This window comes from Actinomyces qiguomingii (assembly GCF_004102025.1).
Lineage (GTDB): Bacteria > Actinomycetota > Actinomycetes > Actinomycetales > Actinomycetaceae > Actinomyces > Actinomyces qiguomingii.
Genome location: NZ_CP025228.1, coordinates 1,843,849 through 1,959,191, shown reverse-complemented (window position 1 = coordinate 1,959,191; position 115,343 = coordinate 1,843,849). Strand labels below are relative to the sequence as shown.

Here is a 115,343-nt window from a genome sequence, read left to right as displayed (position 1 = left end):
AACGCGGAACCGCCATGCTGCTGATCACCCACGATCTGGGGTTGGCTGCCGAACGGGCCGAACACCTGGTGGTGATGCATCGGGGCCGCGTCGTCGAATCCGGTCCCAGCCTGGAGATCCTCAAGGACCCCCAGCACCCCTACACCAAGCGACTGGTGCAGGCGGCTCCCTCACTGGCTTCTCACCGCATTGAGCAGGCTCACGCCCAGGGGGTGGAGACCACGGAGGAGGAGCTGCTGGGTGCGGGCCTGGGCGCCGTGTCCACCGAGGACGTGCTGCGGGTTGAACATCTGACCAAGATCTTCCCGGTGCGTGGCGCCAAGGGGAAGGCCAAGACCTTCAAGGCCGTAAACGACGTCAGCTTCGGGCTGCGCAAAGGCACCACGCTGGCTCTGGTCGGCGAGTCCGGGTCGGGCAAATCTACGGTCGCCAACATCATCCTGAACCTGACCGACCCGACCAGCGGGAAGGTGTTCCACCACGGCACTGACCTGTCGACACTGAACCGGCAAGAGCTATTCGGGCTGCGGCGAGTCATGCAACCGGTGTTCCAGAACCCCTACGGGTCCCTGGACCCCATGTACTCGGTGTTCTCCTCGGTTGAGGAGCCGCTGCGAGTGCACCGCGTGGGCACCCGCAAAGAAAGGGAACAGCGGGTCGCTGAACTGCTGGATATGGTGGCGTTGCCTCGCTCCGCCATGCGCCGCTACCCCGGAGAACTGTCCGGGGGACAGCGCCAGCGCGTGGCCATCGCCAGGGCACTGGCGCTGCGACCCGAGATCGTCGTGCTGGACGAGGCGGTCTCCGCCCTAGATGTGCTGGTGCAGGCGCAGATCCTTAAGCTGCTGTCGGATCTGCAGGCCGAACTGGAGTTGAGTTACCTGTTCATCACCCATGACCTGGCTGTGGTGCGTCTGCTTGCCGACGACGTCGTCGTCATGGAGCAGGGGCGGGTCGTTGAGACCGGGCCCAGTGACGAAATATTCGCAAGTCCTCGTGAGGAATACACCAAGCGCCTGATCGAGGCGGTGCCGGGGTCGGGAATCGACCTGTACCGTGCCGTGACCGACTGAATGCCAGGGACTAGATTGTGTGAGGTCTAGCATGTTTACAATGAGCCGAGTAATGGGTGCGCGCGTCATGGCCGCGGTGACTGTGCTGATCATGGTGGGCTCTGTCCTGGGCTGCGCAACTGCCGGTCGGGACGCAGGCTCCAGTACCAACGCGGAGTCACCGATTGCGGCCCCTACGACCGCCGTGGCTTCACCCAGCGACGAGGGTTCCGCTTCCAGCGACGCCGCCGCCACGCAAGAGTCGTTGACCCAGGAGGCAGTCAATACGTCAACGCCGCAGCCGCTGGCTGAGCAGACCTCGGTTCCGGATGAAACCGCCTTCTTCAACGGTGAGGTCATCCTGCCCGACGAATGCGCCTGGCTGGAGAACGATGAGGGGCGGGTGAACCTCGTTGATGGCTTCGCCAGCATGGAGGACGGCATCATCAGGATGAGTGTCACGGTCAAGCAGACCGCCGTGGTGACGCTTGACGGCAAGGCCTACCGGGCGGTGATCTTCGCCTGTTGGGGCGGCGGGAACCTGGTATATGACCACATGGGCTTCTACGACGACGCCTCCGCACCGCCCGCCATCCAGACCGGGATCCAGATCGCCGCCGGCCCCTACCAGAGCAATGCGATTTTCGCGGTCGAGGGTACCCTCAAGCCCATCGATAACGGCTTTCACCTGGAGTGGGTCGGTGAGTTCCTGCCCACCGACGAGGCCTGCTCCGCCTGCGCCACCGGCGCGGCCGAAGCGGATTTCGTGTGGAACGGCAGCTTCTTCGACGTCAGGAACAAGACGACCTGGCAGCGACAGGATTAGTTCTTCACTCCAGTCGGCGGCCGGTCAGAAGACCCCAGGCGACGACGACGGCACTGGCCGCCAGCTGGGGGAGCAGCAGACGCTCCGGTGTGGACACCCCCGCAAGCAGCAGCGCGGTCGGCGCTGCGGCCAGGGCGGCGGCGTCGGGTCCGCCCACCAGCATCTCGACCGCGCCCGGCGGCAGCGACCCGAACGGCGAGGCGACCAGGCCCAGGGAGAAGTCGGGCGTGGGTCGCAGCCCCGAGCGCAACGCCGCTCCGGCCCAGCCGCAGCCGAGCGCCACCACCAGGACCAGCACCGTCCACGCCCCACCGGCGGTCGCGGGAAGCCGCCCCGAGGTGGACAGGCACGCCAACACCACCAGGGCCGCCCAGGGGATCAATACCGCCGCGGGCACCAGCAGGTGCCCGCACCTGACCGACATCGGGCTGGCCGGCCAGGAGGCGTCCGGCCCGCCGTTGAACCAGGCACGCCGCGCGGGCTCAGCAACGGTCAGCACCGCCACCCAGCCACCGACCAGATGGAAGACCGGGGCTCCCACGTTGCCGATCCCGCTGGAGACCACCGGGAAGAGAGCAATGACCAGGCCCGCCAGCAGCTGCAGAGCCCGTCGCGGCTGGCGCCACAGCAGGAGCCAGTCGGCCTGAGCCACACCCAGCAGCGGACGCAGCCCCGGCGGCAGCTGGAGGGCGATGCGGGCCAGCGGCAGATGGGAGGAGGCGGATGGACGTCGCGTCGGAGAAGACAGCAGGCGCCCCAGCGCGCGAGTGTCCAGTGACAGCAGGGATACCTGCGCCCCCAGATTACGGGCGGCCACCTCCAGTAGGCGCGCGTCCGGCACGTCAACCAGCCGGTCCCGCAACCGCCACCACCACGCAACGGTCGCCGTCCCCGCGAGCATTCCCGACACTATGAACATACCTCCATCCGCATGACGCGGGAAGGGGACGCCACCAATGCCTGCGGCAAACACGGCTGTCGCCGCAACCAGCACGCCCGCGCCCGCCCCGGGCGCGCCCGTGTCCTCCACCTGCGCGCGCACCAACTCCAGGAACAGCAGCGCCGCGACGCCTCCGCCAAGCAGTATCATCCCGGCCGCCGCCGTCGGTCCGCAGCCGGCCACCCCCGCCAGCAGCAGCCCGACCGTGCCACCGGCCGCCGCCGTCAACGCGATCTCCGCCCGCGCCACCGGGTCCAGCAGGCCACGCCGATCACCGGGCATCGCCAGCCACCAGGCCGCCTCGTAGGGACGCAGGAACAGCGGCCCCAGCTGCCGCAGCGGATCCAGGAGCAGCCGTGTCAGGACCAGTCCCAGCAGCAGCGCAGCCCAGGCCGGGTCCACGGCAGTGGGCCCATGGCCCGACGCCGGCGACCCGGCTCCCAATCGCCGCAGGTATGGCGCCGCCATGGCGCCCAGCACGGCCGCGGCAAATACGGTGTCGTAAACATCCCCGAGCAGTGCCCAGCGGCTGCGTGTGCGGACGGTATGAGCGCGTACCCATCCGCGCAACTCCCGCCCCGAGGGCGGTGCGGGGCAGGAGCGTGCGGAGGCTTTCACGGCGCGCCCTCATTCATTGCACGCACCCCGTCGGCAACGCCGAGCCTCCGGGTGTCGGCGCCCACCAGGAGCACATCCGTGGCCGCGGTGCTTACGAACTCGGCGTCGTGACAGGCGAGCAGTACCCCGATTCCCGCCTCCCGCTCAGCGACCAACCGGCGGGCGAGAGCGCGGCGGGTGACGTGGTCCAGGCGTTGTTCCGGCTCGTCGAGCACCAGCAGGCGGCGGGGCCGGGCCAGCACCGCGGCCAGCGCCAGGCGGCGCCGCTGTCCCGACGACAGCGCATCGGGTAGCACGTCCGCCAGACCCGCAAGGTTGAACTCATCCAGGAGATCGGCGGTGGTCCGCGCTGGCGCGGGGGTTGAGTGGCCGTAGCCGACCAGGGCCAGATGTTCGGCCACGGTCAGGGTGGGGAAGAAGGATTCCTCGCCCAGGTCGCGCGCCACCGCTCGCCGCTGGCGGCCCGAGCGCGGGTCGGGTGCCCGACCCAGCAGCGTGACTTCGCCGTCGACGGGTGGGAGCAGGCCGAGGCAGGTGCGCAGCAGGGTGGACTTGCCAGCGCCATTGACACCGACCAGCGCCAGGACCTGACCGGGCCTGAGGGTGAAGGTCGCCGGGGCGCACACCGCATGTTCGCCGTAGCCGACGCTCAGATTACGGGCGGCGACCAACGCCAAGCCGCTCACGGCGGGTGCGCGTGCCCTGGGCATCGTGGTACTCCTCGATCCTAGCGGTTGCGTTTGATGCTACCGGCCTTACGCCGCGTCGTAGAAGGGAGGGTTGACCACCTTGCCGGTGCAAGACACGACCTTGGGTGCGTTTCACGATCACCCCGGGGTCGGGAAACGCACCCCAAGGTCGTAAAGCGCGCGGCTTCCGGGGTGTAGTCGACCAGCGCCGGTCAAGCGGCGTGCTCGGCCTCAAGACGCTCCAGTATCCATGCCCGTACCAGGGTCGAGGCGGGCAGGTGTTTTGCCTCAGCGACCGCCTCGATCGCCTCGCGTTCCTGCGGGGTTAACCGCACCGAGTACACCTGAGACCGGTTTGGGCGTACAGGAACGGTGTTCACTGGGTACTCCGCTTCGCGGGTCGCCTCGGATTCCTCGCGCATTTTGGCGATCATTTCGGTGTCAACCGTCTTGGCCATCGAAGTCCTCCTTGTCCTCCTTGAGGCTGTACAGGCGCAGGTCTGCGCCGGTCGCACGCCAGGCATTCACCAGATGCAGATCGCCGTCGCGATCCCGCCAGGCAATTATGGTCAGTACTCGTTTCGCATCCGGTGAATAGCCGATGAAGCGACTGGCGCCGATATGAGACTTTGGATCAGGCTCGAGCGCAACCAGGTCGATGTCATCCAGCACTTCACGTGCCTGCTCCGGCGTGACGCCGATTGCCCCGGGGTACCTCTTGGCGCGGTTCCGGATATACCGCTCCGTGGCAGCGTCCCAGTACAACCGCATCATGTATAAATTGTAGTACATCGTCTTACGTCTCTGAAGAGGGTTGACCACCTTGCCGGTGCAAGACACGACCTTGGGGTGCGTTTCCCGACCCCGGGGTGGTCGTGAAACGCACCCCAAGGTAGTAAAGCGCGCGATTGGTGGCGGTGCGGCTACTCATGCTCCCACGGGGAGATCAGGCGAGATGGCCTTCGGGGATCGTCAGGTCCTGGGCGGTGCCCCAATCCTTGTACCTGGGGTCGGGATCCTTCATGACCGTCTGGCGGCCGAGTGCGGTCGTCGCCGCCAGGTGGGTGCCGGTGGGGCGAGTCTGGTCGTTGTCCCACCGCAGGGTGGCTTCGGCCGAGCGGCATTCCAAATGTGCCAGTAGCTCAGCTGCGCGCAGGTCAAAAAAGTACCAGTGCCCGGCATCGGCGCCGGAAGACCAGCGTGCGCGCCCGGAGCGATGCTTCATCCAGCAACCGCGGAATGAGCCGCGGCACCGAGACGACGGAGTGGAACATATGCGCCTTGCACCCCCGAAGATCCTGATCCCCGGGCTGATCGCCATTGCCATCTTCATGACCGGCGACGGCTTCGAGCTGACCTTCCTATCTAAGTACCTAGTCTCCCTCGGCTTCGCCGCAACCCAGGCGTCAACGGTCATCACCGCCTACGGCCTGATGGCCGCCCTGGCAGGCTGGGCATCCGGCGTCCTGGCCGAGACCTTCGGGGTCCGCCGGATCATGCTCATTGGAGCCGGGCTGTGGATCTGCCTGCACCTGCTGTTCATCGGCGTAGCCATCCCCTCGGGCCTCTACCCGCTGATCCTGGTGGTCTACGCCGGCCGCGGACTGGCCTACCCGCTGTTCATCTACTCCTTCGTCGTGTACATCACCCAGAAGGTTGAGCCGGCATCCCGCGCCTCCGCCATGGGCTGGTTCTGGACCGCCTACTCCATCGGCATCGGCTGCCTAGGCTCCTGGATCCCCGCCCGCACCATCAACTTCATCGGTGAGCAGGGCACGCTCTGGTTCTCCCTCGCCTGGACCATCACCGGCGGCCTGCTCTGCCTACTGTTCGTCGGTCGTGGCGAACCGCAGCCAAAACGCGGTGACCTGCGTGACACGCTGCGACAACTGTCGGTAGGGGTGACGATCCTCGGCACCAATCGCGAAGTTGCCCTCACTGCGATTGTCCGCGTCATCTGCAACCTCAGTCTCTACGGCTTCCCGGTCATCATGCCCCTGTACCTGACCACGGCCGGTTACGGCGAGGAGTGGTTCACCATGCCGCAGTGGATGACCATCTGGGGCATCCAGTTCGCCGTCACCGTCTTCGGCAACCTCTTCTGGGGCTGGATTGGCGACCGCTACGGCTGGATGCGGCAGATGCGTTGGTACGGGTGCTGGTTCTGCGCCGCCGCCACCCTCGGCTTCTACTACGTGCCGCAGTTCCTGGGCGGCAACATGATTGCCCTCGGCGCCGCCGCCGTACTCCTGGGCATGGGCGTGACTGCCTTCGTCCCCATGGCCGCCGTATTCCCTGCCCTGGCGCCCAAGCACCGCGGGGCCGCCATCTCCGCTAACAACCTCGCCTCCGGCCTGACCACCTTCGTCGGCCCCGGGCTGGTCACCCTGCTGCTGCCGCACATCGGCGTTGCCGGAGTGTGCTGGACCTACACCGCCCTGTACCTGCTGGGCTCCTTCATCACCGTCTTTATCCACCCCGACCAGCCCGGTTTCGACCGCAACGGTCGGCGCCTGCCGGAAACCGCCAACCGACCTGTCGCGGAGGTGGACGCCTGAACCCATCGACTCGCTGACCATCCTTAAAGTCACAAATCACCTCCAACCAACCGCAACCAACCTACGAGGAGTAGAAACCATGAAGGCTGTAGTCCTTGAGAAGCGCAACATGATCAACGTCCGTGAGGTCCCCGGTGACCTCGTCTGCGGCCCCGGCCAGCTGCGCATCGCCCCGCACACGGTCGGCATCTGCGGCTCGGACGTCCACTACTACACGCACGGCCGCATCGGCCGGTACGTCGTCGAGAAGCCGATGATCCTGGGCCATGAGGCCTCCGGCACCGTGCTGGAGGTCGGCGAGGGCGTCACCGACTTTGCCGTCGGCGACCGCGTGGCCATGGAACCGGGCGTGCCCGACATGAGCTCGCGGGCCTCCCGCATGGGCATGTACAACGTCGACCCCGCGGTCTCATTCTGGGCCACTCCGCCGGTGGACGGCTGCCTGGTTGAGGAGGTCATCCACCCGGCCGCCTTCACCTACCACTTGCCCGACAACGTCTCCTACGGGGAGGGCGCCCTACTCGAGCCGCTGGCCGTCGGCATGCACGCGGCCACGAAGGCCGCCATTCACCCGGGCGACGTCGCCGTCGTCTCCGGCTGCGGCACGGTCGGCATGCTCACCGCCGCCGCAGCTCTCGCCGGCGGCGCCTCCACCGCCATCGTCTCCGACGTCTCCCCGGTCAAGCTCGAGATCGCCTCCCAGATCCCCGGCGTGGTCACCGTGGACCTGCGCGAGCAGCGCCTGCTCGACGTCGTGAACGAGCGCACCGCCGGCTGGGGCGCGGACGTCGTCTTCGAGGCCTCCGGCCACCCGTCGGCCTATGAGGACCTGTGGAAGCTGGGCGCCCCCGGCAACCGCACCGTGCTGGTCGGCATCCCCGTGGACCCGGTCGCCGTGGATATCACCGAGGTGCAGGCCCGCGAGACCCGCATCGAGACCGTCTTCCGCTACGCCAACGTCTACCAGCGGGGAATCGACCTGGTGGCGGCCGGCAAGATCAACCTCAAGCCCTTCATCACCGAGACCTTCCCGATGGATCGGGCCAGGGAGGTCTTCGACCGGGTGGTCGAGGGCCGCCCCGGGGACGTCAAGCTGCAGATCACGGTGGGCTGAGCCGAGGCCACAGCCGTGCAAAGGGCCAACCAGCGCGACCGGCCACGGGCCGGTGGGCAGGGCGCGCACAATGAGCGCGTGTCCTCCCCACCGGCCCGCCCCGGCATCCCCACACGCCCCTCGGCCCCGGGCGCCGAATCCGTGCCGGGGGCGAAGGCCGACGTCGGCGACCTGGAGGTCATCGTTCCCGACGTCGGCACCTCGGTGCGCTGGTGGACGCACGGATATCCCGACCCGCTGGCGCGCTGGCACCACCACCCCGAGATCGAGTTCCACCTGATCCGCTCCGGCTCCGGGCAGATGCTCGCGGGTGACCGCACCATCGACTTCGACGCCGGCCAGGTCACCTTGATGGGGCCGCACCTGCCGCACAACTGGCTGTCGGACCTGGCCCCCGGGGAACTGCTGCCCGACCGTGACGTGCTGTGCCAGGTGCTGCCCGAGCGATTCACGGCGGCTTCCGCGCAGCTGCCAGAACTAGCCGGCCTGCGGGCGCTGGTCGACCGCGCACGTCGGGGCATCCTGCTATCCGGGGCGAGCCGTGCGCGGGCAGCCACACTGCTGGAGAGGATGGGACAGCGCGACCCCCTCGGGCGGCTAGCCGCCCTGCTGGAGCTGGTAGACGTCTTCCTGTCCGCACCCGACGACGAGGCGCACCCCATCGCCACCGCCGGCTACATGCCCAGCCTCGACGACGCCACCGCCGCCCGGGTCAACACGGTGCTCGACTACGTCGAGGCCAACCTGGCGGGGGAGATCTCCATGACTCGGGCAGCGGAGCTGGTTGCGCTCAGCCCGTCGGCGTTCTCCCGGTTGTTCCATGTCACCGCCGGGATCACCTTCTCCGAACTGGTGCGGCGACGTCGCATCGCACGGGCCTGCCACCTGCTGCGCACCACCGACCTGCCGGTGGCCCGGGTATGCGCGCTGAGCGGGTACACCAACCTGGCCAACTTCAACCGGCGCTTCAAAGACGAGACCGGCACCACCCCGAGTGCCTACCGCCGCGGCGACGGTTGACCCCGCCGGTCCGCTCGACCGGCACAGTGTGGCGCGCGACAAGGTGGGGTGATCGGTGGAACAATGACCCCATGTCCCGCTACATTGAGTTGCACCCCGTCAACCCGCAGGCACGACTGGTCACCAAGATCGTCGACAGGCTACGGGACGGTGAGCTCATCGCCTATCCCACAGACTCCGGTTATGCGCTTGCCTGCGCGCCGGGCAATAAGGAGGGGCTGGAACGCATCCGCACCATCCGCCAGTTGGATTCCAAGCACAACTTCACCTTTGTATGTGCCGACTTCGCGCAGGCAGGACCACTGGCCATAGTCGGTAACAACGCCTTCCGGCTGATCAAGCGGCTCACGCCGGGTCCGTGGACCTTCATCCTCAAGGGCACCAAGGAGGTGCCGCGGATGACACTCAATCCCAAGAAGCACACCCTGGGTGTGCGCATCCCCGACCATGCCATCACTCAGGCACTGGTCAAGGAGTTCGGCGCCCCCGTACTGTCGTCCACCCTCATCCGGCCCGGACAGAGCACCCCGGAGTCCAACGGCTGGGAGATTGAGGACGAGCTCGGACACCTGATCGACGTCGTCATTGAGGGACCGGTGACCTCCACCGAGCCGACCACCGTCATCGACCTAACCGAGGATGTCCCCGAGGTCGCCCGCGAAGGGGCCGGCGACATCACCATCTTGTAGACCGGGCCGGCGCTGACGGGCACCAGCATGTCTGTCAGCGCCCGGCCCCACCGAAATGCTCCTACAGGCCTGCAGACCTCCAGGTCCTACAGGGGCTCAGGCCGGGGGACTAGGGCAGGGGCGTCATCGAACCCGTAGCGCTCGTAGACCCGCTTGAACGGTTCGGGAGCCCACCAGTTCCACCGGCCCAACAGAGTCATGAAGGCCGGCACTAGCAACATGCGCACCAGGGTGGCGTCCAGCGCAACCACGATCGCCAATGCCAAACCGATCTCCTTGACTATCAGCTGTTCGCCGCTGATGAAGCCCAGGAAGACCACCACCATGATCAGTGCGGCGAAGGTGATGATGCGGCCCGAACGCTGCAATCCCTTCGCCACAGCGGTGTCATTATCAGCTCCCGCGTCCCAGTACTCCTTGATGCGTCCCAGCAGGAACACCTCATAGTCCATGGCTACTCCAAAGCCCACGGCCAGCGCCGTCACCACCACATAGGCCTCCACCCCGCCGACGGGAGCGAAGCCGAGAAGCCCGGTCAGGTGGCCCTCCTGGAACACCCAGGTCAGCACTCCCAAGGAGGCCGCCAGCGACAACAGGGTGATCGTCAGAGCCTTCATGGGCAATAGCACGGAGCCGGTCATGAGGAACAGCAGAATGAAGGTCGCCAAGGCGATGAATCCGCCAAACCAAGGCGAGGCTGCCAACAGCGCCTGCCGGAAGTCGAGCTGACTGGCCGCCTGCCCAGTGACCCACATGTCGGCGGGCGCGGCGAGTGCCCGGATGGAGGCAACGGCGTTCTCGGCCTGGCGGGAGGCTGTGTCTGCGGCCAGATCCAGGTAGATAACCGTGTAGTCACCTGCAGTTGCCACCCGCAACACCTCCGCCACGCCGTCGACGCCGGCCACCTCACTGTTGATGAAGTCGGTCACTGTCTCGCCGGTGGACGCTATGACCACGGTTGCGTCCTGCCTGGTGACCGCCGAGTAGCTCTCCTCCAGGACCGACAAATAAGTGCGCTGGTCGGAATCCGCGGGCAACAGCTCGGTGGTGGACACGAGCATGTGCAGGTTCCGAGCCGGGGAGGCCAGCACCACCAGCGCCACCACACAGGCCACCAACACCACCCAGGCCATGCGCTGCACCTGCCGCGCGACCCACCGGAACATCCCACGTTCCCTGTCGACGTCACCCAGGCGCCTTTGAAGGGGACCCACCAGCGGGATGCGTTGCAATAGTGGTGGTCGCAGCATGCGTCGCCCGAGCAACACCAGTATCGCCGGTACCAGGGTGATTGCGGCGGCCGCCGCAATCAGACATGAGGCCAGGCAGGCGATGCCGATCGAATGCAGGACGGCCGGCCCCAGTAACACCAGTCCGAGCATGCATGCCGCAACCGTCAGTGCCGAGAACACTACGGTACGTCCGGCTGTCGTCAATGTGGTGGTCATGCAGTCGGTGATGAGCGTGTCACGTCGTCCGGTGCGGCGACGGCGCGGCTGCCGACCCTGCCCGGCGCTTTCAGCGTCCCGAGATTTAGCCAATTCCTCCCGGTACCGAGAGGTGATCAGCAGTCCGTAGTCAATCGAAAGTCCAAGTGTGATGACCGCCACGACGTTGATGACGAAGGACTGCAGATTCATGAAGAAGCTCAGGGCGTAAAGCATCCCCATGGTTCCGCCAATAGACACCAGTGCCCCAAACAGCGGCATGCCGGCGGCCAGGAAACCGCCGAAAACGAGCACCATGATTAGCAAAGCCAACGGCAGGGCGATCAACTCGCCCCGGATCAGATCGGTATGCACCTGCTCGGTCACCGCCTTGGCCATCAGGGCGTCGTCGGAGACAATGCCGCGCGCCTCGGGCTCGATCGCTCTGAGCTCATCGGGCACCCGCGCCATACGCGTCTCGACCCGGCTCACCAGTCGGGCGACCTCAGCCGCATAAGTCTCATCCGCAGGATCGGCCACCGCATCCCCGTTGGGGTCCACCGTCACGACCATCAGGAAACCGTCCAGTTGCTTGGACGCCAGCATTTGAGCCGCTGGTTCGTTCAACATCCCGGGGACGACGAATGGGTCGATGACGTTCTGCTGGCCCACCAGCGCGCGCAGGTCCTCATGCGCGTCCTCAAGCATGTCGGCGACCGCCTGTTGAGCGTCGGCGTCGGAGATATCGATATCGGTGACCATCAACGTGACCGTTTCGGCATCTCCGGACAGAGTGTCCAGGATCTGCTCACCTTCCGCGCTGTTGGTGCCGGCTATTGATGTGCCGCCGGCGTCTGCTCGGGCGAACAGGTTCGCACCGCCCAGCCCCGTCACAGACACGGTGAAGAGCACACCGGCCAGGAGCGTCCACGTGCCGACAATGATCCAAGCGTCCTTGACGACGCGACGGGAGAGCCAGGCAAGCATGCGCCCTAGTCTGGCAGACCGGCCGCACCTTAGAGACCTCGGCGCTCTGGCCAATGGCGGATCGGGTGTTGAATCGTATACATGAATCAGGGGACAGACCTGTTTGAGAGCGCCGGCACCGATGACATCGGCCTGCCCGTCGACGCTCATGCTCCGTTAGCTGTGCGGATGCGACCACGCACACTGGATGAGGTGCTCGGCCAGGATCATCTGCTAGCGCCCGGCTCACCACTGCGGCGCCTCGTTGAGCCCCCATCAGGGAGCACCCACGGGGCGGGCGTGGCGAGCGTCATCCTGTGGGGACCGCCCGGCACCGGCAAGACCACACTCGCCTATCTGGTTGCGCGCGGCTCCGGACGGCGTTTCGTGGAGCTATCCGCCGTAACCGCCGGTGTTAAGGACATCCGTCAGGTTGTAACCGACGCCCGCCGGCTTCTGGCTGCGGGCGAGGAGACCGTGCTGTTCGTCGACGAGGTGCACCGCTTCTCGCGCTCCCAGCAGGACGCGCTGCTGCCCAGCGTCGAGAACCGCTGGGTCACGCTGATGGCCGCAACCACCGAGAATCCTAGCTTCTCAGTGGTATCCCCGCTGCTGTCCCGCTCTTTACTGCTCACCCTGCACCCGCTGGAGGCCGACGCCGTCGGCGCCCTGGTGGATCGGGCACTGACCGACGCAGCCGGTCTGGCCGGCGCCGTCGCCCTGGATGAACCTGCCCGCGAGCAGATCGTGCGGCTGGCCGGTTCCGACGCCCGTAAAGCGCTGACAATTTTGGAGGCGGCCGCCGGCGCCGTTTTGGCCGCCACTCCCGCAGCCACGCGCACCGATAAGGCGACGACGAGTACTACCGGCGGGGCTGATCGGAATGAGGAAGTGGACGCCGCCACGCCGACGATAACGCTCACCGATGTTGAACGGGCCGCGGACGTGGCCGCGGTGCGCTACGACCGGCAGGGTGACCAGCATTACGACGTGATCAGTGCGTTCATCAAGTCGATGCGCGGATCCGACCCTGACGCGACCCTGCACTACCTGGCGCGCATGCTCGCCGCGGGGGAGGACCCCCGCTATATCGCCCGGCGCATCACCATTCACGCAGCCGAGGACGTAGGTCTGGCCGACCCCACTGTGTTGTCAACCGCTGTGGCCGCGCAGCAGGCAGTCGCCCTGATCGGCATGCCGGAGGCGCAGTTGGTGCTCGCACAGGCGGCTCTGGCAGTCGCCACGGCACCGAAGTCCAATGCGGTGACGGTCGGCATCAGTCGGGCCACAGCGGATGTTCACGCGGGGCGGGGCGGGCAGGTGCCTGCCCACCTGCGCGACGCCCATTATGCGGGTGCGCAGCGCCTCGGACACGGCGCCGGTTACCGCTACCCACACGACTTCCCGCACGGCGTGGTCTCCCAGCAGTACCTGCCCGACGAATTGGTTGGGGCTGAGTACTACCAGCCCACCACCAACGGTTTCGAGGAGCAACTCACGCGGCGTCTGGTGGCCATCCGGCGAATCACCCACGGGCCTAATGATGCTGGAAGTAGCAGCGGCTGATCGGCGTCGCGATAGGGTCAACCGGGTGAGCAAGATCCCCGACGGCGAAGAACCTGGGTTCAACGACTCCAGGTCGGGTTCTGCGGCGCAGCCGTCCGCACGACGCTGGCCGGCGATCATCGCCATAGGGCTTGGCGCTGGCTTCCTGGCCGGCCTGTTCGGCGTCGGTGGCGGGCTGGTACTCGTGCCGGCCCTGGTTGCCTTCGCCGGCATGGACCAACGCCGTGCCTCCGCTACCTCACTGATCGCCATTGTGCCCACCTCGATTGTCGGTGCCGTCTCGTACGCAGTCCAGGGGCAGGTGTCGCCGGTCGCTGCCGTACTCCTGATGACCGGCTCGCTGACCGGTGCTCAGATCGGAGTCCGGCTGCTACACACCCTGCCGGGACGTGTACTGCCCTGGTTCTTCGTGGGGTTCGTCCTGCTCGTGATCGTCTCGCAGCAAATCATGACGCCCGTGCGTGATGCTGAGCTGACACTTACCCTCATCAGCGGTGCCGCGCTGGTCGGCGTCGGTATGGCTGCCGGAGTAATGTCGGGGCTGGTGGGCGTGGGCGGCGGAGCCGTCATCGTGCCAGGCACCCAGCTGGCCCTCGGCATCGGCGACCTATTGGCCCGTGGCACCTCCCTGGTGGTGATCCTACCCACGGCTCTGTCCGGCTCGATCACCAACCTGCGCCACGGCGTCGCCGATATCCGGGTGGGAGTGGCGGTGGGCATCGCCTCGGCTACCGCGTCCCCGCTGGGCAGCGTGACAGCGGGTGCCGTGAGCCCTCGCACCGGTTCCGTACTGTTTAACTTGTTTCTGGTCTATGTGATCATCTCCACGCTGCTGCGTACCCGCCGACATGCTCCAGACCCGTGATCCTGCGCCATAACGACCGAACTCGGCAGTAATAACGACCGAACTCGGCGGGTGAGGACCGGCTCACACCGGCGGAATCAGCGTGCGCCACCCAAGGTCTGCGCGCTAGTGTTTGCGAGTTGCCCGCGGCAGCGCCCTCCCGGCGCCTGCGGGCGCTCCTGGGGCCTCAGCCTCCAAGGCCGGCCCCGCGCCGGGGCATCCGCTCACGGCGTGCGAACCGATCCGACAGGAAGAAGTCAATGAGCTCTTCACGTTCCCGCCGCCAGGTGCGTCTCTCACGCGCCCTCGGCATCCCGCTGACCCCCAAGGCCGTGCGCTACTTCGAGAAGCGCCCCTATGGTCCGGGCGAACACGGCCGCGCCCGCCGTCGCACCGAGTCCGACTACGCGGTCCGGCTCAAGGAGAAGCAGCGCCTGCGTGCCCAGTACGGCATCCGTGAAGCCCAGCTGCAGAAGGTCTTCGAGGAGGCCCGTCGCGAGAAGGGCAGGACCGGCGAGTCCCTGGTGGAGCTGCTGGAGATGCGTCTGGACGCCCTGGTGCTGCGAGCCGGCTTCGCCCGTACCATCGCTCAGGCCCGTCAGAGCGTCGTCCACCGGCACATCATGGTTGACGGAGAGGTCGTCGACCGCCCCTCCTTCCGCGTCAAGCCTGGCCAGACCATCCAGGTGCGGCCCCGTTCTCAGGTGATGGTGCCCTTCCAGGTGGCTGCGGCCGGCACCCATCGCGACGTGCTGCCGCCGGTACCCGATTATCTGAGCGTGGAGCTTGAGAAGCTGCAGGCCCAGCTGGTGCGTCGGCCCCAGCGCGACGAGGTACCGGTCACCTGCGACGTGCAGATGGTCGTCGAGTACTACTCGCGCTGATCCCACCCCTTGATGATGCCGGGACGCTCCGGACCGCATAACGGTTCGGGGCGTCCGCGGTATTCGGGGTAATCTCGCCCCGATCCTCCAACCGCCGCGTGCCTACTGCACGCCCTACCCCGATACGAGAACAGGACGAGGCTCTCATGCGCACCTCACAGATCCGCTCCCGCTGGCTGGACTACTTCGCGGCGAACGATCACGAGATCCGCCCCTCCGTGTCCTTAGTGTCACCGGAACCCTCCATCCTGTTCACTGTGGCCGGCATGGTCCCCTTCATCCCCTACATCCTGGGCACCGAGAAGGCGCCCTGGCCGCGTGCCGCCTCGGTGCAGAAGTGCATCCGCACCAATGACATCGACAACGTCGGACGCACCACCCGCCACGGCACCTTCTTCCAGATGAACGGCAACTTCTCCTTCGGCGACTACTTCAAGGAGGGGGCTATCGACTATGCCTGGGATCTGCTGACCGGCAGCCGGGAGGAGGGCAAGTACGGCCTGGACGGCGACCGGCTGTGGATGACCATCTGGGAGGAAGATAAGGTCTCCTTCGACCACTGGACCCGGGTGATCGGCGTTCCCGCGGAACGTGTCCAGCTGCTGCCCTTTGCGGAGATCTCCTGGTCCACCGGGCAGCCCGGCCCGGCCGGCTCCTGTTGCGAGATCCACTACGACCGCGGCCCCGACTACGGCCCGGACGGCGGCCCGCTGGCGGACACGGCCGGCGACCGCTTCCTGGAGATCTGGAACCTGGTGTTCGACGAGTTCATCCGCGGTGAGGGCGAGGGCCACGACTTCGAGCTTGTCGGCAGACTCGACCACACCGCCATAGATACCGGCCTGGGCCTTGAACGTCTGGCATTCATCATGCAGGACAAGCCCAACATGTATGAGATTGACGAGGTCTACCCCGTCATCGCCGCCGCCGAAGCCATGAGCGGCAAGACCTACGGCCGCGGCGCCGTTGGGCCCCAGGCCGGCGACGCCTACCTGGACGATGTACGCCTGCGCGTGGTTGCCGACCACGTCCGCTCCGCCCTGATGCTAATCGGTGACGGCGTACGCCCCGGCAACGACGGCCGCGGCTACGTGCTGCGGCGCCTGATCCGCCGCGCGGTGCGCTCCATGCGCCTGCTCGGCGTCGGCGAGGCCACGCTGCCCACTCTGCTAACCACCTCCAAAGACGCCATGAAGGCCTCATATCCGGAGCTCGAAACTGGCTGGGAAACCATCTCCCAGGTCGCCTACGCCGAAGAGGAGGCCTTCCGCCGCACCCTGGCCGCCGGCACCACGATTCTGGATACCACCGTCGCCTCGGCTAAGCAGGAGGCCGCGGCATCGGGCCGCGGCGCCCGCCCGATCGTGCCCGGCAAAGCGGCCTTTGAGCTGCATGACACCTACGGCTTCCCGATCGACCTGACCCTGGAGATGGCCGCCGAGCAGGGTGTGGACGTTGATGAGTCCACCTTCCGCACCCTCATGGAGGAGCAGAAGGAGCGCGCCCGCGCCGACGCCCGCGCCAAAAAGGCCGGGCACACCGACGTGCGCGTTTTCCAGGACATAGAGAAGCAGATGGGCGGCGGCTCGGAGTTCCTCGGCTACACCGAGTCGGCGGCGGACGCTAGCGTCACCGGTCTGCTGGTCGACGGCGTGCCCGTCCCGGCGGCCACCGCCCCAGCGGAGGTGGAGGTCATCCTTGACCGCACCCCCTTCTACGCCGAGATGGGCGGGCAGCTGGCCGACCACGGCACCATCCGGCTGGCCGACGGCGGAGTCATTGAGGTGCACGACGTCCAGGCACCCATTGCCGGCCTGTCCGTGCACCGTGGCACACTCACCGAGGGCACAGCCGCCCTGGGTGAACGCGCCTACGCCGAGATCGACACGGTGCGGCGTCTGGCCATCGCCCGCGCGCACACCTCCACCCACATGGTTTACGCGGGTCTGCGCCAAATCGTGTCTTCCGACGCCGCCCAAGCCGGTAGTGAGAACTCTCCGGCCCGGCTGCGTTTCGACTTCCGTCACGGCTCGGCGCTAACTGGCGGGCAGATGGATGACATTGAGGCCCTGGTCAACGAGCGCGTCGCCGAGAATCTCCCGGTCACCACCGAGGTCATGGACCTGGAGGAGGCGCGGGCCTCCGGAGCAATCGCCCTGTTCGGGGAGAAGTACGGCAAGCAGGTGCGGGTGGTGACAATCGGCGACGGATTCGACCGGGAGCTGTGTGGTGGCACCCACGTGCCATCCACCGGCCACATCGGCCGCATCGCCCTGTTGGGGGAGGGGTCCATCGGTTCCGGAGTGCGCCGCATCGACGCGCTCGTAGCCGACTCGGCCTACGGCTTCCAACACAAGGAACACGCCCTTGTGTCACAGTTGGCCGCCATGGTGGGCGGGCGGCCCGAGGAGCTTCCCGGACGCGTCGAGAGTCTTTTGACTAGATTGAAGGATGCAGAGAAGAAGTTGGCCGCCGCCGAGCAGGCCGCCTTGGCCGCCCGCGCCGGGCAGATCGCGGCGGCCGCCGGCCGCACCGGCGACTACCTGCTGGCCAGCGCCGCGCTGGGTGAGGTGGGCTCAGCCGACGCCCTGCGGTCCGTGGCGCTGGACGTGCGTGGACGCCTACCCGAGTCCGAGGCGGTAGTAGTCGCTTTGGCCGCTGAGGCCAACGGTCGTCCGTTCGTCGTCGTCGCCACCAATTCAGCGGCTCGTGCCCGCGGCGCCCGAGCGGGGACACTGGTGCGCGCCGCCGCTCAGGCACTGGGTGGTGGTGGCGGCGGCAAGGACGACCTCGCCCAGGGCGGCGGTCAGGACCCCACCGCCATCCCCGCGGCCTTGGCTGCCGTCAGCGCAGCACTGACAGCCTGAAGAACACGCGACATTGAAGTGGGGTTGCTGTGAGGTCCGGGGTTCGGCTCGCCTTCGACGTGGGCAAGGTGCGCGTGGGCGTGGCCCGCTGCGACGCCGACGCCATCCTTGCTGTTCCCGTGACTACTTTGCACCGTGACCGTTATGGCGGCGACCTCGAGGAGGCCGCCGACCTCGTGGCCGACCATAACGCGCTTGAAGTGATCGTTGGCCTGCCTCGGAATATGAGCGGAGGTTCTTCCAGTTCTACCCACGACGCCCGCGGTTGGGCGCGCCGCCTCGCGGGGATGATCGCTCCCGTGCCGGTGCGCCTGGTGGACGAGCGAATGACCACCATCACCGCCCACAGGGAGTTGCACGAGTCGGGCAGGCGGGAGAAGAGTTTCCGAAGCGTTGTTGATCAGGCGGCCGCCGTGGTCATACTTGAACAGGCCCTCGCAACCGAGCGCTCCACCCATGCCCCGGCGGGCGAGCAGGCCGATCCCATCCAGAGAGGCAGACAGTGACCGAGGACGACTTCTTCTCTGCCGTCGGCATTGAGGCCCCCGACGCGGAGCAACCACAGTCGGACAGCCGTAAGAGCCGGCGCCATGGCCGACAAGCCGAGCGCAACCGTCGCCGCCGCAAGCGCCGCCGGCACGTGCTCACCGCATTGGTGCTGGTGCTGGCACTGGCCGGAGTGGGCTTCGGCGGCTACAAGGCCATCAGCGTGATCAGGAGCGCCCAACCGGCTCAGACCGCTATCTCCGACTACACGGGCGCCGGCGGGGATGACGTCGTGGTCACCATTCCGGACGGTGCCACCGGAGCCGACATCGGCCAGATACTCGCCGATGCCGACGTGGTGGCCACCGCTGGGGCGTTCAGGGACGCCTACGCGGCCAACTCGAAGTCCGGCAACATACAGGCCGGCACCTACACCCTCAAGAAGCACATGTCCGCGGCCAACGCCGTTGCCCTGCTGCTGGACCCCTCCTCCCGTTCCGGCCACACCCTGACCGTGCCGGAAGGGGCCACCAGGGCACAGGTGAAGGAAAGGCTAATGAGCGTAGGCGGTTACACCGACGCCGAGGTTGAGCAGGCCTTCGCCGACACCGCCGGAATCGGGCTGCCAGAGGCCGCCGGCGGCGACGTGGAAGGGTGGCTCGCCCCCTCCACCTACGACATCGCCGAAGACGCGAGCGCAACCGACGTGGTGGCTTCCATGGTCTCCACCACGATCACACGTCTGAACAACGCCGGTGTGGAGGAGAAGAGCTACGGACAGGTGCTGACCAAGGCCTCGATTATTGAGCGGGAGGTCTTCCACGCCGAGTACTACGGGAAGGTGGCGCGGGTGATCGAGAATCGCCTGGCCGACACCAACGGGGAGACCGGGGGCAGGTTGGAGATGGACTCCACCGTCCTGTACGGGCTGGGCCGCAGTGGCGGCATTCCCACCACGGATGAGATCGCCGATTCCGCTAACGCGTACAACACCTATCTGCACGCCGGACTGCCACCGACCCCTATCGGCAGTCCCAGCGAGGCCGCCATCCAGGCGGTTGTCGATCCCCCCGAGGGCGACTGGCTGTACTTCGTCACCGTGAATCTGCAGACCGGCGACACCCTCTTCGCCGCCACCCATGAGGAGCAGAAGAAGAACACGGAGAAGCTAACCGCCTACTGCAAGGACCATCCCGAGGTCTGCTCCGGCGCTTCGGCCGCCCCCACCACCCAGCCGACCGCCACGGCGGACGCCGAGTAGCTGTCATGCCCACCACCTCCGGTGCCGCCCGCCACCGGGCGGCCGTCATCGGATCACCGGTTGCGCACTCACTTTCACCGGTGCTGCATCTGGCCGCCTACGCCACCCTCGGTTTGGACGACTGGGTCTATGAACGCCGTGAGATCACGCCAGCAGGCCTGCCCGACCTGCTGGATGAGGTGGCGGCGCCGGCCTTGGCCGATCCGATCTGGGAGGGGCTCAGCGTCACCATGCCGCACAAGCAGACCCTGGTGCCGCGACTGGACGTGATCGATCCGCTGGCCGCCACGATCGGGGCCGTCAACACCGTTGTCGCCCAACGTCCCGGACGGGGCCGGGCCCTGCTGGCGGGCTTCAACACCGATGTCGCCGGCATAGTTGGCGCCTTACGGGAGACCCGCGGTCGCCCCGGACCCGATCCCTGTGCCGCAGTGCCGGTACGCGGCGTCGTGCTCGGCTCCGGGGCGACCGCCTGCTCCGCGCTGGCCGCCCTGGCCGAGCTCGGCGCCACCGATATCACCATCGCCGCCCGTCGCCACGCCGGACCCGGCCGGGCCCTGGCCGCGGCCCACCGCATGGGACTGGAGGTCACCGCCTTGAACTGGCGGCCCGGTCGCTCCGATTCCGATCTCGAGGTCGCTACGACGGCGGCCGGAGCGGACATCGTCATCTCAACCCTGCCCGCGGGCGCCGCGAATACGCTGGCAGCCCCGATAAGCACCGCCATGGCCGGAAGAAGGAAGGTGACGGCGGCCATCCTGCTCGACGTCGTCTATGCGCCCTGGCCCACCCCGTTGGCGGACGCGTGGCGTAACGGTGGCGGGTCTGTGGCCCCCGGCTGGCTCATGCTGCTGCACCAGGCGGTGCCGCAGGTCAGGCTCATCACTGGCCGTACCCCCGAATTATCCGCCATGCGACACGCGCTGATGCGCGCACTGGCCGACCGCATCGGGTTGAACGACGATGACGCGGCCGCCCCGAGCATGGGATGATCGGCCTATGCTGCGATGGATGACCGCCGGTGAATCCCACGGCGAGGCGCTAACCGCCGTCCTGGAAGGTGTGCCTGCGGGCGTAGAAATCACAAGCGCGCAAATCCGGGCCGCCCTGGCGCGCCGCCGCAGGGGTCACGGGCGCGGCGCCCGCCAAAACTTCGAGGCCGACGAGCTGACGATCCTCGGCGGTATACGCCACGGCCGCACCCTGGGCAGCCCCATTGCCTTGCGTATCGGCAACTCGGAGTGGCCCAAGTGGTCCACCGTCATGAGCGCCGACCCGGTCCCCGAATCCGCCCTGCGCAAGCACGCGGGCACCGGTGACGAACGCGAGATCGCCCGCAACCTGCCGCTGACCCGGCCACGTCCGGGCCATGCCGACTTAGCCGGCATGCTCAAATATGACCTCCCCGACGCCCGGCCCGTCCTGGAGCGCGCCTCCGCCCGTGAGACCGCCGCCCGGGTGGCTCTGGGCGCCGTCGCCGAGGCACTGCTGGAGCAAGTAGCCGGTATTCGTCTGGTCAGCCATGTGGTGCGCATCGGCGCCGTCGAACTGCCGCAGGCCGTGCCGGCGCCCACCGCCGAGGACGAGCAGCGGCTAACCGACGATCCGGTGCGCTGCACCGACCCCGCCACCAGCGCCGCAATGATCGCCGAGATCGACGCCGCCCGGAAGGCCGGGGACACGCTCGGTGGCGTCGTTGAGGTGATCGCCACCGGCGTGCCCATAGGCCTGGGCACCCACGTGCAGGCCGACCGTCGCCTCGATGCTCGTTTGGCCGGGGCACTGATGGGCATTCAGGCGGTCAAGGGAGTGGAGATCGGTGACGGCTTCGCCGAGGCTTCACGTCGGGGCTCGAGCGCACATGATGAGATTCTCGGATTGGATTCCGGACGGGTGGTGCGCGCCACCAACCGGGCCGGCGGCATTGAGGGAGGCATCAGCAACGGCGCCGACGTAAGGGTGCGGGCCGCCTACAAGCCCATATCCACCGTTCCCCGTGCTCTGCGCACCGTAGACCTGGCCGATGGTGAACCCGCTACCGGGCTGCATCAGCGCTCCGACACCACCGCAGTGGTCCCTGGCGCCGTGATCGCCGAGGCGATGGTGGCGTTGGTACTGGCACAGGCCCTGCTGGACAAGACCGGTGGGGACTCGCTGGCGGAGGTGCGTCGCAACCTGGCCGGCTATCTCGCTCACGTGTCCGAACGCACCCGTTGGTAACCGGTTCCACGATCACCCATACGCCGAAGGAGTCGTTACCCATGAATCCCATGGTTTCCACCACTCACTCCCGCCCTTCGGGCGGCATGGTACGAACCGACACCGTCGTCAACGCCGACCAGTTGCCGCTCATACTGGTCGGGCTGCCCGGATCCGGCAAGACCACGGTGGCCCGCCTACTGGCAACCGCCTTGGGAGTGCAGGTCACCGACACGGATGCGGAGATCCGTCGTCGCGCCCGCATGACTATTCCCGAGATCTTCGCGACCGAGGGGGAGGACGGTTTCCGGGAACGGGAGTCCCGCGCCCTGCGGGCGGTGCTCAGCGGCGAGGCCGCCGCCCAGGGGGTGGTGGCGCTCGGAGGCGGAGCCGTGCTGCGGGAGGAGAACCGCCGTCTGCTGCGCGGCCGCATAGTCGTGCATCTGGTGGCCACCCCCGCCACCGCGGCCGCCCATGTGGGTGACGGCGCAGGCCGCCCGCTGATCGGTCGTGCCTGCACCACCGCCGACTCCGATGCCACCGCGGCCGCCCGAGACGACGTAGCCATCGATGTGCTTGCCCGCATGGAGACCCTGCACGCCGAGCGCGCCGAGTTATATCGGCAGGTTGCCACCATCTCCGTTCCCACCGACGGACTCACCCCGGAGCAGGTGGCCGCGCTGGTGCTGGTCTCCCTGGGTGCGGCTCCGTCTCAGGCCGCAGCCGCACTGGCACCCGTTTGCGCCACCGACCGTGCCCCTCGGCAGGCCGCAACCCGGCCGCGGCACGAGGACGGCATCACCCGGATCACCGTTCCGGCCAGCACCGCGGCGCGCCCCTATGACGTGGTTATCGGATCGGGCCTGACCGAAGCCGTCACCCGCGCCGTCCTGGAGGCGCCCGGTGCGGGGGGCGGCGGGGTGGCACTGGTGCATGCCCAGGCCCTGGCCGGGGTCGCCGCCGACTATGCGACCGCCCTGAATAGGGCAGGTCTACGGGTGAGCCGTATTGAGGTACCGGATGGGGAGAGCGCCAAGAAGGCCACCGTACTGAACGAGATCTGGGAGCAGTTGGGTGCCTTACGCATGGGACGGGACGGCTGCCTGGTCGGCGTCGGAGGCGGGGCTGCCACCGACCTGGCGGGATTCGCCGCGGCCACCTGGCTGCGTGGCGTGCCGGTCGTGCAGGTGCCCACCAGCCTGCTGGCGATGGTGGATGCCGCCGTTGGGGGCAAGACCGGCATAGACACCGACTCCGGCAAGAACCTGGTTGGCGCCTTTCACCCTCCTGCCGCCGTGATCGCCGACCTGGGCCACCTGGTGACGCTGCCCGCACCGGAGCTGCGTGCCGGTATGGGGGAGGTCGTCAAATGCGGATTCATCGCCGACCCGGTGATCCTGGACCGGGTGCTGGCCGAGCCGATCCCGCCGACCGCTCACTCACCGGGGATCTGCGAGTTGGTGACCCGTTCAGTGGCGGTCAAGGCCTGCGTGGTAGGGGAGGATCTAGCCGAATCCGGTCTGCGGGAGATCCTCAACTACGGGCACACCTATGCGCACGCCATCGAGAAGGTCACCGGTTACACCTGGCGGCACGGCGAGGCGGTCGCCGTTGGCTGCGTCTTTGCCGCCGAGGTCTCGCACCGGCTGGGATATCTGGATGCCGAGGCGCTGGCGCTGCACCGGCGCGCCTTTAGCGCCGCCGGCCTGCCGGTGGCATTCCCCGAAGGCGCGGATGCCTTTCAGGCACTGCACGCGGCTATGACCGCGGATAAGAAGGCGCGTGCCGGCAGGCTGCGCATGGTGCTATTGGAGGACATCACCAAACCCGTGCGCGGTGTCAGGCCCTCCCTGGAGGTGCTGCGCGCCGCCCATGAGGCGGTCACGGCAGCCCCTAAGGGGGACTCGGTCCCCGGAGGCCCGGAGTGAAATCCTCCGGGGTGGTGCTGATCGGTGTTCCCGGTGCGGGCTGTTCCAGTGTTGGCCGGGCCCTGGCGCAGGCCACCGGGGCGATGCTGGTGGACGTCGGACAGGAGACGGCCAGAGTGCTGGGAACCTCTGCGGACATTGCCCTGGTAGCTGTTGGGGAGGAGCGCTACCGGCGCGCCGAGACGGCCACCGCCCTGGCGGCCATAGACCGGGCCCTCGGGGAAGGTGCCGTTGTGGCCCTCGGATCCGGTTGCCTGGGCGACTCGGAGATACGCAGTGCCCTGAAGCGGGCCGAGACCGACGGCGCGCGCCTGGTCCATCTGACGGCCGCCGCGCGACGCCTGGCCACCCGCAATGGCCTGGACGCCCCCCGGTCGGTGGCCCTGGGCAATGTCCACCAGGCCTTCATACACATGCTGCGCCAGCGCGAGGAGGCGTGCGCGGACGTGAGCGCCGTCGTCGTCGACACCACCGAGACCACCCCCGCCCAGGCCGCCGCCGCGATACTAGACCGGAACGACCTCGACCGGGTGACCGGTCACGCCATAAAGTGACCTCATGTACGTGCCCGGGCATTTCGAGCTCCCCGATGATTACGCCACCGCGATGCTTGCCCGCCCCCGCGTGGGCAATCTCATCACCGTGCACGACGACGCGCCGCAGGCCACGCTCGTGCCCTTCTACCGGGATACCGAGCGCGGCACGCTGGTCACCCATCTGGTGCGCAACAACCCGCAGGTGCGCGAGCCGATCACCGGCGGCGCCATGGTAATCTTCGACGACGTAGACGCCTACGTTTCACCGAGCTGGTACGCCACTAATGCGATTCAGGCGAACGTGCCCACTTGGGACTACATCACCTTGCACGTGTGGGGGCCGGTGCATATCGACCCCGACCCCCAGGCGGCCCTACGAGCTGCGCGTCGACTTACCGAGCTGTATGAGTCCGATGACGTGCTCGGTGCGGTAGGGGAGGAGAAGCTCGAGCGGATGGCGCGAGCGATCGTGGCGGTCGAGGTCGGCATCGAGCGGGTCCGGGGCAAGGCCAAGATGAGCCAGAACCGGCACCCCGATGATATCCGCTCCCTCGCCGCGCAGCTGGCCCGCCAAGGGCAGGACCGTATGGCCGAGTTCCTGTTGGAGGTCTCCCTGCCCTATGCCGAACAGCGTTACGCCACCTTGGCCCGCCTGGGAGATCTGCATGCCCTCCACCCACCCAGGTCGGCTGAAATAACCTGAAGTGGTTGCGGCATCCCGCTCGTGACGGGCATGACAGGCATCTGCCCGAGCACTGCCGGATCAGGGCGGTAAGCTTGTGCGGTCTAAGACTTCGACATCCCCTAGCGAGTAAGGAACCGCACGTGGCAACGACGAACGACCTGAAGAACGGCATGGTGCTCAACCTGGAGGGGCAGCTGTGGCAGGTGGTCGAGTTCCAGCACGTCAAGCCGGGCAAGGGCCCCGCCTTCGTGCGCACCAAGATCAAGAACGTTCTGTCCGGCAAGACGGTCGACCGGACCTTCAACGCCGGTCTCAAGGTTGAGACCGCCACAGTCGACCGGCGTGACATGCAGTTCTCCTACAAGGACGGCGACGACTTCGTCTTCATGGACGTCAAGACCTATGAGCAGACCTATGTTTCGGCCGATGTGGTCGGGCAGTCGGCCGATCTCATGCTGGAGGGCCAGGACGTGATTGTCGCCTTCCATGAGGAGACAGTGCTGTTCGTGGAACTGCCGGCTGCCGTGGTGCTGACCATCTCCCACACCGAGCCTGGACTGCAGGGCGACCGCTCCTCTGCGGGCACCAAGCCCGCCACACTGGAGACCGGTGCCGAGATCCAGGTCCCGCTGTTCCTCAACATCGGCGACAAGGTCAAGGTCGACACCCGCTCCCGCTCCTACATCTCGCGCGTCACCGACTGACCGCCGATGACCGAATCTATGCCGGTATCGGAGCCCGACGCCGCCGCGGAGCCACTGGATGATGACGGTGCTCCCGCCAAGGGCGAGCGCCCCAAATACCCGGTCACCGCACGCACCAAGGCGCGGCGGCGTGCCGTGGAGGTACTCTTCGAGGCCGACCAGCGCGGCCTACTGGCCGGACCATCCGGGGTGCAGAACCTCCGGGAATTAGCCGCCGAGCGGGCCTTCCACTCCGCCAATCACACCGAGGCGCCCGCCTACACCCGCCAGGCGCTGGCCGGCGTCGCCGACCATCTGGCCGAGATTGACGAGACCATAGAAACCTACTCCCACGGGTGGGTGCTCAGCCGCATGCCGGCCACGGACCGGGCCATAGCGCGCCTGGCCACCTGGGAAATCGTCTGGAATGACGATGTCGATGGGCCGGTAGCCGTCGACGAGGCGATCACCCTTGCTCGCATGCTGTCGACCGACGACTCCCCCCGCTTCCTCAACGGGCTGCTGGGCCGCATCGGCGACCTGGCCGACACGCTACGCTGAATTCGACTCGTCCATAGACCCCGTTTTTGCCTACTGCGGCTACCGCGGGGTCTGGTCTGTTCCGGGTCGTTTACTCGTGAGCTGCGGAATGTGGCTCTTCCGGTTTGAGGGTGTTGGCGGTTGGCAACGTGATGCGCTGTCGTGGCCGCGGTCGGCGGACCGCGGCCACGACACGACGCTAGATGTCCTCCAGGGAGGCACCCTTGGTCTCGCGCGCGAATAGATAGGTCACTCCGCCCAGGAACAGCAGCATCGCAAAGATAATGAAGGGCACGAACACCACTTCATGGCTGAGCTCGGCCGAGCCCACCAGGGCGCCCACAAAGTAGGGGCCGACCACCTTCGCTATCGCGCCGATGCCGTACCCGAGCCCTAGCCCGGTGGAGCGCGCCTCAGTGGGGAACTGCTCCCCGCCGAAAGCGTTGAGGATGCCGAATGCGCCGTCGCCGAACATCATCACAATGAAGATGCCGGCGAAGAACACGTACCCGGCGTTACCGATCTCATCGCCGGTGACCATCCGCGTTGAGAAGGCAGCGATTAGAGCGCCGATCGCGCCAATCATGCCGCAGCCGAACATGGTCCAGCGCCGTCCGATCTTGTCCGAGATCCAGGCCGATCCCAGGCGCCCCAGCAGGTCGCCGAGAGACACGAACATGAACAGGGTTGCCACGGTTCCCGCGTTGAACTTGAAGGACTGCCCTAGCAGCGTCTGTCCCCAAGACTGGACCGTGAATGAGCCCATTATGAAGCAGAAGGATCCTGTTGCCACCACCAGCAGCTGCTTCGGATACCTGGAGAAGATGACCGCATAGGACGCTGAGGACTTTTGCGGCAGCTCCGGCAGATCGGCCACCTGTTCAACAGGGATCTCCATGGCCCAGGCGTAGGCCTCCCGGGCCTCGCGCTCCCGCCCCCTTGACTGCAAGAAGCGCGGTGATTCCGGAATGATCCGGGTCCAAGCCAACAGGACAATGGGGATGCAGCCAATGGCGATCAAGCCACGCCACCCAACGGGGCCACCGAGGTACTTGGTGACCAGCCCGCCCAGGAAGATCCCCGCAGGGATGAACACACTCGTGAGCCCGGCCAGCAGTCCCCGTTGCTTGGCCGGCACGAACTCCTGCACGTAGGGCACGGAGGTAATGTTCAGGCCTCCGACACCGAATCCGACTCCCGTGCGCAAGATGGTCAGCAGGATCCAGCCGTTAACGGGGGTGATTGCCGAGGCCGCAGTGAAGACCACCAGCACCACGATGCACCAGATGAAGGCGTGTTTGCGGCCGAAAACGTCTGCCAGGCGCCCCCAGGTGATCGATCCCAGTACCGTGCCCAGGCCCGCGCCTGCCAGGATTACTCCCGACTGAAATCCGGTCAGGTTCCAGCCGGGCGTCTCGATGAGTAGATTTATGATGAAACCGATGAGAAACATGTCGAAGAACTCCGACACGTTGCCCACAATAGCCATGCTGATAAGCGACTTCTGGTGTCCGGTCAGGCGATGATTGTCGATCTGCTCAGGGGCGGTTCTGCCCTGCGGCGCCGCCGACTGCGCTGTCTGTGTGCTCATTTCATTCCGATCTCGTTGAAGGAGGATGAACGCTGGTGCGGGGCCTTGTCACCGGAGGATGTCCGAGCCCTGGAGGGTCTGGAGCTCGCCGGCCCGCACATGTGTGAGGTCGCCGTGGTGCGTCAGCGCTATCTGAGCGACCTTGGTGCCCATCTGGATGCCCTTCTCCACGTCGCCGTCCAGCCAGCCGTGTAGGGTGCCGGCAACGAAGGAGTCACCCGCACCGGGCCGGTCGATCACCGGCACCGAGTGGATCTCGAAGGTCCGGTCTTTCTCCGCCGTCGACAGGTAGGTGCCGGCGCGGCCGTCGGTTGAGACAACCGTGGGCACGCCCATTTCCTCGCGCAGGGCGTGGCAGGCCTGCACGTCGGCCTTGTCGATGCCGAACACGATGCGCGCGTCGGTGCGCGAGCAGAACAGGATCGAGGATTGGCGCGCAATCGGCTCCAGGGTGGCGCGGGCCTGCTCGCCGCTCCACAGCAGTGAGCGGAAGTTGACGTCCAGGGCGAGGTCCACGCCCCTTTCGACGGCGGCGTCGGCGAAGTACCGCACCACCCGGGCGGTCTCGGGGGTGAGCGCGGCGGTGATGCCGGTAAGGAAGACGACGCGGGTGTCCAGCAGGGCGTCCCAGTTGAACTCCTCCGGCGTGATGGTGCGAAATGGCGTGTGCAGCCGGTCGTAGGTGACTTTGCCCGGCAGCGGAAACTCGCCCGGCTCGAGGAAGTACAGGGCCACGCGGCCTTCCTCAGTCATCACCGTGTGGCGGATGTCCACGCCGACGGCGGAGTACTCCAGGGCGATGCGGTCGGCCAACTCGCCCCTGGGCAGCTTCGAGGCCCAGGCGGTGGAGCGGCCCAGTTGGCTGAGCAGGCCGGCGACGTTGGCCTCGGAGCCGGCGGCGGTCATGCGCAGTGAACGGGCCGTCGCCAGCCGGTCGCCGCGTTCGCAGGTGAGGCGGATCTGTCCCTCACCGATGGTGGTCAGGTCGTACGTCATTGTTCGGTCCTTCTGGTTGGCTGTGTATGGCCGCGAGTTCGCGGCGGTGCGGCTGCCTGTCTGGCTGTGGCCGCGGGTGTGTTCGAAGACGGTCGGGGGGACGGCGTATGCCGGGTGCGGCTCGCGGTGCGAGTCGTTAAGTGGCGCTCAGGGCTTGTCGATGGCGATGCCGGCGCCAGCGGCCTTGCCCTCAATGAATTCGCGGGCGCCGATGCAGCGCGCCACTGAGTCGGGGGCGTCGTCGTTCCACATCTCGATCATGAGTCGACCGGTCCAGTGCTGCTCGGCGAGCAGCTTGAAGGACAGGTCCCAGTCGACGATGCCCGTGCCCATGTCCACCCTGCGGGGCTCGCCGCGCCGCACGTCCTTGGCGTGCATGGCCACCATGTGCCCACGGCCGGCCTCGAGTTCGACGATGGGATCGAGCCCCTGCTCGGCGATGTTGCCCAGGTCCGGGTAGACCTGCAGATAGGGGGAGCCGACGGCGTCAACGAACTCCATGGCCTTGCCGATGGAGGTCACGTCCGTGCCGTCAACGTTCTCAATCCCCATCACCACTCCCAGGCGGGAGGCCAGGGGAACGGCGTCGGCCAGCAGCTGGCAGTACCAGCGCTCGGCGTCAGGGTGCGGGTCCTCGTAGTAGGCGTAGTAGCCCGCGACCTGGATCACGGGCGCGCCTAGCTCGTGGCACAGTTCGAGGCCCCGGGCCATGACCTCCCGGGCCCGTCGCCTGACTTCGGGGTCGGCCGAGCCCGGGCCGATGCGCCGGTGCACCGACAGGCACACCCCGCCGATGCCGGTGCCGACCGATTCGGCGGCCTGTCGAACCATGCGGCACTGGCGCGGCCCCCACTCCAGGCGGGCCTCCCGCTCGGGGGACTCGTCGACCGACAGGTCCAGGAAGGAGTAGCCGGCCTGCGGCACCTGCGCCAGGAAGCTCGCCCAGTCGTCCGGGCTGGCCAGCGGGTTGGAGACCAGGGCCTTCTCATAGATGCCCAGACGGATGCCGTCATCAAGGAAGGTCATGCTCATGGCCACACCTTGTCGATGGCATCGCGCAGGGCGGCTGCGGAGCCGGCCGGGTCGGCGGCGGCCACAATTGACCGGCCGGCGATGACGATGCCTACCCGCCTGCCGATGAAGGCGGGCAGATCCCCCACATTGATGCCCCCGGTGACGGTGACCGTGAAGCCCATGTCCGCCAGTTCGTCGACGCGGTCCATGTCCTCGGCCTTCCAGGACAGGTCGCCGGCCGCCTCGCGGTCGCGGGAGCGCTTGACGATGACGTGCTGGACGCCGGCGGCGCGCCAGGCGCGGGCACGCTCGGGGTCGTACCACTCGTCGGCCAGCTCCACCTGCACCTCGCCGTCGAAATCCGCGGCTACCTTGCAGACCTGCTCGATAGTGGTCATGGAGGCGCCCGCCACGCAGGAGACCAGGTCCGCGCCGGCCTCGAAGGCAAGGCGAGCGATTTTGGCACCGGCCTCCGCGATGCGCACGTCGGCCAGGATCTGCTTGTTGGGGAACAGGGCGCGGATGTTGCGCACCGCATGGTAGCCCTCGCAAAGGATCAGGATGGTGCCGCACTCGATGATGTCGACGTACGGCGCCGCCTGCTGCAGCGGGCCCAGCGCACTGGGCTGGTCCAGGGTGTCCAGGGCGATCTGGAGCCTGGGCGTGTTGCGGGGTTCGCTCATTTCGATTCGCCTCGTTCAGTCGGCCAAGGGCTCGAAGGCGAAGAACGTCGCGGCATTGTTCACCAGCAGGTCCTGGACATAGTCGGGGTCGAAGCCCTCGTCGTCGATCAGGCGCGGGCAGAACACGGCCGGGTCGTAGTCGATCCCGGAGACCGAGCCGTAGGCCTTCTGGTAGGAGGCCTTGCCAGAGTCGGTGCCGAGCAGTATCTGCTTGCCGTAGCCCTTCTCACCTAGCACTTTGAGCAAGTTGACGCGGGCGTTGTCCGGCACGTATTTGATGCGGTTGGTGCCGTCCAGTTCCACGTAGGCGCCTAGCTTCGTGATCTGCTCCTGGACCCACGGGTCCCAGTTGCGCTGGATGTGGCCGATGGCGATCTTCTCCGGGGCCACGCCCTGGTCGATCAGGAAGCGGGCCTGCTCGGGGCCACAGGTGCCGGCGGTGACATGGGTGTTGACCGGCGCGCCGGTCTCCTTGGAAGCAATGGCGACGGCCTTACCGGTCTTGACCTCCCAGTCAGTGATCTTCCCGTAGGCGGTGGCCCACTTGATCACGCCGGCACGCACGTCGGTGCGTCTGACCAGCGGGCCCATGTAGTCGCCCGCGTCAACGCCTTCGACGATGTCGGCGATCAGCAAGTCGGCGATCTCGTTGACGGTGTACTGGTTGACCCAGGACTGGCGCCACTCCAGGTACACCTTCTGCTGGTGGAAGCCGGTGGCCTGGATGACCTGCAGGTCGGGGACCCGTTCGACCACCCGCTTGAGCTTGACCACGCCGCGGCCACAGGAGGCCGGACACATGTCCACGATGGTGGCGGTCGGGGCGAAGCGCTTGGAGGCGGCGACGAAGTATCCGGCTTCCTGGGCCGCCTTATCCTCGTCATCCAGAAGATGGTCGGGGTCGATGTAAACCTCGCCCGCGCCGACGCGGATGAGGTGGTCGTGGGCGTTAACGACGCCGAGTGTGGACGGATCGACGTCGCCGTTGATGGTGCGGACAACTGCCATATGGTTCTCCTTCGAACGGGTGAGCGAGGGAGCCGCCGGGTGGGAGCCGGTCCCAAGTTCCCAGTTCCCACCGTTGCGACGCCTTAACGCTAGGCATGGCCCGACCCGTCTACAAAAGGCGGTCATGCACGTTCGTGCATCTTTCCATCAGCGAAGGTGGTGTTCACAACCGATACGCCTGCAATATTTACAGTGAAATACGAAGTTGCTGATCGTAAGATGCAACTATGTGCGCCAACCTGGACCGTGAGCAGGCGCGGCTGCTGCTCAATATCGCTCACCTTTACTGGGACCGGGATCTGAGTCAGGAGGAGATCGCCGAACGCCTGGGCTACTCGCGTTCCACGGTCTCACGCAAACTGACCGAGGCCCGCAGGGTTGGGATCGTGCGGGTAACCGTTGCCCACCCCATCGAGCGCCTAATGGCGCTGGAGGAGCAGCTCAGTTCGGCCTACAGCCTTAAGGAGGCGCGCGTCACCGAGGTCTCCCACCCGGTGCTCCCTGGTGTGACGCCCGACGTGGCCAGGGCCGCGGCAGAGCTGCTGGTCGACTACTGCGGGCCGCGTTCGGTGATAGCTGTGTCCAATGGACGGGCAGTGGCCGCCGTCGTACAGCAGACGCCTGAGCGCACCTGGCCGAGTTCTACCGTCGTGTCCATGATCGGCTCGGCGGGCGAGTCCTTCGACCTGGGCGACGGCGGCGACGTGTGCCGCAATCTCGCCATGCGGCTGGGAGGCCGGTATCGCTCCCTTACCGTGCCTTTAGTGTTCGACTCTCTGAATCTGGCGCGCGCCGTACGCCAAGAGGATCAGGTAGCCACCACCCTGGAACTGGCCGCGCGCAGCGACGTTGCCCTTACGGGTATCGGTGCGGTGGGCGAGTCCGCCAGCCCGCTGCTGCGCAAGTGGATGACACCGCAGGTGGTGCGCGAGTGCCGCCGTCGTGGCGCAGTTGCACACCTGTGCGGACATCATCTGGACGCCGAGGGAAGACACGTGCCCACGGCGCTGTGTGAGCGCACCCTGTGCATGGAGCCCGAACGGCTTAAGGCGATTCCAGTGGTGGTCGGCGTGGCTGCCGGCGAGGACAAGATCACGGCTATCCGGGCTGCGCTGCGTGGCGGCTTCCTCTCCGCGCTCGTGACCGATGAGGTCACCGCCCGCGCGGTGCTCGAGGGGAGCTGAGCGTGCTGCTGACGGGCGAGGGGCTGGCGTGGGCGTTCCGCCGTCATATACGAATGCGGCTAAGGCACCCAACCCGGCACCGTGGGCGGGCGCGACTCCCCATGCCATATCGACCGAACTCGGCGGTAATATCGGCCGAACTCGGCGGTAACGTCGACCGAACTCGGCGTGGGGGGTGTGAGGCTCACCGGGCGGACACCGGACGCGTCGGCCCAGTCCCTGCGCTAACATCGGCCCGACCGACATCCTTGAAGCCCGTCCAGTGAGGCGGAGAAGGAGGTCCACATACCGTGGCCGCAGCCCAGCCCAGCGGGAAGCAGATCCTCGGCGCTGCCGAGATTCAGCGCTCCCTCGTCCGCATAGCCCACGAGATCCTCGAACGCAATCGGGGCAGCAGTGACCTGATGATTCTCGGCATCCCAACCGGCGGAGTCCCATTGGCCCAGCGTCTGGCCGCCGCCCTGGAGATGGCAGCCAAAGGGGAGGAAGGTGCCGGCGCCCCGCCGGTAGGCACCCTCGACATCACCATGTACCGCGACGATCTCGGCCGTCATCCCATCCGCGTGCCCCGGCCCACGCGGATTCCGGGTGAGACTCTGGAGGGACGCACCGTCATCCTGGTTGACGACGTCCTATTCTCCGGCCGCACCATCCGGGCCGCCCTGGACGCCCTAGGCGCAATCGGCCGCGCCGACGCGGTTCAGCTGGCCGTCCTGGTGGACCGGGGTCACCGCCAGCTACCCATCCGGGCCGACTATGTGGGTAAGAATCTGCCCACTTCGCGCTCGGAGAAGGTGGTAGTCGCCCTGACCGAGCTCGGCGCCGACGCGGACGCCGTGACCATCGTCGACGCCCAGACCCAGGAGGCCACCCGATGAAGCACCTGCTGTCCGCCAAGGACCTGTCCCATGACGAGGCGGTGATGGTGCTCGACACCGCCGAGGCAATGGCCGCTACCCAGCGCCACGCCGTCAAGAAGCTGCCCACCCTGCGCGGCAAGACCGTGGTGAACCTCTTCTTCGAGGACTCCACCCGCACTCGGCTGTCCTTCGAGGCCGCCGCCAAGCGCCTGAGCGCCGACGTCATCAACTTCTCCGCCAAAGGCTCCTCGGTCTCCAAGGGGGAGACCCTGAAGGACACCGCACAGACCATCATGGCCATGGGCGCCGACGCAGTGGTGGTGCGCCACTCCGCCTGCGGCGCCGCCCACCTGCTGGCGCACGCTGGCTGGATTGACGTGCCCGTCCTCAATGCTGGCGACGGCACCCACCAGCACCCCACCCAGGCGCTGCTGGACGCCATGACCCTGCGCCGCTGGTACGCCCCCGGCGGACCAGCCTCCGGTTCGGCCCGCGCCGCCGACGGCGCCCCGGCCCCCCAGGGCCGTGACCTGGAAGGGGCCCGAGTGATCATCGTCGGCGACGTATTGCACTCACGGGTGGCCCGCTCAAATGTCGACCTGCTCACAACGCTGGGCGCGCGGGTCACCCTGGTCGCCCCACCCACCCTGCTGCCGGTGGGCATGGATGACTGGCCCTGCGAGGTCTCCTACGATTTCGATGCCGCCATCGCCGCCGTCGAGCCCGATGCCGTGATGATGCTGCGCGTGCAGCGCGAGCGCATGAGCGCCGCGGGCGGTGGCTTCTTCCCCAGCCCGGAGGAGTACTCACGCGGCTACGGGCTCGGCGCGGTGCGCCGAACCGCCATGCCCGAACACGCCATCGTCATGCACCCCGGCCCTATGAATCGTGGCCTGGAGATCACCGCCGACGCCGCTGACGACCCCCGCTCGCGCGTGGTCGAACAGGTGGGTAACGGCGTCTCTGTGCGTATGGCCGCTCTCTACCTGCTCCTCGCCGACGAAGGGAACCAGCTGTGACCGCTCACCTCCTGCCCGGTGTCCGCCCCTATGGCGAGGACGCCACCGATGTCCTGATCAGCGAAGGCCGCCTGGCCGCCATCGGCTCCGACGCCGCCGCCCAGGCCCCCGCCGACGCCCACCGCCACGACGACCTGGCCGGCCGGGTGCTACTGCCCGGTCTGGTGGACATTCACACCCACCTGCGTCAACCCGGCGGTGAGAGCGCCGAAACCGTCTACACCGGCACCCGTGCCGCCGCCGTCGGCGGTTACACCGCCGTGTTCGCCATGGCCAACACCACCCCTGCGCAGGACAACGCCGGTGTGGTCGAGCAGGTGCTGCGCCTGGGCAACCAGGCCGGCTGGGTGGATGTGCACCCTGTCGGTGCCGTCTCCGAGGGGCTTAAGGGTGAGCACCTGTCCCAGATGGGTGCTATGGCGCACTCTGCCGCCCGGGTGCGTGTCTTTTCCGATGACGGCAACTGCGTATCCGACCCGGTGCTCATGCGCCGCGCCTTGGAATACGTCAAGTCCTTCGACGGCGTGATTGCCCAGCACTCCCAGGACCCGCGCCTGACCGAGGGCTCCCAGATGCATGAGGGCCGTGTCTCGGCCGAGCTCGGCCTGGCCGGCTGGCCCGCCGTCGCCGAGGAGTCGATCATCGCCCGTGACGTCTTATTGGCGGGGCACGTCGGTTCCCGCCTGCATGTGTGCCACCTGTCCACCGCCGGCAGCGTGGAGATCATCCGCTGGGCCAAGGCCCGCGGAATCAATGTCACCGCCGAAGTCACCCCTCATCATCTGCTGCTGACCGACGAACTGGCCCGCACCTACTCGCCCCGGTACAAGGTCAACCCGCCGCTGCGCACCGCCGCCGACGTGGAGGCGGTGCGAGAAGCACTGGCCGACGGGACCATCGACGTGGTCGGCACGGATCACGCCCCCCATCCGCGCGAGTCCAAAGACTGCGAGTGGCAGGCCGGCGCCTTCGGCATGACCGGTCTGGAGACAGCCCTGCCAATCATCATCGCCACCATGGTCGAGCCCGGACTCATGACCTGGCGGGACGTGGCGCGCGTGCTGTCCGAAACGCCGGCCCGCATCGGTCGACTAGCCGATCAGGGCCGCCCGCTGGCCGTGGGAGAGCCCGCCAATGTCACGGTGGTGGACCCCGGCGTGCGGCAGGTAGTTGACCCCGAGTCCCAGTGGACTCGTTCCACCAACACCCCCTACGTCGGCATGGAGCTGCCCGGGCAGGTACTGGCCACCTTCCTACACGGCCGCCCCACCGTGCTGGCCGGTCGTCCCGTGGAGCGTGCAAGCCAGGAGACCGAACCGAAGGAGCAGGCATGAACGACTCCAGTCCCACGCCGGCTGCCTACGGCGGTTTCACCAGCCCCGCCCTGCCCGCCGGAGAGCGTATCGTGCGCACCCCGGCACTGCTGGTCCTGGAAGACGGCTACACACTGGTGGGTAGCTCCTACGGCGCCACCGGCTCCACTGTCGCCGAGATCGTCTTCAACACCGGCATGACCGGTTACCAGGAGACTCTCACCGACCCCTCCTACCACCGGCAGATCGTGGTGATGACCGCGCCGCACATCGGTAATACCGGCATCAACGACGAGGACGGGGAGTCCGACCGCATCTGGGTGGCAGGTTTCGTGGTGCGCGACCCGGCTCGGCGCGCCTCCTCCTGGCGATCCCGCCGCGAACTGGAGACCGAGCTGGTGACCCACGGCGTGGTCGGCATTTGCGACATCGACACCCGCGCCCTGACCCGCCACCTGCGTGAGCGGGGAGCCATGCGCGCCGGTATCTTCTCCGGGACCGCCCTGCCCGATGGCGTGGCCTCACCGGAGCAGTCACAGCCGACCCCGCGGGTTATCGAGTCCTGTTTGGACGCGGTACGCTCCGCACCGGCCATGACCGGACAGGCGCTGGCGGCGGAGGTGACCACCACCGAGCCTTACACCGTAGAACCCGGGGGCGACTTCGCCGGCCAGGAGCCGATCGCCGTTGTGGCCGCCATCGACCTGGGTATCAAGGCACGCACCCCCTGGCAGCTGGCCGAACGGGGCGTACGCGTACACGTGCTGCCGCAGTCCACCACCTTGGTCGAGGTACTCGCCCTGCACCCTGATGGAGTCTTTTTCTCCAATGGCCCCGGCGATCCGGGGACGGCCGACGCTGAGGTGGAGCTGCTGCGTGGCGTTCTAGACGCCCGTATTCCCTTCTTCGGTATCTGCCTGGGCAACCAGATCTTTGGCAGGGCGCTGGGCTTCGGCACCTACAAACTTGACTACGGGCACCGAGGCGTCAACCAGCCGGTGTTGGACCGGGCCACCGGCCGGGTAGAGATCACCTCCCACAACCACGGCTTCGCCGTCAACGCACCCACCCAGGGGGCCACAACGGCGCCCTTCGACTCCGGCCGCTACGGGCGGGTGGAGGTCAGCTACCTGGGACTGAATGACGGGGTAGTCGAGGGTCTGCGCGCACTGGACCTGCCCGCCTTCTCAGTGCAGTTCCACCCCGAGGCGGCCGCCGGCCCGCATGATGGCGAGCATCTGTTCGACCGCTTCATCCGCATGATGCACGAGCACCGCGTAGCCGGTGCTTCTACCAAGACCGACTTCGCCACTGCCGTCCCCCAGACCGTTAACGAGGAAAACGCCTGATGCCCCGCCGTACTGACATCTCCTCCGTCCTGGTAATCGGCTCCGGTCCGATCGTGATCGGCCAGGCCTGCGAATTCGACTACTCCGGCACCCAGGCCTGCCGCGTACTGCGCGCCGAGGGCATCCGCGTCATCCTGGTCAACTCCAACCCGGCAACCATCATGACCGACCCGGACATGGCCGACGCCACCTATGTTGAGCCCATTACCCCGGAGGTGGTGGAGGCGATTATCGCCAAGGAGCGTCCTGATGCCCTGCTGCCCACCCTTGGCGGCCAGACCGCACTGAACACCGCCATGAGCCTGGTGGAGGCCGGGGTCCTGGATAAGTACGGGGTGGAGCTTATCGGCGCTCGCGCCGAGGCCATCAACGCCGGCGAGGACCGCGAGGAGTTCAAGCGCGTGGTCGAGCGCTGCGGCGCCGAGGTGGCCCGCAGTGTCATCGCCCACACCATGGCCGAATGTCACGCCGGCGTGGAGGCGCTCGGCGGCTACCCGGTAGTTGTGCGCCCCTCCTTCACCATGGGCGGGCTCGGTTCCGGCTTTGCCTACAACGCCGAGGATCTCGAGCGCATCGCTGGCCAGGGCCTGGCCGACTCGCGCACCAGCGAGGTGCTGCTGGAGGAGTCCATCCTGGGCTGGAAGGAGATCGAACTGGAGGTCATGCGCGACCGGGTCGACAACTGCGTGATGGTGTGCTCCATTGAGAACGTCGACCCTGTGGGCGTGCACACCGGTGACTCCATCACCATCGCCCCGGCCCTAACCCTGACCGATCGGGAGCTGCAGCAGCTGCGCGACATCGCCATTGCGGTCATCCGCGAGGTGGGCGTGGACACCGGCGGCTGCAACATTCAATTCGCCGTGCACCCCAATACCGGCCGCGTGATCGTCATTGAGATGAATCCGCGCGTGTCCCGCTCCTCCGCCCTGGCCTCTAAGGCCACCGGCTTTCCCATCGCCAAGATCGCCGCCCGCCTGGCCGTGGGCTACACCTTGGACGAGATCCCCAACGACATCACCGGATCCACCCCGGCCTCCTTCGAACCGGCAGTCGACTACGTGGTGGTCAAGGTGCCGCGCTTCGCCTTCGAGAAGTTCCGCGGCGCCGACCCGACACTTACCACCACCATGAAGTCGGTGGGGGAGGCCATGGCGCTGGGCCGTTGCTACACCGAGGCCCTGCAAAAGGCCATGCGCTCCATCGACAAGCCCGGCAGCGTCTTCCACTGGAACGGACCGGCTCCCACCGCCGAGCAGCTGCCTGCGCTTATTGAGTCGCTGCGTACCCCTACCGAGCACCGCCTGGTGGACCTGCAGCAGGCCATCCGCGGCGGCGCGACCTTGGAGCAGCTCTTCGACGCCACCGCAATCGATCCGTGGTTCCTGGACCAGATGTTCCTGTTGCAGGAAGTGGCAGAGGCGGTTCGGAGCGCCTCGGCGCTGACGCCCGAGCTGCTCGGGCGTGCCAAGAGGCACGGCTTCTCCGACAGCCAGATCGCCTCTTTGCGCGGCATCGGCGAAGACACGGTGCGGCAGATGCGCCACGCCTTCGGCGTGCGGCCCGTGTACAAGACGGTGGACACCTGCGCCGCCGAGTTCGCCGCCAACACCCCCTACCTGTACTCGACCTACGAGCAGGAAACCGAGGTCGCCCCCCGGGAGCGGGAGGCGGTCATCATCCTGGGTGCGGGACCCAACCGGATCGGTCAGGGCATCGAGTTCGACTACTCCTGCGTGCACGCCACCATGGCCCTGTCCGAGCGCTACGACACCGTCATGGTCAACTGCAACCCGGAGACCGTGTCCACCGACTACGACATCTCCGACCGTCTGTACTTCGAGCCGCTGACCTTCGAGGATGTCATGGAGGTCTATCAGGCGGAGCTGGCCGCCGGTCCGGTCGCCGGCATGATCGTCCAGCTCGGAGGACAGACCCCGCTTTCTCTGGCAGCGCGCCTGAAGGCAGCCGGGGTCCCCATTGTGGGCACCACCCCGGAGGCCATCGATGCCGCCGAGGACCGAGAAGTGTTCGGCGTGGTGCTGGAGCGCGCCGGACTACCCGCCCCCGCCCACGGCACCGCCTTGAGCGACGAGCAGACCCTGGCGGTGGCCGCCGAGATCGGCTTCCCGGTGCTGGTGCGCCCCAGCTATGTGTTGGGCGGACGCGGCATGGAGATCGTCTACAACCGCGATGGCCTAGCCGACTATCTGGCACGCGCCTCCGCTGAGGCCGGTGGCGCCTATGCCAACGGTCCGCTGTTGATAGACCGTTTCCTTGACGACGCCATTGAGATCGATGTTGACGCCCTCTACGACGGTGCCGAGCTTTTCCTAGGCGGCGTGATGGAGCACATTGAGGAGGCCGGTATCCACTCCGGTGACTCTGCCTGTGTGTTGCCGCCCATGACCCTTTCGGATACGGAGATCTCCCGGATCCGCCGCTGCACCGCCGCGATCGCCGCCGGCGTGGGGGTGCGTGGCCTGATCAATATCCAGTACGCGCTGGTATCGGACACGCTGTACGTGATCGAGGCCAATCCGCGCGCCTCACGCACCGTGCCCTTCGTATCCAAGGCGACCGGAGTGCAGCTGGCCAAGGCGGCCGCCCTGATCATGGCCGGCCAGACCATCGCCGACCTCAAGGCCACCGGTCACCTGCCCGCCCACGACGCCTCCGTCACCGACGCTTATGACCCGATCGCGGTCAAGGAGGCGGTGCTGCCCTTCAAGCGCTTCCGCACCCCCTCCGGGCGGGTGGTGGACACGGTGCTCGGCCCGGAGATGCGATCCACCGGCGAGGTCATGGGCTATGACATCAACTTCCCGCGAGCCTTCGCCAAGTCTCAGGCCGGTGCCTACGGCGGGTTGCCGGGCGAGGGCGTTTTGTTCGTGTCGGTCGCGGACCGGGACAAGCGCGCCATCGTCCTGCCTGTGGCCCGCCTGGCCGAACTGGGATTCACCATCTACGCCACCACCGGCACCGCCCAGGTGCTGCGTCGCAACGGCATCGCGGCCACCGCGGTGCGTAAGGTCAGCGAGGGCCGGGGCGCTCATGGCGAGCAGACCATCGTCGGACTGATCGAATCCGGTGCCATAGACATGGTCATCAACACCCCCAAGGGGCAGGGGGCCCGCGCCGACGGCTACTCGATCCGCGCTGCCACCACCAGCGCGGATAAGCCGATCATCACCACCGTCCAGGAGTTGCAGGCGGCGGTGCAGGCGTTGGAGTCGCAGCTGGCCGGCCCCTTCCGGGTGCGCAGCCTGCAGCAGCACGACGCCGATCGGCGCACCCGCCGTACCGAGGCCGCAATGCAGGAGGCGCGCCGATGACTTCCATCCCGGTCGGACACGACGGCACCCGCCGGGCCGGTCTTCCATTCGGCGAGCGCCTGGCCGCCGCTATGGACACCCACGGCCCGCTGTGTGTGGGCATCGACCCGCACCCGGCGTTGTTGGACGCCTGGGGCCTACCAGATACGCCCGCCGGGCTACAGGAGTTCTCCCTGCGCGTGGTTGATGCGCTGGGCGGGCGGGTGGCGGCCGTAAAACCGCAGTCGGCCTTCTTTGAACGGCATGGTTCCGCCGGCATCGCCGTATTGGAGGAGACCTTGGCGGCCCTGCGGCAGGCGGGCACCGCGGCCATCCTGGACGTCAAGCGCGGCGATATCGGCTCCACCATGGACGGTTACGCCCAGGCCTATTTGGCCGATGGCGCCCCCTTGGCCGCGGACGCCATCACGGTTAGTCCGTATTTGGGCTACGGTTCGCTGGCGCCGGCGCTTGACTTGGCGGCACGCACCGGGCGCGGAGTATTCGTGTTGGCGCTGACCTCTAATCCGGAGGGCGCCGCCGTGCAGCACGCCCGCACCGCGGCGGGCCGGGCAGTGGCCGCCGAGGTGGTCGCCGGGGTGGCCGACGCCAACGCCGCCGCCCGGGCTGCCGGCACCCTGGGTTCCATCGGTTTGGTGGTCGGAGCCACCATTGGCGATGCCGTTGGCGCACTCGACATTGATCTACTGGCTGCGAACGCGCCCCTGCTGGCACCCGGTGTGGGGGCTCAGGGCGCCGGGGCGGCACAGCTGCGGGCGGTCTTCGGGGCGGCGCGCCGTAATGTGCTGGCATCCTGCTCCCGCAGCGTGCTCAATTCCGGACCGACCGCCACCGATCTGCGAGCAGCGGCCGCCCGGGCCGCAGCTGAGGCCGCCGCCGCCCTGGCCCCTTGACCGCGCCACGCAGGGCGTGCGTGTCGATCCAGCTTGGCATAACCTGACATAGGCATATATCCCGCCTGCCTATGGAGGAAACCATGGCTATCCCTGAACTCAGTCCCGGTCAACGGGCGGCTGCATTGCACAAGGCCGTCGCCGCCCGAGATCGACGCGCCTGGGCCAAGGCTGAGCTCAAGCGCGGCGCCCTGACCGTATCCGCCCTGCTGGAGGCCGCCCGAAGCGATGAGGCGCTGGCCAAAATGCGTGCTCTGGACCTGCTGCGATCTTTGCCGCGTGTGGGAAAGGTGGGTGCGCGCGCACTGGCGCAGGAGGTCGGCATCGCGGCCAGTCGGCGTGTGCGGGGGCTGGGTCCCCGGCAGCGCGCCGAACTCGTGCGCCGCTTCGGCTGACCGGTGCCCGAGGGGGCATGATGGGTCCATGACCGTAGCCCAGGTGCCGCCCGCCCGACTCACCGTGATCGCCGGTCCTACCGCCGTGGGGAAGGGCACTGTCGTAACCGAGTTGCGTCGCCGCCATCCCGACCTGTTCGTGTCGGTGTCAGCCACTACTCGGCCCCCTCGCCCCGGGGAGCGGGACGGTGTTCATTACCACTTCGTTTCCGATGCGGAGTTTGACCACCTGGTCGCGTCCGGTCAGATGCTGGAATGGGCGCTGGTGCACGGTACCCACCGCTACGGCACCCCCCGCCGCCCGGTGCAGGAACGGCTCGACGCCGGTGAACCGGCCGTACTGGAGATCGACCTGGACGGTGCACGGCAGGTTCGTGCCGCCATGCCCCAGGCGCGGCTGGTCTTCATCGCCCCGCCGAGCTGGGAGGAGCTGGTCGCCCGGCTCATCGGGCGCGGAACCGAGGCACCCGCTGAACGTGCTCGGCGTCTAGACACTGCCAGAGTGGAGTTGGCCGCCGCCGATGAATTCGACCACATCATTGTCAACGACTCCGTGGCACGTGCCACGGACCAGCTTGAGGAAGTACTCGGCTTGAGCCGCTAGACTGGGGTGCTCGCGGCGCTACGGCACCGGGTGCCTGCGCACCCCGCAGTGGCCGCTCCTGAACCGGCACTAAACACATTGGGAGACAAGCACATGCTCGGAACCTCCGCTGATCCCGAGGGAATCACCAACCCTCCCATTGACGATCTTCTGGAGAAGGTCGACTCCAAGTACGGGCTGGTGGTGGAGGCCGCCAAGCGCGCTCGGCAGATCAACAGCTACAACCAGCAGCTGGAGGACAACCAGTTCGAGTACTTCGGCCCCCTGGTAGAGGCCGACAATGAGGACAAGGCCCTGAGCATCGCTCTGCGTGAGGTCGCCGAGGACAAGCTCCAGGTGATCTCCGGTGATGAGGCCCGTGCGCGTCGCGCCGAGGCCGAGGAGGCCCGCCGCGCCGCCGAGGCGGACATGTTCTCAGACATCCAGCTGGACGGCCCTATTGACTTGGGCGGTTCCGAAGAGTCCGTGGGCGGCACCGGCCTGGATGACATCCAGTTCTGACAACCGCGCCCGCAGGGCCCACCCCACCCGGGCGCGCCGCGTGGTCGTAGGGGTCTCCGGTTCCATCGCCGCCTACAAGGCGCCGTCGGTGATCCGATCGCTGCGGGCGGCCGGGCATGAGGTACGCACCGTTCCCACGCCGGCTGCGCTGCGTTTCATCGGCGCCCCGGCGCTGGCCGCCGTCACCGGCGCTCCTGTGCAGTCCGGTGTTTTTGAGGACCCCGCCGCCGTCGCCCATGTGGAGACGGGGGAGTGGGCTGAACTGGTCCTGGTGGCCCCGGCCTCTGCCGACCTGCTGGCCCGCGCCGCCGCCGGCCGCGCCGACGACCTGCTGACCGCCACCCTGCTGACAACCACCGCCCCGGTGGTGATGGCTCCGGCGATGCACACCCAGATGTGGAACCACCCGGCCACACGTGAGAACGTGGCCACCCTGCGGCGCCGCGGCGTGACCATCATCGACCCCGATTCGGGGCCGCTGACCGGCACTGGATACGGGGCCGGGCGTCTGCCCGAGCCCGAACAGATCATTGCCCGCGCCCTGTCCGTGTTGGCCGACGGCTCCTCCAACGGCGATCTGGCTGGCCGCCACATCGTGGTGTCCGCCGGCGGCACCCGTGAACCGCTGGACCCGGTGCGCTACCTGGGGAATCGATCCTCCGGTCGTCAGGGTGGCGCCGTCGCCGCGGCCGCCGCCGCCCGCGGCGCCCGTGTAACCCTGGTGTCCGCACACGTGGAGTCGAATGTGTTGGACGAACTGCCGCCCCAGGTACAGGTGGTTGCCGTCTCCACCGCCCTCCAGTTGCGCGATGCGGTGCGTGCAGCGGCCGCCGATGCCGATGCCGTGGTGATGGCGGCGGCGGTCGCGGATTATCGCCCCGCCGATGTCGCCGGATTCAAACTCAAGAAGCGTCTCCTGGATACCTCCGTGCGGCCCGATGAGGGCGCGGCCGGCCCCACGATCACCCTGGTGGAGAATCCCGATATCCTGGCCGAACTGGTCACCGACCCTCCGCGCAGGGATGACCGGACCGTCCTAGTGGTTGGCTTCGCCGCCGAAACCGGGGATGCGCACGGCGACGTGCTGGCCCACGGCGTCGTCAAGGCCCGCCGCAAGGGAGCCGATCTGCTGGCCGTAAACGCCGTCGGAGCCGATCGCGGCTTCGGCGATGTGCCCAATGCGGTGGTGGTGCTGGACGCCTCCGGGCAGGAGGTCGCTCGCGCACAGGGCACCAAGCGGGAGGTCGCCGATGCGCTGGTCGCATTGATCAGTGACCGACTGCGCAGCAGCATGGACCGGCAGTAAGGCTTGCCACATGTGCGCACCGTCGGCCTGTGCGCTCAGTGCGGGCGCGCGCCGGTACCCTTGGGGGGTGAGATCCCGCCTACGCCCTTTCACCTCCGAGTCGGTCACTGAGGGCCACCCGGACAAGATTTGCGACCGCATCTCCGACGCCATCCTGGATGCGATTCTCACCCAGGATCCTGCAGCTCATGTCGCAGTCGAAACCATGGTCACAACCGGACTCGTACACGTGGCCGGAGAGGTGAGTACCAGCGCCTATGTGGAGATCCCGGACATTGTCCGCAATGAGATCGTCTCCATCGGCTACACCTCCTCCCAGGTCTGCTTCGATGGCGCCTCCTGCGGCGTGTCGGTCTCAATCGGCCAGCAGTCACCCGATATCGCTGCCGGCGTGGACAAGGCCCTTGAGGTGCGTGACGACACCGCCGACCTCGACCCGCTCGACTTCCAGGGCGCCGGCGATCAGGGACTCATGTTCGGTTATGCCTGCACTGACACCGCCGAACTCATGCCGCTGCCGATTCACCTGGCCCACCGCCTGGCCGAACGCCTGGCATATGTGCGTAAACAGGGCATAGTCGACGGGCTGCGGCCCGACGGTAAGACCCAGGTAACCATCGGCTACGACGGCGACACGCCGGTCCGTCTGGTCGGTGTGGTCCTATCCACCCAGCACGATCCCGGTCGCAGCCGCGCCTTTTTAACCGACGCCATGACCACCGAGGTCATCCGTCCGGTGCTGGAGGCGGAGGAGGCGAAGGGATTGAGACTGGCCACCGCCGACGCCCAGATCCTGGTAAATCCGTCCGGTCAGTTCGTCATTGGCGGCCCGGCCGGCGACGCCGGCCTTACCGGCCGCAAGATCATCGTCGACACCTACGGCGGCGTGGCCCGTCACGGCGGCGGCGCCTTCTCGGGCAAGGACCCCTCCAAGGTGGACCGTTCTGGGGCCTACGCCATGCGTTGGGTCGCCAAGAATGTGGTCGCCGCTGGTCTGGCCGACCGCTGCGAGGTTCAGGTGGCCTACGCCATCGGCTCGGCCCGGCCCGTGGGCCTGTATGTGGAGACCTTCGGTACGGAGAAGGCGCCCGTGGAACGGATCACCGCCGCCATCCGAGAGGTCTTCGACCTGCGTCCGGCCGCGATCACACGTGACCTGGACCTTTTGCGTCCGGTCTATCGCAGCACTAGCGCCTACGGGCACTTCGGGCGGCCCGGATTCACCTGGGAGTCCACCGATCGGGCCGCCGCCCTGCGCGCCGCCTGCTGACGCAGCGAATCGGGGTGGAGGCCATGGGCGAAGCACCCGGCGCCGCCCCGGCCGGCGCACCGGAGCAGGGCGTGCTCCTGGACGCCCCCGCAACCGCCGCACGCCGGGTCGCAGGCGCCGGTGTGTCGCATCCGGTCGCCCGCGTCCTGCTGGACAGCGCCGTGCCGCACCTGGACCGCCTCTTCGACTATCTGGTCACCCCGGAGCTGGACGTCGCGGCCGCCGTGGGCACCAGGGTCGTAGTCCGCTTCGGCGGCCAGGACCTGCATGGCTGGATCTGGGAACGTGGAGAAAGCACCACCCATCCCGGCAGGCTGGCGCCCCTGCGCCGGGTCGTCTCCGATCTGCCGGTGCTTACCGCCCAGACCATGCGTCTGGTTGAGGCTGTGGCCGCACGCACCGCCGGGGTGCGTGCAGACGTCATTCGGCTGGCAGTGCCCGCCCGTCATGCCACCACCGAGCGTGAAGAGCGCGACCGGCAGGCTCCCACCACGCCCTCCTGGACTGCGCCGTCGGCCCAGGCCTGGCGGACCTATGCCGGCGGCCCCGCTTTTCTGCAGGGTCTGGCGGCCGGTGAGGCGCCCCGAGTGGTATGGACCGCGCTGCCCGGCAGACCGGGTCTGGTGGCGGGCTGGCTCGACCTGGTAGGCGATGCCGCCCGCGCCGCCCTGGCTGGTGGCAGGGGCGTGTTGGTGGTGGTGGCCACCACTGAACGCGCCGAGGCGGTCGCCGCCGCCATGACGCAGATCCTGGAGGGCGAGAGCGTGGTGACGCTATCGGCCGAACACGGCCCCGCCCGCCGCTACCGGGCATTTCTGAAGGCGTTGACGGGCCGTGCCCGGGTGGTGGTCGGGACTCGCGGCGCCGCTTTCGCCCCGGTGAAGGATCTTGGGCTGGCCGTCATCTGGGACGATGGCGACGACCGCTTGGACGAGCCGCATGCGCCGTATATGCACGCCCGCACGGTTCTCGCCCTGCGCTCGGGACTGGAAGGCGCCGGCCTGTTGATCGGCGGATACACCCGGTCGGTTGAGGCCCAGGCCTATGTGGAGCAGGGTTGGGCCACCGATCTGCAAGCCCACCGGGAGACCAGGCGGGCAGCAGTTGCCCATGTGCAGGTACCAGGTGCACCCGAGCTCGAGGCGGAGGGACCATCCGGGGCCGCCCGGATCCCGTCCCTGGCGCATCGCGCTGTACGCGAGGCGCTGGTGCACGGGCCCGTTCTCGTCCAGGTCCCCCGTGGCGGCTATGCACCCATGGTCGCCTGTGTGCGCTGCCGCGCCGTGGCCCGCTGCCCAACCTGCTCCGGTCCTCTGTCCCTGGGGCGTAACGGTGCAGTCACCTGCCGCTGGTGCGCCCGCAGCGCCGTGAACTGGGCCTGCCCGCAATGCGGGGGTTCCGGACTGCGGCTGGTGCAGGTGGGCACCACCCGCACCGCCGAGGAACTGGGCCGGGCCTTCCCGGGCATACCCGTGGTTGCTTCCGGTGCCAGGGAGGACCACGGCGTGATCACCGCCGTGGATGCCCGCCCGCGCCTGGTGATCGCCACGCCCGGGGCGGAGCCGACCGCCGACGGCGGTTACCGGGCGGTTCTGCTGCTGGATGCGGCCGCGCTGTCATCTCGTGCCGATCTGGGAGCATCCAGTCAGGCCCTGCGCCACTGGACCAACGCGACGGTGCTGGCGGCTGCGGACGCGCGGGTCTTTCTTCTTGGGGGTGCGCATCCGGTGGCCGCACAGGCGCTGGTGCGCTGGGACCATGCCGGATTTGCCCGTCGCGAGCTGGAAGAACGCGCGGAGCTGCACCTGCCGCCGGCCTGGCGGGCGGCGCGCGTGGACGGGCCGCGCCCGCGCCTGGAACTGCTGTTGGACCGGGCCAGGGCCGCCGGTTTCGAGGTTCTCGGCCCGGTAGTCGCACCCCGCCACGGCGCCCCCCCTGCGCCGTCTCCATACGCACCGGCGCCGGAGGCCGCCGGCATGCGGGGGCTGATCCGCGCCCCCCTGAGTCGGGGGCGTGACTTGGCCGACTTCCTGCGCCTGCAGGCACGAGAGGCCTCGGTTCGCCGAGAGGAGCCGGTGCGGGCGGAACTCGACCCGACTGTTTTGTGGTAGGTAAGTGCCCATGAGCGCCGCACCGCCGTCTGCCACCCCCGGTGGCATTGAGGCCGTGGTCTTCGACTACGGCAATGTCATCTATGCGTGGGAGGCCGTCGGCGCCGTCGCCGGACGCATCCCCCTCAAGGACTGGCAGGAGTTCGTGGAGGTCGGCGAGTTCCACCGCTGGAACACCATGGCGGATGCCGGCGTGCCCCTGGAGCAGATCCTGGACTCGCTGTCAGCCGCACATCCGGGCCGCCCGGACTGGAACCGCATTCTGCGCACTTATTGGGACCACTTCATCGACTCCAAAACTGGTCCCATCCCGGGGACCGCTGCCGTCATTGAAGCGCTGGCGGACCGCGGGGTGCCCCTGTACGCCCTGACCAACTTCAACGACGTACTGTTCGAAGCCACCCGCCATCTGACCCCGCTGCTGGATCGCTTCAACGGCATCGTGGTCTCCGGACGCGAACACCTGGTCAAGCCCGATCCGGCCATCTTCCGCCTGCTGCTGGACCGCTACCGTCTGGATCCCGAGCGCACCCTGTTCGTTGACGACTCCCAAGTCAACGTCGAGGCGGCCCGTGCCGCTGGCATGCGTGTCCACCGCTTCACCGGCGCGGCACTGCTGCGCACCGTGCTGATCGAGGCGGACCTGCTGCCCGCACCTCTAGACTGAGACCATGCGTGTGCTATTCGCCGGAACCCCCGACACGGCTCTGCCGGTGCTCAATGCGCTGATATCGTCGCGCGAGCACGAGGTGGTCGGGGTGCTCACTCGTGCCGATGCCCGTCGGGGCCGGGGCCGTGGTCTCAGTCCCTCGCCGGTCGCCGCCGCCGCCCGCGCTGCCGGCCTGGAGGTTCGTACCCCCGCCAACCTACGGGAACCCGATATTCAGACGTGGGTGCATCAGCTGCGGGCCGATGTCGCCGTCGTCGTCGCCTACGGCCGGCTGGTCCCGGCCGCTCTGTTGGACGTTCCCACACACGGCTGGATAAATCTGCACTTCTCTCTCCTACCCGCCTGGCGCGGCGCCGCCCCTGTACAACGCGCTGTCATCGCCGGAGATGCGGTCACCGGTGCCAGCGTGTTCCGGCTGGAGGAGGGGCTGGACACCGGTCCCGTCTACGCCCGCATCACCGAGGCCATCCGCCCGGCGGACACCGCCGGTGACCTGCTCGCCCGACTCGCCGAGGCCGGTGCGCCCCTGGTCCTCAAGGTCCTGGCCGGCCTGGAGACCGGCGCGGTCGCCCCCGAGCCGCAGGACGACGCCGCCGCGACCCACGCACCCGTCCTGACCAGTGCGGACGGCCGCGTAGACTTCAGCGAGAGCGCCGCCGCGGTGGACCGGCGCATCCGCGCCGTCACGCCGGCGCCCGGCGCACACACCACCTACCTGGGCGACCGGCTGCGTCTGGGTCCCATAACCCCCTTGCCGGAGGTGACCGATCTGGCTCCCGGAGCCCTGCATGTGACCAAGCATGAGGTGCGTGTCGGAACCGGCGCCGGCGCCGTGCGCCTGGGGCGCGTGGCACCCGCCGGCAGGAACTGGATGGACGCCGACGCCTGGGCGCGCGGCGCCCGGCCCGCCACCGATACCGTGCTGGGCCGGCCCCAGCCGCAGGAGGATCGCACCGCATGAAGCACGACGCCACCCCCGACCCCGCCCGGTTAGCCTGCCTGCACGCCCTGACCAAGGTACGTGAGGACGACGCCTACGCCAATCTGGTTCTACCTAAGCTGCTCGACCAGGCCCGCCTGGACCGGCGCGACGCCGCCTTCGCCACCGCCCTGACTTACGGTGCCCTGCGTCTGCAGGGCCGCTACGACGCCGTGATAGCCGCCTGTGTGGACCGCCCCCTGGAGCGGATCGACGCGGTGGTCCTGGACGTGCTGCGGCTGGGAGCGCATCAGTTACTGGGCATGCGGGTGCCCACGCATGCGGCGGTGTCAACCAGCGTGGACCTGGCCGCCTACAGCGCCGGCCGCGGCGCCGCCGGATTCGTCAACGCGGTGATGCGGCGCATTGACCAACGGGACCTGGACGGTTGGCTGGATGAGTTGCGTCGCAACGCTCCCGATGAGGTAACGGCGCTGGCCCGCACCCATTCCCACCCCCAGTGGATGGTCAAGGCCCTGCGACAGGCGCTTAAGGTCAATGATCGCCCGGCGGCTGAGCTGGAGGCGCTGCTGGCGGCCGACAACACCGAGCCACAGGTGGCCCTGTGTGCCCGTCCGGGGCTGATCGATCCCGATGAGCTTGCGGAACAGGTCCGCGCCGCCACTGGCGCCGATACCCGCCCCGGCGATCTGAGCCCGCAGGCGATCGTCCTGTCCGGCGGCGACCCCAGCCGGATCCAGGCCGTGCGCGACTCGCGTGCCGGGGTGGAAGATGAGGCCAGTCAGCTCGTGGCTCTTATGCTCGCCGCCGCGCCACTGGAGGGCGCCGATAAGCGCTGGCTGGACCTGTGCGCCGGCCCCGGCGGCAAGGCGGCCCTGTTGGGGGCGTTGGCGGCCACCCGCGGCGCAACCCTGGTGGCCAACGAGATCGCCGACCACCGCACTGGACTGGTTCAAGGCGCCGTGCGGGCCCTGCCCGACGGTGTGGTACAGCTGCGCACCGGCGACGGGCGGGACCTCGGTCGGCAGGAGTCGGGCGCCTACGACCGCATCCTGGTAGATGCCCCCTGCTCCGGGCTCGGCTCGCTGCGGCGACGTCCCGAGGCCCGCTGGCGGCGTACCCCGCAGGACGTCGCTGCACTGGCCGAGCTCCAGCGTGAACTGCTGCTGAGCGCGGCCGTCGCGGTACGCCCGGGCGGTGTGGTCGCCTACGTGACCTGCACGCCGCATGTGCTGGAGACGAGCCTGGTGGTCCGTGATGTCACCAGGCAGGCCGCACGGGCCGGTGTCAGGCTTGAACCACTGCACGCCGGGCACCTGGCCGCCGAGTTGGCGCCCCGGCCGCCGGCCGGCGCCGATAGGGAGATGCTCCAGACCTGGCCGCATCTCGATGACTCGGATGCCATGTTCTGCGCGCTGCTGCGGCGTGCCGCATGACCCTTAGTGCCAGCGAAGGAGCCCTTATGACCCCGGCGATACACCCCTCGATTCTCAACGCCGATCAGGCGCACCTGGCTGCCGAGCTGGATCGGGTCAGCACTGCCGATGGGCTGCATGTGGACATCATGGACAACCACTTCGTGCCCAACCAGTTCGGCGGCCCCGGGCTGGTGGAATCCGTGCTGGCCCACACCTCGCTGCCGGTTGATGCGCACCTGATGGTCACCGACGCCGACCGCTGGGCACCGGTTTATGCCGAGACCGGCTGCGCCATCGTCACCTGCCACATCGAGGCGACCGCGGCGCCCTTCCGCCTGGCCGGGCAACTGCACCGGCTCGGCGCGGGCGTGGGCCTGGCTCTGCGGCCGGCCACACCACTGGCGGCCGTGGAGCCGCTGTTGGCCGAGCTCGACCTGCTGCTGCTGATGACTGTGGAGCCGGGCTTCGGCGGGCAGTCCTTCCTGGAACCCATGCTGGACAAGATCACCGCCGCCCGTCGCCTGGTGGGTCGGCGCGGCCAACAGTTGCGCATCCAGATCGACGGGGGCGTAACCGAACAGACGATTGCGCGTGCGGCCGAGGCCGGGGCGGACGTGTTCGTCGCCGGCTCCGCCGTCTACCGGAGCGATGACGCCGCTGCGGCCATCGCCGCCCTGCGCGCAAGCGCCGCGGCGCACAGCCACTAAGACGCGGTCGCCGTTTTCAAGGCAACGGACCGGATTTGTGGTGATTCCACAATAGGCCCACCGCGGTGCGTGGCCGTATCGTTGCGCCGAGGCGGGAATTGCATGCCCAGCTCCTTCAGGCAACCGGGTTGCCTTTGTAGGCAAACGCGATTCTGTGCCTGCTCGTCACCGAGTCGGGGACGGGCGTCCCGGATCACCACCCACCCAGGAGCCGCTCAGTGAGCGTTGATACGAGCCACGACCGCATCCCCAACCGTATCCTCATCGCCAACCGCGGCGAGATCGCCCTGCGCGTGGCTCGCACCGTACGGGACCTCGGCGGCACCTCAATCCTGCCGTACACCCCGGAGGATCTGATGAGCCCGGCGGCCGAGTTGGTTGATGAGGCCTACGCACTACCAGAAGGCTCCGGCTACACCGATGCCGCCGCCATCCTGGAGCTTGCCCGCACTACCGGAGCCGATGCGGTCCACCCCGGCTACGGCTTCCTGTCCGAAAACGCTGACTTCGCCCAGGCGGTGGCCGACGCCGGGCTGACCTGGGTGGGACCGTCGCCGCAGGCAATGCGCACGCTGGGAGATAAGCTCAGCGCCCGTGCCACTGCGCAGGACGCCGGCGTGGCCCCTGTGCCGGGCATCACCGATGCGGTCACCGATGCCGACAGGGTCATTGCCTTCGCCGACGCCCATGGCTACCCGGTGGCGCTCAAGCGCACCGACGGCGGGGGCGGCCGCGGCATCACCGTGCTTGCCTCCGACTCCGAGGTGCGCAACACACCGGCCTTCGAGTCGGCCGCCGGAACCGGCACCCTGATTCTGGAGAAGTTCGTCACCGCCGCCCGCCACGTCGAGACCCAGTGCGCGCGCGACCGCCATGGCGACTTCGCCGTGGTCTCCACCCGCGACTGCACGCTGCAACGCCGCAACCAGAAGCTATTGGAGGAGGCCCCCGCCCCCTTCCTGCCCGATGCCGTGCACGAGCGCCTGGTTGAGGCGTCCCGGCGGCTGCTCGACGCCGTCGACTACGTGGGTGTGGCAACCTGTGAGTTCCTGCTCACCCCCGCCGATGACTTGTGGTTCCTTGAAGTCAATCCGCGGCTGCAGGTGGAACACTGCGTGTCCGAGGAGGTCACCGGCGTGGACCTGGTGGAGGTGCAGTTGCGCATCGCCGCCGGCGGTCACCTCGGTACCATCCCCACTCCGCGTGGGCACTCCCTGGAACTGCGCATCACCTGCGAGGACCCTTCCCAGGGGCTGACCCCCTCAACCGGCACCATCACTCGGCTGCGCTGGCCCGCCGGCCCCGGCATTCGCATCGAGTCCGGTGTGGTCGCCGGAGACACCGTCACGCCGACCTTCGACCCCATGCTCGCCAAGATCGTCGTCACCGGCGCCGACCGTGACCAGGCCATCCGCAGGGCCCGGCGCGCCCTGAAGGAGACGGTTGTGGAGGGCGTGACCGTATGCACGTCCCTGCATGCACATGTGCTGGGGCGGGAGGATTTCGCCCGCCCCGGTGCCGACGGTCGTATGAAGGTGACCACCCGCTGGATCGAGGACGCCGTGCTGCCAGAGCTGGCGGCGCCCGGCCAGCCCGACGCCGATGCGCCCCCGGCCGACTCCCACCGCACCCGCTCCACTTACGTCGTCGAGGTAAACGGCCAACGTCTGCAGATCACCGTCCCCGACGGGATCCTCGGCGCGCCCGCCCGGCGGTTGGGTGCGGGTTATCCAGGCGGCGGTCAGCGCGCCCAGCAGCCCTTGCGCGGACGGGGGATGGGACGTGGCCGTGCCTCCTCGGGGTCTAGTGCCCGCGGCGGCGATCCGGGCGCGATCGCCGCGCCCATGCAGGCCATTGTCACCCGCATCTGCGTCTCCCCGGGCCAGCGTGTGCGTGAAGGCGACCTACTAGTGGTCCTGGAGTCCATGAAGATGGAGAACTACGTGCACGCCCCCGCAGACGCCACCGTCGCGGACATCCCCGTGAGCGCCGGCCGCACCGTAACCGCCGGCGAGATCCTGGTGCGCATGCGTGACACCGAGCTCGCCGCCAACCCCCGGCAGGAGGCCTGACCATGACCGACACCACCACTGTGAGCGCCGCCGGGCTCGACGCCACCATGGCCGACTCCACGGCGACCAGGGCATTTCGTGAGCGCATCGCCCGAGTCGACGCCGAGGCCGAGGAACGCGCCGCCGCCCGTCAGCACCCCAAGGGCAAGCACACCGCCCGCGAGCGCATCGACATGCTGCTGGACGCCGACAGCTTCCTGGAGGTTGGCCGCTACTCCGGCTCCGGCGCCGGGGAGCGGGCGCGCCCCTCCGGCGTGGTCACCGGCTTCGGCCAGATCGGCGGCCGCCAGGTGGCGGTCTACTCCCAGGACTTCTCTGTGTCCGGAGGCGCCCTGGGCAGCGTCGAGGGCGACAAGATCGTGGGTCTACTGGACGACGCCCTGCGCCTGTCAATTCCGGTGATCGGCCTGATCGACTCCGGTGGCGCCAAAATCCAGGAGGGCGTGGGAGCTTTGCGCCAGTACGGGCGGATCTTCAACCGCACCTGCGCCGCCTCCGGGCTGGTGCCGCAGATCAGCGTAATCATGGGACCATGCGCCGGCGGCGCCGTGTACAGCCCGGCCCTGACGGACTTCGTGATCGCCACCCGCGAGGCCTCCCACATGTTCGTCACCGGTCCGGACGTGGTGCGTGCGGTAACCGGCGAGCGGATTAGCGCGGAGGAGCTCGGTGGCGCGGACATTCACGGCTCGGTCACCGGTGTGGTGCACTATGTGGCCGAGGATGAGGACGACGCCCTGGACCAGGTGCGTACCCTGCTGGCCTACCTGCCGTCCTCCTCCGAGCAGGAGGCCCCCCGCTATGCCTATGAGGACGCCGACCGCGCCGCCGACCGCGATGCCGCCGCCGAGGTCGGTTCTCTAGTGCCGGCCTCCCCCCGCCAGCCCTACGACGTCACCGCCGTGGTGTCCGCCGTAGTCGACCACGGGGAGTTGGTGCAGGTGCAGGAGGATTTTGCAGCCAATGTGGTGGTCGGCTTCGCCTGTTTCGAGGGCCGTCCCGTGGGCGTGGTAGCCAACCAGCCGCTGGTCGATGCCGGCACCCTAGATGTGGACGCCTCCGAGAAGCTGGCCCGTTTCGTGCGTTTCTGCGACGCCTTCGGCCTGCCGGTGGTCACCTTTGTGGACGTGCCCGGTTACCGGCCCGGCGCCGAGCAGGAGCACGCCGGCATCATCCGTCGCGGCGCCAAGGTGATCAACGCCTACGCCTCCGCCACCGTACCCCTGGTGACAGTGGTACTGCGCAAGGCCTACGGCGGCGCCTACATCGTTATGGGTTCCAAGGCCATCGGCGCGGACCTCAACTTCTGCTGGCCCGGGGCGGAGATCGCCGTCCTGGGAGCCCAGGGTGCCGTTGGGATCATTCACCGCCGCGAGCTGCAGCACGTGCGCGAGACCTCTGGGGAGCAGGCCGCGGCCGCGGAGCAGCAGCGTCTGATTGAGGAGTACACCCAGACGGTCATCAACCCGGATAAGGCCGTCGCCATCGGGGAGATTGACGCCGTGATCGCCCCCGAGGACACGCGCACCGTGATCGTGGACTCTCTGGCCGCGCTGGCCGACAAGCGCGACGGGAGGCACGGCCCCTCCAAGAAGCACGACAACGGACCCCTATGACCAGTAGGCATACCGGTGTTCACCGGCAGTTCAACCCACCGCTAAACCCCAAGACCACTACAACCGAACCGATAACCGAGGACCGCATGACCACCCAGCCCAACACCCCCGACACCGTCGCCGAGCGACTCAAGGCGGGCGAGCCCTACGTGCTCGCCTTCGGCGGCCAGGCCACCCCCTGGCGCTCCACATTGGAGGAACTGGTAGGCCTGGACCGCGAGCTGGCCGCCGAACTGGTCGCCGTTGACGCCGCCGTGGCGGACCGGCTCGCGCCGGTCGCCACCGACCTGCTCACTGTGACGCCGCGGGGGGCGCGTTTCTTCACCGGGTCCGGCGCCCCGGTTGCGCCCGTCCCGCAGGGGGCCCCGGGCACCGCCGACACCGCCGATGTTTCCGTGCCGGGCATCCTATTCGCCCAGCACGCCGTGCTGTCCAGTCTCCCCGGTGCGGGCGTCGACCCTGCCGGCGAGCACGCCCCGGGCGCCGTGATCGGCCATTCCCAGGGTGTACTCGGTGTCAGCCTGCTTCAGGCGCAGCGCCGCGCGCGCCAGCAGGCGGAACAGGTCGCCGTGCCCGACGCGGTCGTACAGGTTCACGCCATCGCCCGCCTGATCGGCGCCGCGGCCGCCCGTACTACCGGTCGCCTCAACCTCGGCACCGTGGGGGAGTCCACCCCCATGCTGTCCGTGCGCGGGGTGACTCGCGAGATCCTCGACGGCGTGCTGGCGCGGGTGCCCGACTCCGAGCGGATCGCCGTCGGCGTGGTTAACGGGCGTCTGGCGCATATTCTGTCCGGCCGCCCAGCCGACCTGGAGCGGGTCGTGACCGCGCTTGAGGCCGCTGCTCGCCGCTCCGAGAGGGACCGCAAGGACCGGCGCCGGGGAGGTGCGGTCCTGAGCCCTGTCACCGAGTTCCTGACCACCTCGGTGCCCTTCCACACCCCGCTGCTGGCCGGCGCCGTCGATGATGTGGTCGCTTGGGCTGCTCGGGCCGACCTGGATCAGGACCTGGCCCGCAAGCTGGCCACCGACGTGCTCATCGACCCGGTCGACTGGCCGGCCACGGTCTCTGCCGCGCTCGGCTCGGGAGAGACCGCCCGCGGTGTCATTGTTGACCTCGGTCCGGGCACGGTGCTGTCCCGACTGACCGAGCCCGTGGTCGCCGGCACCGGAGTCACCGTGGTGCCAGCGGGCACGGCTCGTAATGTCGACGACCTCGACCGGCCCGGCGCCGCCCCGGTTCCCACCGTGGACCGGGCCCGTTTCGCGCCCCGCCTGACACAGTTGCCCGACGGGCGCGTCACGCTCGACACGGCCTTCACCCGCCTGACCGGCCGCTCCGCCATTTTGCTGGCCGGGATGACGCCGACCACCGTGGACCCGGAGATCGTCGCCGCCGCCGCCAATGCGGGCTACTGGGCGGAGCTGGCCGGCGGCGGTCAGACCACCGCTAAGGTGTTGGCCGACAATCTGGCCGGTTTGGAGGAGGCCCTCGAACCGGGCCGCACCGCCGCCTTTAACGCCATGTTCATGGACCGCTACCTGTGGAACCTGCATCTGGGCACCCAGCGACTGCTGTCCAAGGCGCGTGCCTCCGGCACCCCGGTGGACGGTGTGGTCATCTCGGCGGGTATTCCCGAGCTGGACGAGGCGGTCACCCTGATTAACCGCCTGCGTGGCGAGGGCTTCCCCTACGTGGCCTTCAAACCCGGCACCGTAGACCAGATCCGGCAGGTGATCACCATCGCCAAGGCGGTGCCGGATGTGCCTGTGATCATGCAGATCGAGGATGGTCACGCTGGCGGACACCACTCGTGGGAGGACCTGGACACCATGCTCCTGGCCACCTACGACGCCATTCGTGCGGTGGACAACATCGTGTTGTGTGTGGGCGGCGGCATCGGTGCGCCGGAGCGGGCCGCCGACTACATCACCGGGCGCTGGGCCGAGGCTTACGGCACTGCGGCCGCCCCCGTCGACGGAGTGTGCGTCGGCACCGCCGCCATGACCTGCCTGGAGGCCAAGACCAACGAGGACGTCAAGCAGCTGCTGGTTGACACTCCCGGCATCGACCCCGCCCACGAGGGCGGCTGGGTCGCCTCCGGCGCCTCCGCCGGAGGCATGACCTCCGGTCTGTCCCACCTGCGGGCAGATCTGTACGAGATCGACAACTCCTCCGCCCGCGCCTCGCGTCTGATCCAGGAACTGGCCGGTGACGACGCCGCCATGACTGCGCGCCGTGAGGAGATGATCGCCGCTCTGGCCAAAACCGCCAAGCCCTACTTCGGCGACGTCGAGGACATGAGTTACCTGGAGTGGGCCACCCGCTACGCGCAGCTTTGCGTGTCCCCGCACGCCGGCCGCGCTGCGGGCCGCGACGATTGGGCCGATGAGGGTTGGTACGACCGGTTCCTCGATCTGCTGCACCGCATTGAGGCGCGCCTGAGCAACGCCGACAACGGTGAAATTCCCACCCTGTTCGCCAGTGAGGACGACGTCCTGGATGCCGACGCGGCCCTGGCGGCCCTGGCGGAGCGCTATCCGGCGGCCGCCACCACCGAAGTGGAGCCCGCCGACGCCGCCTGGTTCGTCGACCTGTGCCGCAAGCACCCCAAGCCGGTGCCCTTCGTGCCCGTGCTTGACGCCGACATTCTGCGCTGGTGGGGCACCGACTCGCTGTGGCAGTCCCAAGACCCGCGTTACACCGCCGACCAGGTGCGTATCATTCCCGGCCCGGTCTCCGTGGCCGGAATCACCACCATTAACGAGCCGGTCGGACAGCTGCTGGGACGCTTCGAATCCGCCGTCATCGACGCCTTGCGCGCCTGCGGTCAGCGACCCACCGAGGCCGCCGGCCGCCTGGGCGCCTCCAAGGCCGCCGACTCCCGCCCGGTGGCCGACGCCACCGAACTGGTGCGGGCCACCCCCCACGTGCTGTGGAACGGACACCTGACCGCCAACCCGGCCCGGGTACTGGCCGACGACGCCTACCGGGTGGTTGCCCGCCCCGATGTCGCCCAGGATGCCTACGACCTCGATATCACTCTGGACACCCATTGGGACGACACTCCCGGCGGGGAGGCGATTCACGCGGTGCGGCGCCTGGTTGTGCCGTTGCGGCTGGCCCGCGCCTGGGACGGTGCAGCCCCCTTCGTGGATCCGGAGCGCATCAGTGAGACCATGTACGACCTGCTGCGGGCCACCGCCGGCGTCGGCGCCGTCTCCATCACCGGAGACCTGGTGGAGCAGCTACCCGAAGTGGTTCCGGCGCTGACCGGCGCCGTCGACGCTCTCGACCGTCCGGCACACCAGCCCTTCGGCACGGTTCACGCCCGCTTCACCCTGGCGGACACCCTGGGGGCGGATCATGCCGCGGTGACCGCCGACGCGCTGCCCACCACGTTGGCCGGAGCGCCTTTGGTTCCCGATGCCCTGCTCGGTCCCTGCTGGCCGGTGGTCTACGCCGCCCTGGGCAGTGTCGTCGAAGACGGCATGCCCCTGATCGAGGGGCTGCTGGGGGCGGTCCACCTGGATCACACTATCGACCTGCGCCGACCGCTGGCCGAACTGGCCAGTGACGCCGGCCCGGACCGCGTCATTCAGGTCGACGGCTGGGTGGCCGCGCTGGAGGAGTCCAGCGCCGGCCGGGTAGTGGACGTGCGCCTGCAGCTGACAGACACCGCCGATGGCGGCCTGGTCGCGCTCATGCGTGAGCGCTTCGCCGTCCGCGGCCGCGCCTCCGGTACCGCGGTGCCCTCCGCGCCCGAGCAGGCCGGCGGTACCGGCCGGGCCACGGCGCCCGCCGCCCGCAGGCTGCTGCGTCGCATCACCGTGACCGCACCCAGTGACATGACGGCCTTCGCCCGGGTCACCGGCGACTTCAACCCGATCCACACCAGCTACCACGCCGCTAGGGTCGCCGGCATGCACGCCCCCCTGGTGCACGGCATGTGGCTGTCGGCCACCGCCCAGCAAGCCGCCGCGGCGACTGCCACCGACGGCACTCGGCATGTGCTCGCCGGCTGGACCTACACCATGCTCGGCCCAGTCGAGTTGGGCGACCGGGTTCAGATCAGCGTGGAGCGCACCGGTCTGGTGGTCGGCGGCGGTCTTGTCCTGGAGGTGACCTGCCGGGTTGGTGACGAGGTCGTCTCCCGGGGCACGGCGGTGACCGAGCCCGAGCCGACCGCCTACATCTTCCCGGGCCAGGGGATTCAGGCGCGCGGCATGGGCCTGGACGAAATGCGCATCTCCAAGGCCGCCCGTCAGGTGTGGGAGCGGGCTGACGCCCACACCCGGGCCGAGCTGGGCTTCTCGGTGATCGCGCTGGTGCGTGACAACCCCACCGAGATGACCGCCCGGGGGGTGACCTACCGGCACCCCGACGGATTGCTCAACCTCACCCAGTTCACGCAGGTGGCCCTGGCCACCGTGGCCATGGCCACCACTGCCCGCCTGGCCGAGGCCGGCGCCCTGGTGGAGTCGGCGGCCTTCGCCGGCCACTCACTGGGCGAGTACACGGCCCTGAGCGCTTACGGGCGTGTCATGTCCGTGGAAACGACCATCTCGATCGTCTTCCAGCGCGGGTCCACCATGCACTCGCTGGTGCCGCGTGACGAGGTGGGCGCCTCCAACTACCGGATGGGTGCCCTGCGCCCCAACCAGGCGGGCATTCCCGCCGCCGATGTGGAGGACTACATCCGGCAGGTTTCCGAGGCCTCCGGGGAGTTCCTGCAGATCGTCAACTACAACCTTGCCGGCGTGCAGTACGCCGTCGCCGGGACCATCAAGGGCCTGGAGGCGCTGGCGGCCGACGCGCGTGCCAAGGCGACCGCCCGGGGCGGGAAGAACCCCTTCATGTACGTGCCCGGCATTGATGTGCCCTTCCACTCCGAGGTGCTGCGCCCCGGTGTGCCGGAGTTCCGGGAACGCCTGCTAGCGCTCGTCCCCGAGAATTTGGATGTGGACCGTCTGGTCGGCCGGTACGTGCCTAACCTGGTGGCCCGGCCCTTCGCGCTGACCCGTGACTTCGCCAGTGCCATCCTAGAAGTGGTCCCCTCCGAGCCGGTGCGCGAGATCCTCAACGACTGGCAGCGGTGGGACAGCCGGCCCACCGAGCTCGGACGTCAGTTGCTAGTGGAGCTGCTGGCCTGGCAGTTCGCCTCCCCGGTACGCTGGATCGAGACCCAGGACGTGCTTCTGGACGCGCCCGAACAGGGTGGCCTGGGCGTGGAGCATATGGTTGAGGTCGGTCTGGCCGCCTCCCCGACGCTGGCAAACCTCGCCTCCCGCACCCTGGCACTGCCACGGCACGCCGGCCGGCATGTGTCGGTGCACAACGCCCGCCGCGACGAGTCGCGCGTGCTGGCCACCGACACCGATCCGGCCCCCGGTCTTGAAGAGGAGTCCCTGGACGAACCGGCCGGCGGCACCGCCGTCGACTCTGCTGCCGCACCGGCGCAGGAGGCGGCCGCGCCGGACCCGACCCCCGCAGAGGCCGCCCCCGCGGCCCCGGCTGCCAATGCCCCGGCCGCCTCCGGGCCGGTCGCGGACCTGCCCTTTACCGCCACCGACGCCCTCACTGTGCTGCTGGCCCACGCCGCCCGCATCCTTCCTGAGCAGATCGCCCCCACTGACACCACCGAATCGCTGACCAACGGCGTGTCCTCGCGCCGCAACCAGCTGCTGATGGACCTGGGCACCGAGCTGCAACTGGCCAGCATCGATGGGGCCGCCGACGCGGACATGAACACCCTGGCCGGCATCGTCGCCAAGGGTGCCCCCGGTTACAAGGCTTTCGGCCCCGTGCTGGCAGACGCCACCCGTACCGGCCTGGGCCGCATCCTCGGTCCCTCCGGGGTGCGTGCCGGCCGCATCGCCGACCGCGTCACCGGCACCTGGGGCCTGGGCGACGGCTGGGTGTCACATGTGACCGCGGAGATCTTCCTGGGTACCCGCGAGGGCGCTTCCATGCGGGGAGAGGACTTGGCATCCTTGGGTTCCTCCGCGCCGCTGACTAATGCTGGCGCCGTCGATGCGCTCATTGACGCCGCAGTCCAGGCGGTCGCCTCCGCCCACGGCGTGTCGGTGTCCATGCCGAGTGCCGGCGGGACCGGGGGAGCGGTGGTCGACTCCGCCGCCTTGGACGCCTTCGCCGCTCAGGTTACTGGCGCCGACGGGGTGCTGGCCACCACCGCTCGCACCCTGCTGGATGCGCTCGGTCTGGCCGAAAAGGCGGGCGTGCCTGCCGATGCCGACGACGAGGCCGCGGCTACTCGTGCCGCCGTCGAGGCGATCGATGCCGAGCTGGGAACCGGCTGGGTCAAGTCCGTCACCCCGGCCTTCTCTGCCGACCGGGCCGTCCTGATCGACGACCGCTGGGCGTCAGCCCGTGACGACCTGGCCCGTCTGGGCAACGGCGAGATGGATCTTTCCGAGGCTCGGGCCCTGCTTACCCCCGCCCGCTTCACCGGTCTGGGCTCCGCAGTGGCCGACCAGGCGGCTTGGTGGGCGCGCCAACTGCGCGCCGCGCACGCTGCCGGGGTGTCCTCCACGGACCTGGCCGACCGCGCCGAGATCGCCGAGGCCATCGCCACCGCGGCCGCAAACAAACCGGTCGCCGACGCTGACTCTGTGCGCTGGGCGCAGGACGTCGCCGTGGTCACCGGGGTGGCCCCCGGGTCGATCGCCGCGGCCGTGGTCGGGGAGCTGCTGGCGGGCGGTGCCACCGTTGTGGCCACCAGTTCCCGCCTGACTCATGAGCGGCTGGCCTTCGCCACCCGCCTGTACCGCGAGCACGCCTCCGCCGGCGCCCGCCTGTGGATGGTGCCCGCCAACCTGGCCTCCTACCGGGATGTTGACGCCCTGGCCGACTGGATCGGCAACGATCAGACGGTAACCTCCGGCGGCTCCACCCAGCTGGTCAAGGAGGCCCTGGTTCCGACACTGCTGTTCCCCTTCGCCGCGCCGCGCGTGGTCGGCACCCTGGCTGATGCCGGTCCGGCCGCCGAGTCCCAGACTCGGCTGCTGCTGTGGAGTGTGGAGCGCACCATCGCCGCGCTGTCGGCTATTGGCACCGACACGCATGTGGACCACCGCCTACACGTGGTGCTGCCGGGCTCGCCCAACCGCGGCACTTTCGGCGGCGACGGCGCCTACGGCGAGGTCAAGTCCGCGCTCGACGCTGTGGTCAACCGGTGGCGGGCGGAGAAGAACTGGTCCGGACGCGTCACCCTGGCTCACCCACGTATCGGCTGGGTGCGCGGCACCGGCCTGATGGGCGGTAACGACCCGCTGGTGGCGGCCGTCGAGGCCGCCGGCGTGCGCACCTGGTCGACCCAGGAGATTGCCACCGAGCTGGTGCAGCTATGCACCACCGAGGTGCGCGGCCGCGCCGCCCAGGCACCCGTGCAAGCCGACCTGACCGGCGGCCTGGGCGACGACGTGGACCTGGTGGCCCTGCGCGAAAGCGCCCGCGCCACCGCCCCCGCGGCCCAGCCGGAGCCCGAACCGCAGGCCACCATCAAGGCGCTGCCCACCCCGCATGTGCCCACGCAGCCCACCGCCCCCGACTGGGGCGAGGTGGACGCGGACCTGGAAGACCTGGTGGTCGTCGTCTCCACCGGCGAGGTATCCACCTGGGGATCGGGCCGCACCCGCCGCGAGGCGGAGCTGGGCATGAGTGCGGGTGACGACGTCGAACTGACCGCCGCCGGCGTGCTCGAACTCGCCTGGGGCATGGGCCTGCTGACCTGGCAGGACAGCCCCAAGGCCGGCTGGTACGACACCGACGGGGAGTTCGTGGACGAGTCCGACGTCTTCACGCGCTACCGGGACGAGGTCGTGGCTCGTTGCGGTATCCGCGAGTTCGTGGACGACGGCGTGATCGCCACCGAGGGCCCCGAGGAGGTCGCGGTCTACCTGGACCACGACATCACCCTTACCGTGGCCGACGAGGTCACTGCGCGCACCATCGAGGTCACCGACCCCGAGCACACCCTGGTGGCCCCGGAGCTGGCCGATGGCCAGCCCACGGGGGAGTGGACGGTCACCCGCCTGGCCGGTTCGTTGGCCCGTGTGCCGCGCCGCGCCACTTTGTCGCGTACGGTGGGCGGCCAGTTCCCGGTCGACTTCGACCCCGAGCGTTGGGGCATTCCCGCCTCCATGGTGCAGGGCATGGACACCATCGCCTCCTGGAACCTGGTGACCGCGGTGGACGCCTTCCTGTCCGCCGGGTTCTCCCCGGCCGAGCTGCTGGCGGCAGTGCACCCCTCCGATGTGGCCTCCACTCAGGGAACCGGCTTCGGCGGCATGGAGTCCATGCGCAAGATGTTCGTTGGCCGCTTCCTCGGTGAGGAGCGCCCCAGCGATATCCTGCAGGAGGCCCTGCCCAACGTGGTGGCCGCGCACGTCATGCAGTCCTATGTGGGCGGCTACGGCTCCATGGTGCAGCCGGTGTCGGCCTGCGCCACCGCCGCGGTGTCCATCGAGGAGGGCTGGGACAAGATCGCACTCGGTAAGGCCGACGTGGTCGTGGCCGGCGCTATCGACGACATCTCGATCGAGTCGGTGGTCGGCTTCGGCAACATGAACGCCACCGCCGAGGCGGCTGCCATGTACGCCAAGGGCATCTCCGCCCGCCACTTCTCCCGCGCCAACGACCGCCGTCGTGGCGGCTTTGTGGAGGCCGAGGGCGGCGGCACGGTGATCCTGGCGCGCGGTTCGGTGGCGGCCCGCCTGGGCCTGCCGGTGGCCGGGGTGATCGGTTTCGTCTCCTCCTACGCCGACGGCGCCCACACCTCCATCCCCGCCCCCGGGCTGGGAGCCTTGGGCGCGGGCCGCGGCGGCAAGGACTCCCGCCTGGCCAAGGCCCTGGCCGCTCTGGGCGTGGAGGCCGATGACATCGCCGTGATCTCCAAGCACGACACCTCCACCAATGCCAACGACCCCAATGAGTCCGAGCTGCACACTCGCCTGGCCCGGGCCCTGGGACGCAGTGAGGGCAACCCGCTGGTGGCCGTCTCCCAGAAGACGATCACCGGGCACGCCAAGGGCGGTGCTGCGCTGTTCCAGGTGGCCGGACTGGCCGAGATCCTGGCCACCGGCATTGCGCCGGGCAACGCCAGCCTGGACGTGGTGGACGCCCCGCTGGAGAAGGACGCCTTCTGGGTGTGGCCGCGCACCCCGATCCGCCTGGCGGGCCGCGGCGGAGCCGGCGGCCGCGTCCCGGGCGCAGGTCCGGTGCGTGCCGGCCTGCTCACCAGCCTCGGCTTCGGGCACGTCTCCGGTCTGATCGCGATCGTGCACCCCGGTGCCTTCGAGGCGGCCCTGCGGGCGCAGGGCGGCCAGGAGGCCGTGGACGCCTGGGTGGCCTCCGCCAACCGGCGCCTGGCGGCCGGTACGCGGCAGCGCCGGGCCGGCATGATCGGCCGTGCACCGCTGTTTGAGCAGATCGACGGCCGCCGCCTGGGCGAGGAGCGCAAGGGCCGCGACCCGCACGAGGTCGAGGCGGCCATGCTGCTCGACCCGCAGGCCCGCCTCGGCGCCGACGGCGTTTACCACACCGGCGAACTCGCCTAACCATCGAGTTCGGTCGAAGTGGTGGCCCCGGGGAGCTCCGGCTCCCCGGGGCCACCACGCATGTTCGGGCCAGCCGTTGGTACCACCGTGCTCGGCGCACCGACACAGTCGGCCTCGACTGAAATCGGCGCGCTAACACCGCCGGTCTGAGCCACCAGCTGCCGTATGCGGCTCGACAACTGCCGCCGCCAGTACGCCCCGATTTCCGGATCTGCCGGTGTGTGCGGGTCGGCATCGAACACAAACAGCCGGCTACCATAGGATTTCAGTGGTGAGCAGGATTAACCAGGACGCGGACACCCGCGATGGCGGCGTATTCACCGTGCGCCCCATGCGAGCCGCGGACGCCCGTGCGTCCATCGAAGTGTGGTACCGCGCCTGGTGCGACACTTATGTCCACCCCGAAGGGTTCACCCGGCAGTGGGTCGACGATTTCTGGGCACCGCGGCTCAGCGAAGAAGGCGTCGTCCGCTTGGCACAGGAGGCGGTCTGCGGGGTACAGGGCACGTACATGGTTGCCGAGGACCGTCGTAATGGCGACATTGTCGGCGTGGCAGTGGCGCAGCGCGTGCACGCCGATCGCCAGTGTCTCCAGGCTCTCTAAGTAGACGCTGCGTCGCGGTGCCAAGGGGTCGGCAGCGCGTTGGCCCGGGCGGCCTTGACGGGTTTGGACCCTACCCGACCAGTCGACCTGGAAGTTGCCCGCTTCAACCGCGGGGCGCAACGCTTCTACGCTCGACTCGGATTCCAAGCAGTTCCGGGCTCGGACGCGCTGTGGCGGGAGGTGCTCCCGGTAGTCACCATGCGGCTGCCCGCTGGCTGGTACGGCGCACTAGACCCGTGAAGGCGTGCTGGCGCCCGATGGCTGAGTTCGGTCGGCGACGCACGATTACAAAGAAGAATTAGCGTGACGTACAGTTTTCTGCACAGGAGGTGAGTCATGAGGACCATGACCTACACGCAGTCCCGCGCGCGCTACGCCCAGGTGCTCAATGACGTCGTCAACGACCCCGAGGACGGGCGCGGCAAGGCCCACGAGCCAGTGAACACCCGCAAGGACTAACAGGCCCGCTATGAGCCTCATCTGGTCAACCCACGCCTGGGAGGACTACCTGTGGCGGCAGGTCGAAGATCGCCCAGTCCTCAAACGCGTCAACCTCCTCCTCCAGGACATCCAACGGCACGGCAACGAGGGCCTCGACAAGCCCGAGGCCCTCCGCGGCAATCTCAGCGGCTACTGGTTGCGCCGCATCACGGCCGAGCACAAGCTCGTCTACCCAGTGGCTGGGGACGACATCCTCGTAGTTGCGTGCAGGCTCCACTATGGGCGTTAAACCGCGGTTGCCCGACGTCCCCGAACGTCAAGACGGTGAGGTCCTCGGCGTCGGGGTGGACCTGGTGCATGTGCCCGGCCTGGCCGAGCAGTTGGAGCAGCCGGGAACCGTCTTCGCCGAGCGGGCTTTCACCGCCCGGGAGCTGCGTGAGGCCGCCCGCCGCGCCGACGCCACCGGCTCGGCGCAGGCCGAGCACCTGGCCGGGCGCTGGGCCGCGAAGGAGGCCTTCATCAAGGCCTGGTCGGGCGCCGTCAACATCCGCGCCGGACGATCCCTCGCTCCTCAGCTCCCGCCCGAGGCGGTGGACTGGCGGGAGATCGAACTGATTAGTGATCGTTGGGGACGCCCATCCTTGCGTTTAAGCGGAACCGTGGCCGCCTCGGTTATCGAATCCCTCGGTACCGGTGCCGCCGCTACGGACCGTTGGCCCGTCTCCCTGACCCACGACGGCGACTGGGCGGCCGCCGTCGTGCTGTGCACCCGCATCTGAGCGCCCGGAGGCGACCGGGTACGGCCGCGCGCCGTAGCCAACCATCAATGTCATTGATACATATGCGCGGTACAGTTCTGTCATGAAAAAGCTCATCAACTCCGTCGACGACGTGGTAAGCAACGCGCTGACAGGAATGGCTGCGGCGCACCCCGACCGTCTCAGAGTCGACATGGCACGGCACATCGTCTACCGCGCCACCCCAAAGGAAGACGGCAAGGTCGCCATCGTCTCCGGAGGCGGCAGCGGACACGAGCCCCTGCACGGGGGCTTCGTCGGCACGGGCATGCTAGATGCCGCCTGCGCCGGGGAGATCTTCACCTCGCCCGTTCCCGATCAGGTTAGCGCCGCCACCGCCGCCGTGGACCGCGGAGCCGGCGTACTGCACATCGTGAAGAACTACACCGGTGACGTCATGAACTTCGACATGGCCGCCGAGATGGTGGCGGCCGAATCCGGCACCCAGGTCGCTACCGTCATCACCGCCGACGACGTGGCCGTGGAGGACTCCCTGTACACCGCCGGGCGACGCGGCGTGGGCGTGACCGTGATCGTGGAGAAGATAGCCGGCGCCGCCGCCGAACAGGGATTGTCACTGGAGCAGGTGGCCGCCATCGCCAAGCGCACTTCTGAATCCGGTCGCTCCATGGGCGTGGCCCTGACCTCCTGCACTGTCCCGGCCAATGGCAAGCCGTCCTTCGACCTGCCCGATGATGAGATGGAAATCGGCATCGGCATTCATGGCGAACCCGGCCGCCACCGCGCCAAGATCGCCCCCGCGGATGAGATCGCCAAACAGCTGGTCGACCCCGTCCTGGCCGAGCTTCCCGACGGCGACCACGGCGTGATCGCCCTGCTCAACGGTATGGGCGGTAGCCCGCTGCTGGAGCTCTACCTGATGTACGGCGAAGTCGCCAAGCGGCTCGAGGCTGCCGGTGTGAAGGTGGAACGCTCGCTGGTGGGCGACTACATCACCAGTCTCGACATGGCCGGATGCTCGCTCACGCTGGTGCGCGCAGACGAGGAGATGCTGCGACTGTGGGACGCCCCAGTGGACACACCCGGCCTGCGATGGGGGGTATGAGCGCATGTCACCCACAGCGCTGACGGAACTGGACGCAGGCGACACCGCCGCCTGGATCCGGCGTGCCGCCCGACTCATCGCAGTGCGCGCCGATGAGCTGACAGCACTGGACGCTGCCATTGGCGACGCCGACCACGGTGCCAACATGAAGCGCGGAATGAACGCCGCTGTTGAGGCGCTGCCCGACGCCCCCGAAGCCCCGGCCGCTGTTCTCAAGCAGACCGCCATGGCTCTGATCTCGAAGGTCGGTGGCGCCGCCGGCCCCCTGTACGGCACCTTCTTCCTGCGCATGTCCACCGCTTTAGCCGGTAGACAGACGATAGACACCGCTGCCCTGGCCGACGCCGTCGCCGCCGGCATCGGCGGGATCGTTCAACGCGGCAATGCCGAGACCGGGGACAAGACCATGCTCGATGCCTGGAGTCCAGCTCTGCAGGCGCTCCGGGACCGCAGCGGCGAAGCGGAGGGAACCCTGGCGCGAGCCGTCGCCGCCGCAGCCGATGCCGCCGCGGCAGGACGCGACGCCACCGAGCCCATGCTGGCCAAGAAGGGGCGCGCCTCCTACCTGGGTGAGCGCTCCATCGGCCACATTGATCCCGGCGCCGCCTCCACCGCTCTGATCATGCAGGCACTTGCCGATGTCGTTAGTGGCCGGGTGACGGGCGAAGCATGACGGGTATCGTCGTCGTCTCTCATTCACGCCCCCTTGCCGACGCCGCCGTGACCTTGGTCAGGGGCCTGATACCCGGCCTGGAGGCGCCACTGGAGGTGGCCGCGGGCCTGCCAGACGGCACCCTGGGCACGGACGCCACCGAGATCATGGCGGCTATTGAGGCCGCCGACGACGGCACCGGCGTGGTGGTTCTCGCGGACCTGGGCAGTGGTGTCTTGGCTGCTCAGACGGCCCTGGAGCTGCTCGATCCGGAGTTGGCCGCACGTGTACACCTGTCCGGTGGAGCGCTCGTGGAGGGACTTGTGGCCGCCTACGCCGCCGCAGGCACGGGCAAGGACCCCGTTGCGGCACGCGCCGACGCCGACGCCGCAGCTTCGCTTAAACTGCGGCAGGTTGCAGGCCCCCCGCCCCCGTAGGAGAACCATGACCGAGACAACCTTCCAAGCCATCTCCATGATCATCTACTTCGTTGGAATGGTGGCGATCGGCTGGTGGGCTTACGGTCATAACGACTCCCTGGACGATTACATGCTTGCCGATCGGGGCCTCGGCCCCGCGGTAACCGCACTGTCAGCGGGCGCCTCCGATATGTCCGGCTGGCTGCTCATGGGGCTTCCAGGGGCTCTATACGCCAGCGGGCTGGTGGAGGCGTGGATCGCCGTAGGACTGACGGTGGGCGCCTGGCTGAACTGGAGGTACGTGGCGCCTCGGCTGCGTTCCTATACCGAGGTCGCCCGGGATTCCATCACTATCCCCGGCTTCCTAGACAACCGCCTGCATGACGATCGGCATCTGCTGCGTTGGGCCAGCGGCGGCGTAATCGTCATCTTCTTCACCTTCTACGTCTCTTCCGGAATGGTCTCCGGAGGCACCTTCTTCGAGTCCTCCTTCGGCATGGATTACCGCCTGGGCCTGACCGTGGTGGCCGGCATTACCGTCATGTACACGCTCGTCGGCGGTTTTCTAGCGGTTTCCTACACGGATCTGGTGCAGGGAATCATGATGGTCACGGCGCTGATCGCCGTACCGGTTGTGGGTGTGGTCCGCATGGGCGGGTTGGGGGAGACGCTGCAGGCCGTCACCGCGGTCGACCCGCACTACTGGGCAGTGCTCGGCCCAAGCACCTCTGTGATCGGGATCGTGTCCTCGCTGGCCTGGGGGCTGGGCTACTTCGGACAGCCACATATCATCGTCCGCTTCATGGCCCTGCGCTCCCCCCAGGAGGCTGTTGCCGGACGACGTATCGGTATCGGCTGGATGCTGTTCGCCGTCGCCGGAGCCGCCGCCACCGCCATCGTCGGGATTGCGATCTTCCAACGCGATGGCACCGCCCTGGCCAACCCGGAGACTGTGTTCATTGCCCTGGGTCAGCTGCTGTTCCACCCATTCGTGGCCGGATTCATGCTCGCCGCGATCCTGGCCGCCATCATGTCCACTATTTCCAGTCAGCTGCTGGTGATCTCCTCGGCGTTGATTGAAGACCTGTACCGGCAGGTCTTCCACCGCCCGGTCTCCCAGCGGCGCCTGGTCATGTACTCACGCTTCGCCGTGCTCACCGTCGCGGTAGTCGCCGCGGCCATGGCTTGGACGCCCAATGACACGATCCTGGCACTGGTCGCCTTCGCCTGGGCGGGCTTCGGCGCTTCTTTCGGCCCCACCATCCTGCTGTGCCTGTACTGGAAGCGATTGACTGCCCTCGGAGCCTTCGTCGGCATTATCACCGGCGCCGTTGTGGTGATGATCTGGGGCAATGTCTCCGGAGGGCCGGGAGGCATCCTTGACCTGTATGAGCTCGCTCCCGGGTTCGCGGCTAACCTGCTGGCCGCCTGGGCTGTATCCCGGGCAGGTCGGCCTGATGAGGCGGTGTCCGCTGAGTTCGACGCCGCCGTCGCCGCCGCCCGCTGAGTCAGCAGGTCGGGGGACCGCCCTCTTGCTCCCCGGGTGGGGTCCCGGCGTACCCTGGTACCGCTCAAGGGGGAGAGACCATGAAAACTGTCCGCCGCCCGGCCGTCGCCGGATCCTTCTACCCGGGGGACGCCCCCGCCCTGACACAGATGCTTGATGAGCTGCTGAGCCGGGCGCGTCCAGAGCATCTCGCCCCTGTACCCAAGGCCGTCGTGGCTCCGCACGCCGGCTACGTCTACTCCGGGCCCATGGCCGCCTGCGCCTACGCCCGCCTGGAGCCAGGTCGCGGACGCATCACCCGCGTGGTCGTCCTGGGCCCCGCGCACCGGGTGGCGGTGCGCGGACTGGCCCTGCCCGGTGTGCAGCAGCTGGCCACGCCCCTGGGCACGCTCGACGTCGACTCCGCGGCTTGCGAGCTCGCCGCGGCCCTGCCCGGGGTGAGCACCGCGCCGGAGGTGCACGCATGGGAGCACTCCCTGGAAGTGCAGCTGCCTTTCATTCAGACGGTCCTAGGTCAGGTGCAGGTGGTGCCCCTGGCGGTCGGTACCGCCTCGGCGCGCACGGTTGCCGATGTGCTCAACGCGCTATGGGGTGGGCCGGAGACGGTCATCGTGATCTCCTCCGACCTGTCTCACTACCTGCCGCAGGATCGGGCCGTATCGGTTGACGAGGAGACGGTAGCGCGCATCCTCGCCCTGGACTCCACCATCCCGCATGATCGCGCCTGCGGTGCCACGCCGCTGGACGGCATGCTTTTGGCCGCCAAGGAGCGCGGGATGCGTGCCGAGCTGCTGGGCCGGTGCACCTCGGCCGATTCCGCCGGCGACCCGGATAGGGTGGTCGGTTACTGCGCTGTCGCCCTCCACGAGTCGCCCACCGCTAAGGATGAGCTTGCCGCCGCCACGGCAGCCGCGGATACACAGGCTACCGAGCCGCCCGCCGACGCCGGGGACACTCTGTTGCCACTGGCCCGCCGGGCGATCGCCCGCGCCGTGGGCACCGAGCCCGGTGAGCCCGCCGAGCTGGTGGTGGGGGAGCGGCCCGACTGGCTGGAGCGTCCCGGCGCCGCCTTCATCACTCTGCGCACTGAGGACGGCTCCCTGCGCGGCTGCATTGGCTCGCTGGAGGCGCGCCGCCCGCTGGGCGAAGACGTCGTGGCCAATGCCGTCGCCGCCGCACTGCGCGACCCGCGCTTCCCGCCCGTTACGGCCACGGAGCTGCCGGCGCTTAACCTGGAGGTGTCCGTCCTCACGACCCCCGAGGTCATGGAGACGCGCGACGAGCAGGAGGCACGCCGCCGCCTGCGCCCGGGTGTTGACGGCGTGGTGCTGTCACTGGGACCCCGGCGCGCCACCTTCCTGCCGCAGGTGTGGGATGAATTGCCAGATCCGGCCGAATTCCTGCGTCAACTCAAGCGCAAGGCCGGCTGGCCCGCCGGGTTCTGGGACCCGGATCTGGTCGTGGAGACCTACCGGGTGCGCGCCTGGGAGGAGCCATGAGCACCCTTACCACCCCGCCGCCGTCCCCGCCCGCTGCGGGCGACGCCGCCGGTTACACGGCCCGATGGTGGAAAGCGCTGCCGGACGGCCGTTTGCAATGCGACCTGTGTCCGCGACACTGTCGCCTGCGGGAGGGGCAGCGCGGCTTCTGCTTCGTGCGTCGCCGCAGTGGGAAGCGGATCGTGCTGACCGCCTACGGCCGCTCCACCGGCCTATGCCTGGACCCGGTGGAGAAGAAGCCGCTGCATCACGTCCACCCCGGCAATTCCGTGCTGTCCTTCGGCACCGCGGGCTGCAACCTGTCGTGCAAGTTCTGCCAGAACTGGGTGGTCTCGACCGCCCGATCCACCCAGGTGCTCAGCGTGGACGCCCCGCCCGGCAACATCGCCGATCAGGCCGCCCGGTTGGGCGCCCGCGCCGTCGCCTTCACCTACAACGACCCGGTGGTCTTCGCCGAGTACGCCATCGACACCGCTCACGCCTGCCACGAGCGCGGGCTGGAGGCCTACGCGGTCAGCGCCGGGTGGGTCTGCGGCGGGCCGGCGCTGGAACTCTTCGGCTCCGTCGACGCCGCCAATATTGACCTCAAGGGCTTCACCGAGGGCTTCTACCGGAAGATCACCGGGGCGCGGCTGCGGGATGTGCAGGACACGCTGGTGCGCGTGCGCGAACACACCTCAACGTGGCTGGAGTTGACCACGCTGTTGATCCCGGGCCTGAACGACTCGCCCGAGGAGGTCGGTCGGCTTGCCGCCTGGGTGGCCGGCGCGCTGGGCGCGCACACGCCGCTGCATCTGACGGCCTTCCACCCCGCCCACCGCATGCTGGACCGGCCGCGGACGCCGGCGGCTACGCTGCGGCGGGCCCGCCGCGCGGCGCTGGATGCGGGCCTGCGCTTCGTGTATCTGGGCAATGTGCGCGACGCGGAGGGGGCGACGACCTTCTGCCCCGGTTGTGGCGCCGCGGTCATTGTCCGTCGCGGCTATACGGTGGACGCCTACGAGCTGGATGAGAGGGGCTGCTGCCGCCACTGCGGGCGGCGGCTACCCGGCAGGTTCGATGCCGATGACCCGGGCGACTCCGCGGCCGCCTACCCGTGGCGCGTTGCCCCGGCGGGCCGGTAGGCGACCGTGCATCATGCGCCCACGGGACCGTGGTTGTTTACACGTATGGCTGTAAGTGTTGGGGAGTTCGGAGGGGTGACAGATACGCCTAAAGACTCTTGGCCCGCCGTCACCTGGCAGACTCGGTCCTTTCCCGGTCCGACGGTCTCGACACCCACACCCTGATGGTCATGCACCGCGAGCTGTTGGGCTCCACCGCGCCAGACATCGCCGGCACGCCTGGAGCAGGCGGGAATCGTGGCCGGCTATCAGGTGGCCCGCGGTCGGCGTGCCTGACGTGTTCCCGATGTGCTGGCCCTCATGGGCCGTGTCACCGCCGGCATGCGCCGGAGCCGAGACGGATGACACTCCCGAGCGTTTCAGGCGAACAGGGTTGCCACTGCTGCCACCAGCCGCTAGTGTCGGCGATGCATGAAACGTGCTCCGGGGTCGGTGAAAGTCCGAGCCGGCGGTGATAGTCCGCGACCCGGTTGCATCCACCCGCAGGGTGGGCGCAGTCGGCTGAGCCGGTGGAAATCCGGTACCGACGGTGAAAGTCCGGATGGGAGGAGGCACGTGGCGCGTGTCTGGCGTCCGCGGATCGTGGTGCGCTCCCATGGGGGCGGATCCCGATTGTAGGCAGTGGCCTCGCGCCGTGTGGCGTTACGCGAGTACCGCCCGTCACCCCGGAGTGCCCCCGGGGCGGGTGCTCCGGGAGGAGCCGGAGAGGACGCCGCGCATGACCAGCGCCATCATCGGGAGAACCGGGATCGGAGCCGCCCGTCACGAGGGCGCCCGCATACCGCGGCCCACGGTTGCCCGGCTGCTGCGGACGGTGTTCAACCCGTCCGTCGTGCTGGGGGCGTTCCTCCTGCTGGCCTGGTGGGCAGTGACTCGGGCCGGTCTGATCGCACCGGTTTTCCTGCCCTCTCCCTCGGCAGTCGCCCGCCGCCTGGTGCTCGCCTTCACCCAGGGCGGCCTCGCCGGATACACCTGGGTGACACTGCGCGAGGCGCTGCTCGGTTGCCTGGCAGCCGCCGTCCTGTCCCTGCCGCTGGCGTGGACGCTGTACCACTCCCGTCGCTTCTCCCGCGCTGTCCTGCCGTACGTGGCCGCCTCGCAGGCCATCCCGGCGATCGCGATCGCACCACTGCTGGTGGTGTGGATCGGCTATGGCACCGTGCCGACGGTGGTGCTGTGCGTGCTCATGGTGTTCTTCCCGATCACGGTCACCGTCCTGCTGGGCCTGCGCGGCCTGGACACCGACGTCATTGATGCCGCCCGACTCGACGGCGCCGACGGGCTGAGCATGTTGGTCTACATGGAGCTGCCAATGACGTTGCCTGCGATCCTGTCCGGGCTGCGCACCGGCTTCACCCTGTCCGTGACCGGCGCTGTGATCGGCGAGATGACCATGGGCGGGGAGGGCCTGGGCATGGTGCTCGCCTCCCAGCGGCAAACCGTGGACACCACCGGGCTGTTCTCCACCATCGTGGTGCTGTGTGTCATCGCCACCACCATCCACTGGGTACTGCACGAGCTGGAACGGCGTAGCCGCGTCGTCGCCTCCATGCGGGGGCGCCGCGCCACCTGAGGCCACGCCCCGCCCCTGCACGAACGTCCCTTCCAACCAAATCTCACCCTATCCCGTCTGCTGCCGCTAACCGGCTCACGGCAGTGAAAGGAACCACCATGTACGCTCTCACCCCCCGCTTGACCCGCCGCACGCTGCTGACCGCCATGGGAGCAGGCGCCGCCGGGCTGCTGGCCGCCTGCGCCTCGGGCACCGGTGCCCGGACCGCCACGGCCACCGCAGCCACCTCCGGTCTGGTCATCGGCATGACCTACACCCCGAACGTGCAGTTCGCCCCCTTCTACCTGGCCCTGGCCGACGGCGAGTACGCGGCGGGCGTGTCCCTGCGCCACCACGGGGAGCAGGAGGGGCAGTTCGACGCGCTGCTGGCCGGCACTGAGCACCTGGTGGTGGCGGGCGGCGATGAGGCGATCGTGGCTGCCTCCAACGGCAATGAGCTGGTGATCATAGGCGGCTACTACCAGCGCTACCCGGGCTGCATCATCGTGCCGGAGGACTCCGATATCACCGAACTGAAGGATCTGGCCGGAAAGAGGATCGGTACCCCCGGCAAGACTGGCGAGACCTGGTACTCGGTGCTGGTGGCGCTGTCCTCGGCCGGGCTGACCGAGGATGACGTCGACGTGCAGGAGATCGGCTACACCCAGCAGGCCGCCCTGTCCAGCGGCAAGGTCGACGCCATCGCCGGCTTTTCCAATAATGACGCCGTCCAGATCGCCCAGCACGGCACGCCTGTGCGCGTCTTGTCCATCGGCGAAGACGTGCCGCTGCTGGGAGCCTCCCTGATCACCACGGCGCAGGTGCTGGCCGACCGTCGCTCCGAGTTGGAAGCGGCTGTGGCGGCCTCCGCCGTCGGTATGACCAGGTTCGTGGATGACCCCGACGCGGCAGTCGACGGCACCAGGGAGTACGTCCCAGACCTGGTGGACTCCACACAGGCCGAGAACGCCCGCGAGGTGGCCGTGGCCACGGGTGAGCTGGTGCGGCCCAGTAAGGACACGGTGGTGGGCGCGCTGGTGCCGGAGCAGGTGGGGGAGACCATCGACTTCCTAGCCGGCCGCGGCCTGCTCGGTGAGACCACCGTGACCTCCGACGACGTCTGCGAGCCGCTGCTCACCGCTTGAGCCGTCGCTACCGGCGCAGGCAACGTGCCGAAACCTCCATCACTTTCTTGCGGAAACTCACTGCCCCATCTTCTCCTTGTGCAGTCAAAGCGGCGTGAACGTGTGATGGGTGAGCGGTAGGACGGCCCGCTCCTGCGAGTATTAATTTACCCACCAATAAACCTTGAAGAACGGACCATCAGCCGTGAATGATGGCACGAAGTTCGACCGTCATCAGCTTCCGGGGCGGCAAAGTTGGTGACTGGGGGTTTTCAGCGTGTTCGCTCCGGTTCCCGACCCGCGGCACTGGCGGGGCGTACGCCACCGGCGGCAGCTAAAACACCGTCCACAAAACCCGGGTTTGACAGGTACTACCCCTACAGCCTGCAGGCCACCAGGGAGGACACCAGAATGGCGCGCGCCCCGATGGCGTATAGCTCGTCCATGACGCGGTTGGCGTCCTTGCGGGGGACCATCGCCCGCACCGCCACCCAGTCGGGGTTTTGCAGCGGAGATACGGTGGGAGATTCGATGCCGGGAGTGATCTCGCTGGCCAGGTGCAGCCGGTTCATGGGGATGTCATAGTCCACCAGAACGTAGGAGCGGGCCCGCAGCACACCTTCCAGACGGCGCACGAGGGTGGCCAGGCCGGGCTCGTCGCGGTACTGCTCGGTGGTGATCAGCACCGCCTCGCTGGCCAGGATCGGCTCCCCGAAGGTCTCCAAGCCGGCGGCACGCAGCGTGGAGCCGGTCTCGACGACGTCAGCGATCAGGTCCGCCACCCCCAGCTGCACGGAGGACTCCACGGCGCCGTCCAGGTGCACGGTCTGGGCGTTGATCCCCTGCTCCGCCAGGAAGTTGCGCACCAGCACGTCGTAGGAAGTGGCCACACGCTTGCCCTCGACATCGGCCAAGGTGCTCATGGTGCCGGCTGGCGCAGCAAAACGGAAAGTGGAACGGGCGAAGCCGAGCGGCAGGTGCTCAAGCGCCTCCACGCCCGAGTCCAGCAGCAGGTCGCGGCCGGTCACGCCGGCGTGCACAGTTCCCTGGCCGACGTAGACGGCGATGTCGCGTGGGCGCAGGAAGAACAGCTCGACCTGGTTGGCATCGTCAACCAGGACGAGCTCCCGCCCGGAGCGGCGGGTACGGTAGCCCGCCTCGGCAAGCATGGTGGTGGCGGGCTCGGACAGGGAGCCCTTGTTGGGCACGGCGATGCGCAGCACGGTGTTCCTCGAGTGTGTAGTGGAGCTTGAAAGCGTGGTCAGTGGGTGATGGATCATGCGGGGCCCGGCGTCCCCTAACCTCACAGGTAGCGGTAAATGTCCTCGAGCGTGTAGCCCTTGGCCAGCATCATCACCTGGGTGTGGTACATCAGCTGGCTGAGCTCCTCGCAGGCGGCTTCGTCGGACTCATGCTCGCAGGCCATCCACGCCTCGGCTGCCTCCTCGACGAGCTTCTTGCCGATGAAGTGCACGCCTCGGTCAAGCTCCTGGACCGTGCCGGACCCGGCGGGGCGGGTGACGGCCTTGTCCTGCAGCTCGGCGAAAAGGTCCTCGAAAGTCTTCATGGGGCCAGCGTAGTGCAGCCGCGCCGGAGCGCCGTCCTCACTACTCCTGCCGGGAACGGGCCAGGCGGGCGGCGTGGCGCCCGGCGGCGGCCGCTGCGAGGAAGGCGGCCGTATCCTGTTCCAGTCCACGACCCATGGTGCTCAAGCGCACTCCGGTGTAACGCTCCACGGCCTGCAGTGCCGCATATAGGCCAGTAACCGGCACCTCAACCCGCCGGTGGGTGGCCGCCCGTGTGCGCGCCGAGCACAGGGCATCGGCCTGCTCAGCCACCTGTTCCCCCAAGGCTCCGGGCAGCAATGGCACCACGATGTCGGCGGCGGCCAGGGCGACGCGCCCGTATGCCGTCAGCGAGTGGTGGGACACACCCCGATGGCGTGCGCGGGCATCCGCCTCGGAGATGCGCAGGCAGGCGACGGGACGGCCGTCCAGCGCGGCAACCGCATTGACGACGTCGCCGCAGGCCACCCCGGAGAATCCCCAGGGCGTGTCGGTGCCGAGATTTCCGGGACCCTGCGCCACCACGATCACATCGGCGTCCAGAACATGGCGAGCGGCCAGCAGCCCGTTGTGGATACTCACCGCCTCCAGGTCTCCGCCCCAGGCCTGCCCAACGCTGACCGTTCCAGCCAGCACCCCGGCCTCCTGCAAGGCCGCTACCGTACGGGAGTAGGGCAGGGGCAGGGCGCCGCCGTCGGTCATCACATAGACGACCCGTAATTCGCGCCAGCTGGGCACCCCTGGCCGGCAGGTCAGCTGATCGGGGTCCGGGGCGCGCAGGCCGGCCAGGACCGCGGGCAGCGCGGAGTGCAGATCGGCGATCACCACCGGCGTATCGGTGAGCGTGATGGTGTCAATTGGTGCGCTCAGGAGCGCATGGTCGGTGGTGTCCTGCTCATCGACACCGGCAACCATGACCTGGTCGGGCATGTAGCGGGCCTTGACCAGGTGCCCGCGCGCGGGCGTATCCGCAGGCAGTACGCCCGGTCGCGCGGTGATCATGGCATGCCCTCCGGTGCCCAGTGCGCGAGCCAGGGCGGATACCTCCAACCGCACCCATTCACCGGTTTCGGGCAGGCCCGTGACGGTCTCGTAGGCGATGGCCCGGCACGGCTCGCCGTCGCCGAGCACGACGGCACCCGGTGGAGCGGAAACGATGCGCACCGTCACTTCTGCGCAGCGTCTTCCGGGACGTCCCCAGATCCGCCGTAGCTCGAGCACGTTAGCGTCACGCCACATCATGGATCCACCCTAAGCCACCGGCGTGTAACGCCCGACGATAACCGGTGCCAGCGCCTAGGCTGCTGCCGTGCCCCAACTCGCGCCCCTCCCCGATTCGGCCACCGTCCCGGCCGAGGAACGGCAGGTCAACCTGCTGCTAGCGCTGCGCAATACGGAAACCGGCCTAACCAATACCCAGATCATCAGCACAGTCGCCGGCTATAACCCCGACGGCGGCGCCTCCTCCCAGCGCATGTTCGAGCGAGACAAGGCCGTCCTGCGGGACCTAGGCATTGAAATCACCACCACCGGCGTGGGCGCGCAAGCGCGCTACCGCATCACCGAGGCCAACTACGCCCTGCCCGACCTGAGACTGACCGCCGCGCAGGCCGCGGCCATTGAGTTGGCAGCGTCCGCGTGGCGCAGCGGGGCACTGACCCCCGAGGCCCAGCACGCGTTGACCAAGATTCGGGCGGTGGCCGCCCCCGATGCCGACTCCGCCCGGTTGCCGGACCTGAGCATCGACCTCGGCAGCGATGTCTCCGGCGTGCAAGTTCCCGCGGAATTGGCGGCGGCGGTGCAAGAGCGCCGCCGGGTGACCTTCAACTATGCCTCCGCCGGCTCCGGGAACGTCGGAACCCGCACCGTAGAGCCGCATCAACTGCGTCTGAGCGAGGGCGCCTGGTATCTGGACGCACTGGACCTCGCTTCCGGACAACAGCGGACCTTCCGACTGGCTCGCGTTGCCGGAGCGGTGTCCGTGGTTTCGGACGCGGGCGCCTTTCCCGCCGTCGAGTACTCGGTGCCCACCCCCGCGCAGGCGGTGCTGGCCGTCGCTCCGGGGCGTGCGCTGCAGCTGCGCGCCCGTGCCCAGGCCACCCGTTCGGCGCGATGTCCGCGTGGCTGGGATGAGATTGACGTCACCTACGTGGACCGCTTCGCCTTCGCCGGGACGCTGGCGGCCCTGGCCGATGCGGTTGTCGTCCTGGCGCCGCAGGAACTGCGAGAGGACGTCATGTCACATCTGGAGGCGGTTTCCGCTTGGGCACCGGCCGCCTTGGAGGGGGAGTAATGGCCCGTCCCAGTTCCGTTGACAGGCTGGTGCGGTTGCTGGCCCTGCCCGCCTGGGTCAGTGAGCACCAGGACGCCACCTTGGAGGAGGCGGCTGCCCATTTCGGCGTAACTCGGGAGACGATTTGTCAAGACGTGAACACCCTGTGGGTGACCGGACTGCCCGGTGGCATGCCTGATGATCTGGTGGACTTCTCCACCGACGCGCTCGAGCAGGGCCGCCTGCGCCTGAGTGAGCCCCTGGGCCTGGACCGGCCCGTGCGCCTGTCGCACCGGGAGGCAGTGTCACTGATGCTGTCGTTGGGCGTTCTGACCGACCTGTTGACCGACGATCCCGAGGCCGCGGACGTACTCGACCAGGCCCGCCGCACGCTCCGGCATGCCCTGGGCGCAGCTACTCCGGCGCAGGACTCCGCCCACCGGGACGCCGGCACCACCGGCGCCCTGCCATCCGTCCGCCGCGCCTTGGCCGAGCGACGGCGGCTACACCTGGTGTATGTCTCCGCCACAGACACCCGCTCGGAACGCGATGTCGATCCGCTGGAACTGGTAAGCGACGGCAGCCACCTGACGCTGCGCGCCTGGTGCCTGACTGCCCGAGCGGAACGATCATTTCGGCTCGACCGCGTCCTGGAGGCCAAGGTGCTCGACACACCGGCTAGGGCGCATCGCTCCTCACGCAAGCACAACAGTCACACGACTCGGGTCGAGGCCACCCTCGTACTTAAGCCGACCGGCCGCTGGCTGGTGGAGCAGATCCCCTGCCAGCAGGTGCATACCGAGCGGGACGGATCTTTGCGAGTACGGGTGCGTGGGCGCGACCACGCCTGGCTGGTGGGCCTGGTGCTGTCCGCGGGCAAACACCTGATCACGGTGGAGCCCGCCGAACTCGCCATGGAGGCCGGTGCAGCGGCGCGGCGCGCCCTGAGGCGTGATGCCGCCGTATACGCCTACGGTGGAACGCCTATGCGGGGTGCGCAACCGAGCACGGCGAAACGCTAGACTCTTGACGCATCACGCGGGCTCATCTCAATCGCGAGCCCCACGAAAGGAGTTGCGTCGTGATCAAGCCCACACACATTGTTGTTCTGCTTGTCCTCGTGCTGCTCATCTTCGGCGCCAACAGGCTCCCCGAAATCGCCGGGAGTATCGGCAAGTCCATGAAGGTGTTCAAGAAGGAAGTCAAGGAGCTCCGTGAGGACGACGAGTCGCCCTCAGACCAGCAGCCCCAGGCGCAGATCCCGCAGCAGCCGCAACAGGGCACCTACTACACCCAGCCCACCCAGGCCGGGCAGGCGGCCCCGCAGCAGGCGCCCCAGCAGCCGCAGCAATACACGGACGGCACCGTCCAGCAGTGACATCACCGGCCCGCGGCGCGGTGCCGCGGGCGGGTCACCGCGAAGTTGCCGGCGGTGATCGCCGGGCCGGGGTCGTCCCGGCCCTGAGAGTCCGTCTGCCGCACACCCGGGAGGAGTAGAACGTGCCGCATATGCCGAAGCTGCCCGGCAGGAAACGCCGCGAGAACCCCGAGGCAGTCATGTCCATCGGGGAACACCTGCGTGAGCTACGCAACCGGCTGTTCATCTCGGCCATCGGCATCATGGTGATGGCCGTCGTCGGCTATTTCCTATTCGACGTCGTGTATCAGTTCATCACTTATCCGATTGAGGCGGCCAACGCACGCGGGGCCAAGCTCAACGTCAATTACTCCACCATGCTGTCCTCCTTCGACATGCGGCTGCGAGTGTCCATTTGGCTGGGTGTGCTGCTGTCCTCACCGCTGTGGATCTACGAGTTTTTCGCCTACGTTGGCCCCGGAATGACTCGCAAGGAGAAGGTCTACACCTGGATCTTCGGCGCGGTCGGCCTGTTGCTGTTCGCCGCCGGCTGCGCCCTGGGCATGTGGATCATGCCCCATGCGGCAGTGATCCTGACCGGCTTCATCCCGAAAACGGGGTCATCGACCGGCATTATGGATGCCTCGGTGTACTTATCCTTCGTGCTGCGGCTGGTCCTGGCCTTTGGAGCCGCCTTCCTGCTTCCGGAGATCATGGTTGCGCTGAACCGGCTCGGGGTTATGAAGGGGCGCACCATGCTCAAGGGTTGGCGCTGGGCGGTGATCGGCATCTTCACCTTCATGGCCTTCGCCAATCCGCTGCCCGACCCCTGGTCAATGATCTTCATGGCCATTCCCATCACCGGCCTGTACTTCCTGGCCTGTTACATCTCGATCCGTCACGACAAGCGCGTGGCCAGGCGTCGTGCCGAAGAGGACGCCGCTTTGGACGCCGCCCTGGCGGGAACGCCATCCTCCGGCACTCTTACGACAACTTGACGGCACGCCGAAAGCGGCTGGTCGTTGCACGTGCTGGAAGGGGCCCGCGCATAGGGTTTATCTCATGACTTCGCCAGCTGAACGCTACGCCGCCGCACGTCGACGCCAGGCGGACTCCCGCACCGAGCTGGCCCGATTCGCTCGCGGCTATGACTTCCCCTTTGACGACTTCCAGAATCAGGCCTGCCGGGCCCTCGAAGCGGGCGAGGGCGTGCTGGTGGCCGCTCCCACTGGCGCAGGGAAAACCGTGGTGGGAGAGTTTGCCGTGCATCTGGCACTGGCCAAGGGTCTCAAGGCCTTTTACACCACGCCCATCAAGGCCCTGTCCAACCAGAAGTACCTCGACCTGGTCGCGCGTCATGGAAGCGATCGGGTTGGTCTGCTCACCGGCGATACTTCGCTCAACCCTCATGCAGACGTGATCGTGATGACCACCGAGGTGCTGCGCAACATGCTCTACTCGGGGTCCAGGGACCTGGACCGGCTGGGCTATGTCGTGATGGATGAGGTCCACTACCTCGCCGACCGTTTCCGTGGGCCGGTGTGGGAGGAGGTCATGATTCACCTAGCCCCTGAGGTGCTGGTGGTGTCGCTGTCGGCCACAGTATCCAATGCTGAAGAATTCGGGGACTGGCTCGGGCAGGTGCGTGGCACAACTGCGGTTGTGGTCTCCGAGCACCGTCCCGTGCCCCTGACCCAGCACATGATGGTGGGCCGCCGTCTGCTCCCACTGTATTCACTGCGCACCGTCACCGACTCTGACGGACAGGCGCAGGCCTCGGCACAACCGCCTTTGAACCCCGACCTGCTGCGGTCGGTCAGGGATGCGCGTCGTGCCGCCGCAGGTAGGCAGCCAGGCGACACCGGCGGGCGCCGACATGGTGGCGCCGGTCGCCCGGGCCGCTGGGCCCGCGGCGCCGGTGGCCGTCGACGTCCCTCACATCGCGGCGAGGCCGGCGCCCGCACCGCCCATCTGCGACCGCCCTCACGCGTGGCCGTCATCAAGGCCCTGGACGGCGCCGACCTGCTTCCCGCCATTGTGTTCGTATTCTCACGCACCGGCTGCGAGAACGCCGTGCGCGAGGCCGTCACCCGCGGAGTTGACCTGACCACCGCGCAAGAGGCCAGGCGCATCCGGGAGATCATCGAGCGCCGCACCGCCCAGATCCCCGACCGCGACCTGGGCGTGCTCGGATTCCACGCCTGGGAGCACGCTCTGACTCGCGGCGTGGCCGCCCACCACGCCGGCCTGCTGCCCGTGTTCAAGGAGACGGTGGAGGAGCTCTTCGCTGCCAACCTCGTAAAGGTCGTCTACGCCACCGAGACCTTGTCATTGGGCATCAATATGCCGGCCCGTACGGTGGTGCTGGAGTCGCTGCGCAAGTGGAACGGCTCGGCACATGTGAACCTCACGCCGGGCGAGTACACGCAGCTGACCGGCCGAGCGGGCCGCCGCGGCATCGACGTGGAGGGGCACGCCGTCGTACTGGCCACAGACGACGCCGAACCCACTTTCGTAGCCTCTCTTGCCTCTCGCCGCACCTACCCGCTCGTATCGGCCTTCCGCCCCACCTACAACATGGCCGTCAATCTGCTGGCGCGCCTGCCCCGCGACCGCGCCCGGGAGGTGCTCGAATCCTCTTTCGCGCAGTTCCAGGCCGACCGGGGGGTGGTCGAACTAGCGGCCGAGGCACGCCGCAAGCGCCGCCGGCTGGATGCCCTGGAAAAGCAGATGGCCTGTCATCTGGGGGACTTCGGCGAGTACGCCCTGCTGCGCCACCGCATCAGTGATGCGGAGGCCGATCAGTCCCGCGGCAACCGGTCTAACCGCCGTGGTGAGGCAAGCCGGTCGATCAGTTCACTGGGGCGCGGCGACGTGGTCGTGTTCCGCACGGGACGGCGTCGGCGGCACGGCGTGGTCCTCGCCCAGGAGGCTGCGCACACCGGGGAGCCCCGCTTGACTGTCGTGGGTGAGGACGGCCGGGTGCACACTCTGACTCCGCAGAATGCGCCCGACGGCGTCGCCCGAGTTGGGGCTCTGCCAGTATCCGAGGCCGTGGACGCGCGCCGACCACGCGAACGCGAGCGGCTGACGGGACGACTGCTGGAAGCTCTGCGCGCAGGAACGCTTGACGCATCCACACAACGCGGCTCCCGCCGCGGTAACCGGGCCGGTGAGGATGGTGCGAATGTGGCGCAGCATCTGGAGCGCCTGCGCCACGAAATGCGCGCCCACCCCTGCCATGCCTGTCCCCACCGGGAGGAGCATGCCCGCATCGGGCGCCGCTGGGTGCGCACGCGCAATGAGCTAGAGGTCATTCAGGCCCGTGTCAACAGGCGCACCGGCACGATCGCACGCCAGTTCGACGCGGTGTGCCGGGTGCTGCTTGAACTGGGCTACCTGGATCCGGCGGATCGGGGCCATCCCGAGGGGAAGTTGCGCGTGACTGGAGCCGGAAGGATGCTGGCGCGCGTGTATGCCGAGCGCGATCTACTGGTCGCGGAGTGTCTGCGGCAGGGCTTATGGGATGGGCTCAGCTCGGCGGAGCTGGCCGGAGCCGTATCGGCCTGCGTGTATGAGCCGCGTCTAGCGGCTTCATCCCTGGGGCTGCCGGCGGCGCCCGGCTCCCGCCTGGCAGACGTTCTGCAACAGGAGTTGGCGATCTCCCGCCGCATAGGCGACCTTGAGGCGCTGGAACGGGTGGAGGCCTCCACCGGCGCCGAGCCCGCACTTGCCGGTGCGGTACGGATCTGGGCCGAAGGTGCGGACCTGTCCGTCGTGCTTGAGGACACTGATCTGACAGCCGGGGACTTCGTGCGCTGGTGCAAGCAGTTGCTCGATGTGCTCGGTCAACTCGCCACCATCGGCTCCGGTGGTGAAGGACAGACTGATCAGACCGGGACGGCGCTGACGGCCGCGGATGCCTGCCTCGACGTCAACAGGGGAGTGGTTAGTTGGTCCTCCGTATGAATCGGCTGACCCGGTGGCTGGTACCCGTTCTCGTGTCTGCGGGCGCCGGACTGAGCGTGTGGTCCGCGTTCCCGCCGGTGGGGGCATGGTGGGCGGCCCCATTGGGGCTGGCCCTATTGGCCTCGGTGCTACGTGGCCGCGGCCCCTGGGCCGGGGCGGGGCTCGGAACGGTTTTCGGACTCGCACTGTTCACACCACTGCTGCATTTCGCGGCGGTGGCGATGGGCAATCCGATCGGCTGGGCCGCCCTGACCGCGGTTGAATCCGTCTACCTGGCAGTATTCGGGGCGGCATGGGCGTTGGTCGCACGAATCGGACGACTGGAACGCTCCGGCGCCGCGGCCATGGCGGCGCGCATGGCCGCGTTCACAGTGCTGTGGTGCGGGGTTGAGGAAGTGCGCTCATCCTGGCCGTGGGGTGGTTTCCCCTTCGGCAGACTCGCCTTCGCCATGGCCGACGCCCCCATGCTGCCCTTCGCCGCCTATGGCGGCGCCGTCGGTCTTTCCGCCCTGGTCGCCTGTGCGGGGGCCGCTCTGGCGGAGGCGGGACACGCGCTGCGCCGGCAGCGAGTGCTTGACGGGCTGTCGGCCGCGGCACTGGCCGCAGTGGTGGTCGTCGCACCCGTGCTGGCACCCCTGGACGGTGCCGCCCAGAACGGCACCTTGCGGGTGGGGGCGGTGCAGGGCGATGTGGCTGAGGAGTTCGAGGATGCTTTCAACCGGGCCCTGGAGGTCACCGGCAACCACGCCGAGGCCACCCTTTCCCTGGCCGAGGCCGTGGGCCGAGGCACGCTCGACGTCGTCATCTGGCCTGAGAACGCCGCTGACCTGGATCCGCGCGACTACCCCGCCTCGGCGGCACTTGTAGACAGGGCCGCCCAGGCGGTGGGCGCACCGCTTCTGGTGGGCGCCATTTCCTACGCCGACGGCGTGCGCTACAACGACATGCTGGTGTGGACGCCGGCCACCGGAGCGGGGGAGTACTACCGCAAACACCGTCCGGTACCATTCGCCGAATACGTGCCGCTGCGGAACCAATTGCGTCACCTGACCCGCCAAGTGGATCGTATCGGAACCGACTTGGCGCCCGGCACCGGCCCGCAGACGCTCACTGTCCACGCCGCTGCGCAGGAACGCGACGTAAAGCTCGCCCTGGGGATCTGCTTCGAGGTGGCTTACGAGGACACGCTGCGAGCCGGCGTGCAACAGGGCGGTGAGGTGATTGTCATCCCGACCAATAACGCCAGCTTCCTACACTCCTCAGAGGCCGAGCAGCAGCTGGCGCAGGGGAGGGTGCAGGCGGTGATTCACGGGCGTGCCCTGGTGCAGGTCTCCACCGTGGGCGTTACAGCGATCATCAATCCGCGCGGCGTCGTCGAGCAGCGCACCCGGCCCTACACACAGGCCTCCCTGGTGGCGGATGTGCCGCTGCGCCACTCCATTACCGTCGCCGATCGCCTCGGCTCGGTGCCCGGCCGTGCTCTGGAGCTCGGTGCCGCACTGCTGGCCGGGGCCGGTATGGTTTCCGGTGTATCACGGCTGCGGCGGCGAGGTCCGCGGGTGTGAGGAGCGCCGGAAGCTGTGCCGGCCCGTGCTGGAGAGGAGAAGAGCTGTGAAGGCCGTCGTCGTCATCCCCACCTATAACGAGATCGATAACCTGCCGGGCGCGTTAGACGGGGTGCGTGATGCCGTACCCCAGGCCGACATCCTGGTGGTGGATGACAACTCGCCGGACGGCACCGGCTCCTTGGCCGACTCCAGAGCACTGGCCGACACGCATATTCACGTGCTGCACCGGGAGGAGAAGAACGGGCTGGGCCCGGCTTACCTGGCCGGCTTCTCCTGGGCGCTGGCGCAGGGGTACGAGCTGATCTGCGAAATGGATGCCGATGGCTCCCACCGCCCCCAGGACCTGGCGCTGCTCATCCAGCGCGCCGAGATGGCCGATGTGCCAGACCTGGTCATCGGTTCCCGCTGGGTGTCCGGGGGTGCCACCGTGGGTTGGGACGGCCGGCGGGTGGCGCTGTCGCGCGGCGGCAACCTGTACATCAATGCCATGCTGGGGCTGCGAGTCAGGGACGCCACAGCTGGTTTCAGGGTGTATCGGGCCGACGCCTTGCGGCGACTGAATCTGGGCGCGGTAGAGGCGCACGGTTACGGCTTCCAGGTGAATATGACCAAACTGGTGGCCGAGTCCGGCGGCCGCATAGTGGAGATACCCATTACCTTCCGGGAGCGGGAAGCCGGCCAGTCTAAACTCTCCGGAGGGATCTTCTCCGAGGAGCTCGCCCTAGTCACCAAGTGGGGTGTTTCCAAACGTGGCACACAGCTGGCTGGTCTGGCCGTTTCCGCCGGGGAGCAGGTTCGGGGCACCTACAGGCGCGCGCGCACCCGTCAGAAGCGTTCGCGGTAGATCTCACCTGAACGCAGCATCTCCAGGCGCTCATCCAGCAGGACCTTCAGATCCTCGACGTCACGGCGCTCCAACAGCATGTCCCAGTGGGTACGAGGAGCCTTCTTGGGCTCATCCGACTCAGGATCGTCCTCTCCGCGCAGCACCGCGGGCTGCCCACACTCCGGGCACTCCCAGGTCTGCGGCACCTCCGCCTCCATGGACATGGGGACCGTGGTGACATGGCCCAGGGGGCACTCATAGGTGATGTTCTGCCTGGCGGCGAACTCCACACCGTCCTCGGACTCCATTGACTTCGCGCCGATCGTCATGCCTCGCAGTGCCCGATCCGCCATGCTTGTGCCCTCCCTGTTCGATCATGCCTGGTTGCCAGACGGTCCAGAGGATAACGCGCGCACACCCCGGATCATTCCCACCGGACTCACCCGTCCCGGATGGTCCAAGGCGCCGAGACACGTCTACGGCCCCGTGCGCTGCGGCATACTTGGCTTCATGGCAACCAAGCGTATCGGAATCCTGACCGCTGGCGGAGACGCGCCCGGACTCAACGCCGCGATCCGCGGCTTCGGCAAGGCGGCTATCGCCGAGCACGGGTGGAAACTGATCGGGTTCCGCGATGGCATGCGCGGGTTGGCGGAGAACCGGTACACGGAGCTGAATGCGGCGGCTCTGTCCGGAATCCTGACCACCGGCGGCACCATGCTGGGCACCAGCCGGGACAAGGTGCACCGCATGATGGTGGACGGCGAGGTACGGGACATGATTCCGACCATTGTGGACAACGTCGAGAAGGACAAGCTTGACGCCGTGGTGTGCCTGGGTGGTGGCGGCACCGCCAAGAACGCCCGTCGGCTAATGGATGCGGGCATCAACGTGCTGCATCTGCCCAAGACCATCGACAATGACATTGTGCGCACGGAGAGCTCGTTCGGCTTCTCCACCGCCCTGGAGATCGCCACCGAGGCGGTGGACCGCCTGCACTCGACGGCGCACTCCCACCATCGCATCATCCTCACCGAGATCATGGGCCACCGCGCCGGTTGGTTGGCGCTGGGAGCGGGTCTGGCCGGGGGAGCGGATGTGATTCTGCTGCCGGAGGTGCCCTACTCGGTGGATGCGATCGCCGACAAGATCGAGCGGCGCCGCAAGCACGGGTCGACCTTCTCCGTTGTCGCCGTTGCCGAGGGCGCCCGCAGTGTCAAGGACGCCGAGGAGCTCGCTCATGCTCAGGCACTGGTCAAGGACGCCTCCAGCCCGGAGCTGAAGGCTCTGGCCAAGAAGGGCGTCAAGGCGCTGGAGGCCTCTCACCGCGCCAACACCTTCACTCTCGCCGAGCAGCTGGAGGCCGCCACCGGGCTGGAGGCGCGTGTGTCGATCCTGGGCTACGTGCAGCGGGGCGGCACCCCGAATGCGGCCGACCGCCTGCTGGGCACCCGTCTGGGCGTGGCCGGGGCGAATGCCATTGCCGCCGGCAAGTACGGCGTCATGGTCGCCGACTGCGGGCACGACACCGCCCTGGTGCCGCTGAAGGAGGTTGCCGGCAAGGTCAAGTACGTGCCGCGCGACCACGAGTGGATCAAGGCCGCGCGCGCGGTGGGCACGGCGCTGGGGGACTGAGGCGCCGGTAGGCGGTGGAGTTCGCTTAAATTCAACATCCCGCGCTCTCCGGAAGAGACGTGAATTTCACGCCGCAGGCCGCATCTGAGGATGCGCAGCCGCGCAACCCGGCCGACCCTGAGGGGGTATTCCTAGGGGCGATCCGCCGCGAAATTCTTGCCTTTCCGCACAATTGCACGGAAAGGTCGCGATTGTATGGTAGCGCCGCCGATACTGTGAATGACCGGCTCTTCCGGTCTCAGGGTGTGTTCGCCGAGTTCGGTAGATATAACCATCGAGTTCGGTAGATATGACGATCGAGTTCGGTTGGCGGGGCTGGCGGGGTGGGGGAACACTTTGACTCTCAGCTGCGGGCCTACACCCCTGGTGTGGTGGGCAGGTCTGGGCGCCTGGTAGCCAACCGGCACCCTTGTCCGATCGGCAGGGACGTCCTTGGCGATGAATCGGCCCCACATCCCAGCCGGGCCGGCTGCCGACCATGTTCGCGGCCTACGGCATCTCAACCCTGACCGCAGGTCCGCCACCGTCCAAGGCAACCGCACCGATCTGAATCTGCACCCCCACACCGGGACCACTTGCCTGCGGATGGACCACCTGAAACGCACTCTCAGACGCTCCAGCTGAAGGAACCCGGTCCAAGTGCGGGGGTCCCGGTCCGAACACCGAGGGGTTGACCATCGGTCTCTCCCCCCACGACGCGCCGGGCCGAGGCGCCGCGCTCGTGCCGATATCCCATGATGGTTCGGCACGGGGCTGCGGCGTGAGGGGCGCATTCGGGTTGAAGAGGTCGTATTCAACCGGCCGAGGTCGTCTTCGGGCTGACAAGGACGTCTTCGGGCTGGCTGGGTCGTTGTCGTTTCCAGGCGAGGATAGTTCGAGGACGCGGGTTGGCCCTCCAGGACGCCGGCCAGCCGTCGAGACGCCCTGCCGGGCGGCATCCTGGAGGGCCGGGTCATGTCGATCGAGCATCATCGGTAAGGCCAACGAAATCGATTGCAGCACCACGAGCAGTCAACTAGAATTGACGCCATGAAGACGTTGATCGGTGCCGATGACGATTCGCCACTGAAGGAACTGGGACGCATCGTGCGTGAGCGCAGGGAACTGGACGCCGCTGAGGTGCTAGCCGTGCGCCGGGCCCGCAATGCCGGCCACTCCTGGACCGCCATCGGTGCCGCACTGGGCATCAGCAAGCAAGCGGTCCATCGCCGCTACGGCAAGTGATCGCGTAACCGCTACGATCGGCCCCGCGCCAACGCGCTTGGCAGGGGAGGACGGCACATGAACGCGACGCCGACGATCTCGGATTTGGCCCGTGCCTTGAATCTGTCGATCTCCTCGGTGTCCTACGCGCTTAACGGCCACAAGGGCGTCAGCGAGGTCACCAGAAGACGCGTCATCGAATACGCCACGCGAGTGGGGTACCGCGCGAACTCCTCAGCCCGGGCACTGTCGCGCGCACGCACCGGCAGTATCGGCATCGTCGTGAGAGACGAGTATGCGGTCATCGGCACCCAACCGTACTATCTCCGCTTCTTAGCGGGCATTGCCGCAGCGCTCGAGGGCACGGAGGTGGAGCTGATCGTCAAGTTGACAGAATCCGGCCTCGACGATGAGCTCGCCGTCTACCGCCGCTGGGCCGCTGAGAGCCGCGTGGATGGCGTGATTCTGATCGATGAGAACATCGACGATCCGCGGGCGGCCCTGGTGCAGTCACTTGGGCTACCCGCAGTGCTGCACGGAACCACTCCGCCCACGCACCCCGAGTTGTCCGGCATCCTCATCGACGATGCCGCGGACTCCGCCACACTCGTCGAGCATCTGGCCCGGCAGGGGGCCCGGAGCGTGCTGCATGCGGCCGGTCCGACGCGACACCGCCACGAGGCGCGCCGTTTGGAGACCGTCGCTGCCGAATGCGCGGCACGCGGCCTGGGCTATGACTGTGTATGCGGTTCCTACGCGTTGTCCCATGGGCAACGCGCGGCGGACCTTCTGGCCGCACAGACATCGCCGCGCCCGGACGCCATCATCGCCGCCAATGACCTGGTGGCGGTAGGCGCATGCCGCCGACTGGCTCAGCACGGCATCGCGGTTCCCCAGGACTGTCTGGTGGTCGCCTGGGACAACTCGATTATGTGCGAAATCGCCGAACCAGCTATCAGTGCCCTGGACCGAAACCCCGAACGCTGCGGGAGCCGAGCTGTACAGCTGCTGCTGGAACGGCTCGGCGACACCAGCACTGCCACCAAGCACGAGATTGCCGAATCCAGCGAGCTGATCTTACGGCGATCCTCGGTACCCGTCCGTCTCGGCTGAGACCGCTGGAATCTTCACCCTTGACGCCTCCTGGACACGGCCCTATTCTGTTACCGAAGCGCTTCGGTTGTGCGAGAGTCGCACCAGCGCGAGGTTTCAAGGAGGAAACCCATGGCACTGTCACTTACTCGACGTGGCTTCATCAGCGCCTCCGGGCTGACTGCGGCACTGGCGGCCGTCTCGTCTACTGCTGCGTGCGCGGGCTCGAGGCAGTCCTCGGGGCGTGGGAGCGGCGCACTTACGTACTGGGCGTCCAATCAGGGGGCGAGCGTCGATGATGACAAGGCGACTTTGACGCCGCTGCTGGAGGAGTTCACCGCCGAGACCGGCATCGAGGTGGAGATGGAAGTGATCGGTTGGAATGACCTCCAGACGCGTATCCAGACCGCGGTCACCTCCGGCGATGCGCCCGATGTGGTCAATATCGGCAACACCTGGGCCGTTTCACTGCAAGCCACCGGGGCCTTCCTCGAATTCGACGAAGCCGCCTTGGAAGCCGTCGGCGGCGCCGACAAGTTCGTGGAGACGGCTCTGGCCACCTGTGGAGCGCCGGGCACCACGCCCACGTCGCTTCCGCTGTATGGGCTCGCCTACGGGCTGTACTACAACCGGCAGATGTTCACCGACGCCGGCCTGGAAGCGCCGACCACATGGGAGGAGATGGTCGATGCGGCCAAGCGGCTGACCGACCCGGGCAAGGGCGTGTACGGCATGGCGATCGCTGCGGGCAGCTACACGGAAAATGCGCACTACGCCTTCATCAACGCGGCACAGGAGGGGGAGGAGCTGTTCGACTCAGATGGCAATCCAACCTTCACCGGCGACGGCGTGGTCAACGGCATCCTCAGGTACCTCGATCTCATGCAGACCGACGCGGTGGTCAACACCTCCAACGCCCAGTACGACAACGGCGCCGACTCCGTGGCGGACTTCGCCAACGGCAAGGCGGCCATGATCATCAACCAGAACAATGCCGACACCACGATCGTGGCCAATGGAATGACTCACGACCAGTTCGGGGTGGTGCCCTATCCGGCACCCGCGGGTGCGCCGGACGACACCGCCAGCCATGTCGCTGGCATCAACATCGCGTTGTTCGCCAACACCGGCAATCGGGACGGCGCGCTGCAACTGGTCAAGTTCCTGACCGAGGCCGAGCAGCAGGCGACGCTGGGCGAGCAGTTCAAGACTCTCCCGGTGCTCAAGGGCGAGGAGCCAACCTTCACCGAGGACGCTCAGGAGGCGGCGATTTTCATGGAGGTCTACGAGAACCGTGCCAAGCCGTTGCCACTGGTCCCGGCCGAGGACCAGTTCGAATCCTCCGTGGGGCAGGCGATGAATGACATGTTTGCCTCCGTGGCCACTGGCACCGTCCTGACCGCAGACGATGTGCGCCAGGCGCTACAGAGCGCTCAGGACACCGTCTCCGCCGCCATCGGCTGAGCTCATGACCGCAAACGCCTCCACCGCTCGCCGCCCCAGGCGCCCCACCAAACGACGGGTGCGCCAGGGATGGTGGTTTCCCTACCTGATCATCCTTCCGGCGATAGTGTTCGAACTGCTCATCCACATCATTCCGATGCTCACGGGAATCTGGATGAGTTTCAAACAACTGACCAAGTTCTTCATCGCGAACTGGTCCGCGGCCCCCGACGCCGGCCTGGACAACTACCGCAGGGTGCTCGACATGTCGGGCAGCGTCGGCATGGGATTCCGGAACTCGTTGCTGATCACCTGCGCCTTCACGATAATCGTCGTCGGCCTCTCCTGGGCGCTGGGCATGCTCGCGGCCGTGGTGTTGCAACGCCCCTTCCGCGGCCGCGCGGTGGTGCGCACGCTCTTCCTGGTGCCGTACGCCCTGCCTATGTATGCCGGGATCATCGCGTGGAAGTTCATGTTCCAGAAGGACAATGGAGCGATCAACCATATCCTTCAGAGTCTGGGGATCCTCGACGAGGGCGCCTTTTGGCTGATTGGCAATAACGCCTTTTTCGCGCTCGTGATCGTTGCCATATGGCGCTGGTGGCCCTTCGCCTTCCTCATGCTGATGGCCGGGCTGCAATCCATCCCCGAAGACGTGTACGAAGCCGCTGCGCTCGACGGCGCACGGCCGCTGCGGCAGTGGTGGTCAATTACACTGCCGATGCTGCGCCCGGTGAATCTTGTCCTGCTGCTGAACATGTTCCTGTGGACCTTCAACGACTTCAACACGCCGTACGTCCTTTATGGAACTGCCAACCCGCCGGCGGGGGACCTAATCTCATTCCACATCTACAACGCCTCCTTCCTCACGTGGAACTTTGGAGCGGGCTCGGCCATGTCCACCCTGCTGCTGCTAATGCTGCTAGCGCTGTCCGGCATGTACATCGTCTACCTAAACCGGAGGTCTGAGAATGCGTGAGGGCAGGGGATTCAAGCTCCTACGGGTGGTCGTCGTCCTTGCGCTTGCCGCATTCGTCGCACTGCCCCTGTATGTGATGATCAGTTCTTCGCTCAAGCCGTTGCAAGACGTCCAGGGGGACTTCTCCTGGTGGCCCACCCACCTGACAGTCTCACCGTTCCTGGACATGTGGAAGACGGTCCCTCTGGGCCGCTACTTCGTGAACTCCATCATCGTGGCGACTATCGCCACCATCTTCAGTCTGATCATCGCCATCTTCGCCTCATACGCCGTATCGCGCTACCGCTTCCGCGGACGCGGAGCGTTCACCACGGCGATCCTGTCCACACAGATGTTCCCGGGCGTTCTATTCCTGCTGCCCCTGTTCATGATCTTCTCCAACATCAACACGGCGATCGGGGTGCAGCTAGTCGGCACGCGGGGCGGGCTCGTCCTGACCTACCTGACCTTCTCGCTGCCATTCTCCATCTGGATGCTCTCGGGCTATTTCAACGGCATTCCTCGCGAGCTCGACGACGCCGCCAAGGTGGACGGCTGTGGCCCCCTTGCCGCCCTGTTCCGCGTGGTGCTTCCGGCGGCGCGGCCCGGAGTGGTGGCGGTGGCGATATATGCGTTCATGACCTCATGGGGAGAGGTGCTCTTCGCCTCGGTGATGACCACCGACGCCAATCGCACGCTCGCCGTCGGCCTGCGTCTGTACTCCACCCAGACGGCCGTGTACTGGAACCAGATCATGGCGGCGTCCCTAGCCGTGTCAGTGCCGGTCGTGATCGCATTCCTCTTGCTGCAACGCAGTTTCGTCGCAGGTCTGACCGCAGGCGCCGTGAAGTGAAGTTGAGCCACCACCGAAAGGAAATTCAATGCCATCCCGTCCGATGCCGACCCTGCTCGATGGAGCCGACACCCGGCCCTGGTTGGGCGCAAACTTCTGGTCCCGTCAAGGCGGGCCCCGCATGTGGTCGCGCTACGACCCGGACGTCGTTCGGGAGGAGCTCGCGGTTCTTCACGACCACGGCCTGAACCTGACCCGTTCCTTCTTCTACTGGCCCGACTTCATGCCGACCCCGGACACCATTGACGAGTCCTGCTGCGCGAATTACCAGGACTTCCTCAATGCGCATGCGGAGCTGGACATGCGCACCATCCCCACATTCCTGGTCGGCCACATGTCGGGGGAGAACTGGGACCCGGCCTGGCGTCATGGCCGTGACATTTACTCCGATGTGTGGATGGTAGGCCGTCAGGCCTGGTATGTACGGGAACTGACCCGCCGCTTCCACAACCACTGCGCGGTGGCCGGATGGCTGATCTCCAATGAGATCCCCATCTACGGAGGGGAGGGTGCGGAGGAGACCATAACGTCCTGGGCACTTCTCATGGTGGACGCAGTGCGCGCCGGGGGAGGGGACCAACCCGTCAGTCTCGGCGACGGGCTGTGGGGAGTGGAGACCACCGGGCATGACAGCGGCTTCTCATCGATCGCCTACGGCCCGCTCGTTGATTTCGTGGGCCCGCATGTCTACCGGATGGAACACGACCGGGTGCGTCAGCACCTCAAGGCGGCCTTCATCTGTGAACTGGGCGGCGTCGCGAATAAGCCCGTGATCATGGAGGAGTTCGGCCTGTCCTCGGATTTCGTCTCCCCGGAGGGCTCCGGGTCCTACTATCGGCAGCTGCTGCACGCCACACTGACCGCCGGTGCATCAGGCTGGATCGCCTGGAACAACACTGATTATGACAATCTGCGGGATCAGCGCCCCTACAGCCATCATCCCTTCGAGCAGCACTTCGGCATCACGGACTGCCAAGGCAGGCCCAAGCCTCCTTTGCGGGAACTTGAGACATTCAGCAAGGAACTGGCCGAACTGGAACTGGGCCGGGCGCAGCGGGCCGAAACCGATACCGCGATCGTCATACCGTCCTACCTGACCGCGAGATACCCCTTCACAACCGATGTCGAACGTCGAGTCATTGTCGATGTCTCGGAACAGGCCTACCTCGCAGCCAGGGAGGCGGATCTGGCTCCGGGACTCGCACATGAGCCGCGGGACGGTCATGGAGGCATTCCGGACGGTTACCGGCTCTACCTGCTGCCCTCGGTCAAGCAGCTGACGGCGCCGTCGTGGCTGCGGCTGGAGGAGCTTGCCGATGCCGGGGCGACGGTATACGTGTCCTACTGCGCAGGCGAGACGGACAGCCAACGCGGCCCGTGGTGGAACCGGGTCACCAGGCTCTTCGGCGTGTCGCCACAGCTCACCTACGGCCTGAACGACCCCGTCACGGAGGACGTTGTGGAACTCACCATGACGACGGAACTCGGCTCGCTCAGCGCCGGGTCCACCTTGACTTTCAAGGCCTCGGGGAATGTAGAAGCGCGGGCGTATTTACCGGTGACGGTGGACGAGTCTCTGGCAACCGTGCTCGCACGGGACGCCGCGGGCCGACCCGCCCTGGTCGAGCGCCGTCACGGACAGGGGCGCATGGTGCTGTGCACATATCCGCTCGAATACTTCGCGGCACGCCTGGGAAACGTCAATCCCGAGGACACCTGGCGCCTGTACGACGCACTGGCCGTGGTCGCTAGGGTGCGCCGCCCGGTTCATGTGGCGGACCCGCGCGTGATGGTCGACTCACTGGTGCTGGGTGACGGCGACGCTGTGGACGTGGTCATCTCACAGCACGACGAGCCGGTCGACGTCCTGCTGGAATACGCCGATGGCTCCGAGCCGCGGCGGATCGAGCTGGAGCCGCTCGGAACCAGGATCATCAGGCGCCGGTAGCCCCGCGCCGATAATGTACATTATGTCATTCCTCGACTGAGGCAGCCCCACTCGGGCCGTGGCGCTCCCGACGGCGCCCCACCCCACGCCGCCCACGAGTAACATGTCCCTTGGTACACATCCGCAGGACGCGGCCAGGACACCAGCTGACCGCCGCTCTACTGGACGTCCGTAATGTCATGACATCGCTACCACAGTGTCGGCAGCGGCCCGGGTCGATGCACGGAGTCGAGGCGTTCGGGATTAGGATTGACCGGGATTTGTCCCGCCGCCATGCAAATGGTCGGATCGGCTCGTACTGGCTCTTGTAGTCCATGTCTTACAAAGGAGTTGCCCTTGGTCCTACGCCGTGAACCCACACTGGCCGACGTCGCCGAGCTCGCCGGGGTCTCCTTGACCACGGTATCCCGGGTGCTCAACAACCGGGGCTACCTCAGCCAGGAGACCAAGGATCGCGTAGCCAGGGCGGTAGCCCAGCTCAACTACCGGCCCAACCAGGTGGCCCGTGCGCTCCACGGCAAGTCCACCAACATCGTCGGCGTCATCGTGCCCACCGTCGCCCTGCCCTTCTTCGGCGAACTCGCCGATGAGATCGAGAACGCCCTGGCCGAGCACCACTACCGCATACTCGTATGCAACTCCATGGGCCGCGCAGACCGGGAACGAGAGTACCTGGATCTGCTGATCTCACACCGGGTGGACGGCATCATCTCCGGAGCACACAACGATCAGCTCAAGGAGTACCACACGGTGCGCATGCCCCTGGTGACCATTGATCGGGACCTGTCCCCCACAATCCCCAATATCCGATGCGCCAACGAGGCCGCGGCGCGTGAAGCCACCCGCCTGTTGCTGGACCGCGGCGCCAGACGTCCGGCGTTGCTGACCTCGCGCACAGGCGAGCACAATCGGCGGGAGGCCGGATACCGGGCGGTGCTAGAGCAGTTCGGCATCGACCCCGTCATCTTCACCGTGGATTTTCACACTCCCGACGCCGAAAGAGCCCGGCTCATCGACGCTCACCTGGATTCCGCAGCCAACCGGATCGACGCCGTGTTCGCCACCGACGACCTGTCTGCCGCCGCCGTCCTGGACTGGGCCGACCGGAACGGCCTGCGGGTACCGCAGGACTTCAAGGTCATCGGTTTCGATGGTACCTCCGCGGTAAGACGCGCCCTGCCCGGCCTGGCGACGGTCCGCCAGCCCCTGGGCGATCTGGCCCGCACCGCCGTAGAGGTGCTGCTAAAGCAGATTCAGAACGCCGCACAGGGACAAGAAGCCGAATCGATCTCCTCCCCCATTGAACTTCCGGGCGTGCTTCTTCCTGGCCGGACCACATAACCCACTCTCCGGCCAGTGCCACCCGTGGTACCAGGCGGGCGAGCAAGCCGAATCGAAGAAGGCCGGTGGCCGACCCGGGATTCCGGGTCGGCCACCGGCCTTGTGTTGACTGTGTTGACCAGGACTTCTAGCAGTCCTGAAACGTTATGATCAGGCGTTGGCGCCCTGCTCGGCCGGCTCGGCCGCGGGGGTCACGCAGTACAGGGCGTCTCCGCGGGCGACGGCGCCGGCCTGCTCGTCGGTGACTCCTTCGAAGGCGGTCGCGTTAGAGACCACGATCGGGGTGACGGTCTCATAGCCGTCCTCGGTGACACCGGCCCAGTCGACCTCAACCAGCGTCTGACCGCGCAACACCTTGTCTCCTGCGGCGACCTTCGGAGTGAAGTGCTTGCCATCAAGTTCGACGGTATCCATACCGACGTGGATCAGCAGCTCCACGCCACTGGCCGAGCGCAGGCCGTAGGCGTGTCCGGTCGGGAAGGCGACCAGTACCTCGCCGTCGATCGGAGAGACTACGGGGCCGGACTCCGGCACTACCGCCAGGCCCGGGCCCAACATCCCGGAGGAGAAGGTCTTGTCCTTCACCTCGGTAAGTGGCACCGCTCGTCCCTGAATGGGCGAGGTGACGGTGAAGTCGGTGGCGGCCTCGGCAGGAAGCTCCACAGTGGCAGCATGGGCCTTGGTGGCCTCAGCCTCCAGCGCGGCCTCGTCGACGTCGTCGACGCTATCGCCGGACAGAGAGTTCTTTCCCCGCGTCATTCCGTAGCTGATGGCGGCGCCGAAGGCGATGGCGAACACGATCAGCTCTACCACGATGTACTTGAGGATGTCATCGGGAACGATCGATACAAAGCCGACGAATCCCGCTGCTCCCAGCGCCTGGGAGTGAATGTTCAGCAGCGAGACGAGCGCACCGCCGACGGCGGCTGCCCCGATACCGATGAAGAAGGGCCAACGCAGACGCAGGTTCACACCGAAGATGGCCGGCTCGGTGATGCCGAAGACGGCCGACGCGCCACCGGCACCGGCCAGACCCTTCATCTTGGCGTCCTTGGTGAGCACGAAGACCGCCAGGGCAACCGCACCCTGGGCCACATTGGCCATCGAGGCGATCGGGAAGATGAATGATCCTGCGCCTCCAGACTGCATATCGGCGATCAGCGGCAGCTCGACGGCCGGGAAGGACTGGTGCAGACCGGTGACGACGATGGGCGAGTAGACCAGGCCGAAGAGGAATCCACCGATCGGTCCGGCGGTGTTGTACAGCCACTGAAGTCCCGCAGTGATACCGTCCGAGAGCTCACGCGCCAACGGACCAACAACCACGAAGGTCAAGAAGCCCGTCAGCAGCAGCGTGATCAGCGGGGTGAGGAGGAAGTCCGCGGTTCCGGACAGCCGCTTGTGGAGCCACTTCTCAATGACGGAAAGGATCCAGGCCACGCACAGAACCGGGATGACCATCGCCTGGTAGCCGATCTTGTCGACATTCAGGCCGAACAGGCTCCAGCTCTCGATCAGGCCCTCCTCGGTGGCCTGCTGGATGTTGTAGGCGCTGGTCAGCTCCGTAGAGACCATGGCCGCACCCATCGCGGCGCCCAGGTATACGTTGCCGCCGAAGCGCTTTGCGGCCGAGAATCCGACCAGCACGGGCAGGAAGGCGAAGGCTGCGGAGGAGACCAGGTTGATCAGGCCCGCATAGTCCGCCAGCCAGGGGTAACGGTCGGTCAGACCGTAGGTGGAGCCGTCTGCGGCCTCGAAGAATCCCGCGGTCAGCACGTTGTTGATCGCCATCATCAGACCGCCGGCGATCAGGGCGGGCAGGATCGGGACGAAGATGTCCGCGATCATCTTGATGAAGCGGGAGACGATGTTGCCACTCTTGGCGGCCTCCTGCTTCGCCTCATCCTTGGACACTTCCTTTACGCCGCCGGTCTTGACCATCTCATCAAAGACGATGTCGACATCACCAGGGCCGACGATGATCTGGAACATACCGCCGGCAACGAAGGTACCCTTCAGATCAGGGTCCTTGTCCAGAGCCTTCTGGTCCACCTTGTCCATGTCGTTCAAGACAAGGCGCAGGCGCGTCGCACAGTGCGCTGCCGCGCTGATGTTGTCGGCTCCCCCGACGTACGTCAGGACGTCTCTCGCCACGCGGGCGTGATCCATAGCCACCCGGGCTTCCTTTCTGTGGGAACTGGTCACTCTGCATTGAGCTCGACGGAAGGTTGCGGAGCATCTGGATCTACCACAGACCCGCGCGCCACAGCCTATGTCAAACGATAGTCAGACTACCGCTCGCCCCCCGGTTCTGCAACCGTCGGATGTCCGGCAACTCACAGGTCCGGCAGGCATCGCAATCACGATCCGACACGATACCGCGCTCAATCGAAGCAGACGGCGCATCCCGCAACAGGGTGCACCGACTCGCCGATCACGGAGGCTCCCGTGGTTCCCGGCGCGACGAAGCTGCGCAGGGTGAACACCAGTGCGCCGTCACCCACGAACAGCTCGGTGATCGAGCGGTCGTGGACAACCTCCAGCCGCGGCGGCGTGCCCGCGGGCAGGGTCACCGTCCGGGTGGCCCCGTGCCGGGTATAACGCGAGCGGGAGCGGTCCACGACCAGCCGCGCGGCGCCGTCGTCGTCGTAGAGGAACTCGATTGTCACACAGCAGGCCTCGTCTCCGATCCGCAGCCCCCAGCGGGCGTCCGCCGGGTCGGCCTCCAGCCGCAGATGCCAGGAGCCATGTCCGTCCAACTCCCGAATAGGGGTGGCACCCTCCAGGCGCCGCCCCACGATACTCAGCGCAGCGGCGTCGGCGGGCAACGGCACGGCGGGGCGCTGCAGCAGCCGGCCTCCGCGCAGCGCCACTGTTCGTGGCACGGTGAGGGCGTGCACCCAGCCGCCGGTCTCAATCGACGGCTGATCATCTTGCGAGGCGTTGCCCGCCCAGCCGACCAGGAGTACCGGTCCGGGTTCGGAGGGCCTGCGGGCGAATGGCTGGGGGGCATAGAACTCGAAGCCGCGGTCAACCTCGGCGAAGGTGCCGTCGCATTCGCGCAGCTCGGTTCCCTCCAGGCACCCCACGGTGTAAACGCAAGGGAAGATGTTCTCGTATCCCTCGTCCTCGGGGGCGATGCCCTGCGGGCACCAGATCAGCACGTCCCGAACCTGGCCGGTCAGTTCATCCGTCAGGCGCACCAGGCCGGGGCACTCCCACATGTAGCCGAAATGGTCGAAGGCGCCGTCGGCATCGGGGAAACTCAGCTCCCCCTCCAGCCTCCAGGAGCGCAGATCCTCAGAGCGATACAGCAGGGCGGCCCCGGTCAGATCCTCGCGCTGTACGCCCAGGATCATACGGAAGCTTCCCGGATCGTCGGGATCACGCCAGACCTGCGGGTCACGGAAATGGGCGGTGTAACCGGCCGGATGCGCCGGCAGCAGCGGGTTGTCCGGCCATTTGGTGAAGCGCTCCAGATCCGGGCTGGTGACCAGGCACTGGCTGGCGGTACGTTCGTCGGTCACCGGATCCTTGAGGTTGCCGGTGTAGAAGAACTGGTACCGGGAGCTCGCCGGAAGGCCGCAGGCCTCATCCTCGTCGAGCACCACGGCCCCCCCGGAGTAGGCGCCGGAGCGGTCGTAATAGGAGTCGGGGATGATCGCCGGTTCATGCTGGGTCCAGTGCAGCAGGTCATCGGAAGAGGCATGGCCCCAGTACACCAGTTTGCGGTGCGGGTGGAAGGGGCTGAACTGGTAGAAGGCGTGATAAGTGCCGCCTTCCACAAGCAATCCATTGGGGTCGTTCAGTCTGCCGACCGGCGGCGCCAGATGCACCACGGGGTAGTCGGAGTCTGCAGCTGCTTGCGAGCGGTTGATCGCCTCCAGTGCGGCCGCCCTCAGGTCCTCGGTCATGCGGCGACCTTAACAGCCGCCGGCGACTGGGACCCCCGGATGGTCGCTGAAAGTGCAGGCGACCTGCACAGCCGGTGGCCCCCCGTGGGTTCGACTCAATGGAAGTAAGGAATCAACAGCCACAACCCGAACAGGGCGATCCCCACCACACAGGCGATAAAGAACCCCGCCGCCAGCTCAGCGATGTGCAGACCGCTTACCTGACCGGCCTGGCGCTTCAACCGCACCGCACCGAGCATGCGCACGGCGGCGGAGGTGACGGCCAGGACGAATGCCGCCCCAGCGACGGTTACCAGGGTTACCAGTCCCAAGGAGTGCCAGTCGATGCTCATACCAGCGCTCCCGTGCCCCGGTCACCTGAGCTAACCAGGTCCTTGACCTGCTCCAGGGACTTCGGGGGACGCCCCAGCGACGGGTCGGTCTGCTTGGCAACAACCACCTTGTCCGCATCGTTGACGTTGGAGAAGTCCACCTTGTTGTGGTTGGCCTGCCGGACGATCAGCAGCGCACTGACGATCAGCAATGCGATAACCGCTATCGTGCCGATCACCCCGCCCTTGACGGCGATGAAGGAGGTGACCGCCCCGACCAGGGCGGCGCATGGAAGGGTGATCAGCCAGGCGGTGCCCATCTTGCCGAAGGTTCCCCAGGAGACCTTCGCACCCCGGCCAACCCCGGTCCCCAGGATGGAGCCGGTGCAGATGTGGGTGGTGGACAGGGCGAAACCGAGGTGGGATGAGGCCAGGATCGCCACGGTGGAGGTGGTCTCCGCAGCGAATCCCTGCGGAGGATCGATATGAACCAGTCCCTTGCCCATGGTGCGCATAATGCGCCAGCCGCCAGAGTAGGTGCCCAGGCCGATGGCAGCGCCGGCGGCGGCGACCACCCACCAGTACGGCGCAGAACCGGCTTCCTGGTACCCGCCGGCAATGAGCACCAGCGTAATCACTCCCATGGTCTTCTGGCCGTCAGAGGTCCCATGGGCCAGAGCCACCATGGAGGCCGACACCCGCTGGCCGTAGCGGAAGATCCTGTCACTGAACTTATCCGCCGGACCGGTGATGCGGTAGCTGATCCAGGTCGCCACGGCGGATGCCAGTGCGGCCACGGTCGGAGCGAGTACGGCGGGCAGCATGATCTTGGAGACCACCGTGCCCCAGTGCACGCCCTGGATTCCGGCGGCCACCACGACCGCGCCTATCAGTCCCCCGAAAAGCGCATGAGACGACGAAGAAGGAAGTCCCAGCAGCCAGGTGATCAGGTTCCAAAGAATCGCTCCGGCCAGTCCGGCGAAGACCATTGCCGGCGCCGCCTGAATCAGCGAGTCGTCGAACATGCCGTGGGAGATCGTCTTGGCCACCTCTGTGGACAGCGTGGCCCCGACGACATTGAGGATGGCGGCAACCAGCACCGCGCGCCGCGGGGTGAAGGCGCCCGTCGCCACGGAGGTCGCCATGGCGTTGGACGAGTCGTGGAAGCCATTGGTGAAGTCGAAGATCAGCGCGGTGACGATGACCACGACCACGATGAAGAGGGTTGTACTCATGCCATTCCCAGTCGTATGGGGGTCCGCGCTCGGACCGGAGGGCTCCGGCCGCCGGGCGGATCCGGGTCGCATGAACGCGACCCGCTGTCATTTCTACCCCTGCTGGGGGCGGCGCCGAAGCCCGGGCGACAGGAATTCACCAACTGTTCACCCGGGGTGCGATTCTCATGCCGAGTGGGTGCCGGCCGGTCTCCGCCACAACCCTCCCGTAGGCGGCCCTGACCCCGGAAGAGGCCGACGCCTCACCGCAGCCCCGTCGAGCCGCACGCCGTCGAACCGATATCAGCGATAAGGTCACGTACATGGCAGCCCGAAGCGGTAGCAGTAGTACGCAGCAGTCCCGCAAGCGTAGGCGCGCTCACTCCGCGCCCCTCGACCTCGGCATCGACCTGGGCACGACGCGCACCGTCGTCGCCCGTGCAGACCGGGGCAACTACCCCGTTGTCGGTTTCACCGACACCGCGGGGGATCTCCACGAGTTCTTCCCGTCCCTGACGGCACTTACCGCTGACGGCCTGGTGCATGGATTCGCGGCCCGCGCCGCAGCCCGTCGGGGGGCTCCCCTGCTGCGCAGTCTGAAACGAGTGTTGTCCTCCCCCACCGTGACCGCTCAGACACCAGTGCGGCTGGGTGCGCAGACCTTCTCCGTTCTGGAACTGCTCACCAGCTTCCTCACCGCGGTACGCGAGCAGTTGCTGTCCTCCGAGGTGCTCGAGGGAGCCGACCCGGGGGCCGAGGACGCCAATATCGTCGTTGCGGTGCCCGCGCACGCCTACGGCGCCCAGCGGCTGATCACGCTCGATGCCTTCCGTGCGGCGGGCTTCCACGTAACGGCCATGCTCAATGAGCCCAGCGCCGCCGGTTTTGAGTACACCCATCGCAAGTCCGGCACCGTCTCCTCCCGCCGCACCCGGGTGCTCGTTTACGACCTGGGTGGAGGCACATTCGACACCTCGCTGGTGGATGTGCGCGGCCAGTCCCATGAGGTGCTGGCATCGCGCGGTGCCGGAGACTTAGGTGGCGACGACCTGGATCTGCTGCTCGCGCAGCTCTCACTCACCGCCGCCGGCGTGGCCGAGGAAGAGATGGCCACAGCCGAGCTGGACGACCTGCTTGACCTGTGCCGCGATGCCAAGGAATCGATGGTGCCCCAGACACGACGCCTTCTGATCACCCTACGTGGCAAGGACCTGGTGCTGCCCGCCGCCGACTTCTACGCGGCGGCGACTCCGCTGATCCAGCGCAGCCTTGACACCATGGCCCCACTGATCGGTCGACTCGATGACGGCGGTCCGGACCTGACCGATATCGCCGGCATATATCTGGTTGGCGGCGCCTCGGCCTTCCCGCTGGTCCCCCGGCTACTGCGTGAGCGCTTCGGTCGGCGGGTGCACCGCTCCCCCTACCCTGGCGCATCCACCGCCATCGGCCTGGCCATAGCCGCCGATCGCACCGCCACCGTGGCGTTGACAGACCGCCTGTCGCGTGGCTTCGGCGTGTTCCGGGAGGCCGATGGCGGGGCCCGCACCATATTCGATGCCCTGTTGACCGAGGAGTCGGTGCAGAAGCGGGCCGACGGCGCCGCCGGCACCATCATCACCCGCCGTTACCCGGCGGTGCACAACATCGGCCGCTACCGGTTCGTCGAATGCGCGGGGGTGGACGCCGCCGGCGAACCTCGCGGCGGCCTGGCCCCCTACCAGGACGTACTGTTCCCCTTCGACCGCTCCCTGCGGGATGCGGAGGATCTCGCCTCACTGCCGGTGCATCGGCTTGGAAACGGGCCGCAGATCGAGGAGCGCTACGACATCGACGGCGCCGGGCTGATTCATGTGACCCTGACGGACTTGTCCGACGGCTACAAGCGCACCTACGTACTCGGCCGCCGCACCGCCTGAGGGGGCGAGCACCGCCGGGCCCCAGACTGCCCGGGCCAGCAGACTCCTCCAGACTCCTCAGAGGATCACAGCCCTCGGATCCGGTCCGAAGCGCGTGTCAGGGCCAGGGTCTCCTCCGGGTCCAGCTCCAGTGAGAGCGCGTGGAGGATCGGCCCCAACTGCTCGAGCGTTCGCGCCGATGCAAGCGGCGAGACCACACCCGGCCGGTCACGCAGCCAGGCCAGGGCGACAGCCGCAGGGGCGGCGTCGTGCGCAACGGCTACCTCACGCACGACCTCCAGCACGCTGAAGTACTCCGCGCGCAGATAGTCGGCGATCCAGCTACCACGTGCAGATCCGGAATCCCTGCCCGGACGATACTTACCGGTCAGGAAACCCGAGGCCAGCGAGAAGTAGGGCACGAGTCCCAGATGATGGGTGACAGCGACCTCTCCCCGATTACCGGGTCCTTCGACGTCCTGCCGGTGCACCAGGTTGTAGTGGGGCTGCAGCGCCACGGCGGGCGCGAAGTCATTGGCCGCGGCAATGGCGCACCACTCCTCTACCCGATCGGGCGTGTAGTTGGACAGTGCGACGTAACGGGTCTTGCCGGCGGCACGAACCTCCTCAAAGGCGGCTACGGTCTCCTCCAAGGGCGTGTCCATGTCGTCGAAGTGGGCGTAGTAGAGGTCCACGTGATCGGTGCCCAAGCGGCTCAGGGACTCGTCGATTGCGGCGCGGATATTGCTTGCCGCCAGTCCCTTGCGGTCAGGCTTGGTGGATACCTTCGTGGCGATTACCACCTCATCGCGCCGACCGCGTGTGCGCAGCCAGGAGCCGATAACAGCCTCCGACTCGCCGCCAACATGCCCCGGGGCCCAGTGGGAGTAGCCGTCGGCAGTGTCGATGAAGTTGCCGCCGCCGTTGACATAGGCGTCGAGGATACGGTGGGAGGTATCTTCATCGGCGGTCCATCCGAATACGTTACCGCCCAGTCCTATTGCACTGACATGCAGCTCGGAGTTGCCCAAGGTCCTGGTAGGTGCCATCGGTCTACCTCACAGTCCGCCTCACACCGCCTGTTGCCGGGCCGCCCGGCGCTTGGCCAGCTCATCCTCAACCGCGGGGACATCGGAGGCATGCTCCACCGGGAGTTCGGCGAGCGATCCTTCGATCTCATGCCAGACGCGCCCCACCGCAATACCGAAGACTCCCTGTCCGCCCTGGACCAGATCGACGACCTCGTCTGCGCTGGTGCACTCGTATACGGAGGCGCCGTCGCTCATCAGGGTGATGGAGGTCAGATCCTCAACGCCACGTTCGTGTAGAGCATTGACCGCCACCCGGATCTGCTGCAGGGAGACGCCGGTGTCCAGCAGGCGTTTGACGATCTTCAGCAGCAGGATGTCCCGGAAGGCGTAGAGGCGCTGCGACCCCGACCCCTTGGCACTGCGGATGGACGGTTCCACCAGCCCGGTACGGGCCCAGTAGTCCAACTGCCGGTAGGTGATGCCGGCGGCACGGCAGGCCACGGGGCCGCGGTATCCGGTGTTGACGTCTAGCCGCGGGAGCGGATCGCCGAAGAGCATCCCCTGCGTGTGCTGGGGTGCGTGAAGGCTCGCTTCATTGGCGCTCACTTGCCGACTCCTGTCAGATCGGGGCGTGCGCGGGGAGGCACGCTCGGGCCGGTCCTCCCGGCCACGGACCCACGATAGAACCCACGGTGGCATGACTCAACGACAGGCACGCCGAAAAACGTACTTTAAGTTCAGGTTCAGATTGCCGATCCGTACTCCCTCCCAATCCTGGCGCACCATCACGCGGAATACGCGCCCAGCCCATGGCGCCTATGTGACATATTGCACAACAGTAGTCACACCCGTCACACGCGTCCCGCGTGTCGCAGTCATTTTGGAAACCCAGGACGGTGGCTATGAGAACCACGCATCCTCAGGGCACATCATTGAGCACCTGCCGCCATTGGCCCAGACGGTGCTGCATTGCCTCCTCTTCCAGGTCGATGCCGCGCAGGCGCAGCAGCGCCCCGGTAGCGTGGATGGGAAGCGACAGGGCAGTCGCTAGGACGAGCGCGTCGCTGGGCGTGCACGGGACTGGTGTGGACTGAGTCGGGTTCTCCGCATCGAGCTCGGCGGTGGCGCACATCACGCCATCGGCATCGACGTCGAGAACCACCCGCAGCACGGCCGAACCGATGGCGTCGACACAGGCGGCGAAGAAGGCGGCCCAGGACGGTCTGAGATCATCGGTGGCACTGAGCAAGAGCCCGTCACGGGCGCCCACGGGGACGGCTATCACACCCGGGCCCCCGTCCTCCATCAAGACGGCGACCAGGCCGGAATCCGGGGCCGTGGACCGGACCCCCATGAGCGCCATGGTCCGCACGCTCATAATCTACGGGCCCAGCGACCGTGCTGTCCCGCAAACGAAGCGGCGAGCTCATATGCCGGTTATGTGCGGACGATCAGCGCAGCGCCTCAACGGCGCGATGCAGCAGGCTCACATGCAGATCCGCCAGCACCGCGGCCAGCTCCGCGGCCGCATCCTCCCCGGCAGTCTTGGAGCGGTTGCGCTTGTGCCGGGTGGCCAGATCGATCACATCGGCCTCGCGCTCGGCGGCGCTGCGCACCGCCCGCAGGTTGCGCAGAGGAATTCCCAGCCGGTCCGCCTTCAGCGCCAACGCCACCGTGTTCAAAGCGCGCGAGTCAAAACGACCATGGGCGTCCGGCGCGATAACGCCGACTTCTACGAGTTCTTCGATCTGCTCCAGTGTCGCGGCGCAGTGGTGTACCAGGTCAGCGGCGTCCAGTGCGCCGCTGACAGTGCGTCCTTCCGATGCCACCACCCGGGCGACCCGGGCGGGAGGCGGGGCGTCCGCATCCCCGTCCAATTCGGCCAGGCGCTGCCTTATCACCGACAGCGGCAGGTACTCGTCGCGCTGGGCGGTCAGGGTGTATCGCAGTCGCTCAACGTCGGCGGTGGAGTAGCGCCGGTAGCCGTTGCCCACCCGATGGGGGGCGATCAGCCCTTCCGCCTCCAGGTAGCGGACCTTGGAGACGGATAAAGCGGGGAATTCACCCTTCAGAAGATCGACAACCTCGCCGATCTTCATAGCCGGCTGGCGGGACACCCCGCGGGGCCACGGCCCGAGCCGGTCTCCGCGCGCCGGTTCGGCCGCTGCCGCGCGGCGGGCAGTGCCCGTCACTGCGCGGCCCGCTGCTGAGGCGCTGGATGGTAGGTCATGCGGTACTTGCCGATCTGCACCTCGTCACCCGCACGCAGGGCCGCCTGCTCCACACGCTGGCGATTGACATAGGTGCCATTGAGGGAGCCGGAGTCCCGTACCGAGAATCCGCCGTCGGGCAGCTGTACGAATACCGCGTGCTTGCGGGAAACGGTAACGTCGTCAAGGAAGATATCCGCGCGCGGGTGGCGGCCGACGGTCGTCTGCGCCGAGTCGAGTAAAAAGCGTGCGCCGGTTGTCGGCCCCTGCTGCACCAGCAGCAGCGCGGTATCCGCGGGCAGCGCCGAGATGGCGGCGCGGTCCTGCGCAGAGATGCCCACCAGCGGGACTTCGGACTCCGCGGGGACGCCAATAGCCCCGAAGGCCTGGGTCGAGGTGGGATCCGATTCCATCGGCGTGCTCGACATCTATTCCCCTCCTGTCGGGCGGTGCCGGTCGCACCGCAGTGGTTCCACCATACCGTTGCTGCTGCGTGACACCGCAATGCGTGTCCGCTGGTAACCCGAAGATCTGTATGGCCCGAGACCTGCTGCGGCAGCGATGGCGCCAGCGGCGATCAGTTCCACTTCTCCTCGTTGCGGCCGGGCTCGGTCCACCGCACATGGTAGACGCCCTCGGGATCGTCCACGCGATGGTAGGTGTGAGATCCGAAGAAGTCCCGCTGCCCCTGGATGAGGGCAGCGGGCAGGCGCGGTGCACGCAACTGATCGATGTAGGCCAGTGAGGACGCGAAGGCCGGCGCGGCCACCCCCGCCTGGGCCGCTGTTGCCACCACCTCACGCCAGGCCGGCAGGACCTCGCCCAGCGCGCCGGCGAAGACGGGTGCGGTCAACAGGCTGGCCAGTTGCGGGTTGTCGGTGTAGGCCCGGGTGATGTCGTCCAGGAAACGGGCGCGGATAATGCACCCGCCGCGCCAGATCCGGGCCATGGCCCCCAGGTCCACACCCCAGTTGTTGTCCGCGGAGGCGGTGGCGATCTCGTCGAATCCCTGCGCGTAGGCGGCAATCTTCGAGCCGTACAGGGCCTGCCGCACCGAGTCGACGAAGTCTTCGCGCCGCGCCGCGGAGTCGAAGGCCACGGGCGTGACGCCGGCCTTAAGTTGCGCCTGACGCACAGCGGCTCGCTGCGCCGGAGAGGAGGAGGCGGCCCGAGCGAAGGTGGCCTCGGCGATGGCGGGAACGGCGACCCCGAGTTCCAGTGCGGTCCGGGTGGTCCAGGCGCCGGTACCCTTCTGACCGGCGGCGTCGACTATCACATCGACAAAGGGCTCACCCGTGGCCGGGTCCACCCGGTCGAGCACCTCTGCGGTAACGTCGATCAAGTAGGAGTCCAGCTCGGAGCGCTTCCAGGTCCGGAAGACGGCGGCGATCTCGGGCACGGTCATACCGGCGACTCCGCGCAGCAAGTCGTAGGCCTCAGCGATCAGTTGCATATCGGCGTACTCGATGCCGTTGTGCACCATCTTCACGAAGTGTCCCGCCCCGCCCGGCCCGACATGGGTGCAGCAGGGCACGCCGTCCACGTGAGCGGCGATGGATTCGAGCAGAGGTCCGAGCCGCTCATAGGAGGCGGCAGTACCGCCCGGCATGATCGCGGGCCCCAGCAGTGCTCCCTCCTCACCCCCGGACACGCCCATGCCCACGAAGTGGATGCCCTGCTCGCGCAGCAAGGCCTCCCGACGCTCGGTGTCCCGGTAATAGGTGTTGCCGGCGTCAACAATGATGTCGCCGGGCTCCAACAGCTGGCGCAGTTGCTCGATGACCGCCTCGGTGCCGGCTCCCGCCTGCACCATAATGATCACGGCACGCGGGCGACGCAGCGAGGCGACGAATGCGGCCGCATCCGAGGCCGGCACGAAGTCCCCCTCACCGCCGTGAGAGTCTATGAGTCTGTGGGTGCGCGCCGCAGTGCGATTGAACACGGCGACGCAGTGCCCGTGACGAGCGAGGTTGCGGGCCAGATTCGCCCCCATGACCCCCAACCCGTACACGCCGATATCCGCCGAAGCGGGCTGCGGGACGAAGTCGCCGGCTGAACTCATCGCTGTCCCCTTCTGCCCGTCGGGCACGGGCCGTCGTTGTGGGATCGTTTACTCGGGCAGGGTAACGCACCGCAGGCACGCCCTGATTCCCTAAATGCCTTCAGGGGCTACCGGCCCGCCCTTGGCCGCGGGGGCGGCAAAGCGTTTATGGTGGAGGCCCGGTCGACTACACCGCCCGAGCAAGAAGACCGGGAAGAAGACAAGGAAGGCGCGAAAGGCACCCGTGGACCTCTTCCACACCTCAAGCAAACCCACCACCCACGAGGGCACCCCGGACGGTGCCACCGCCTCGCAGGGCAATCCGCTGTTGGACTCCCGCGACCTGCGTCTGCCCCGCATCGCCGACCCGTGCGTGCTGGTCATGTTCGGCATCACCGGCGACCTGGCCCGCCGCAAACTGCTGCCGGCCATCTACGACCTGGCCAACCGCGGCTTGTTGTCCCCCAGCTTCTCCCTGGTGGGTGTAGGACGGCGCCGCTGGTCCGACGACGACATGCGCGACTACGTGGCGCACTGCGTACGCGGAGGAGCCCGCACCCCCTGGCGCCAGGCGATCTGGGATCAGCTGGCCGCCGGCATGCGCTTCATAGAATTGACCTCCTTTGACGACGACGGCGCTTACGACCGACTGACCCGCACCGTCACCGACCTGGATACCACCCGCGGCACCAGCGGTAACCGCGCCTTCTACCTGTCGGTTCCGCCGGCCTGGTTCTCCACGGTGACCGAGCACGTGGCCGCCTCCGGGCTCGTGGACGAGGTCCCGGGCTCCTGGCGGCGGGTGATCATTGAAAAGCCCTTCGGCCACAACCGCGCCAGCGCCCAGGAGCTGGACGCGGTAGTCTCCAGGATTGTGCGCCCCGACGACGTCTTCCGTGTCGACCACTACCTGGGCAAGGAGACGGTGCAAAACATCCTGGCCCTGCGCTTCGCCAACACCATGTTCGAACCCCTGTGGAACCAGCGCTATGTGGACCACGTGCAGATCACCATGGCGGAGGACATCGGCATCGGTACGCGCGCCGCCTACTACGACACGATCGGTTCGGCGCGCGATGTCATCCAGAATCACCTGCTGCAGCTGCTGGCCCTTACCGCCATGGAGGAGCCCATCAGTATGCTCGCACCCGCCATCCGGGCGGAGAAGGAGAAGGTGCTGGCCGCAGTGAGGCTGGAACGGGCCGGTCTCCTCGACCTGGACGCGACCACCGCTCGCGGGCGCTATGACTCCGGCTTCCAGGGCGGCGTCCCCGTGCGCGGATACTTGGAGGAGGAGGGTGTGGCAGATGACTCCCGCACGGAGACCTTCGCCGCGGTGCGGTTGGAGATCGCCAATCGCCGCTGGGCCGGCGTCCCCTTCTACCTGCGCGCCGGTAAGCGCTTGGCTCGCCGGGTGACGGAAGTAGCCGTTGTGTTCAAACGGCCGCCGTTCCTGCCCTTCGCCGACGCGGCCACCGCTGGCCTGGGGGCCAACACGATTGTGCTGCGCATCCAGCCCGACGAAGGCATCACCATGCGCATGGCGTCCAAGGTTCCCGGTACGCAGTTGGAGCTGCGCGACGTCACGATGAACTTCGGCTACGGCGCCTCCTTCAACGAGGAGTCGCCCGAGGCCTACGAGCGGCTTATTCTGGACGCGCTGCTCGGCGACGCCCCGCTGTTCCCGCAGCAGCGGGAGGTGGATCTGTCCTGGCGGATCCTGGATCCGGTGATCGAGCACTGGGCCGGGAAGGGGAAGCCGCAGGGCTATCGGCCCGGTTCCTGGGGGCCGCCCTCGGCCCACGAGCTCCTGGCCCGCGACGGCCGCATCTGGAGGCGTTCATGATCATCAAGCTCGCGCAGACGACCACCGACGAAATCGTCTCCACTCTCCTGTCCGAGGGCGTGTCCAGTGGTTCGCGCGTGCTCACGCTCGTGATCGACACCGACCATGCCGGTCTGGCCGACGCCCTGGTGGCCGCGCACGGGGCCAGTCTGGACCACCCCTGCCGGGTGGTGGCCGTGGTCTCCCCTACTTCCGACGGTAGTGCCGCCCGCGATGACCGCCATCCTAACGGCCATAGAGCTCCCGGCTCTATAGGCCACCTGGACGCCGAGATCCGACTCGGCCACGACGCCGGCGCCGGGGAGACCCTGGTGCTGTACCCGCAGGGTGAAGCGGCCCGCCACGCCGACACCCTGGTGGTGCCCTTCCTGTTGCCCGACGTTCCCGTGGTGACCTGGTGGCCGGATGCGCCGCCCGTACGGCCGGCCACGAGCCCGCTCGGGGCCCTGGCCACCACCCGCATCACCAACACGCCCTCCCAGCCGGACCCGTCCGCGGCCCTTGCAGCTCTGGCGCCGGAGTACACGCGCGGTGACATCGACCTGGCCTGGACCCGTATCACCCTGTGGCGCGCCATGGTCGCCTCGACACTGGACTCGCTGCTGTGCACGGGAGTGGTCCGGGGCGTCGTCGTAGCCGGAGAGCCTCGCAACGCCTCGGTCTCCCTGATGATCCGCTGGCTGCGACTGCGCCTGGGCGTGGATGTGCAACGGGTGGACGCCGCCGATATTCCCGGCATCGCCACCATTACGGCGCACACCGACTCCGGCGACCTGGTGATCACGCGCAAGGACCACGAGCGGGTAGTGATCACCCGTCCCGGCGCCCGGCGACCGCAGGTCGTAACCATGGCCCGCCGTGAGCCGGTGGCCACCATGAGTGAGGAGCTGCGGCGACTGACCCCGGACCTCGTCTATGAGGAGGTTCTGGCCACATTTGCCGAGCAGGACACCCCACGCGCCCTTGCAGGGGTCAACGCCGCGGGCATTGAATACGTTGAAAACAGGGAAGAAGGAATTCACCAATGACCACAGTCGATGCCGCCGCCATTAACGCGGCCGCGTCCGGTCTGGCGCGCCCAACCGTGGTAGCGCACAAGACCCTGGCCGATGCGGCCAAGACCGCCTGCCAGGAGACCGCCGCGGCATTGGCCGAGGCCATCGCCGCCCGCCAGGTCGCACACCTGGCGCTGACCGGCGGCGCTGGCGGCCGGGCACTGGCCGCGGCGCTGCCGGCGGCCCTCGCCGCCGCGGGGCTCACCGCCGATGCTGGCCTGGACCGGATCCACCTGTGGGAAGGCGATGAGCGCTTCGTCCCGGCCGGCCACGCCGATCGCAATGATCTACTGGTTGCCGATCTGGTGGCCGCTGGCGTCCCGGAGAGTAACGTGCACCGGCTGCTTGGCCCCGAACGGGTGGACTCCGTCGACGCCGCGGCCCGGGCGTTGGCGGAGGATTTCGACCGGCGCGGTCCGGCCGACGGCCGCTTCGATGTCATGCATCTGGGGCTCGGTCCGGACGCGCACGTCTGCTCACTGTTCCCCGGTCACCCGGCCGCCCCCACCACCGGTGCCGCGGTTGTCGCCGTGCACAGCTCCCCCAAGCCGCCGCCTGAACGCGTCTCCTTCACCTTCGAGGTGCTGCACCGGGCCCGGCGAGTGCTGCTGGTCGCCGGCGGAACCGGCAAGATCGCCGCCGTAGCCAAGGGCCTGGGCCCTGCGGATATTGTCGCCGCTCCGGTCTCTGTGGCCCGTGGCGAGGCCACCGTGTGGCATCTGGACCGAGCGGCCGTCGGCCTCCCCGCCTGAACCGCCAACCGCGAACCGTGCTCAAGGGTGCGCGCCTGGAACACATCGGTGTCCACAGGCCCGGTTCGCGGCATACGGTCGGTCGACGCTGTGGACAGTCCCGGGGATCCCTATGCAAGCGCCCAGTGGTCCGCTACGGTATTTGTATGAGAATCCAACCAATTGGTTCGTCCGAACTGACCGCCTCCAACATCATCCTTGGCCTGATGCGCATCAAGGAGCTCAGCGATGAGCAGATCCGCACCCTGGTGGCAACCGCCCGCGACGCTGGCATCACCATGTTCGACCATGCCGACATCTACGGTCGTGACCACGCCTGTGAGGAGCGTTTCGGCGCCGCCTTGAACTGGTCGGCGGCCGAACGCGAACAGGTGGTGCTGCAGACAAAGTGCGGCATCCGCTGGGGCTGGTTCGACTTCTCCGCCGAGCACATCCTGCGCTCGGTGGACGACTCCCTCAAGGCCCTGCGCACCGACTACTTGGATGTGCTGCTGCTGCACCGTCCCGATGCGTTGATAGAGCCCGAGGAGGTGGCCTCCGCCTTCGATTCCTTGGCCGCCTCCGGCAAGGTCCGTCACTTCGGCGTGTCCAACCACACCCGTGGCCAACTCGAGCTGTTGCGCGCCACCGTGGACCAGCCGCTGCTCGTCAACCAGTTGCAGCTGTCCCTCACCCACGCCGACATGATCGCCGAGGGCGTGGCCCTCAACATGCGTCACGACCAGTCTGTTGTGCGCACCGATGGCATCCTCGATTACTGTCGCCTGACGAACACCACCATCCAGGCCTGGTCGCCCTACCAGTCCGGGGACCGCTCCGGCCCGTTCCTGGGCAACCGGGAGCGCTACGCGGAGTTGAACGACGTCGTCGACCGGCTTGCCGCCGAGTACGGGGTTTCCCCCGAGGCGATCGCCGCAGCCTGGATCACACGTCACCCGGCGCGTATGCAGGTGGTGCTGGGGACTACTCGACCGGAACGAGTCACCGCTGCGGCTGCCGGCTCCGAACTGCCGTTGGGCCGTGAACAGTGGTACGAGGTGTTCCGCTCCGCTGGATACATCGTTCCCTGAATCCGCGTACGGGTACAACCGGAAATGACCGAGCCGCGACACCACCGGGCCGCTTGGGCGCTGGCCGCGGCCCTGGCTCTGTTCGCCTGCACGCTCTCGGCGGCGGTCGCCGCCGACGGCCCGGATACGCCGGGCGCCGCCACTATGGCGCAGGTGCCCTGGGATGACCGCGGCGAGCTGGTGTTCACCGCCTCCCAGGCGTTGGTCGCCTTGGATGAGCTGCCGGCCGACTCCCCCGCGGCGTCCTCCTGGGGGGAAGGCGGTTCCCGCACCGGTTGGTTCGGAAGGGCGTGGATGGACGTGGATGGGGACGGCTGCGATACCCGCAATGAGATCCTCGCCCGAGACCTCACCGACACGGACTTCTCCCGGGAG

The 115,343-nt window shown here is 67.8% G+C and carries 97 protein-coding genes, 1 pseudogene and 1 riboswitch (2 of these 99 only partly in view); of the genes and pseudogenes, 73 read left to right on the top strand and 25 right to left on the bottom strand.

Going from position 1 to position 115,343, the window contains the following annotated elements; all coding sequences use genetic code 11:
• Together CWT10_RS08040 and CWT10_RS08035 are read left to right on the top strand one after the other, a co-directional pair.
• Positions 1 to 1,073: the 3' portion of a dipeptide ABC transporter ATP-binding protein gene (locus CWT10_RS08040; protein ID WP_103063357.1), read on the top strand. 670 nt of this gene lie to the left of the window's left edge; the window shows 1,073 of its 1,743 coding nt (coding positions 671-1,743); the start codon falls outside the window, past its left edge; the stop codon is at positions 1,071 to 1,073.
• 40 nt (positions 1,074 to 1,113) lie between these two features.
• Positions 1,114 to 1,878, top strand: a complete 765-nt coding sequence (locus CWT10_RS08035) for a hypothetical protein (RefSeq protein ID WP_128683344.1) — start codon at positions 1,114 to 1,116, stop codon at positions 1,876 to 1,878.
• Positions 1,879 to 1,882: 4 nt separating this feature from the next.
• On the opposite strand, the gene CWT10_RS08030 is transcribed toward CWT10_RS08035, so the two are convergent.
• From CWT10_RS08030 to CWT10_RS08010, 5 genes are all read right to left on the bottom strand, one after another.
• A complete protein-coding gene (locus CWT10_RS08030; RefSeq protein WP_233188181.1) occupies positions 1,883 to 3,436 on the bottom strand; it encodes a DUF6297 family protein in 1,554 nt (517 codons plus the stop codon).
• Positions 3,433 to 4,146 (bottom strand): ABC transporter ATP-binding protein, encoded by a 714-nt coding sequence (locus tag CWT10_RS08025; protein WP_103063359.1) that lies wholly within the window; start codon positions 4,144 to 4,146, stop codon positions 3,433 to 3,435. Before CWT10_RS08025 ends, CWT10_RS08030 begins: the two co-directional genes overlap by 4 nt.
• Positions 4,147 to 4,337: 191 nt before the next feature.
• Positions 4,338 to 4,583 carry a DUF6290 family protein gene (locus CWT10_RS08020; RefSeq protein ID WP_103063360.1) on the bottom strand — a complete coding sequence of 82 codons (246 nt, stop codon included), beginning with the start codon at positions 4,581 to 4,583 and terminating at the stop codon, positions 4,338 to 4,340.
• Positions 4,567 to 4,899: a BrnT family toxin gene (locus CWT10_RS08015; protein WP_128683342.1), complete on the bottom strand. Its 333-nt coding sequence runs from the start codon at positions 4,897 to 4,899 to the stop codon at positions 4,567 to 4,569. The genes CWT10_RS08020 and CWT10_RS08015 overlap by 17 nt, the downstream gene beginning before the upstream one ends.
• A 172-nt stretch (positions 4,900 to 5,071) precedes the next feature.
• Positions 5,072 to 5,350: a hypothetical protein gene (locus CWT10_RS08010; RefSeq protein WP_103063362.1), complete on the bottom strand. Its 279-nt coding sequence runs from the start codon at positions 5,348 to 5,350 to the stop codon at positions 5,072 to 5,074.
• Positions 5,351 to 5,399: 49 nt separating this feature from the next.
• On the opposite strand from CWT10_RS08010, the gene CWT10_RS08005 reads away from it, so the two are divergent.
• The 4 genes from CWT10_RS08005 (at position 5,400) to CWT10_RS07990 (ending at position 9,506) form a co-directional block, all read left to right on the top strand.
• Complete coding sequence (locus tag CWT10_RS08005) at positions 5,400 to 6,683, top strand: MFS transporter (protein WP_103063363.1); 1,284 nt, start codon at positions 5,400 to 5,402, stop codon at positions 6,681 to 6,683.
• Positions 6,684 to 6,762: 79 nt separating this feature from the next.
• Entirely contained in the window at positions 6,763 to 7,797 is a 1,035-nt protein-coding gene (locus CWT10_RS08000) for an NAD(P)-dependent alcohol dehydrogenase (RefSeq protein ID WP_103063364.1), read from the top strand.
• Between the two features lie 78 nt (positions 7,798 to 7,875).
• Positions 7,876 to 8,817, top strand: a complete 942-nt coding sequence (locus tag CWT10_RS07995) for an AraC family transcriptional regulator (protein WP_199176348.1) — start codon at positions 7,876 to 7,878, stop codon at positions 8,815 to 8,817.
• Between the two features lie 71 nt (positions 8,818 to 8,888).
• The gene (locus CWT10_RS07990; protein ID WP_103063365.1) at positions 8,889 to 9,506 is read left to right on the top strand and encodes an L-threonylcarbamoyladenylate synthase; all 618 of its coding nucleotides are present in this window, start codon (positions 8,889 to 8,891) and stop codon (positions 9,504 to 9,506) included.
• Between the two features lie 86 nt (positions 9,507 to 9,592).
• Here the strand turns inward: CWT10_RS07990 and CWT10_RS07985 are convergent, their stop codons facing one another.
• Positions 9,593 to 11,920 carry an MMPL family transporter gene (locus tag CWT10_RS07985; RefSeq protein ID WP_103063366.1) on the bottom strand — a complete coding sequence of 776 codons (2,328 nt, stop codon included), beginning with the start codon at positions 11,918 to 11,920 and terminating at the stop codon, positions 9,593 to 9,595.
• A gap of 81 nt (positions 11,921 to 12,001) precedes the next feature.
• Between CWT10_RS07985 and CWT10_RS07980 the strand changes: the two genes are divergently transcribed.
• From CWT10_RS07980 to nusB, 13 genes are all read left to right on the top strand, one after another.
• On the top strand, positions 12,002 to 13,465 hold the full coding sequence (locus tag CWT10_RS07980; protein WP_103063367.1) for a replication-associated recombination protein A: 1,464 nt from the start codon (positions 12,002 to 12,004) through the stop codon (positions 13,463 to 13,465).
• Between the two features lie 25 nt (positions 13,466 to 13,490).
• On the top strand, positions 13,491 to 14,330 hold the full coding sequence (locus CWT10_RS07975) for a sulfite exporter TauE/SafE family protein (RefSeq protein ID WP_233188183.1): 840 nt from the start codon (positions 13,491 to 13,493) through the stop codon (positions 14,328 to 14,330).
• A gap of 239 nt (positions 14,331 to 14,569) precedes the next feature.
• Positions 14,570 to 15,193 (top strand): 30S ribosomal protein S4, encoded by a 624-nt coding sequence (gene rpsD, locus CWT10_RS07970; RefSeq protein WP_103063369.1) that lies wholly within the window; start codon positions 14,570 to 14,572, stop codon positions 15,191 to 15,193.
• A gap of 146 nt (positions 15,194 to 15,339) precedes the next feature.
• Positions 15,340 to 18,060, top strand: a complete 2,721-nt coding sequence (gene alaS, locus CWT10_RS07965) for an alanine--tRNA ligase (RefSeq protein WP_103063370.1) — start codon at positions 15,340 to 15,342, stop codon at positions 18,058 to 18,060.
• A gap of 29 nt (positions 18,061 to 18,089) precedes the next feature.
• The gene (gene ruvX / locus CWT10_RS07960) at positions 18,090 to 18,566 is read left to right on the top strand and encodes a Holliday junction resolvase RuvX (protein WP_103063371.1); all 477 of its coding nucleotides are present in this window, start codon (positions 18,090 to 18,092) and stop codon (positions 18,564 to 18,566) included.
• Complete coding sequence (gene mltG / locus CWT10_RS07955; RefSeq protein ID WP_103063372.1) at positions 18,563 to 19,807, top strand: endolytic transglycosylase MltG; 1,245 nt, start codon at positions 18,563 to 18,565, stop codon at positions 19,805 to 19,807. The genes ruvX and mltG overlap by 4 nt, the downstream gene beginning before the upstream one ends.
• A 5-nt stretch (positions 19,808 to 19,812) precedes the next feature.
• Positions 19,813 to 20,799, top strand: coding sequence for a shikimate dehydrogenase (locus CWT10_RS07950; protein ID WP_103063373.1), 987 nt, complete (start codon positions 19,813 to 19,815; stop codon positions 20,797 to 20,799).
• Between the two features lie 7 nt (positions 20,800 to 20,806).
• Complete coding sequence (gene aroC, locus CWT10_RS07945) at positions 20,807 to 22,027, top strand: chorismate synthase (RefSeq protein WP_103063374.1); 1,221 nt, start codon at positions 20,807 to 20,809, stop codon at positions 22,025 to 22,027.
• Positions 22,028 to 22,113: 86 nt separating this feature from the next.
• Positions 22,114 to 23,934, top strand: coding sequence for a 3-dehydroquinate synthase (gene aroB, locus CWT10_RS07940; protein WP_103063383.1), 1,821 nt, complete (start codon positions 22,114 to 22,116; stop codon positions 23,932 to 23,934).
• On the top strand, positions 23,931 to 24,488 hold the full coding sequence (locus CWT10_RS07935; RefSeq protein ID WP_103063375.1) for a shikimate kinase: 558 nt from the start codon (positions 23,931 to 23,933) through the stop codon (positions 24,486 to 24,488). The genes aroB and CWT10_RS07935 overlap by 4 nt, the downstream gene beginning before the upstream one ends.
• Positions 24,489 to 24,492: 4 nt before the next feature.
• The gene (locus CWT10_RS07930; protein WP_103063376.1) at positions 24,493 to 25,173 is read left to right on the top strand and encodes an FMN-binding negative transcriptional regulator; all 681 of its coding nucleotides are present in this window, start codon (positions 24,493 to 24,495) and stop codon (positions 25,171 to 25,173) included.
• Positions 25,174 to 25,295: 122 nt separating this feature from the next.
• A complete protein-coding gene (gene efp, locus CWT10_RS07925; RefSeq protein ID WP_103063377.1) occupies positions 25,296 to 25,859 on the top strand; it encodes an elongation factor P in 564 nt (187 codons plus the stop codon).
• Between the two features lie 6 nt (positions 25,860 to 25,865).
• Positions 25,866 to 26,399 (top strand): transcription antitermination factor NusB, encoded by a 534-nt coding sequence (gene nusB, locus CWT10_RS07920; protein ID WP_103063378.1) that lies wholly within the window; start codon positions 25,866 to 25,868, stop codon positions 26,397 to 26,399.
• A gap of 178 nt (positions 26,400 to 26,577) precedes the next feature.
• Here the strand turns inward: nusB and CWT10_RS07915 are convergent, their stop codons facing one another.
• The 5 genes from CWT10_RS07915 to CWT10_RS07895 form a co-directional block, all read right to left on the bottom strand.
• The gene (locus CWT10_RS07915) at positions 26,578 to 27,969 is read right to left on the bottom strand and encodes an MFS transporter (protein WP_103064445.1); all 1,392 of its coding nucleotides are present in this window, start codon (positions 27,967 to 27,969) and stop codon (positions 26,578 to 26,580) included.
• A gap of 48 nt (positions 27,970 to 28,017) precedes the next feature.
• A complete protein-coding gene (locus tag CWT10_RS07910) occupies positions 28,018 to 28,965 on the bottom strand; it encodes a sugar kinase (RefSeq protein WP_103064444.1) in 948 nt (315 codons plus the stop codon).
• A gap of 147 nt (positions 28,966 to 29,112) precedes the next feature.
• Entirely contained in the window at positions 29,113 to 29,997 is an 885-nt protein-coding gene (locus tag CWT10_RS07905) for an L-ribulose-5-phosphate 3-epimerase (RefSeq protein ID WP_199176405.1), read from the bottom strand.
• Positions 29,994 to 30,662, bottom strand: coding sequence for a 3-dehydro-L-gulonate-6-phosphate decarboxylase (locus CWT10_RS07900; protein WP_103064442.1), 669 nt, complete (start codon positions 30,660 to 30,662; stop codon positions 29,994 to 29,996). The genes CWT10_RS07905 and CWT10_RS07900 overlap by 4 nt, the downstream gene beginning before the upstream one ends.
• Before the next feature lie 15 nt (positions 30,663 to 30,677).
• Entirely contained in the window at positions 30,678 to 31,670 is a 993-nt protein-coding gene (locus CWT10_RS07895) for a phosphotriesterase family protein (RefSeq protein WP_103064441.1), read from the bottom strand.
• A gap of 227 nt (positions 31,671 to 31,897) precedes the next feature.
• Here CWT10_RS07895 and CWT10_RS07890 point away from each other — a divergent pair, with 227 nt between their 5' ends.
• The 33 genes and pseudogenes from CWT10_RS07890 to CWT10_RS07740 all read left to right on the top strand — a co-directional run bounded on the left by CWT10_RS07890 (position 31,898) and on the right by CWT10_RS07740 (position 75,617).
• The gene (locus tag CWT10_RS07890; protein WP_103064440.1) at positions 31,898 to 32,854 is read left to right on the top strand and encodes a sugar-binding transcriptional regulator; all 957 of its coding nucleotides are present in this window, start codon (positions 31,898 to 31,900) and stop codon (positions 32,852 to 32,854) included.
• A 290-nt stretch (positions 32,855 to 33,144) separates the two neighbouring features.
• A complete protein-coding gene (gene pyrR / locus CWT10_RS07885) occupies positions 33,145 to 33,732 on the top strand; it encodes a bifunctional pyr operon transcriptional regulator/uracil phosphoribosyltransferase PyrR (RefSeq protein WP_103064439.1) in 588 nt (195 codons plus the stop codon).
• On the top strand, positions 33,729 to 34,733 hold the full coding sequence (locus tag CWT10_RS07880; protein ID WP_103064438.1) for an aspartate carbamoyltransferase catalytic subunit: 1,005 nt from the start codon (positions 33,729 to 33,731) through the stop codon (positions 34,731 to 34,733). Before pyrR ends, CWT10_RS07880 begins: the two co-directional genes overlap by 4 nt.
• Entirely contained in the window at positions 34,730 to 36,067 is a 1,338-nt protein-coding gene (locus tag CWT10_RS07875) for a dihydroorotase (protein WP_103064437.1), read from the top strand. Before CWT10_RS07880 ends, CWT10_RS07875 begins: the two co-directional genes overlap by 4 nt.
• Complete coding sequence (gene carA / locus CWT10_RS07870; protein WP_103064436.1) at positions 36,064 to 37,395, top strand: glutamine-hydrolyzing carbamoyl-phosphate synthase small subunit; 1,332 nt, start codon at positions 36,064 to 36,066, stop codon at positions 37,393 to 37,395. The genes CWT10_RS07875 and carA overlap by 4 nt, the downstream gene beginning before the upstream one ends.
• Positions 37,395 to 40,730: a carbamoyl-phosphate synthase large subunit gene (gene carB, locus CWT10_RS07865; RefSeq protein WP_103064435.1), complete on the top strand. Its 3,336-nt coding sequence runs from the start codon at positions 37,395 to 37,397 to the stop codon at positions 40,728 to 40,730. Before carA ends, carB begins: the two co-directional genes overlap by 1 nt.
• Entirely contained in the window at positions 40,727 to 41,623 is an 897-nt protein-coding gene (gene pyrF, locus CWT10_RS07860) for an orotidine-5'-phosphate decarboxylase (protein WP_103064434.1), read from the top strand. Before carB ends, pyrF begins: the two co-directional genes overlap by 4 nt.
• Before the next feature lie 83 nt (positions 41,624 to 41,706).
• The gene (gene mihF, locus CWT10_RS07855) at positions 41,707 to 42,018 is read left to right on the top strand and encodes an integration host factor, actinobacterial type (RefSeq protein WP_103064433.1); all 312 of its coding nucleotides are present in this window, start codon (positions 41,707 to 41,709) and stop codon (positions 42,016 to 42,018) included.
• 28 nt (positions 42,019 to 42,046) lie between these two features.
• The gene (gmk, locus tag CWT10_RS07850; protein ID WP_103064432.1) at positions 42,047 to 42,622 is read left to right on the top strand and encodes a guanylate kinase; all 576 of its coding nucleotides are present in this window, start codon (positions 42,047 to 42,049) and stop codon (positions 42,620 to 42,622) included.
• A gap of 93 nt (positions 42,623 to 42,715) precedes the next feature.
• Entirely contained in the window at positions 42,716 to 43,123 is a 408-nt protein-coding gene (rpoZ, locus tag CWT10_RS07845; RefSeq protein ID WP_103064431.1) for a DNA-directed RNA polymerase subunit omega, read from the top strand.
• Positions 43,107 to 44,429 (top strand): bifunctional phosphopantothenoylcysteine decarboxylase/phosphopantothenate--cysteine ligase CoaBC, encoded by a 1,323-nt coding sequence (gene coaBC / locus CWT10_RS07840; RefSeq protein ID WP_103064430.1) that lies wholly within the window; start codon positions 43,107 to 43,109, stop codon positions 44,427 to 44,429. The genes rpoZ and coaBC overlap by 17 nt, the downstream gene beginning before the upstream one ends.
• A gap of 67 nt (positions 44,430 to 44,496) precedes the next feature.
• Positions 44,497 to 45,699, top strand: a complete 1,203-nt coding sequence (metK, locus tag CWT10_RS07835) for a methionine adenosyltransferase (protein ID WP_233188404.1) — start codon at positions 44,497 to 44,499, stop codon at positions 45,697 to 45,699.
• 23 nt (positions 45,700 to 45,722) lie between these two features.
• Complete coding sequence (locus tag CWT10_RS07830) at positions 45,723 to 47,810, top strand: primosomal protein N' family DNA-binding protein (RefSeq protein ID WP_158247714.1); 2,088 nt, start codon at positions 45,723 to 45,725, stop codon at positions 47,808 to 47,810.
• Positions 47,811 to 47,820: 10 nt separating this feature from the next.
• On the top strand, positions 47,821 to 48,477 hold the full coding sequence (locus tag CWT10_RS07825) for an HAD family hydrolase (protein ID WP_103064428.1): 657 nt from the start codon (positions 47,821 to 47,823) through the stop codon (positions 48,475 to 48,477).
• 4 nt (positions 48,478 to 48,481) lie between these two features.
• Positions 48,482 to 49,441, top strand: coding sequence for a methionyl-tRNA formyltransferase (fmt, locus tag CWT10_RS07820; RefSeq protein WP_103064427.1), 960 nt, complete (start codon positions 48,482 to 48,484; stop codon positions 49,439 to 49,441).
• The gene (locus tag CWT10_RS07815) at positions 49,438 to 50,856 is read left to right on the top strand and encodes an RsmB/NOP family class I SAM-dependent RNA methyltransferase (protein ID WP_103064426.1); all 1,419 of its coding nucleotides are present in this window, start codon (positions 49,438 to 49,440) and stop codon (positions 50,854 to 50,856) included. Before fmt ends, CWT10_RS07815 begins: the two co-directional genes overlap by 4 nt.
• A gap of 26 nt (positions 50,857 to 50,882) precedes the next feature.
• On the top strand, positions 50,883 to 51,545 hold the full coding sequence (gene rpe / locus CWT10_RS07810; protein ID WP_103064425.1) for a ribulose-phosphate 3-epimerase: 663 nt from the start codon (positions 50,883 to 50,885) through the stop codon (positions 51,543 to 51,545).
• 218 nt (positions 51,546 to 51,763) lie between these two features.
• Positions 51,764 to 53,617, top strand: a complete 1,854-nt coding sequence (locus tag CWT10_RS07805; protein WP_233188403.1) for an acetyl/propionyl/methylcrotonyl-CoA carboxylase subunit alpha — start codon at positions 51,764 to 51,766, stop codon at positions 53,615 to 53,617.
• A 2-nt stretch (positions 53,618 to 53,619) separates the two neighbouring features.
• Positions 53,620 to 55,233 carry an acyl-CoA carboxylase subunit beta gene (locus CWT10_RS07800; protein WP_174721952.1) on the top strand — a complete coding sequence of 538 codons (1,614 nt, stop codon included), beginning with the start codon at positions 53,620 to 53,622 and terminating at the stop codon, positions 55,231 to 55,233.
• 86 nt (positions 55,234 to 55,319) lie between these two features.
• The gene (locus CWT10_RS07795) at positions 55,320 to 64,811 is read left to right on the top strand and encodes a type I polyketide synthase (RefSeq protein ID WP_128683340.1); all 9,492 of its coding nucleotides are present in this window, start codon (positions 55,320 to 55,322) and stop codon (positions 64,809 to 64,811) included.
• A gap of 271 nt (positions 64,812 to 65,082) precedes the next feature.
• The gene (locus tag CWT10_RS07790; RefSeq protein WP_103064424.1) at positions 65,083 to 65,415 is read left to right on the top strand and encodes a hypothetical protein; all 333 of its coding nucleotides are present in this window, start codon (positions 65,083 to 65,085) and stop codon (positions 65,413 to 65,415) included.
• A gap of 12 nt (positions 65,416 to 65,427) precedes the next feature.
• Positions 65,428 to 65,655, top strand: a pseudogene (locus CWT10_RS17950) (GNAT family N-acetyltransferase); the annotation flags it as partial.
• A 96-nt stretch (positions 65,656 to 65,751) separates the two neighbouring features.
• A complete protein-coding gene (locus CWT10_RS17660; protein ID WP_269843839.1) occupies positions 65,752 to 65,874 on the top strand; it encodes a hypothetical protein in 123 nt (40 codons plus the stop codon).
• Positions 65,875 to 65,884: 10 nt separating this feature from the next.
• A complete protein-coding gene (locus CWT10_RS07785) occupies positions 65,885 to 66,145 on the top strand; it encodes a Txe/YoeB family addiction module toxin (protein ID WP_103064423.1) in 261 nt (86 codons plus the stop codon).
• A complete protein-coding gene (gene acpS / locus CWT10_RS07780; RefSeq protein WP_103064422.1) occupies positions 66,135 to 66,635 on the top strand; it encodes a holo-ACP synthase AcpS in 501 nt (166 codons plus the stop codon). The genes CWT10_RS07785 and acpS overlap by 11 nt, the downstream gene beginning before the upstream one ends.
• A gap of 82 nt (positions 66,636 to 66,717) precedes the next feature.
• Positions 66,718 to 67,719 (top strand): dihydroxyacetone kinase subunit DhaK, encoded by a 1,002-nt coding sequence (gene dhaK / locus CWT10_RS07775; protein WP_103064421.1) that lies wholly within the window; start codon positions 66,718 to 66,720, stop codon positions 67,717 to 67,719.
• A 4-nt stretch (positions 67,720 to 67,723) separates the two neighbouring features.
• Complete coding sequence (gene dhaL, locus CWT10_RS07770; protein ID WP_103064420.1) at positions 67,724 to 68,392, top strand: dihydroxyacetone kinase subunit DhaL; 669 nt, start codon at positions 67,724 to 67,726, stop codon at positions 68,390 to 68,392.
• Positions 68,389 to 68,808: a PTS-dependent dihydroxyacetone kinase phosphotransferase subunit DhaM gene (locus tag CWT10_RS07765; protein ID WP_103064419.1), complete on the top strand. Its 420-nt coding sequence runs from the start codon at positions 68,389 to 68,391 to the stop codon at positions 68,806 to 68,808. Before dhaL ends, CWT10_RS07765 begins: the two co-directional genes overlap by 4 nt.
• A 7-nt stretch (positions 68,809 to 68,815) precedes the next feature.
• Positions 68,816 to 70,297, top strand: a complete 1,482-nt coding sequence (gene putP / locus CWT10_RS07760) for a sodium/proline symporter PutP (protein WP_103064418.1) — start codon at positions 68,816 to 68,818, stop codon at positions 70,295 to 70,297.
• Between the two features lie 80 nt (positions 70,298 to 70,377).
• On the top strand, positions 70,378 to 71,796 hold the full coding sequence (gene amrB / locus CWT10_RS17340; protein WP_103064417.1) for an AmmeMemoRadiSam system protein B: 1,419 nt from the start codon (positions 70,378 to 70,380) through the stop codon (positions 71,794 to 71,796).
• Positions 71,793 to 72,920, top strand: a complete 1,128-nt coding sequence (gene amrS / locus CWT10_RS07750) for an AmmeMemoRadiSam system radical SAM enzyme (RefSeq protein WP_103064416.1) — start codon at positions 71,793 to 71,795, stop codon at positions 72,918 to 72,920. The genes amrB and amrS overlap by 4 nt, the downstream gene beginning before the upstream one ends.
• Before the next feature lie 415 nt (positions 72,921 to 73,335).
• Positions 73,336 to 73,478: riboswitch (FMN riboswitch) on the top strand.
• Positions 73,479 to 73,638: 160 nt separating this feature from the next.
• Positions 73,639 to 74,493: an ABC transporter permease gene (locus CWT10_RS07745; protein WP_103064415.1), complete on the top strand. Its 855-nt coding sequence runs from the start codon at positions 73,639 to 73,641 to the stop codon at positions 74,491 to 74,493.
• A gap of 98 nt (positions 74,494 to 74,591) precedes the next feature.
• Positions 74,592 to 75,617, top strand: coding sequence for an ABC transporter substrate-binding protein (locus CWT10_RS07740; RefSeq protein ID WP_233188402.1), 1,026 nt, complete (start codon positions 74,592 to 74,594; stop codon positions 75,615 to 75,617).
• A gap of 356 nt (positions 75,618 to 75,973) precedes the next feature.
• Here the strand turns inward: CWT10_RS07740 and hisG are convergent, their stop codons facing one another.
• The 3 genes from hisG to CWT10_RS07725 all read right to left on the bottom strand — a co-directional run bounded on the left by hisG (position 75,974) and on the right by CWT10_RS07725 (position 78,403).
• A complete protein-coding gene (gene hisG, locus CWT10_RS07735; protein ID WP_103064414.1) occupies positions 75,974 to 76,819 on the bottom strand; it encodes an ATP phosphoribosyltransferase in 846 nt (281 codons plus the stop codon).
• Between the two features lie 80 nt (positions 76,820 to 76,899).
• Entirely contained in the window at positions 76,900 to 77,163 is a 264-nt protein-coding gene (locus CWT10_RS07730) for a phosphoribosyl-ATP diphosphatase (RefSeq protein WP_103064413.1), read from the bottom strand.
• A gap of 40 nt (positions 77,164 to 77,203) precedes the next feature.
• Entirely contained in the window at positions 77,204 to 78,403 is a 1,200-nt protein-coding gene (locus tag CWT10_RS07725) for a DUF3866 family protein (RefSeq protein WP_103064412.1), read from the bottom strand.
• A gap of 67 nt (positions 78,404 to 78,470) precedes the next feature.
• On the opposite strand from CWT10_RS07725, the gene CWT10_RS07720 reads away from it, so the two are divergent.
• From CWT10_RS07720 to CWT10_RS07690, 7 genes are all read left to right on the top strand, one after another.
• Positions 78,471 to 79,454 (top strand): helix-turn-helix transcriptional regulator, encoded by a 984-nt coding sequence (locus CWT10_RS07720; RefSeq protein WP_103064411.1) that lies wholly within the window; start codon positions 78,471 to 78,473, stop codon positions 79,452 to 79,454.
• Positions 79,454 to 80,455: a helix-turn-helix transcriptional regulator gene (locus CWT10_RS07715; RefSeq protein ID WP_103064410.1), complete on the top strand. Its 1,002-nt coding sequence runs from the start codon at positions 79,454 to 79,456 to the stop codon at positions 80,453 to 80,455. The genes CWT10_RS07720 and CWT10_RS07715 overlap by 1 nt, the downstream gene beginning before the upstream one ends.
• Positions 80,456 to 80,514: 59 nt before the next feature.
• Positions 80,515 to 80,811 (top strand): Sec-independent protein translocase subunit TatA, encoded by a 297-nt coding sequence (gene tatA / locus CWT10_RS07710; protein WP_174721951.1) that lies wholly within the window; start codon positions 80,515 to 80,517, stop codon positions 80,809 to 80,811.
• Between the two features lie 131 nt (positions 80,812 to 80,942).
• Positions 80,943 to 81,788 carry a twin-arginine translocase subunit TatC gene (tatC, locus tag CWT10_RS07705; RefSeq protein ID WP_416171732.1) on the top strand — a complete coding sequence of 282 codons (846 nt, stop codon included), beginning with the start codon at positions 80,943 to 80,945 and terminating at the stop codon, positions 81,786 to 81,788.
• Between the two features lie 64 nt (positions 81,789 to 81,852).
• Positions 81,853 to 84,759 (top strand): DEAD/DEAH box helicase, encoded by a 2,907-nt coding sequence (locus tag CWT10_RS07700; RefSeq protein ID WP_103064407.1) that lies wholly within the window; start codon positions 81,853 to 81,855, stop codon positions 84,757 to 84,759.
• A complete protein-coding gene (gene lnt, locus CWT10_RS07695; RefSeq protein ID WP_103064406.1) occupies positions 84,756 to 86,324 on the top strand; it encodes an apolipoprotein N-acyltransferase in 1,569 nt (522 codons plus the stop codon). Before CWT10_RS07700 ends, lnt begins: the two co-directional genes overlap by 4 nt.
• A 46-nt stretch (positions 86,325 to 86,370) precedes the next feature.
• Positions 86,371 to 87,171 (top strand): polyprenol monophosphomannose synthase, encoded by an 801-nt coding sequence (locus tag CWT10_RS07690; RefSeq protein WP_103064405.1) that lies wholly within the window; start codon positions 86,371 to 86,373, stop codon positions 87,169 to 87,171.
• Here CWT10_RS07690 and CWT10_RS07685 read toward each other — a convergent pair.
• On the bottom strand, positions 87,153 to 87,506 hold the full coding sequence (locus tag CWT10_RS07685; RefSeq protein WP_103064404.1) for an RNA polymerase-binding protein RbpA: 354 nt from the start codon (positions 87,504 to 87,506) through the stop codon (positions 87,153 to 87,155). The genes CWT10_RS07690 and CWT10_RS07685 overlap by 19 nt on opposite strands.
• 157 nt (positions 87,507 to 87,663) lie before the next feature.
• Here CWT10_RS07685 and CWT10_RS07680 point away from each other — a divergent pair, with 157 nt between their 5' ends.
• From CWT10_RS07680 to CWT10_RS07645, 8 genes are all read left to right on the top strand, one after another.
• Complete coding sequence (locus CWT10_RS07680; protein WP_103064466.1) at positions 87,664 to 88,788, top strand: 6-phosphofructokinase; 1,125 nt, start codon at positions 87,664 to 87,666, stop codon at positions 88,786 to 88,788.
• A 1,029-nt stretch (positions 88,789 to 89,817) separates the two neighbouring features.
• Complete coding sequence (locus CWT10_RS07675; protein WP_174721950.1) at positions 89,818 to 90,012, top strand: hypothetical protein; 195 nt, start codon at positions 89,818 to 89,820, stop codon at positions 90,010 to 90,012.
• A gap of 57 nt (positions 90,013 to 90,069) precedes the next feature.
• Positions 90,070 to 91,104, top strand: coding sequence for a LacI family DNA-binding transcriptional regulator (locus CWT10_RS07670; protein ID WP_103064403.1), 1,035 nt, complete (start codon positions 90,070 to 90,072; stop codon positions 91,102 to 91,104).
• A 111-nt stretch (positions 91,105 to 91,215) separates the two neighbouring features.
• Positions 91,216 to 92,547 (top strand): ABC transporter substrate-binding protein, encoded by a 1,332-nt coding sequence (locus tag CWT10_RS07665; protein ID WP_103064402.1) that lies wholly within the window; start codon positions 91,216 to 91,218, stop codon positions 92,545 to 92,547.
• A 4-nt stretch (positions 92,548 to 92,551) separates the two neighbouring features.
• Complete coding sequence (locus tag CWT10_RS07660) at positions 92,552 to 93,505, top strand: carbohydrate ABC transporter permease (protein ID WP_103064401.1); 954 nt, start codon at positions 92,552 to 92,554, stop codon at positions 93,503 to 93,505.
• Positions 93,498 to 94,337 carry a carbohydrate ABC transporter permease gene (locus tag CWT10_RS07655; RefSeq protein ID WP_103064400.1) on the top strand — a complete coding sequence of 280 codons (840 nt, stop codon included), beginning with the start codon at positions 93,498 to 93,500 and terminating at the stop codon, positions 94,335 to 94,337. The genes CWT10_RS07660 and CWT10_RS07655 overlap by 8 nt, the downstream gene beginning before the upstream one ends.
• A gap of 28 nt (positions 94,338 to 94,365) precedes the next feature.
• A complete protein-coding gene (locus CWT10_RS07650) occupies positions 94,366 to 96,285 on the top strand; it encodes a cellulase family glycosylhydrolase (protein WP_199176404.1) in 1,920 nt (639 codons plus the stop codon).
• A gap of 336 nt (positions 96,286 to 96,621) precedes the next feature.
• Complete coding sequence (locus CWT10_RS07645; protein WP_103064398.1) at positions 96,622 to 97,626, top strand: LacI family DNA-binding transcriptional regulator; 1,005 nt, start codon at positions 96,622 to 96,624, stop codon at positions 97,624 to 97,626.
• 150 nt (positions 97,627 to 97,776) lie between these two features.
• Here the strand turns inward: CWT10_RS07645 and CWT10_RS07640 are convergent, their stop codons facing one another.
• From CWT10_RS07640 to CWT10_RS07625, 4 genes are all read right to left on the bottom strand, one after another.
• On the bottom strand, positions 97,777 to 99,795 hold the full coding sequence (locus tag CWT10_RS07640; protein ID WP_174721993.1) for a sucrose-specific PTS transporter subunit IIBC: 2,019 nt from the start codon (positions 99,793 to 99,795) through the stop codon (positions 97,777 to 97,779).
• Between the two features lie 215 nt (positions 99,796 to 100,010).
• Positions 100,011 to 101,540 carry a glycoside hydrolase family 32 protein gene (locus CWT10_RS07635; RefSeq protein ID WP_103064396.1) on the bottom strand — a complete coding sequence of 510 codons (1,530 nt, stop codon included), beginning with the start codon at positions 101,538 to 101,540 and terminating at the stop codon, positions 100,011 to 100,013.
• 95 nt (positions 101,541 to 101,635) lie between these two features.
• On the bottom strand, positions 101,636 to 101,872 hold the full coding sequence (locus tag CWT10_RS07630) for a hypothetical protein (protein WP_103064395.1): 237 nt from the start codon (positions 101,870 to 101,872) through the stop codon (positions 101,636 to 101,638).
• Complete coding sequence (locus tag CWT10_RS07625; RefSeq protein WP_103064394.1) at positions 101,869 to 103,086, bottom strand: inorganic phosphate transporter; 1,218 nt, start codon at positions 103,084 to 103,086, stop codon at positions 101,869 to 101,871. Before CWT10_RS07625 ends, CWT10_RS07630 begins: the two co-directional genes overlap by 4 nt.
• Positions 103,087 to 103,388: 302 nt before the next feature.
• Between CWT10_RS07625 and CWT10_RS07620 the strand changes: the two genes are divergently transcribed.
• Positions 103,389 to 104,984, top strand: coding sequence for an Hsp70 family protein (locus tag CWT10_RS07620; RefSeq protein ID WP_103064393.1), 1,596 nt, complete (start codon positions 103,389 to 103,391; stop codon positions 104,982 to 104,984).
• 65 nt (positions 104,985 to 105,049) lie between these two features.
• On the opposite strand, the gene CWT10_RS07615 is transcribed toward CWT10_RS07620, so the two are convergent.
• The 6 genes from CWT10_RS07615 to gndA all read right to left on the bottom strand — a co-directional run bounded on the left by CWT10_RS07615 (position 105,050) and on the right by gndA (position 110,266).
• Complete coding sequence (locus CWT10_RS07615; protein WP_103064392.1) at positions 105,050 to 106,012, bottom strand: aldo/keto reductase; 963 nt, start codon at positions 106,010 to 106,012, stop codon at positions 105,050 to 105,052.
• 21 nt (positions 106,013 to 106,033) lie between these two features.
• Complete coding sequence (locus CWT10_RS07610; protein ID WP_103064391.1) at positions 106,034 to 106,552, bottom strand: MerR family transcriptional regulator; 519 nt, start codon at positions 106,550 to 106,552, stop codon at positions 106,034 to 106,036.
• Between the two features lie 361 nt (positions 106,553 to 106,913).
• Positions 106,914 to 107,357 (bottom strand): bifunctional nuclease domain-containing protein, encoded by a 444-nt coding sequence (locus CWT10_RS07605; protein WP_233188410.1) that lies wholly within the window; start codon positions 107,355 to 107,357, stop codon positions 106,914 to 106,916.
• An 88-nt stretch (positions 107,358 to 107,445) separates the two neighbouring features.
• Positions 107,446 to 108,093 (bottom strand): transcriptional regulator FtsR, encoded by a 648-nt coding sequence (gene ftsR, locus CWT10_RS07600; protein ID WP_103064464.1) that lies wholly within the window; start codon positions 108,091 to 108,093, stop codon positions 107,446 to 107,448.
• Between the two features lie 89 nt (positions 108,094 to 108,182).
• Complete coding sequence (locus CWT10_RS07595) at positions 108,183 to 108,632, bottom strand: FHA domain-containing protein (RefSeq protein WP_103064389.1); 450 nt, start codon at positions 108,630 to 108,632, stop codon at positions 108,183 to 108,185.
• 149 nt (positions 108,633 to 108,781) lie between these two features.
• Positions 108,782 to 110,266, bottom strand: a complete 1,485-nt coding sequence (gndA, locus tag CWT10_RS07590) for an NADP-dependent phosphogluconate dehydrogenase (protein WP_103064388.1) — start codon at positions 110,264 to 110,266, stop codon at positions 108,782 to 108,784.
• 304 nt (positions 110,267 to 110,570) lie between these two features.
• Between gndA and zwf the strand changes: the two genes are divergently transcribed.
• From zwf to CWT10_RS07565, 5 genes are all read left to right on the top strand, one after another.
• Entirely contained in the window at positions 110,571 to 112,091 is a 1,521-nt protein-coding gene (zwf, locus tag CWT10_RS07585) for a glucose-6-phosphate dehydrogenase (protein WP_269843841.1), read from the top strand.
• Positions 112,088 to 113,119 (top strand): glucose-6-phosphate dehydrogenase assembly protein OpcA, encoded by a 1,032-nt coding sequence (locus tag CWT10_RS07580; RefSeq protein ID WP_103064386.1) that lies wholly within the window; start codon positions 112,088 to 112,090, stop codon positions 113,117 to 113,119. Before zwf ends, CWT10_RS07580 begins: the two co-directional genes overlap by 4 nt.
• A complete protein-coding gene (gene pgl, locus CWT10_RS07575) occupies positions 113,116 to 113,898 on the top strand; it encodes a 6-phosphogluconolactonase (protein WP_103064385.1) in 783 nt (260 codons plus the stop codon). Before CWT10_RS07580 ends, pgl begins: the two co-directional genes overlap by 4 nt.
• Positions 113,899 to 114,044: 146 nt before the next feature.
• On the top strand, positions 114,045 to 114,968 hold the full coding sequence (locus tag CWT10_RS07570) for an aldo/keto reductase (protein ID WP_103064384.1): 924 nt from the start codon (positions 114,045 to 114,047) through the stop codon (positions 114,966 to 114,968).
• Between the two features lie 24 nt (positions 114,969 to 114,992).
• Positions 114,993 to 115,343: the beginning of an HNH endonuclease family protein gene (locus CWT10_RS07565; RefSeq protein ID WP_103064383.1), read on the top strand. Its footprint extends 699 nt past the window's final position; 351 of the gene's 1,050 nt are visible here — the first part of the coding sequence; the start codon lies at positions 114,993 to 114,995; its stop codon lies beyond the right edge, outside the window.

Bases quoted from the DNA above. Each gene is read 5' to 3' on its own strand.
- CWT10_RS07930 (WP_103063376.1), top strand. From the start codon at position 24,493: ATGTACGTGCCCGGGCATTTCGAGCTCCCCGATGATTACGCCACCGCG.
- pgl (WP_103064385.1), top strand. From the start codon at position 113,116: ATGACCACAGTCGATGCCGCCGCCATTAACGCGGCCGCGTCCGGTCTG.
- CWT10_RS08020 (WP_103063360.1), bottom strand. From the start codon at position 4,583: ATGGCCAAGACGGTTGACACCGAAATGATCGCCAAAATGCGCGAGGAA.
- CWT10_RS07570 (WP_103064384.1), top strand. From the start codon at position 114,045: ATGAGAATCCAACCAATTGGTTCGTCCGAACTGACCGCCTCCAACATC.
- CWT10_RS07895 (WP_103064441.1), bottom strand. From the start codon at position 31,670: ATGGCAGTTGTCCGCACCATCAACGGCGACGTCGATCCGTCCACACTC.
- CWT10_RS07715 (WP_103064410.1), top strand. From the start codon at position 79,454: ATGGCCCGTCCCAGTTCCGTTGACAGGCTGGTGCGGTTGCTGGCCCTG.
- rpsD (WP_103063369.1), top strand. From the start codon at position 14,570: ATGAGCTCTTCACGTTCCCGCCGCCAGGTGCGTCTCTCACGCGCCCTC.
- CWT10_RS07630 (WP_103064395.1), bottom strand. From the start codon at position 101,872: ATGAGCATCGACTGGCACTCCTTGGGACTGGTAACCCTGGTAACCGTC.
- CWT10_RS07660 (WP_103064401.1), top strand. From the start codon at position 92,552: ATGACCGCAAACGCCTCCACCGCTCGCCGCCCCAGGCGCCCCACCAAA.
- aroC (WP_103063374.1), top strand. From the start codon at position 20,807: ATGCTGCGATGGATGACCGCCGGTGAATCCCACGGCGAGGCGCTAACC.
- carB (WP_103064435.1), top strand. From the start codon at position 37,395: ATGCCCCGCCGTACTGACATCTCCTCCGTCCTGGTAATCGGCTCCGGT.
- pyrF (WP_103064434.1), top strand. From the start codon at position 40,727: ATGACTTCCATCCCGGTCGGACACGACGGCACCCGCCGGGCCGGTCTT.
- nusB (WP_103063378.1), top strand. From the start codon at position 25,866: ATGACCGAATCTATGCCGGTATCGGAGCCCGACGCCGCCGCGGAGCCA.
- lnt (WP_103064406.1), top strand. From the start codon at position 84,756: ATGAATCGGCTGACCCGGTGGCTGGTACCCGTTCTCGTGTCTGCGGGC.
- CWT10_RS07915 (WP_103064445.1), bottom strand. From the start codon at position 27,969: ATGAGCACACAGACAGCGCAGTCGGCGGCGCCGCAGGGCAGAACCGCC.
- CWT10_RS07740 (WP_233188402.1), top strand. From the start codon at position 74,592: ATGTACGCTCTCACCCCCCGCTTGACCCGCCGCACGCTGCTGACCGCC.
- CWT10_RS17660 (WP_269843839.1), top strand. From the start codon at position 65,752: ATGAGGACCATGACCTACACGCAGTCCCGCGCGCGCTACGCCCAGGTG.
- CWT10_RS07620 (WP_103064393.1), top strand. From the start codon at position 103,389: ATGGCAGCCCGAAGCGGTAGCAGTAGTACGCAGCAGTCCCGCAAGCGT.
- CWT10_RS08005 (WP_103063363.1), top strand. From the start codon at position 5,400: ATGCGCCTTGCACCCCCGAAGATCCTGATCCCCGGGCTGATCGCCATT.
- CWT10_RS07795 (WP_128683340.1), top strand. From the start codon at position 55,320: ATGACCACCCAGCCCAACACCCCCGACACCGTCGCCGAGCGACTCAAG.
- CWT10_RS07635 (WP_103064396.1), bottom strand. From the start codon at position 101,540: ATGACCGAGGACCTGAGGGCGGCCGCACTGGAGGCGATCAACCGCTCG.
- CWT10_RS07785 (WP_103064423.1), top strand. From the start codon at position 65,885: ATGAGCCTCATCTGGTCAACCCACGCCTGGGAGGACTACCTGTGGCGG.
- fmt (WP_103064427.1), top strand. From the start codon at position 48,482: ATGCGTGTGCTATTCGCCGGAACCCCCGACACGGCTCTGCCGGTGCTC.
- dhaK (WP_103064421.1), top strand. From the start codon at position 66,718: ATGAAAAAGCTCATCAACTCCGTCGACGACGTGGTAAGCAACGCGCTG.
- mihF (WP_103064433.1), top strand. From the start codon at position 41,707: ATGGCTATCCCTGAACTCAGTCCCGGTCAACGGGCGGCTGCATTGCAC.
- CWT10_RS07910 (WP_103064444.1), bottom strand. From the start codon at position 28,965: ATGACGTACGACCTGACCACCATCGGTGAGGGACAGATCCGCCTCACC.
- acpS (WP_103064422.1), top strand. From the start codon at position 66,135: ATGGGCGTTAAACCGCGGTTGCCCGACGTCCCCGAACGTCAAGACGGT.
- CWT10_RS07890 (WP_103064440.1), top strand. From the start codon at position 31,898: ATGTGCGCCAACCTGGACCGTGAGCAGGCGCGGCTGCTGCTCAATATC.
- CWT10_RS07800 (WP_174721952.1), top strand. From the start codon at position 53,620: ATGACCGACACCACCACTGTGAGCGCCGCCGGGCTCGACGCCACCATG.
- CWT10_RS07670 (WP_103064403.1), top strand. From the start codon at position 90,070: ATGAACGCGACGCCGACGATCTCGGATTTGGCCCGTGCCTTGAATCTG.
- CWT10_RS07675 (WP_174721950.1), top strand. From the start codon at position 89,818: ATGAAGACGTTGATCGGTGCCGATGACGATTCGCCACTGAAGGAACTG.
- CWT10_RS07985 (WP_103063366.1), bottom strand. From the start codon at position 11,920: ATGCTTGCCTGGCTCTCCCGTCGCGTCGTCAAGGACGCTTGGATCATT.
- CWT10_RS07880 (WP_103064438.1), top strand. From the start codon at position 33,729: ATGAAGCACCTGCTGTCCGCCAAGGACCTGTCCCATGACGAGGCGGTG.
- CWT10_RS07745 (WP_103064415.1), top strand. From the start codon at position 73,639: ATGACCAGCGCCATCATCGGGAGAACCGGGATCGGAGCCGCCCGTCAC.
- amrS (WP_103064416.1), top strand. From the start codon at position 71,793: ATGAGCACCCTTACCACCCCGCCGCCGTCCCCGCCCGCTGCGGGCGAC.
- CWT10_RS07625 (WP_103064394.1), bottom strand. From the start codon at position 103,086: ATGAGTACAACCCTCTTCATCGTGGTCGTGGTCATCGTCACCGCGCTG.
- rpoZ (WP_103064431.1), top strand. From the start codon at position 42,716: ATGCTCGGAACCTCCGCTGATCCCGAGGGAATCACCAACCCTCCCATT.
- CWT10_RS08000 (WP_103063364.1), top strand. From the start codon at position 6,763: ATGAAGGCTGTAGTCCTTGAGAAGCGCAACATGATCAACGTCCGTGAG.
- dhaL (WP_103064420.1), top strand. From the start codon at position 67,724: ATGTCACCCACAGCGCTGACGGAACTGGACGCAGGCGACACCGCCGCC.
- CWT10_RS07950 (WP_103063373.1), top strand. From the start codon at position 19,813: ATGCCCACCACCTCCGGTGCCGCCCGCCACCGGGCGGCCGTCATCGGA.
- CWT10_RS07665 (WP_103064402.1), top strand. From the start codon at position 91,216: ATGGCACTGTCACTTACTCGACGTGGCTTCATCAGCGCCTCCGGGCTG.
- gmk (WP_103064432.1), top strand. From the start codon at position 42,047: ATGACCGTAGCCCAGGTGCCGCCCGCCCGACTCACCGTGATCGCCGGT.
- coaBC (WP_103064430.1), top strand. From the start codon at position 43,107: ATGACATCCAGTTCTGACAACCGCGCCCGCAGGGCCCACCCCACCCGG.
- tatC (WP_416171732.1), top strand. From the start codon at position 80,943: ATGCCGAAGCTGCCCGGCAGGAAACGCCGCGAGAACCCCGAGGCAGTC.
- alaS (WP_103063370.1), top strand. From the start codon at position 15,340: ATGCGCACCTCACAGATCCGCTCCCGCTGGCTGGACTACTTCGCGGCG.
- carA (WP_103064436.1), top strand. From the start codon at position 36,064: ATGAACGACTCCAGTCCCACGCCGGCTGCCTACGGCGGTTTCACCAGC.
- CWT10_RS07655 (WP_103064400.1), top strand. From the start codon at position 93,498: ATGCGTGAGGGCAGGGGATTCAAGCTCCTACGGGTGGTCGTCGTCCTT.
- aroB (WP_103063383.1), top strand. From the start codon at position 22,114: ATGGTACGAACCGACACCGTCGTCAACGCCGACCAGTTGCCGCTCATA.
- CWT10_RS07815 (WP_103064426.1), top strand. From the start codon at position 49,438: ATGAAGCACGACGCCACCCCCGACCCCGCCCGGTTAGCCTGCCTGCAC.
- putP (WP_103064418.1), top strand. From the start codon at position 68,816: ATGACCGAGACAACCTTCCAAGCCATCTCCATGATCATCTACTTCGTT.
- CWT10_RS07825 (WP_103064428.1), top strand. From the start codon at position 47,821: ATGAGCGCCGCACCGCCGTCTGCCACCCCCGGTGGCATTGAGGCCGTG.
- CWT10_RS08015 (WP_128683342.1), bottom strand. From the start codon at position 4,899: ATGATGCGGTTGTACTGGGACGCTGCCACGGAGCGGTATATCCGGAAC.
- CWT10_RS07640 (WP_174721993.1), bottom strand. From the start codon at position 99,795: ATGGATCACGCCCGCGTGGCGAGAGACGTCCTGACGTACGTCGGGGGA.
- CWT10_RS07650 (WP_199176404.1), top strand. From the start codon at position 94,366: ATGCCATCCCGTCCGATGCCGACCCTGCTCGATGGAGCCGACACCCGG.
- CWT10_RS08035 (WP_128683344.1), top strand. From the start codon at position 1,114: ATGAGCCGAGTAATGGGTGCGCGCGTCATGGCCGCGGTGACTGTGCTG.
- CWT10_RS07730 (WP_103064413.1), bottom strand. From the start codon at position 77,163: ATGAAGACTTTCGAGGACCTTTTCGCCGAGCTGCAGGACAAGGCCGTC.
- CWT10_RS08010 (WP_103063362.1), bottom strand. From the start codon at position 5,350: ATGAAGCATCGCTCCGGGCGCGCACGCTGGTCTTCCGGCGCCGATGCC.
- amrB (WP_103064417.1), top strand. From the start codon at position 70,378: ATGAAAACTGTCCGCCGCCCGGCCGTCGCCGGATCCTTCTACCCGGGG.
- rpe (WP_103064425.1), top strand. From the start codon at position 50,883: ATGACCCCGGCGATACACCCCTCGATTCTCAACGCCGATCAGGCGCAC.
- gndA (WP_103064388.1), bottom strand. From the start codon at position 110,266: ATGAGTTCAGCCGGCGACTTCGTCCCGCAGCCCGCTTCGGCGGATATC.
- CWT10_RS07605 (WP_233188410.1), bottom strand. From the start codon at position 107,357: ATGGCGCTCATGGGGGTCCGGTCCACGGCCCCGGATTCCGGCCTGGTC.
- CWT10_RS07700 (WP_103064407.1), top strand. From the start codon at position 81,853: ATGACTTCGCCAGCTGAACGCTACGCCGCCGCACGTCGACGCCAGGCG.
- CWT10_RS08025 (WP_103063359.1), bottom strand. From the start codon at position 4,146: ATGCCCAGGGCACGCGCACCCGCCGTGAGCGGCTTGGCGTTGGTCGCC.
- CWT10_RS07900 (WP_103064442.1), bottom strand. From the start codon at position 30,662: ATGAGCGAACCCCGCAACACGCCCAGGCTCCAGATCGCCCTGGACACC.
- CWT10_RS07580 (WP_103064386.1), top strand. From the start codon at position 112,088: ATGATCATCAAGCTCGCGCAGACGACCACCGACGAAATCGTCTCCACT.
- CWT10_RS07685 (WP_103064404.1), bottom strand. From the start codon at position 87,506: ATGGCGGATCGGGCACTGCGAGGCATGACGATCGGCGCGAAGTCAATG.
- ftsR (WP_103064464.1), bottom strand. From the start codon at position 108,093: ATGAAGATCGGCGAGGTTGTCGATCTTCTGAAGGGTGAATTCCCCGCT.
- CWT10_RS07980 (WP_103063367.1), top strand. From the start codon at position 12,002: ATGAATCAGGGGACAGACCTGTTTGAGAGCGCCGGCACCGATGACATC.
- CWT10_RS07765 (WP_103064419.1), top strand. From the start codon at position 68,389: ATGACGGGTATCGTCGTCGTCTCTCATTCACGCCCCCTTGCCGACGCC.
- CWT10_RS07725 (WP_103064412.1), bottom strand. From the start codon at position 78,403: ATGATGTGGCGTGACGCTAACGTGCTCGAGCTACGGCGGATCTGGGGA.
- CWT10_RS07680 (WP_103064466.1), top strand. From the start codon at position 87,664: ATGGCAACCAAGCGTATCGGAATCCTGACCGCTGGCGGAGACGCGCCC.
- CWT10_RS07905 (WP_199176405.1), bottom strand. From the start codon at position 29,997: ATGAGCATGACCTTCCTTGATGACGGCATCCGTCTGGGCATCTATGAG.
- CWT10_RS07990 (WP_103063365.1), top strand. From the start codon at position 8,889: ATGTCCCGCTACATTGAGTTGCACCCCGTCAACCCGCAGGCACGACTG.
- CWT10_RS07830 (WP_158247714.1), top strand. From the start codon at position 45,723: ATGGGCGAAGCACCCGGCGCCGCCCCGGCCGGCGCACCGGAGCAGGGC.
- CWT10_RS07595 (WP_103064389.1), bottom strand. From the start codon at position 108,632: ATGTCGAGCACGCCGATGGAATCGGATCCCACCTCGACCCAGGCCTTC.
- CWT10_RS07610 (WP_103064391.1), bottom strand. From the start codon at position 106,552: ATGCTCTTCGGCGATCCGCTCCCGCGGCTAGACGTCAACACCGGATAC.
- CWT10_RS07615 (WP_103064392.1), bottom strand. From the start codon at position 106,012: ATGGCACCTACCAGGACCTTGGGCAACTCCGAGCTGCATGTCAGTGCA.